General features: G+C 63.4%; 91 protein-coding genes and 2 pseudogenes (2 of these 93 running past the window's edge). 60 read left to right on the top strand and 33 right to left on the bottom strand.

Translation table 11 applies throughout. The annotated features are described in order from the left end of the window. Both DM807_RS09315 and DM807_RS09310 read left to right on the top strand, forming a co-directional pair. Positions 1–266, top strand: the 3' portion of a protein-coding gene (locus DM807_RS09315; protein ID WP_012272067.1) for a magnesium chelatase ATPase subunit I. It extends 757 nt beyond the left edge of the window; the window shows 266 of its 1,023 coding nt (coding positions 758–1,023); its start codon lies off the left edge, out of view; its stop codon occupies positions 264–266. A gap of 101 nt (positions 267–367) precedes the next feature. After that, positions 368–934 carry a VWA domain-containing protein gene (locus tag DM807_RS09310; protein ID WP_179027301.1) on the top strand — a complete coding sequence of 189 codons (567 nt, stop codon included), beginning with the start codon at positions 368–370 and terminating at the stop codon, positions 932–934. A 106-nt stretch (positions 935–1,040) separates the two neighbouring features. On the opposite strand, the gene DM807_RS09305 is transcribed toward DM807_RS09310, so the two are convergent. Next, positions 1,041–1,307 carry a hypothetical protein gene (locus DM807_RS09305; RefSeq protein ID WP_003247923.1) on the bottom strand — a complete coding sequence of 89 codons (267 nt, stop codon included), beginning with the start codon at positions 1,305–1,307 and terminating at the stop codon, positions 1,041–1,043. Between the two features lie 342 nt (positions 1,308–1,649). On the opposite strand from DM807_RS09305, the gene DM807_RS09300 reads away from it, so the two are divergent. From DM807_RS09300 to DM807_RS09285, 4 genes are all read left to right on the top strand, one after another. Further along, complete coding sequence (locus DM807_RS09300; protein WP_012272069.1) at positions 1,650–2,975, top strand: sigma-54 dependent transcriptional regulator; 1,326 nt, start codon at positions 1,650–1,652, stop codon at positions 2,973–2,975. Positions 2,976–3,175: 200 nt separating this feature from the next. After that, positions 3,176–4,318 carry a MexC family multidrug efflux RND transporter periplasmic adaptor subunit gene (locus tag DM807_RS09295; RefSeq protein WP_012272070.1) on the top strand — a complete coding sequence of 381 codons (1,143 nt, stop codon included), beginning with the start codon at positions 3,176–3,178 and terminating at the stop codon, positions 4,316–4,318. A 15-nt stretch (positions 4,319–4,333) separates the two neighbouring features. Continuing rightward, positions 4,334–7,465 carry an efflux RND transporter permease subunit gene (locus DM807_RS09290; RefSeq protein WP_060494047.1) on the top strand — a complete coding sequence of 1,044 codons (3,132 nt, stop codon included), beginning with the start codon at positions 4,334–4,336 and terminating at the stop codon, positions 7,463–7,465. After that, positions 7,465–8,868, top strand: a complete 1,404-nt coding sequence (locus DM807_RS09285; RefSeq protein ID WP_176729476.1) for an efflux transporter outer membrane subunit — start codon at positions 7,465–7,467, stop codon at positions 8,866–8,868. Before DM807_RS09290 ends, DM807_RS09285 begins: the two co-directional genes overlap by 1 nt. 88 nt (positions 8,869–8,956) lie before the next feature. Here the strand turns inward: DM807_RS09285 and DM807_RS09280 are convergent, their stop codons facing one another. The 3 genes from DM807_RS09280 to DM807_RS09270 all read right to left on the bottom strand — a co-directional run bounded on the left by DM807_RS09280 (position 8,957) and on the right by DM807_RS09270 (position 12,202). Further along, on the bottom strand, positions 8,957–9,514 hold the full coding sequence (locus DM807_RS09280; RefSeq protein ID WP_012272073.1) for a TetR/AcrR family transcriptional regulator: 558 nt from the start codon (positions 9,512–9,514) through the stop codon (positions 8,957–8,959). A 179-nt stretch (positions 9,515–9,693) separates the two neighbouring features. Next, complete coding sequence (locus DM807_RS09275; RefSeq protein WP_060494046.1) at positions 9,694–11,694, bottom strand: peptidase U32 family protein; 2,001 nt, start codon at positions 11,692–11,694, stop codon at positions 9,694–9,696. Between the two features lie 127 nt (positions 11,695–11,821). After that, positions 11,822–12,202, bottom strand: coding sequence for a RidA family protein (locus tag DM807_RS09270; RefSeq protein WP_179027300.1), 381 nt, complete (start codon positions 12,200–12,202; stop codon positions 11,822–11,824). 137 nt (positions 12,203–12,339) lie between these two features. Here DM807_RS09270 and DM807_RS09265 point away from each other — a divergent pair, with 137 nt between their 5' ends. Next, on the top strand, positions 12,340–13,032 hold the full coding sequence (locus DM807_RS09265) for a tRNA (adenine(22)-N(1))-methyltransferase (RefSeq protein ID WP_041166481.1): 693 nt from the start codon (positions 12,340–12,342) through the stop codon (positions 13,030–13,032). A gap of 1 nt (position 13,033) precedes the next feature. Here DM807_RS09265 and DM807_RS09260 read toward each other — a convergent pair whose 3' ends face one another. Beyond that, positions 13,034–13,294 (bottom strand): DUF2790 domain-containing protein, encoded by a 261-nt coding sequence (locus tag DM807_RS09260; RefSeq protein WP_012272076.1) that lies wholly within the window; start codon positions 13,292–13,294, stop codon positions 13,034–13,036. Positions 13,295–13,418: 124 nt separating this feature from the next. Between DM807_RS09260 and DM807_RS09255 the strand changes: the two genes are divergently transcribed. After that, positions 13,419–14,351, top strand: coding sequence for a LysR family transcriptional regulator (locus DM807_RS09255; protein ID WP_179027299.1), 933 nt, complete (start codon positions 13,419–13,421; stop codon positions 14,349–14,351). 144 nt (positions 14,352–14,495) lie between these two features. On the opposite strand, the gene DM807_RS09250 is transcribed toward DM807_RS09255, so the two are convergent. Together DM807_RS09250 and DM807_RS09245 are read right to left on the bottom strand one after the other, a co-directional pair. Beyond that, a complete protein-coding gene (locus DM807_RS09250) occupies positions 14,496–15,647 on the bottom strand; it encodes an acyl-CoA dehydrogenase family protein (RefSeq protein WP_012272078.1) in 1,152 nt (383 codons plus the stop codon). 16 nt (positions 15,648–15,663) lie between these two features. Beyond that, positions 15,664–16,734, bottom strand: coding sequence for an enoyl-CoA hydratase/isomerase family protein (locus DM807_RS09245; RefSeq protein ID WP_179027298.1), 1,071 nt, complete (start codon positions 16,732–16,734; stop codon positions 15,664–15,666). A 255-nt stretch (positions 16,735–16,989) separates the two neighbouring features. On the opposite strand from DM807_RS09245, the gene mdcA reads away from it, so the two are divergent. From mdcA to qhpG, 34 genes are all read left to right on the top strand, one after another. Next, positions 16,990–18,651, top strand: coding sequence for a malonate decarboxylase subunit alpha (gene mdcA, locus DM807_RS09240; protein ID WP_012272080.1), 1,662 nt, complete (start codon positions 16,990–16,992; stop codon positions 18,649–18,651). Next, positions 18,651–19,556 carry a triphosphoribosyl-dephospho-CoA synthase gene (locus DM807_RS09235; protein ID WP_060514172.1) on the top strand — a complete coding sequence of 302 codons (906 nt, stop codon included), beginning with the start codon at positions 18,651–18,653 and terminating at the stop codon, positions 19,554–19,556. The genes mdcA and DM807_RS09235 overlap by 1 nt, the downstream gene beginning before the upstream one ends. Before the next feature lies 1 nt (position 19,557). After that, entirely contained in the window at positions 19,558–19,857 is a 300-nt protein-coding gene (locus DM807_RS09230) for a malonate decarboxylase subunit delta (protein ID WP_012272082.1), read from the top strand. Next, positions 19,850–20,698: a biotin-independent malonate decarboxylase subunit beta gene (locus tag DM807_RS09225; RefSeq protein ID WP_060514171.1), complete on the top strand. Its 849-nt coding sequence runs from the start codon at positions 19,850–19,852 to the stop codon at positions 20,696–20,698. The genes DM807_RS09230 and DM807_RS09225 overlap by 8 nt, the downstream gene beginning before the upstream one ends. Then, on the top strand, positions 20,695–21,486 hold the full coding sequence (gene mdcE, locus DM807_RS09220; protein ID WP_179027297.1) for a biotin-independent malonate decarboxylase subunit gamma: 792 nt from the start codon (positions 20,695–20,697) through the stop codon (positions 21,484–21,486). The genes DM807_RS09225 and mdcE overlap by 4 nt, the downstream gene beginning before the upstream one ends. A 1-nt stretch (position 21,487) precedes the next feature. After that, positions 21,488–22,102: a malonate decarboxylase holo-ACP synthase gene (locus tag DM807_RS09215; RefSeq protein ID WP_012272085.1), complete on the top strand. Its 615-nt coding sequence runs from the start codon at positions 21,488–21,490 to the stop codon at positions 22,100–22,102. Then, on the top strand, positions 22,099–23,019 hold the full coding sequence (gene mdcH, locus DM807_RS09210) for a malonate decarboxylase subunit epsilon (RefSeq protein ID WP_060494032.1): 921 nt from the start codon (positions 22,099–22,101) through the stop codon (positions 23,017–23,019). The genes DM807_RS09215 and mdcH overlap by 4 nt, the downstream gene beginning before the upstream one ends. 100 nt (positions 23,020–23,119) lie before the next feature. Further along, positions 23,120–23,542, top strand: a complete 423-nt coding sequence (gene madL, locus DM807_RS09205) for a malonate transporter subunit MadL (RefSeq protein WP_012272087.1) — start codon at positions 23,120–23,122, stop codon at positions 23,540–23,542. A gap of 2 nt (positions 23,543–23,544) precedes the next feature. After that, positions 23,545–24,309: a malonate transporter subunit MadM gene (gene madM / locus DM807_RS09200; protein ID WP_012272088.1), complete on the top strand. Its 765-nt coding sequence runs from the start codon at positions 23,545–23,547 to the stop codon at positions 24,307–24,309. A gap of 196 nt (positions 24,310–24,505) precedes the next feature. Next, positions 24,506–30,340, top strand: a complete 5,835-nt coding sequence (mnxG, locus tag DM807_RS09195) for a manganese-oxidizing multicopper oxidase MnxG (RefSeq protein WP_179027296.1) — start codon at positions 24,506–24,508, stop codon at positions 30,338–30,340. Between the two features lie 18 nt (positions 30,341–30,358). Continuing rightward, positions 30,359–32,335, top strand: coding sequence for a cytochrome D1 domain-containing protein (locus tag DM807_RS09190; RefSeq protein ID WP_012272090.1), 1,977 nt, complete (start codon positions 30,359–30,361; stop codon positions 32,333–32,335). Continuing rightward, positions 32,332–32,988 (top strand): SCO family protein, encoded by a 657-nt coding sequence (locus DM807_RS09185; protein WP_060494029.1) that lies wholly within the window; start codon positions 32,332–32,334, stop codon positions 32,986–32,988. Before DM807_RS09190 ends, DM807_RS09185 begins: the two co-directional genes overlap by 4 nt. Beyond that, a complete protein-coding gene (locus DM807_RS09180) occupies positions 32,985–33,650 on the top strand; it encodes an SCO family protein (protein WP_012272092.1) in 666 nt (221 codons plus the stop codon). The genes DM807_RS09185 and DM807_RS09180 overlap by 4 nt, the downstream gene beginning before the upstream one ends. Positions 33,651–33,847: 197 nt before the next feature. After that, the gene (locus tag DM807_RS09175) at positions 33,848–35,332 is read left to right on the top strand and encodes a cytochrome c/ABC transporter substrate-binding protein (protein WP_179027295.1); all 1,485 of its coding nucleotides are present in this window, start codon (positions 33,848–33,850) and stop codon (positions 35,330–35,332) included. A 12-nt stretch (positions 35,333–35,344) separates the two neighbouring features. Continuing rightward, positions 35,345–35,986 carry a SurA N-terminal domain-containing protein gene (locus tag DM807_RS09170; RefSeq protein ID WP_012272094.1) on the top strand — a complete coding sequence of 214 codons (642 nt, stop codon included), beginning with the start codon at positions 35,345–35,347 and terminating at the stop codon, positions 35,984–35,986. Positions 35,987–36,235: 249 nt separating this feature from the next. Continuing rightward, positions 36,236–36,769, top strand: a complete 534-nt coding sequence (locus tag DM807_RS09165; RefSeq protein ID WP_041166482.1) for a response regulator — start codon at positions 36,236–36,238, stop codon at positions 36,767–36,769. Positions 36,770–36,829: 60 nt separating this feature from the next. After that, positions 36,830–38,503 carry a GspE/PulE family protein gene (locus DM807_RS09160; RefSeq protein WP_060494026.1) on the top strand — a complete coding sequence of 558 codons (1,674 nt, stop codon included), beginning with the start codon at positions 36,830–36,832 and terminating at the stop codon, positions 38,501–38,503. After that, positions 38,487–39,266 carry a hypothetical protein gene (locus DM807_RS09155; RefSeq protein WP_012272097.1) on the top strand — a complete coding sequence of 260 codons (780 nt, stop codon included), beginning with the start codon at positions 38,487–38,489 and terminating at the stop codon, positions 39,264–39,266. Before DM807_RS09160 ends, DM807_RS09155 begins: the two co-directional genes overlap by 17 nt. Position 39,267: 1 nt before the next feature. Next, complete coding sequence (locus DM807_RS09150; protein ID WP_179027294.1) at positions 39,268–39,810, top strand: pilus assembly protein; 543 nt, start codon at positions 39,268–39,270, stop codon at positions 39,808–39,810. Next, positions 39,797–40,360: a type 4a pilus biogenesis protein PilO gene (gene pilO / locus DM807_RS09145; protein WP_179027293.1), complete on the top strand. Its 564-nt coding sequence runs from the start codon at positions 39,797–39,799 to the stop codon at positions 40,358–40,360. Before DM807_RS09150 ends, pilO begins: the two co-directional genes overlap by 14 nt. Then, positions 40,360–40,869, top strand: a complete 510-nt coding sequence (locus tag DM807_RS09140; RefSeq protein ID WP_012272100.1) for a hypothetical protein — start codon at positions 40,360–40,362, stop codon at positions 40,867–40,869. Before pilO ends, DM807_RS09140 begins: the two co-directional genes overlap by 1 nt. Beyond that, positions 40,866–42,731, top strand: coding sequence for a secretin N-terminal domain-containing protein (locus DM807_RS09135; protein ID WP_012272101.1), 1,866 nt, complete (start codon positions 40,866–40,868; stop codon positions 42,729–42,731). The genes DM807_RS09140 and DM807_RS09135 overlap by 4 nt, the downstream gene beginning before the upstream one ends. Continuing rightward, positions 42,728–43,207, top strand: a complete 480-nt coding sequence (locus tag DM807_RS09130) for a type II secretion system protein (protein WP_012272102.1) — start codon at positions 42,728–42,730, stop codon at positions 43,205–43,207. The genes DM807_RS09135 and DM807_RS09130 overlap by 4 nt, the downstream gene beginning before the upstream one ends. 5 nt (positions 43,208–43,212) lie before the next feature. Beyond that, positions 43,213–43,587, top strand: coding sequence for a type II secretion system protein (locus tag DM807_RS09125; RefSeq protein WP_012272103.1), 375 nt, complete (start codon positions 43,213–43,215; stop codon positions 43,585–43,587). Further along, a complete protein-coding gene (locus DM807_RS09120; protein ID WP_179027292.1) occupies positions 43,562–44,089 on the top strand; it encodes a type II secretion system protein in 528 nt (175 codons plus the stop codon). Before DM807_RS09125 ends, DM807_RS09120 begins: the two co-directional genes overlap by 26 nt. Then, positions 44,086–44,478, top strand: coding sequence for a curli production assembly/transport protein CsgE (gene csgE, locus DM807_RS09115; protein WP_012272105.1), 393 nt, complete (start codon positions 44,086–44,088; stop codon positions 44,476–44,478). Before DM807_RS09120 ends, csgE begins: the two co-directional genes overlap by 4 nt. Beyond that, entirely contained in the window at positions 44,475–44,888 is a 414-nt protein-coding gene (locus DM807_RS09110; RefSeq protein WP_012272106.1) for a curli assembly protein CsgF, read from the top strand. Before csgE ends, DM807_RS09110 begins: the two co-directional genes overlap by 4 nt. A gap of 34 nt (positions 44,889–44,922) precedes the next feature. Beyond that, positions 44,923–45,774 (top strand): CsgG/HfaB family protein, encoded by an 852-nt coding sequence (locus DM807_RS09105; RefSeq protein WP_179027291.1) that lies wholly within the window; start codon positions 44,923–44,925, stop codon positions 45,772–45,774. A 357-nt stretch (positions 45,775–46,131) separates the two neighbouring features. Then, positions 46,132–46,929, top strand: a complete 798-nt coding sequence (locus DM807_RS09100; RefSeq protein ID WP_179027290.1) for an RHS repeat-associated core domain-containing protein — start codon at positions 46,132–46,134, stop codon at positions 46,927–46,929. 770 nt (positions 46,930–47,699) lie between these two features. Beyond that, positions 47,700–47,945, top strand: a complete 246-nt coding sequence (locus DM807_RS09095) for a hypothetical protein (protein ID WP_041166695.1) — start codon at positions 47,700–47,702, stop codon at positions 47,943–47,945. 433 nt (positions 47,946–48,378) lie between these two features. After that, on the top strand, positions 48,379–50,289 hold the full coding sequence (locus DM807_RS09090; RefSeq protein ID WP_060494019.1) for a sigma-54-dependent Fis family transcriptional regulator: 1,911 nt from the start codon (positions 48,379–48,381) through the stop codon (positions 50,287–50,289). Positions 50,290–50,292: 3 nt separating this feature from the next. After that, entirely contained in the window at positions 50,293–52,026 is a 1,734-nt protein-coding gene (locus tag DM807_RS09085) for an ABC transporter ATP-binding protein (protein ID WP_069943140.1), read from the top strand. Next, entirely contained in the window at positions 52,016–52,693 is a 678-nt protein-coding gene (qhpE, locus tag DM807_RS09080; protein ID WP_069943139.1) for a subtilisin-like serine protease QhpE, read from the top strand. Before DM807_RS09085 ends, qhpE begins: the two co-directional genes overlap by 11 nt. Beyond that, the gene (qhpG, locus tag DM807_RS09075) at positions 52,686–53,978 is read left to right on the top strand and encodes a flavin-dependent monooxygenase QhpG (RefSeq protein WP_179027289.1); all 1,293 of its coding nucleotides are present in this window, start codon (positions 52,686–52,688) and stop codon (positions 53,976–53,978) included. The genes qhpE and qhpG overlap by 8 nt, the downstream gene beginning before the upstream one ends. A gap of 143 nt (positions 53,979–54,121) precedes the next feature. Here the strand turns inward: qhpG and DM807_RS09070 are convergent, their stop codons facing one another. Both DM807_RS09070 and DM807_RS09065 read right to left on the bottom strand, forming a co-directional pair. Continuing rightward, positions 54,122–55,435, bottom strand: coding sequence for an alginate export family protein (locus tag DM807_RS09070; RefSeq protein WP_179027288.1), 1,314 nt, complete (start codon positions 55,433–55,435; stop codon positions 54,122–54,124). Between the two features lie 152 nt (positions 55,436–55,587). Then, complete coding sequence (locus DM807_RS09065) at positions 55,588–57,081, bottom strand: aldehyde dehydrogenase family protein (protein WP_012272116.1); 1,494 nt, start codon at positions 57,079–57,081, stop codon at positions 55,588–55,590. A 412-nt stretch (positions 57,082–57,493) separates the two neighbouring features. Here DM807_RS09065 and peaA point away from each other — a divergent pair, with 412 nt between their 5' ends. The 5 genes from peaA (at position 57,494) to DM807_RS09040 (ending at position 63,766) form a co-directional block, all read left to right on the top strand. After that, positions 57,494–59,059, top strand: a complete 1,566-nt coding sequence (peaA, locus tag DM807_RS09060; protein ID WP_179027287.1) for a quinohemoprotein amine dehydrogenase subunit alpha — start codon at positions 57,494–57,496, stop codon at positions 59,057–59,059. 48 nt (positions 59,060–59,107) lie between these two features. Further along, entirely contained in the window at positions 59,108–60,538 is a 1,431-nt protein-coding gene (peaB, locus tag DM807_RS09055; RefSeq protein ID WP_060493492.1) for a quinohemoprotein amine dehydrogenase maturation protein, read from the top strand. Between the two features lies 1 nt (position 60,539). After that, complete coding sequence (gene qhpC / locus DM807_RS09050; protein ID WP_012272119.1) at positions 60,540–60,863, top strand: quinohemoprotein amine dehydrogenase subunit gamma; 324 nt, start codon at positions 60,540–60,542, stop codon at positions 60,861–60,863. Between the two features lie 31 nt (positions 60,864–60,894). Continuing rightward, positions 60,895–62,016 carry a quinohemoprotein amine dehydrogenase subunit beta gene (peaD, locus tag DM807_RS09045; protein WP_060493491.1) on the top strand — a complete coding sequence of 374 codons (1,122 nt, stop codon included), beginning with the start codon at positions 60,895–60,897 and terminating at the stop codon, positions 62,014–62,016. 76 nt (positions 62,017–62,092) lie between these two features. After that, positions 62,093–63,766: a fatty acid CoA ligase family protein gene (locus tag DM807_RS09040; protein WP_179027286.1), complete on the top strand. Its 1,674-nt coding sequence runs from the start codon at positions 62,093–62,095 to the stop codon at positions 63,764–63,766. A 30-nt stretch (positions 63,767–63,796) separates the two neighbouring features. Here DM807_RS09040 and mobA read toward each other — a convergent pair whose 3' ends face one another. The 3 genes from mobA to DM807_RS09025 form a co-directional block, all read right to left on the bottom strand. Next, positions 63,797–64,372, bottom strand: a complete 576-nt coding sequence (gene mobA, locus DM807_RS09035; protein WP_012272122.1) for a molybdenum cofactor guanylyltransferase MobA — start codon at positions 64,370–64,372, stop codon at positions 63,797–63,799. 61 nt (positions 64,373–64,433) lie between these two features. Beyond that, entirely contained in the window at positions 64,434–67,562 is a 3,129-nt protein-coding gene (locus DM807_RS09030; RefSeq protein WP_179027285.1) for an efflux RND transporter permease subunit, read from the bottom strand. 11 nt (positions 67,563–67,573) lie between these two features. Then, complete coding sequence (locus DM807_RS09025) at positions 67,574–68,749, bottom strand: efflux RND transporter periplasmic adaptor subunit (RefSeq protein ID WP_012272124.1); 1,176 nt, start codon at positions 68,747–68,749, stop codon at positions 67,574–67,576. Positions 68,750–68,940: 191 nt separating this feature from the next. On the opposite strand from DM807_RS09025, the gene DM807_RS09020 reads away from it, so the two are divergent. Beyond that, complete coding sequence (locus tag DM807_RS09020) at positions 68,941–69,642, top strand: response regulator (protein WP_012272125.1); 702 nt, start codon at positions 68,941–68,943, stop codon at positions 69,640–69,642. 6 nt (positions 69,643–69,648) lie between these two features. Next, entirely contained in the window at positions 69,649–70,947 is a 1,299-nt protein-coding gene (locus DM807_RS09015) for an ATP-binding protein (protein WP_012272126.1), read from the top strand. On the opposite strand, the gene DM807_RS09010 is transcribed toward DM807_RS09015, so the two are convergent. From DM807_RS09010 to nfrB, 4 genes are read right to left on the bottom strand one after another with little or no spacing between them, the layout of a single operon-like run. Next, positions 70,922–72,013, bottom strand: a complete 1,092-nt coding sequence (locus DM807_RS09010; protein ID WP_012272127.1) for a GGDEF domain-containing protein — start codon at positions 72,011–72,013, stop codon at positions 70,922–70,924. The two genes, DM807_RS09015 and DM807_RS09010, sit on opposite strands and share 26 nt — an antisense overlap. A gap of 41 nt (positions 72,014–72,054) precedes the next feature. Next, positions 72,055–72,894 carry a DUF4434 family protein gene (locus tag DM807_RS09005; protein ID WP_179027284.1) on the bottom strand — a complete coding sequence of 280 codons (840 nt, stop codon included), beginning with the start codon at positions 72,892–72,894 and terminating at the stop codon, positions 72,055–72,057. Beyond that, on the bottom strand, positions 72,894–75,899 hold the full coding sequence (locus DM807_RS09000) for a phage receptor (protein WP_179027283.1): 3,006 nt from the start codon (positions 75,897–75,899) through the stop codon (positions 72,894–72,896). Before DM807_RS09000 ends, DM807_RS09005 begins: the two co-directional genes overlap by 1 nt. Continuing rightward, entirely contained in the window at positions 75,896–78,070 is a 2,175-nt protein-coding gene (nfrB, locus tag DM807_RS08995) for a cyclic di-3',5'-guanylate-activated glycosyltransferase NfrB (RefSeq protein WP_012272130.1), read from the bottom strand. The genes DM807_RS09000 and nfrB overlap by 4 nt, the downstream gene beginning before the upstream one ends. A gap of 193 nt (positions 78,071–78,263) precedes the next feature. Here nfrB and DM807_RS08990 point away from each other — a divergent pair, with 193 nt between their 5' ends. Together DM807_RS08990 and ilvA are read left to right on the top strand one after the other, a co-directional pair. Continuing rightward, positions 78,264–78,695, top strand: coding sequence for a PACE efflux transporter (locus DM807_RS08990; protein WP_003253887.1), 432 nt, complete (start codon positions 78,264–78,266; stop codon positions 78,693–78,695). Between the two features lie 181 nt (positions 78,696–78,876). Beyond that, a complete protein-coding gene (gene ilvA / locus DM807_RS08985; protein ID WP_081337009.1) occupies positions 78,877–80,436 on the top strand; it encodes a threonine ammonia-lyase, biosynthetic in 1,560 nt (519 codons plus the stop codon). Between the two features lie 248 nt (positions 80,437–80,684). Here the strand turns inward: ilvA and DM807_RS08980 are convergent, their stop codons facing one another. After that, positions 80,685–81,707, bottom strand: a complete 1,023-nt coding sequence (locus DM807_RS08980) for an RHS repeat-associated core domain-containing protein (RefSeq protein ID WP_179027282.1) — start codon at positions 81,705–81,707, stop codon at positions 80,685–80,687. Between the two features lie 106 nt (positions 81,708–81,813). Here DM807_RS08980 and DM807_RS08975 point away from each other — a divergent pair. After that, positions 81,814–82,062, top strand: a pseudogene (locus DM807_RS08975) (threonine ammonia-lyase, biosynthetic); the annotation flags it as partial. Positions 82,063–82,227: 165 nt separating this feature from the next. On the opposite strand, the gene DM807_RS08970 reads toward DM807_RS08975, so the two are convergent. From DM807_RS08970 to DM807_RS08955, 4 genes and pseudogenes are all read right to left on the bottom strand, one after another. Then, positions 82,228–83,409 (bottom strand): hypothetical protein, encoded by a 1,182-nt coding sequence (locus tag DM807_RS08970; RefSeq protein WP_069943128.1) that lies wholly within the window; start codon positions 83,407–83,409, stop codon positions 82,228–82,230. A 63-nt stretch (positions 83,410–83,472) separates the two neighbouring features. After that, positions 83,473–83,940 carry a VOC family protein gene (locus DM807_RS08965; protein ID WP_012272133.1) on the bottom strand — a complete coding sequence of 156 codons (468 nt, stop codon included), beginning with the start codon at positions 83,938–83,940 and terminating at the stop codon, positions 83,473–83,475. Between the two features lie 110 nt (positions 83,941–84,050). Further along, positions 84,051–85,670 carry an NADP-dependent glyceraldehyde-3-phosphate dehydrogenase gene (locus DM807_RS08960; RefSeq protein WP_069943127.1) on the bottom strand — a complete coding sequence of 540 codons (1,620 nt, stop codon included), beginning with the start codon at positions 85,668–85,670 and terminating at the stop codon, positions 84,051–84,053. Positions 85,671–85,817: 147 nt separating this feature from the next. Continuing rightward, positions 85,818–89,645 (bottom strand): annotated as a pseudogene (locus tag DM807_RS08955) (dermonecrotic toxin domain-containing protein). Between the two features lie 323 nt (positions 89,646–89,968). On the opposite strand from DM807_RS08955, the gene DM807_RS08950 reads away from it, so the two are divergent. From DM807_RS08950 to DM807_RS08940, 3 genes are all read left to right on the top strand, one after another. After that, complete coding sequence (locus DM807_RS08950) at positions 89,969–91,123, top strand: hypothetical protein (protein WP_060493481.1); 1,155 nt, start codon at positions 89,969–89,971, stop codon at positions 91,121–91,123. Positions 91,124–91,196: 73 nt separating this feature from the next. After that, a complete protein-coding gene (locus DM807_RS08945; protein WP_012272137.1) occupies positions 91,197–92,315 on the top strand; it encodes a glycosyltransferase 61 family protein in 1,119 nt (372 codons plus the stop codon). A 44-nt stretch (positions 92,316–92,359) separates the two neighbouring features. Then, positions 92,360–93,142: an AraC family transcriptional regulator gene (locus DM807_RS08940; RefSeq protein WP_012272138.1), complete on the top strand. Its 783-nt coding sequence runs from the start codon at positions 92,360–92,362 to the stop codon at positions 93,140–93,142. Here the strand turns inward: DM807_RS08940 and DM807_RS08935 are convergent. Continuing rightward, positions 93,121–93,720: a LysE family translocator gene (locus tag DM807_RS08935; protein WP_012272139.1), complete on the bottom strand. Its 600-nt coding sequence runs from the start codon at positions 93,718–93,720 to the stop codon at positions 93,121–93,123. The two genes, DM807_RS08940 and DM807_RS08935, sit on opposite strands and share 22 nt — an antisense overlap. Positions 93,721–94,002: 282 nt before the next feature. Between DM807_RS08935 and DM807_RS08930 the strand changes: the two genes are divergently transcribed. Continuing rightward, positions 94,003–95,574 (top strand): TerC family protein, encoded by a 1,572-nt coding sequence (locus DM807_RS08930; protein WP_012272140.1) that lies wholly within the window; start codon positions 94,003–94,005, stop codon positions 95,572–95,574. On the opposite strand, the gene rarD is transcribed toward DM807_RS08930, so the two are convergent. Together rarD and DM807_RS08920 are read right to left on the bottom strand one after the other, a co-directional pair. Continuing rightward, on the bottom strand, positions 95,537–96,424 hold the full coding sequence (gene rarD, locus DM807_RS08925) for an EamA family transporter RarD (RefSeq protein ID WP_041166484.1): 888 nt from the start codon (positions 96,422–96,424) through the stop codon (positions 95,537–95,539). The two genes, DM807_RS08930 and rarD, sit on opposite strands and share 38 nt — an antisense overlap. A gap of 33 nt (positions 96,425–96,457) precedes the next feature. After that, the gene (locus tag DM807_RS08920; RefSeq protein ID WP_179027281.1) at positions 96,458–98,044 is read right to left on the bottom strand and encodes an EAL domain-containing protein; all 1,587 of its coding nucleotides are present in this window, start codon (positions 98,042–98,044) and stop codon (positions 96,458–96,460) included. A gap of 300 nt (positions 98,045–98,344) precedes the next feature. Here DM807_RS08920 and hppD point away from each other — a divergent pair, with 300 nt between their 5' ends. Beyond that, complete coding sequence (gene hppD, locus DM807_RS08915; RefSeq protein ID WP_012272143.1) at positions 98,345–99,421, top strand: 4-hydroxyphenylpyruvate dioxygenase; 1,077 nt, start codon at positions 98,345–98,347, stop codon at positions 99,419–99,421. A gap of 24 nt (positions 99,422–99,445) precedes the next feature. Here hppD and DM807_RS08910 read toward each other — a convergent pair whose 3' ends face one another. Next, complete coding sequence (locus DM807_RS08910; protein WP_012272144.1) at positions 99,446–100,252, bottom strand: CSS-motif domain-containing protein; 807 nt, start codon at positions 100,250–100,252, stop codon at positions 99,446–99,448. A gap of 133 nt (positions 100,253–100,385) precedes the next feature. Then, a complete protein-coding gene (locus DM807_RS08905) occupies positions 100,386–101,072 on the bottom strand; it encodes a type 1 glutamine amidotransferase domain-containing protein (protein ID WP_179027280.1) in 687 nt (228 codons plus the stop codon). A 90-nt stretch (positions 101,073–101,162) separates the two neighbouring features. On the opposite strand from DM807_RS08905, the gene DM807_RS08900 reads away from it, so the two are divergent. Further along, positions 101,163–103,286: a hybrid sensor histidine kinase/response regulator gene (locus DM807_RS08900; RefSeq protein ID WP_179027333.1), complete on the top strand. Its 2,124-nt coding sequence runs from the start codon at positions 101,163–101,165 to the stop codon at positions 103,284–103,286. Between the two features lie 6 nt (positions 103,287–103,292). Here DM807_RS08900 and DM807_RS08895 read toward each other — a convergent pair whose 3' ends face one another. Both DM807_RS08895 and DM807_RS08890 read right to left on the bottom strand, forming a co-directional pair. Further along, entirely contained in the window at positions 103,293–104,909 is a 1,617-nt protein-coding gene (locus tag DM807_RS08895) for an ATP-binding protein (protein ID WP_069943120.1), read from the bottom strand. 80 nt (positions 104,910–104,989) lie between these two features. Next, positions 104,990–106,045: a HEAT repeat domain-containing protein gene (locus tag DM807_RS08890; protein ID WP_060493474.1), complete on the bottom strand. Its 1,056-nt coding sequence runs from the start codon at positions 106,043–106,045 to the stop codon at positions 104,990–104,992. A gap of 136 nt (positions 106,046–106,181) precedes the next feature. Between DM807_RS08890 and DM807_RS08885 the strand changes: the two genes are divergently transcribed. Then, complete coding sequence (locus tag DM807_RS08885) at positions 106,182–106,769, top strand: TetR/AcrR family transcriptional regulator (RefSeq protein ID WP_012272149.1); 588 nt, start codon at positions 106,182–106,184, stop codon at positions 106,767–106,769. Positions 106,770–106,888: 119 nt separating this feature from the next. On the opposite strand, the gene DM807_RS08880 is transcribed toward DM807_RS08885, so the two are convergent. The 5 genes from DM807_RS08880 to DM807_RS08860 form a co-directional block, all read right to left on the bottom strand. Further along, on the bottom strand, positions 106,889–108,304 hold the full coding sequence (locus DM807_RS08880) for an efflux transporter outer membrane subunit (RefSeq protein WP_060514772.1): 1,416 nt from the start codon (positions 108,302–108,304) through the stop codon (positions 106,889–106,891). Beyond that, the gene (locus tag DM807_RS08875) at positions 108,301–111,480 is read right to left on the bottom strand and encodes an efflux RND transporter permease subunit (RefSeq protein ID WP_012272151.1); all 3,180 of its coding nucleotides are present in this window, start codon (positions 111,478–111,480) and stop codon (positions 108,301–108,303) included. The genes DM807_RS08880 and DM807_RS08875 overlap by 4 nt, the downstream gene beginning before the upstream one ends. A gap of 12 nt (positions 111,481–111,492) precedes the next feature. Further along, entirely contained in the window at positions 111,493–112,734 is a 1,242-nt protein-coding gene (gene mexE, locus DM807_RS08870; protein ID WP_012272152.1) for a multidrug efflux RND transporter periplasmic adaptor subunit MexE, read from the bottom strand. 157 nt (positions 112,735–112,891) lie between these two features. After that, positions 112,892–114,478, bottom strand: a complete 1,587-nt coding sequence (locus tag DM807_RS08865) for a rhodanese-related sulfurtransferase (RefSeq protein ID WP_012272153.1) — start codon at positions 114,476–114,478, stop codon at positions 112,892–112,894. Next, the gene (locus DM807_RS08860; RefSeq protein WP_012272154.1) at positions 114,475–115,083 is read right to left on the bottom strand and encodes a cysteine dioxygenase family protein; all 609 of its coding nucleotides are present in this window, start codon (positions 115,081–115,083) and stop codon (positions 114,475–114,477) included. Before DM807_RS08860 ends, DM807_RS08865 begins: the two co-directional genes overlap by 4 nt. A gap of 195 nt (positions 115,084–115,278) precedes the next feature. Here DM807_RS08860 and DM807_RS08855 point away from each other — a divergent pair, with 195 nt between their 5' ends. Further along, positions 115,279–115,343, top strand: the 5' portion of a protein-coding gene (locus DM807_RS08855) for an aliphatic sulfonate ABC transporter substrate-binding protein (RefSeq protein WP_179027279.1). It continues 871 nt past the right edge of the window; only the first 65 of its 936 coding nucleotides appear in the window; its start codon is at positions 115,279–115,281; its stop codon lies off the right edge, out of view.

Raw genomic sequence — 115,343 nt, 5'->3', positions numbered from 1 at the left:
GCGCCCATTGTGCCTGGCGCGGTGCTGCGGCTATTGAAGAGGTGGATGTCGAAGCGGTGGCCGAGTTCGCCTTGCGTCATCGCCGCCGTGTCATGCCCCAGGCCAAAACGCCGTCGGCGCCGCAGCCGCCTGACCAGCAGCCCGGCCAACCGGGTGGCGGCAACCCTGGTGAACAGGGTGCGCAGGGCGACTGGGGGGCATTGCCGGCGCAGCCGGTGGCCAGCGGCGCACGCCGCGAGGTACCGAACTGGGCAAAAAAGCCCTGAGCATCCCCCAGCTACCTGCCAAAGGGGCGGATGCAAGGCCTGGTGCAGGCAAGCAGGGCGAGGCCAGCCGTGGCCGCGGTCGCAATGCGGCGGCCGGCCGGGTGGCCTGGCTACCGACATTGCTCAAAGGGCGGCCACGGCTGCGCCAGGACCTGTGTTGGCAACAGCGCCAGGCTCGGCCCGCAGAACTGTGGCTAGTCATCGTCGACGCGTCGGCCTCGACCCGTCGCCATCAGGCGCTGGCGCAGACCAAAGGGTTGCTGGCAGCGCTGTTCGATCAGGCTTACCGCCAGCGCGCCCGGTTGGCGTTGCTGACCGCCAGCGGGCGTACACCGCAGTGGCAGCGCCACGGCCTGAAGGCCTCGTCGGCTTTGCAACCCTGGCTGCAGGCGTTGGGTGCGGGTGGCGGCACGCCGCTGATTTGTGCATTGGAGCAGGCCCGACACTGGCTACAGGCACGACAGCGCGCCTATCCAGATGAAGCCGTGCGCTGCCTGGTGTTTACCGACGGTCGTCTGCAGCGCTGGGACACTGTTCAACCCATGCCCTGTCCAACGTTGCTGGTGGATATGGAATTGGCGCCGGTGCGTGTTGGCCGCGCGCAGCACCTGGCAGAACAGTTGCAGGCCGATTATCAGCACTTGCAACACTTCAAGGTCGTGGATTGAACCGTACTGGCGCGACACTATGTCGCAACAGGAAAAGTTGCCAGAACAGCAACTTTGCATCCGAACAAGTGCGTGGCGCTGCACGCACTTGGTTTACCGGGCGATATTACTTCGGCATCGACCACGGTTGCAGGTCGTAACCCTTTTCACATAATTCGGCGCGCACTTCTTCAATCAGGCTGGCCCATTGGGCCGGGTCGGAGTAGATACGCGAGGACACTTGCTTGGCGCCGATGCGGGTGCTGGTCCGGTCGATCACTGCCAGGCTCAGCTCACCAGTACCGTTGGGTGCATCCCAGGCTACGCACTGGAAAGGTTCGAAGGCGTGGTCGGCAATCAGCAGTGCTTCGTTGACACGGAGCGGGGCATTCATGGTTCGGTCTCTCTATGGTCCCAAACATCGAAGTGAAGTCCGCGTTGCTTCAAAGTCGCCTCAATGATCGCGAAGTGCAGCGCGGGGTTATGTGTACTGATGCTCGTTGTCCGGGGGCAAGTCACACATTGGTTGTAAATTTTTTTGTCAGAGGCATATTCGTTGTTGCCTGCGCCGCCATGTGATGTCGATAAAGTGCGAAAATTCCCGGGGCACTTTGTAAAAAAATGCGTCCGCAGACAAACGGTAGTGGGCACTGTCAACTTCGTTGCTACTGTTAAACGGGCGCCACAACTTGCTGTTTTACTTCAAAAAACCAAAAACTGGCGCCAAGGATCGGTCATGCAGCAGCCTGCCGCTCAACGCCGTTTGCTAATCGTCGACCCCTGCGACGACTGCCACCGCTTATTGCCTGGCCTGCGCAACGCAGGCTGGGATGTGGACAGCTGTATGCTCGGGGCCGCGCTGGACCATCCCTGCGATGTAGGCCTGCTGCGCTTGCAGGCCACGCACCTGAGGCATCCGGATGCGGTCAAGGACATGATCAAGCGCAGCAACACCGAATGGATTGCCGTGCTCAGCGCCGAACAGCTGCGCATGCCGGCGTTCGGTGATTTTGTTTGTGAGTGGTTTTTCGACTTCCACACCTTGCCGTTCGACGTCTCCCGCGTGCAGGTGACCCTGGGCCGCGCCTTCGGCATGGCCCGTTTGCGCGGCAAGGGGGCGGTCAAGGTCGATGAGGCGACCCACGAGTTGCTCGGCGAAAGCCGGCCGATCCGTGAGCTGCGCAAGTTGCTGGGCAAACTGGCGCCCACCGAATCGCCCGTGCTGATCCGTGGTGAGAGCGGCACCGGCAAGGAACTGGTGGCACGCACCCTGCACCGTCAGTCGCAACGCAGCGAGCAGCCTTTCATCGCCATCAACTGTGGGGCGATCCCCGAGCATCTGATCCAGTCCGAACTGTTCGGCCATGAAAAGGGCGCATTCACCGGGGCGCATCAGCGCAAGGCCGGGCGCATCGAAGCGGCCCATGGTGGCACGCTGTTTCTCGATGAAATCGGTGACCTGCCGCTGGAGTTGCAGGCCAACCTGCTGCGTTTTCTGCAGGAGAAGCACATCGAGCGGGTGGGCGGCAGCCAGCCGATCCCAGTGGATGTGCGAGTGTTGGCGGCCACCCATGTGGACCTGGAGCGGGCCATCGAGCAAGGGCGTTTTCGCGAAGACTTGTATTACCGCCTGAACGTGCTGCAGGTGGTGACCGCGCCGTTGCGCGACCGGCATGGTGACCTGTCCATGCTGGCAAGCCACTTTGCCCATTTCTACAGCCTGGAAACCGGGCGTCGGCCGCGTTCGTTCAGCGACCATGCCCTGGCCGCGATGGGCCGGCATGACTGGCCGGGCAATGTGCGCGAGCTGGCCAACCGTGTGCGCCGGGGGCTGGTGCTGGCTGAAGGGCGGCAGATCGAGGCGCAGGACTTGGGCCTGCAGCTGCTCGACCAGGAACAACAGCCGCTGGGCACGCTGGAGGAGTACAAGCAACGCGCCGAGCGCCAGGCGCTGTGCGATGTGCTCAACCGGCACAGTGACAACCTGAGTGTGGCGGCGAAGGTGCTGGGTATCTCGCGGCCGACTTTTTATCGATTGCTGCACAAGCATCAGATTCGTTGACTCCCCTTGCAGGTTTGACGTGGCATCTCCAGGGCCTGGCAGATCGAGCGCCGCCCGCGCGGCGCTCGATCTGCCAAGCGGCGAAGATGTCACGCCGAGTTTCACAATTCTTAACAAAGTATCAAATGAGACAAAATTGACTCATTTTGTCTTCGCTCATATCATTCGGGCCGTTTTTCCATTTAAAGCTCGGGTGAATCATGAGCAACTTGCGTGCAATAGGAATGGCCAGCTGCCTGGCGGCGGCAGTCGCGCTGGCCGGCTGCGGCGAAGCTGAAGCGCCGCCGTCTGCGGCCCACAGTGCCTTTCCGGTCCAGACCGTCACGGTCGCCAGCGAACCCCTGACCTTGGCGGCAACGCTGCCGGGCCGGGTCGAACCCATGCGGGTGGCCGAGGTTCGCGCCCGAGTGGCCGGCATCGTCCTGCACAAGCGCTTCGAAGAAGGCGCCGACGTAAAAGCCGGCGATGTGCTGTTCCAGATAGACCCGGCACCCTTCAAGGCCGCGCTGGCACGCGCCGAGGCCGACCTGGCCAGGGCCCAGTCGGTCATGTTCGAAGCCCAGGCGCGGGTACGCCGCTACGAACCGCTGGTGAAGATCGAGGCAGTCAGCCAGCAGGACTTCGACACCGCCAGCGCCGACCTGCGCAGCGGCCAGGCCGCTGTGCGTTCGGCCCAGGCCGATGTCGAGACCGCGCGCCTGAACCTGGGCTACGCCACGGTCAAGGCGCCGATCTCTGGCCGTATCGGCCGTGCCCTGGTCACCGAAGGTGCGCTGGTGGGGCAGGGCGACGCCACGCTGATGGCGCGCATCCAGCAACTCGATCCGATTTACGTCGACTTTACCCAGTCCGCCGCCGACGCGCTGCGCCTGCGCCAGGCGCTGAAGGAGGGTGCGCTGGCAGCCGGTGATCAGCAGGCCCTGACCGCCCAGGTGGAAGGCACCGACTACGAGCGCCAGGGTGCGCTGATGTTCACCGACGTCGCGGTCGACCGCGGCACCGGCCAGGTCACCTTGCGCGGCCGCTTCGACAACGCCGACGGCATCCTGCTGCCGGGCATGTATGTGCGCGTGCGCACCCCGCAAGGCACCGACAACCAGGCCATCCTTGTGCCGCAGCGCGCCATCCAGCGCGGCAGCGACGGCGAGGCGCGGGTCATGCTGGTGGGCATCGGTGGGGTTGCCGAGGCGCGCAGTGTGCGCACCGGTGCCATGCACGGTGCCCGCTGGCAAGTCACCGAGGGCTTGCGCCCAGGTGACCAGGTGATCGTCGGCAGCCCTGCCGGGCTGGCTGCGGGCATGCCGGTGGTGACTGCCCCGGCGCAACAAGCCGCAGCACGCTGAGGCGAGGGTAACGAGATGTCCAAGTTCTTCATCAAACGGCCGAACTTCGCCTGGGTCGTGGCGCTGTTCATTTCCCTGGCGGGGTTGCTGGTCATACCTACGCTGCCGGTGGCCCAGTACCCTAACGTAGCGCCACCACAAATCACCATCACCGCTACCTACCCAGGGGCTTCGGCCAAGGTGCTGGTGGACTCGGTTACCAGCATCATCGAAGAGTCGCTCAACGGCGCCAAGAACCTGCTGTATTTCGAGTCGACCAACAACTCCAACGGCATGGCCGAAGTGGTGGTCACCTTCGAGCCGGGTACCGACCCGGAACTGGCCCAGGTCGATGTGCAGAACCGCCTGAAAAAGGCCGAAGCACGCATGCCGCAGGCGGTGATCACCCAAGGCATCCAGGTCGAGCAGACCAGTGCCGGCTTCCTGCTGATCTACGCCCTCAGCTACAAGGAGGGCGCAGGCCAGGCCGATACCACGGCGCTGGGCGACTACGCCGCGCGCAACATCAACAATGAGCTGCGCCGGGTCCCGGGCGTGGGCAAGTTGCAGTTCTTCTCGTCGGAAGCCGCCATGCGCGTGTGGGTCGACCCACAGAAACTGGTGGGCTATGGGCTGTCGATCGATGACGTGAGCAATGCCATCCGTGGTCAGAACGTGCAGGTGCCGGCCGGCAGCTTCGGCAGCGCGCCGGGCAGCAGCCAGCAGGAGCTGACTGCCACCCTGGCGGTGCAAGGCACCCTGGACGACCCTCAGGCGTTCGGCCGAGTGGTACTGCGCGCCAACCCGGACGGTTCGCTGGTGCGCCTGGCCGATGTCGCCCGCCTGGAAGTGGGCATGGAAAGCTACAACTTTTCTTCGCGCCTGAATGGCAAACCTGCGGTGGCCGGTGCGGTGCAGCTGGCGCCGGGCGCCAATGCGCTGAAAACTGCCGATCTGGTCAAGGAGCGCCTGGCCGAGCTGAGCGCGTTCTTCCCCGAGGGCGTCGAGTACTCGGTGCCCTATGACACCTCGCGTTTTGTCGACGTGGCCATCGAAAAGGTCATTCACACCCTGCTCGAAGCCATGGTGCTGGTATTCCTGGTGATGTTCCTGTTCCTGCAGAACATCCGCTACACGCTGATCCCGTCGATCGTGGTACCGGTGTGCCTGCTGGGCACGTTGATGGTGATGAAGCTGCTGGGCTTCTCGGTGAACATGATGACCATGTTCGGCATGGTGCTGGCGATCGGCATCCTGGTCGACGACGCCATCGTGGTGGTGGAAAACGTCGAGCGGATCATGGCCGAGGAAGGGCTGTCGCCTGTCGACGCCACCATCAAGGCAATGGGCCAGGTGTCCGGCGCGATCATCGGCATCACCCTGGTACTGTCGGCCGTATTCATGCCACTGGCGTTCATGTCGGGTTCGGTGGGGGTGATCTACCAGCAGTTTTCGCTGTCGCTGGCGGTGTCGATCCTGTTCTCGGGCTTCCTCGCGCTTACCTTTACCCCGGCCCTGTGCGCCACGATGCTCAAGCCGGTGGCCCCTGGGCACCATGAAAAGCGCGGCTTCTTCGGCGCTTTCAACCGTGGCTTTGCGCGGCTGACCGAGCGCTACTCGGTGATGAACAACGCCCTGGTGCGCCGTGCCGGCCGCTACATGCTGCTGTATGCCGGTATTCTGGCGATGCTCGGCTATTTCTACCTGCGCCTGCCGGAATCCTTCGTACCGGTGGAAGACCAGGGCTATGCGATCGTTGACGTGCAGCTGCCGCCGGGCGCCAGCCGCGTGCGTACCGACGCCACCGGGCAGGCCCTGGAGCAGTTCCTGATGTCCCGCGAGGCGCTGGCCTCGGCATTCCTGGTCAGCGGCTTCAGCTTCTCGGGCATGGGCGAGAACGCCGCGTTGGCATTCCCTACCTACAAAGACTGGTCGGTACGTAGCGCCGAGCAATCGGTGGATGCCGAAACTCAGGCGATCAATGCGCAATTTGCCAGCCATGGCGATGGCACGATCATGGCGGTCAACCCGCCGCCGATCGATGGCCTGGGCAACGCCGGTGGCTTCGCCCTGCGCCTGCTCGACCGTGGCGGCCTGGGCCGTGAGGCCTTGCTGGCGGCACGCGACAAGATCCTGGGCGAGGCCAACGGCAACCCAGTCATCCTTTACGCGATGATGGAAGGGTTGGCAGAAGCGCCGCAGTTGCGGGTCGACATCGATCGGGAAAAGGCCCGTGCCCTTGGCGTGCCCTTCGAAACCATCAACAGCACCCTGGCCACCGCCTTTGGCTCGGCAGTGATCAACGACTTCACCAACGCTGGCCGGCAACAACGGGTGGTGGTGCAGGCAGAGCAGGGCGAGCGCATGACCCCGGAAAGCGTGCTGCGCCTGTACGCGCCGAACGTCGATGGCCAGCAGGTGCCGTTCAGCAGCTTCGTCACCACCCGTTGGGAAGAAGGGCCGGTACAGATCGTGCGTTACAACGGCTACCCGTCGATCCGCATTTCCGGTGATGCCGCGCCGGGCTACAGCACCGGCCAGGCGATGGCCGAAATGGAGCGCCTGGTCAGTGAACTGCCGCCGGGGATCGGCTACGCCTGGACGGGGCTTTCTTACCAGGAGAAGGTCTCCAGCGGCCAGGCCAGCAGCCTGTTCGCCCTGGCCATCCTGGTGGTGTTCCTGCTGCTGGTGGCGTTGTACGAAAGCTGGGCGATCCCGCTGACGGTGATGCTCATCGTGCCGATCGGTGCGTTGGGCGCGGTGCTGGCGGTGATGGTCACCGGCATGCCCAACGATGTGTACTTCAAGGTTGGCCTGATCACCATCATCGGCTTGGCGGCGAAGAACGCCATCCTCATCGTCGAGTTCGCCAAGGAGCTGTGGGAGAAAGGCTATAGCCTGCGTGACGCTGCGATCGAAGCCGCGCGCCTGCGCTTTCGGCCGATCGTGATGACTTCGATGGCGTTCATCCTCGGCGTGGTACCCCTGGCGATCGCCAGCGGTGCCGGTGCTGCCAGCCAGCGGGCGATTGGTACCGGGGTGATCGGCGGCATGCTCAGCGCCACGTTGCTGGGCGTGCTGTTCGTGCCGATCTGTTTTGTCTGGGTGCTGTCGCTGCTCAAGCGCAAGCCAGCGCCGCAGGCCCAACCTGCCGAGGTGCTGGAGTGATGGCCATGCGTAATCTGTTCGTGCCGATTGCCATGGCTTTGCTGGCCAGCGGCTGCTCCCTGGCACCGACCTACCAGCGCCCCGAGGCGCCGGTGGCGAACCAGTGGAGCGACGCCACCAACCACACAGGGCAGCAGGTGGACAAGCTGGGCTGGCAAGCCTTTATCGTCGACCCGACGTTGCGCCAGTTGGTGAACACGGCGCTGGACGACAACCGCTCGCTGCGCCAGACGCTGCTGGACATCGACCAGGCACGGGCGCAGTTCCGCATCCAGCGCGCGGACCGTGTGCCGGGGCTGAGCGCTGGTGCTTCCGGTAATCGACAGCACCAGCCTGCCGGGCTGTCCAGTGATGGCCGCGAGGGCGTCGCCAGCACCTATCAGGTTGGCCTTTCGTTGCCTGAGTACGAGGTCGACCTGTTCGGTCGGGTGAAAAGCCTGAGCGATGCAGCGCTGGAGCAATACTTGGCCACGGAGGAGGCTGGCCGTGCGGCGCGCATCGCCTTGATCGCCGAGGTGAGCCAGGCCTACCTGACCCTGGACGGTAGCGAGCGGCGCCTGGCGTTGATCCGGCAGACCCTGGCCAGCCGCGAGCGCTCGCTGGCGCTGATCGACCAACGCCGCGCCGCCGGGACCGCCACGGCGCTGGACCACCAGGAAGCGCTCGGCCTGGTCGAGCAAGCGCGCGCCGAGCAAGAAAGCAACCTGCGCCAGCGCCAGCAGGCCTACAACGCCTTGGTGTTGCTGGTAGGCAATAGTGAGGCGACCCAGGCTCTACCGGTCGAACGCCAGGCAGAACCCAGCGTGCTGCAGGACATTACCCCCGGTGCCCCGTCGGCGCTGCTTGAACGGCGCCCGGACATCCTTGCTGCCGAGCACCGCTTGCGGGCGCGCAATGCCGATATCGGCGCGGCGCGGGCGGCGTTCTTCCCGCGTATCAGCCTGACCGGCAGCTTGGGTACGTCGAGTACGCAGGTGTCTGGTTTGTTCGAGGGCGGTTCGCGTAGCTGGAGCTTCATGCCCCAGGTGTCGCTGCCCATATTCGATGCTGGGCGCAATCAGGCTGGGCTGAGCCTGGCCGAGGCGCGCAAGGATTCGGCGGTGGCAGCTTATGAAGGGGCGATCCAGCAGGCGTTCCGCGAAGTAGCGGATGCCCTGGCGGCCACCGATACCCTGCGCCGTGAGGAAGTCGCGCGGCGGGCCCTGGCCGATACCAGCCGCGCCACCTTGACCCTGGCCAAGGCGCGCTATGAGGGTGGGATCGACAGCCACCTGCGTTACCTGGATGCGCAGCGTAGCGATTTTGTGAATGAAGCGGCGTACATCGAGGCGAGTACACAACGGCAGCTTGCGCTGGTGGACCTGTTCCGCGCCTTGGGCGGCGGCTGGCCGGCACGCGGCTGAAAAAGGCTCCTTTGGTTGGATGATCCAACCGCTTTGGCCCTTGGGACTTGTGCCCAGGGGCCTTTTTTTTGCGCGTAGGCCAATGGCCTCAACCCCTGGCCAGCGCCCCCTGCAGGAACAATTGCTCCAAGGCCTGCGCCGAATTGGCACTGGCTGCGCGCCCGCGCCGCTCGGCGTCGACCATGGCGTAGATCTGGGTGATGAACACTTCGGTAAACACCGCTGCGCTGATGTCGATGCGCAACACGCCCATCTGTTGCGCACGCAGGAAAAACGCATCCATCGCCCGGGTATAGGTCAACCAGCGGCGGTCTTCACTGTCGCCGAGCAATGTATCGGGGCGGTACTGAAACATCAGAAACACCAGCATTTCGCGGTGCTTGAGGTGTTCGGCAATCAGGTGACGCACCGCTTCCAAGGGGGCCGCGGTGTGCAAGGCGGCATTTGCAATCACCTGGTTGAGCACTTGCTCGCCGTGGTTTTCGAGCATGGCCACCAGGTTGTCGCGGGTGCCGCAGAAGCGGTGCAGGGTAGCTTTGCTGACGCCGGCGGTCTCGGCCAGTTCCTTGAGCGTGGCGCGCGGGTGGACCACGATGGCGTGGGCCAGGGCCTTGAGCAGGCGTTCATCGTGGGGAGTGGGGGTCATCGGCATGCCTCGCGTGGGGTCGCAGGGCAATTATTGTGCAGAAAATGAGGCATGGATCAAGCTTTAAGGTCTCATATGAGACTATTTTGTGTCTTGGCTGGCCGCCCCCCCGTACAGGGCTACTCCCACAGGGTGCAGGAGCAGCTTTGTGCGGCGAAAGGGCCGTTACCGGCTAACGATCAATGCGCCCCGCGCGGAATCGTCTTCAACAGGTCTTCCGGGCTGATATGCCCCACCACCTGCGCCACCGCGCTACCTGGGGTCGGCAGGTCGATGATGTGGTTTTTCATCTTGCCGATCACATGCATCTCGCACGGCTTGCAGTCGAACTTCAGGGTCAGCACTTCGTCACCCTGAATCAGCTGCATCGGTGCCACCTTGGTGCGCACACCGGTTACGCCTTTGGCCTGCTTGGGGCACAAATTGAAGGAGAAGCGCAGGCAGTGCTTGGTGATCATCACCGGTACTTCGCCGTGTTCTTCATGGGCCTCGTAGGCCGCGTCGATCAGTTGCACGCCGTGGCGGTGGTAGAAATCGCGCGCCTTCTGGTTGTACACGTTGGCCAGGAACGACAGGTGCGACTCGGGGTATACCGGCGGCGGCGTGGTCTCGGCCTTGCGCCCGCCGCGCGGGTGCGCCTGCACGCGTGCTTCGGTCAGTGCCTCGATGGCTTCGCGGCGCAGAGCCTTGAGCTGTGAGTTGGGGATGAAGTACGCCTGCGGGGCATCCAGCTGGATGCTGTCGGCATGGTACATCGTGGTACCCAGTTGGCCGAGCAGGTCGTGCAGTTGTTCCAGCGCCTGCTGCGGCTTGTTGGCTGCGCCGAACGGGCCGTCCAGGGCTACCTGCACGCTCACACCTTCTTCACTGCCAAGGGTAAGCATCAGGCGCTGCTCGCGCAGTACTGCGTGCCATTCCACACCGACCCGGCGCTCGGAGGAGGTGCGTTGCAGGGCTTGCTGCCAGTTGTGGTCGAGGTTGCGCGACAGCGGGTGGTTGGGCCGCAGCTTGTACAGGCCTTCGGGCATTTCGTTGGGTTCGACGCGGTAGCGGTAGCGCTTGCTGCCGTCTTCCTCGAACTCGCCACGGGGTTCGGCGATGTTGGCGCGAAAGCCCACCACTTCGCGTTTGACCAGCACATTGAGGCCGTCGCCGTTGGTCAGCGGTACGTCGGTGACCACTTGCATGTCACGCTTGCCGACCTTTTCCACCACACCCACCGGCAGGCCGGTGAAGGTTGGCGAGTCGAAGGCGCCGATATCGACCTTGCGGTCGGTGACGAAGTAGTCGGTGCTGCCACGGTGGAACGTTTTGTCAGGGTCGGGCAGGAAGAAGTGCTGGGTCCGGCCGCTGGACGCACGGGCGTATTCCGGGCGGCCTTCAAGAATGGCGTCGAGCTCTTTGCGGTAGTGGGCGGTGATGTTCTTCACATAGCCCATGTCCTTGTAGCGGCCCTCGATCTTGAACGAACGCACGCCGGCATCCACCAGGTCGGCCAGGTTGGCGGTCTGGTTGTTGTCCTTCATCGACAGCAGGTGCTTCTCGAACGCCACCACGCGGCCCTGGTCATCTTTAAGGGTGTAGGGCAGGCGGCAGGCTTGCGAGCAGTCGCCACGGTTGGCACTGCGGCCGGTCTGCGCATGGGAAATGTTGCATTGGCCGGAAAACGCTACGCACAGCGCGCCGTGGATGAAGAACTCGATGGCGGCATCGGTTTCAGCGGCGATGGCGCGGATCTGCTGCAGGTTCAGCTCACGGGCCAGTACCAGCTGCGAGAAACCGGCCTGGTCGAGGAACTTGGCCCGTTCCAGGGTACGGATGTCGGTCTGGGTACTGGCGTGCAGCTCGATGGGCGGAATGTCCAGCTCCATCACCCCCAGATCCTGCACGATCAGTGCGTCGACGCCGGCGTCGTACAGCTGATGGATCAGCTTGCGCGCTGGTTCCAGCTCGTTGTCGTGGAGGATGGTGTTGATCGTGGTGAACACCCGTGCATGGTAGCGACGGGCGAACTCGACCAGTTCGGCAATATCGCTGACGTCGTTGCAGGCGTTATGGCGCGCGCCGAAGCTTGGGCCGCCGATATAGATGGCGTCAGCGCCGTGCAGGATCGCTTCACGGGCGATGGCCACGTCACGGGCAGGGCTGAGCAGTTCCAGGTGATTCTTTGGAAGAGACATGTCGTTATATTTTCGGGCTGTCACGGTTTAGGCGGGCATTGTAGCGGTGAAACGGGTTGGCGGCATCATCGGGGTGCCGGGAGGTGCAGGGTAAGGTGGGAGCGAGGACCGCTCCCACAAGCGCCGATCAGCGCTTGGCGGCCATTGCGGTCACTTCGACGCGCATGCCTTCGAATGCCAGCGAGGCCACACCCACGGCGGCACGCACCGGCCAGGGCTTGCTGAAGAAGCGCTGGTACACCTCGTTGAACGCGGCGCGGTCGGCCATGTCGGTGAGGTAGATGGTCAGGTGCAGCACGCGGTCCATGCCGCTGCCGGCTTTCTCCAGCGCCACTTTCAGCGCCTGCAGGGTGCATTCGCTCTGCTCGGCGATGCCGCCCAGCTCCAGGCTGCCATCGGCGTGGGTCGGGATCTGCGTGGTGACCAGCACGCCGTTGTACTCGGCGACATCGGACGAAATCGATTCGGCGTCCGGGTCCGGGGTGTAGATGATGTCTGCATGTGCCATGGTGTGTTTTGCCTTGCTACGGAAGGAAAACGGCAAGCCTACGCGAGCGCACCAGCCCGGTCGAGGGTGCCCCGGTGTTTGAAATACGCGGCGTTCACCGTCAGAATCGCGGCCGATTGCAAAACCAGGGGTTTACGTTGAACGAACAGACTTTGTCCAGGCGCCTGGAGCGCGTGGCCGCTCATGTGCCGCAGGGCGCGCGCCTGGCCGACATCGGCTCGGACCACGGCTACCTGCCAGTGGCCTTGATGCTGCGTGGCGTGCTCGAGGCCGCCGTGGCGGGTGAAGTGGCCGAGACGCCGTTCGCTTCGGCCCAGCGCAATGTGCGCAGAAACGGCCTGCAGGAGCGGGTAACCGTGCGCCTGGCCAATGGCCTGGCAGCGATCGAGCCGCAAGACCGCATCTCGGTGGTGAGCATCTGCGGCATGGGCGGCGACACCATGTGCGAGATTCTCGAGGCCGGCAAGCAGTGTCTGGGCGGCGTCACGCGCCTGGTACTGCAGCCCAATGGCGGTGAGCGCGAGCTGCGCCAGTGGTTGGCGGGCAATGGTTACCAGATCGTTTGCGAAGAGCTGCTGCGGGAAAACCGCTTCGACTACGAAATCATCGTCGCCGAGCCGGGCAGGGTGGTGTATAGCGCAGAACAGCTGTACTTCGGCCCGGTACTGATGCAGGAAAAAAGCGAAGCGTTTCGGGTCAAGTGGCAGCGGATGCTGCGGCAGAAGCAGCAGACCCTGGCCAATTTCCAGCGGGCCCGTGACGCGGTGCCACAGGCGAAAATCGACGACTTCAATCAGCAGGTGGGTTGGATCACCCAGCTACTGGCCTGATTCACTGCTGCGAGCAGTTGCCCATTTCCCGGTAGTCGACTTCGCGCTTCTGGCCCTGGTGGTCGACGTACACCATGTGTGCGGTGCCCACCTGGCAGTCGGCGGCGTTGCTGGCCGGGGTGATGGAGATGACCTTGGCCACGTCCAGCGGCATGCCGTATTCATAGGTGTTGCTCACGGGCTGGTTGCTGGCCGTATCAGCGAAGGCACCGAACGAAGCCAGGGCAGCGGCAACGGCAAACACAGCGATCGAACGTTTCATGGCAGGCTCCTTTTTCAATGTATGACTAATGATGTATTCATTGGTCATCCACAATAAATGGGCTAACTCGTGATAGATTCCTGCCTGTAACGCAAGAATAAGACTGAACAAGGAGCACACCCTCATGGACATGCTGCATGCCATGCGTACCTTCGCTCGTGTGGTGGAATGTGGCAGTTTCGCTGCAGCCGCCAATGCCCTGGATATTTCCGCAGCACAGGTTTCGCGCATCGTCGCGGAGCTTGAGAACCAGCTGCAGACCCGCCTGTTGCACCGCACCACCCGGCGCCTGCGCATGAGCGAGGCGGGCGAACGGTTTCTGGAGCGTGCGCGGCAGATCATGCTGCTGACCGAGGAAGCGGTGGGCGAGGCCCGAGGTGCGCACCTCACGCCGCGTGGCCATCTGCGCCTGCATTGCCCGCACGGCCTGGGCCTGTTGTTGATGCCGCTGGTGGCCGGCTACAACGCGCTGTGCCCGGAAGTGGTAATCGAATTGACCCTGTCCCAGCGCAACCCAGACCCGCTGGCCGAAGGGCATGACGTGGTGATCACCGTGGACGGTGCGCTGCCGGATTCGCAGTTGATAGCCGTGCCGCTGGGCAACATCTTCAGTATCCCTTGTGCGGCACCCAGCTACCTGAACCGGCATGGCGTGCCCGAGCGCCCCGAGGACCTGCATGCGCACCGCTGCCTACGCATGGCTTACCCGATGTATGAAGGCGACTGGGTATTCCCCCAGGGTGTGGACCAGTGCGTGATCACACCGAGCGACAACTTCTCCACCAACGTGGCCGACGCCATGCTGGTGGCCAGTGAGTTGGGCATGGGGATTGGCTTGCTGCCGTTCTATACGGCCAGCCAGGCGATCGAGCAGGGGCGTTTGTGCCGGCTGCTGGCGCCGTACCGGCTGCGGGAAAGTGCGCTGTATGCGATGTACCCGTCACGGCATTACCTGGATGCCAAGGTGCGGACCTGGATCGACTACCTCAAGGAGCAACTGCCGGCGTTGTTCGAGGGGCATGCCAGGGTGGTGGATGATTCGAGGTATTGGCGCTGAAATACTGATCTGCTTTCTTGTAGGAGCGGCCTTGCGTCGCGATTGGGCCGCAAAGCGGCCCCAGCAATTTCGGCGTGTGACGCAGATTGTGGGGCCGCGTTGCGGCCCAATCGCGACACAAGGCCGCTCCTACAGGCCGCCGTGTTACAGGGGATAGTGCTTCAGCTCGCGCGCAATCAGCATGCGCTGGATCTCGCTCGACCCTTCATAGATCTGGGTAATCCGCGCATCCCGGTAATAGCGCTCCACCGGGTAATCTTCCAGGTAGCCATAGCCACCATGTACCTGGATCGCCATCGAACACACCCGCTCGGCCATTTCCGAAGCGAACAGCTTGGCCTGTGACGCTTCCGAAAGGCACGGCTTGCCGGCGCTGCGCAGGCGCGCGGCATGCAGGATCAGCAAACGTGCGGCGTTCACCTGTACCTGCATGTCGGCCAGCAGGTTGGCGATGCTCTGGTGTTCGTTGATCGGCTTGCCGAACTGCACGCGGTCACGTGAGTAGACCAGCGCGGCCTCGAATGCAGCGCGGGCAATGCCCAAGGCCTGGGCGGCAATGCCGATACGGCCGCCTTCGAGGTTGGACAGGGCAATGGCCAGCCCCTTTCCACGCTCACCCAGCAGGTTGGCGGCAGGGATGCGGCAGTTGTCGAAGGTGACCGCGCAGGTGTCGGAAGCGCGGATACCCATCTTGTGCTCGCTGCGGTCAACCTTGAACCCAGGGTTGTCGGTGGGCACCAAAAACGCCGACAGGCCTTTCTTGCCCAGCTCCGGGTCGGTCACTGCGAAAACGATGGCCAAACCGGCACGGCGGGCGTTGCTGACGAACTGCTTGGCGCCGTTGATCACCCACTGGCCATCCACCAGCTCGGCGCGGGTGCGCAGGTTGTGCGCTTCGGAGCCGGCCTGCGGCTCGGTCAGGCAGAAGCAACCGATCACCTCGCCGCTGGCCAGCCGTGGCAGCCATTGCTGTTGCTGTTCAGCCGTGCCATAGGCCAGCAGCGGGCCGCAGCCTACCGAGTTGTGGATGCTCATCATTGCCCCGGTGGCGCCGCAGCCGGCGGCGATCTCTTCCACGGCCAGGGCGTAGGCCACGTAGTCGGTGTAACTGCCGCCGAAGTCCTCTGGCACCACCATGCCCAGCAGGCCCAGTTCGCCCATTTTGCGCACCACGCCATCATCGATCCAGCCGGCCTTTTCCCAGGCCTGGGCATGCGGGGCGATTTCGCCACGGGCAAAGTCCCGGGCCATGTCGCGGATCATGACTTGTTCTTCGCTCAGTTCCAGGTCTTGCATCTGTGTACTCCCGGGCTCACAGGCCTTCGAAGAATTGGTCGACCCGCTGGCGCTGCAGCGCGGCCAGGGTCGGCGGGTTCCAGCGGGGCTGCTTGTCCTTGTCGATGATCAGGGCACGCACGCCTTCTATGATGTCGCCATGCTGGAACCACTGGCGGTCCAGGTGCAGCTCCATGGCAAAGCAGTCGTCAAGGCCCAACTGGCGGCCCCGGCGCAGCATCTCCAGGGTAACCGCCATGGCCAGGGGGGAGCGGGTTTCCAGCTGGTCGGCGGTGGCCACCGCCCAGGCGTGGCTGTCGCCAATGCTCACCGCGCGCAGTTGTTCGACAATGGCAGGCAGGTCGGGCAGGGCGAAGAAGTGGTCGATGACCGGGCGCAGTTTTTCCAGTGGTGCATCGCCCAGCACCTGGGTGCCGAGCTTGGCCAGCAGGTTTTGCAGGTCTTTGAGCGGGTTGTCGCCAAACGTCAGCTGGTCCAGGCCCTGGTCGAGGGCGGCGAGCTGGTCGCTGGCCAGGTACCAGTCGGCCAGGCCGCAGTACAGGGCGTCGGCTGCCTGGACCTGGGCGCCGCTGACACCCAGGTAGATGCCCAGCTCGCCGGGGATGCGCGACAGGAAATAGCTGCCGCCGACATCAGGGAAGTAGCCGATACCGACTTCGGGCATGCCCAGGCGGCTACGTTCGGTCACCACGCGCAGGTCGCAGCCCTGGGCCAGGCCCATGCCGCCACCGAGGGTGAAACCGTCCATCAATACCAGTATCGGCTTGCGGTAGCGGTGGATGACCAGGTCGAGGGCGTATTCCTCGACGAAGAAGGTTTCATGCAGCGTGTCGCCGGCTTTGAAACTGTCGTGCAGCGAGCGGATATCGCCACCGGCACAGAACCCCTTGGGGCCTTCGCCGCGCAGCACCACGGCATGCACATGCGGGTCTTCGGCCCACTGGTCCAGGTGCTGGCGCAGGCTGCGTACCATGTCCAGGGTCAGGGCATTGAGGCCGGCAGGGCGGTTCAGGGTCAGGTGACCGATCTGGTTGCGGACTTCGGCCAGGATAGTGTCGGTTGCCGAGGCATTAGCGTGCGCAGTCATTGCGTTCTCCCTGCTTTGTTATTGATTTTCCAAGTGAAGTCTGGAGTTCGCTGGAGGATCTGAGGATCCTGTCATGCGAATTTGCCTTGCACAATCGACAATTATGCAGGGGCATCGTGCATTTTTGCTGTGAGCCAGTCATCGGGCTGGGCGATTCATTAACCTGACCGTAACGAACATGCCAGTTGCTTGATTGATCCGCCAAGCGGCCCAACCCTAAGGTGGCCTCCACGACAGCGAACCTGTGGAGTCACCATGACAATAACTCAGAATCCACCGCCGCAATGGTCGCGACGGCGCGCCGAAAAGCAGCGCCGCCTCGATCGGGTCCGCCACCTTGCCGATGGCGTGGTGCTGCCCACCGACCGCATCGTCGAAGCCCTGGAGTTGCTGCTGGCGCCCGGCGACCGGGTAGTGCTGGAAGGCAACAACCAGAAGCAGGCCGACTTCCTTTCCCGTTCGCTGGCCAAGGTCGACCCCGGGCGCCTGCACGACCTGCACATGATCATGCCCAGTGTCAGCCGCGCCGAGCACCTGGACCTGTTCGAGCGCGGCATCGCGCGCAAGCTCGACTTTTCTTTCGCTGGCCCGCAGAGCCTGCGCATTGGCCAGTTGCTGGAAGATGGCCTGCTCGAAGTCGGTGCCATCCACACCTATATCGAGCTTTACTCGCGGCTGCTGGTCGACCTGATCCCCAACGTTACCCTGGTAGCGGGCTTCATGGCCGACCGCGACGGCAACCTGTACACCGGCCCCAGCACCGAAGACACACCGGCCCTGGTGGAGCCGGCCGCGTTCAGCGATGGCATCGTCATCGCCCAGGTCAACCAACTGGTGGACCGCGTGGATGACCTGCCACGGGTCGATATCCCCGCGTCGTGGGTCGATTTCGTGGTGGTTGCCGACCAGCCTTTCTATATCGAGCCGCTGTTCACCCGCGACCCGCGCCATATCAAGCCGGTGCATGTGCTGATGGCGATGATGGCCATACGTGGCATCTACGAGAAACATCAGGTGCAGTCGTTGAACCACGGCATTGGCTTCAACACTGCCGCCATCGAGCTGATCCTGCCGACCTACGGCGAGTCTCTGGGCCTCAAGGGCAAGATCTGCCGCAACTGGACGCTCAACCCGCACCCGACACTGATCCCGGCCATCGAAACCGGCTGGGTGCAAAGCGTGCACTGTTTCGGCACCGAGCTGGGCATGGAGGACTACATTGCCCAGCGCCCGGATGTGTTCTTCACGGGCCGCGATGGCTCGCTGCGTTCCAACCGCATGATGTGCCAGCTGGCCGGGCAGTACGCGGTCGATCTGTTCATTGGCGCCACCTTGCAGGTGGATGGTGATGGCCATTCCTCGACCGTGACCCGTGGCCGCCTGGCCGGCTTCGGCGGTGCGCCGAACATGGGCCACGACCCTCGTGGCCGGCGCCACGCGACCCCGGCCTGGCTCGACATGACCGTGCCGGAAACAATGCTGGAGCGTGGCCGCAAGTTGGTGGTGCAGATGGTCGAGACCTACCAGGAAGGCGGCAAGCCCACCTTCGTGGAAACCCTCGATGCCGTGGAGGTGGCCAAAAAGGCCGGTATGCCGCTGGCACCAGTGATGATCTACGGCGACGACGTCACCCACCTGCTGACCGAGGAGGGCATTGCCTACCTGTACAAGGCCCGTAGCCTGGAAGAGCGCCAGCAGATGATCGCGGCCGTGGCCGGGGTTACTGCCATCGGCCTGCGGCACGACCCGAAGGACACCCTGCGCATGCGCCAGCAGGGCCTGATCGCCTTGCCCGAAGATCTCGGCATCCGCCGTACCGACGCCAGCCGTGAGCTGCTGGCCGCGCGCAGCATCGCCGACCTGGTCGAATGGTCCGGCGGCCTTTACAACCCGCCTGCACGGTTCAGGAGCTGGTGATGAAGGCACAAAACCTGAATTTTGAAGCCACTTCGGTCCTTGTGGGAGCGGGTGTGCCCGTTAAGCGGCCAGCCCAGCCAACGCCAATCCCACTGCCAGACCACCTCGCCGACCTGGCTGTGGAAGCGCTGATCGACGAAGCCGACCTGTCCCCCAAACCCGGCCTGGTCGACCGCCGCAGCAACGGCGCTCACCACGACATGACGCTGGCCTTGATGCACGCCTCGGCACTGGCCCTGTGGCCATGCCTGCGCAACATGGCAGCTGCCGCCCAGTCCATCGGTACGATCGGCCAGCCCCTGCGCGCCACGCTGGGCCAGCTCGGCCGCGAAGGAGAAACCGCGATGCTGGCCGCCACCCAAGGGGTAAACACCCACCGTGGCGCGATCTGGGCGTTGGGCTTGCTGGTAGCCGCCAGGGCCCTTGCCCCTCAGGCCGACGCCGCCACCCTGGCCGCCCGCGCCGGGCGTATCGCCCTGTTCGACGACCCGGCCATGCCGCACCACAACAGCCACGGCCAGCAGGTGCGCCACCGTTACGGCACCGGCGGCGCCCGCGAGCAGGCACAGCAAGGCTTCCCCGCGGTTATCGGCCATGGCTTGCCGCAACTGCTGCGCAGCCGCGCTGCCGGGGCCGGCGAGCCGCATGCCCGGCTCGACGCGTTGCTGGCGATCATGGCCGTGCTTAGCGACACCTGCGTGCTGTGGCGCAGCGGCCCAGCCGGGTTGGCCGCCGTGCAGCACGGGGCGCGTGCCGTACTCACTGAAGGCGGCAGCGCCACCCTGGCCGGGCGCCGGCACCTGCGCCGGCTGGACCAGCAACTGCTGCACCTGAATGCCTCACCGGGCGGCGCCGCCGACTTGCTTGCCGCCTGCCTGTTCCTCGACAAAGCCGGGAGCCTGTGACATGGAAACCCTGACCTTTAATTTTCCCGCCGCCGAACCTGGGCGTGGCCGTACGTTGGTGGGCTGCGTCAGCTCCGGCGACCTCGAAGTGCTGATCGAACCCGGCACTGCCGGCAGCCTGCAGATCCAGGTGGTGACCTCGGTCAACGGCAGTGCAGCCCGCTGGGCGCAACTGTTCCAGCGCCTGTTCGAGGGCCGCGCCTGGCCGGCCGTGAACATCGACATCCATGACTTCGGCGCCACCCCAGGCGTGGTGCGCCTGCGCCTTGAGCAAGGCTTCGAGGAGATCGCCCATGACTGACACCGCACGCTTGCTGCGCAGCCGCAGCTTTGTCGAACTGGGTGCCCGCCAGCGCGCCCGCGTTGTGCTCGACCCTGGCAGCTTCCGTGAACTGCTGGGCCCGTTCGACCGCCTGATGTCGCCGTGGTTGCCGCGCCAGGGCATCGTGCCACAGGCCGATGATGGCGTGGTTATCGCCAAGGGCCTGCTGAACGGGCGCAATGCCGTGGTCGCTGCGATTGAAGGGGGGTTCCAGGGCGGCAGCATGGGCGAGGTGGGCGGCGCCAAGATTGCCGGAGCCTTGGAACTGGCCATCGAAGACAACCGCAACGGCATCCCCACCTGCGCCGTGTTGCTGCTGGAAACCGGCGGCGTGCGCTTGCAGGAAGCCAACCTGGGCCTGGCGGCGATTGCCGAAATCCAGGCTGCCATCGTCGAGCTGCGCGCCTGGCAGCCGGTGATCGGGCTGATCGCAGGTTCGGTCGGCTGCTTTGGCGGCATGTCCATCGCCGCCGGCCTGTGCAGCCACTTGCTGGTCACCCGCGAAGCCCGCCTGGGCCTCAATGGCCCGCAGGTCATCGAGCAAGAGGCGGGCATTGGCGAATACGACGCCAAGGACCGCCCCTTCATCTGGAGCCTGAGCGGTGGCGAGCAACGCCATGCCAGCGGGCTGGTGGACGCCTACGTGGCCGACGACATCGAAGCCCTGCGCGAACGCTTGCAGCAACTGCTGGGCCAACCTTCCAAAGACCGCGCCAGCCAACACGCCTGGTTCCTTGCACACCTGGCCCAGCTGGGCGACGACTGCCCGCAACTGGATGCCGCCGCCGTGCGCGCCCTTTACCAAGGAGAAACCCAATGAACCGTGCCTTGAACTGGCTGCCGGGCCTGGCCGGTGGGCAAGCCTTGCCAGGCTATCCTGCCTCGCTGCGGGTGATCGACGGCGAATTGGACAACCGCCTGGCACGCTTCATCGCCGTGGTGCCGGATGCCGACAACCCGTTCCCCCGCGCGCGCTCAGGCGAGGTCGGCCTGCTGGAAGGCTGGGGTTTGGCCAAGGCCGTGAGCGACGCGGTGGAAGCTGATCGCAACGGCCAGAAGCGCGCCATTGTCGCGGTGATCGACGTGCCCAGCCAGGCCTATGGCCGCCGCGAAGAAGCGCTGGGTATCCACCAGGCGTTGGCCGGTGCCGTGCAGGCCTATGCCCAGGCGCGGCTGGCCGGGCACCCGGTGATCGGCCTGCTGGTCGGCAAGGCCATGTCAGGCGCCTTCCTGGCCCATGGCTACCAAGCCCAGCGCCTGATTGCCCTGGACGATGCCGGGGTGATGGTGCACGCCATGGGCAAGGCGGCAGCGGCGCGCATCACCTTGCGCAGCGTCGAGCAACTGGAAGCCTTGGCCGCCGAGGTGCCGCCGATGGCCTACGACCTGGGCAGCTACGCCTCGCTGGGCCTGCTGTGGCGCCGCCTGGCGGTAGACAGCGCCGAGACGCCGAGCAGCGCTGACCTCGCTCGGGTGCGTACTTGCCTGGTTGAGGCGGTGCATGACATCGGCAACTCGACTGACCTGACGTCACGGCTGGCGGGCGAAAACCGCAGTGCCTCGCGCCAGGTTCGTGAACAGCTGCGTCGTCAGTGGCAGGGCGCCTGAGATGAACGCGCCAAGGCCGCACGACCTGCTGTGGGGGATGCCTGTGTCGGCCTTGCCTGCCGATGCGCCGCAGTGGGCGCTGGACGTGCTGGCCGGTGCTCAGCCGGTGGTGGTACGCCGTGCCATTTGTGACCATGGCTGGGTGGCGGTCGGGCTGCGTGGTCAGGGCCGGACACAGCGTTTTGCAGCGTTGATGCGTCTGGTCGACATTCAGCGCCAGCAAGGCCCCGAAGCGCTGCGCGGGCCTGGGCAAAGCCCGTGGCCTGCGCTGCAGGCGTTGGCCTCGGTCGCCCCGGTGTTGAATGCCAGTGGCCTGGCCTGGGGACCAACAGGCGGGGCGGGGTACCAGATCGCTACCGGTATCGAAGTGCTCCATACCGGCAGCGACCTGGACTTGCTGCTGCATACGCCACAACCGCTGGCCCGTGCCCAGGCGCGGGAGCTGTTGGATATCCTCGACTGCGCGCCTTGCCGTATCGACGTGCAGCTGGAAACCCCAGCGGGGGCTGTCGCCCTGCGAGAGTGGGCCGGTTTCGCTCGCCGCGTGCTGCTCAAGTCGGACCATGGGCCACGCTTGGTCGGCGACCCGTGGGCGGCGCAGGAGCGCGCGGCATGAGCAGCCTGTTCGCCTTCCCCGGTCAAGGCGCCCAGCAGGTAGGCATGTTGCAGCGCCTGCCTGAAGGTTCGGGGCAGTTGCTGGAAGAGGCCAGCGATGTGCTTGGTCAGCCGGCGCTGGCACTGGACAGCCAGCATGCACTGCAAGCGACCCGTGCCGTGCAGCTGTGCCTGCTGTTGAGCGGTGTGGCCTGGGCGCGCTGGCTGATGCAGCGCAGCCCTGCGCCGGACTACGTGGCGGGCTTGTCGATTGGTGCCTATCCGGCTGCGGTGGTAGCGGGCGCCTTGGGGTTTGCCGACGCCGTGCGCCTGGTTGCCCTGCGTGGCGAGCTGATGCAGCGCGCCTACCCACAGGGGTATGGCATGACTGCACTCAGCGGCCTGGACCTGGCCAGCGTCGAGCGCCTGCTGAGCGAGGCGCCGGGAGAGGTGTACGTCGCCAACCTCAACAGTGAAAACCAGATCGTTATCGCCGGTAGCGATACCGCGATGGCTGCGGTCGCAGCCAGGGCGCGTCGCCTTGGCCAAGGTGCGGCCCGGCGCCTGGCAGTCAGCGTGCCGTCGCATTGCCCGCTACTGGCCGGCCCGGCGGCGGAACTGGCTAGTGCTTTCGCCACGGTCGTGCTGCAACGGCCACGTATCACGTACCTAAGTGGCAGCAGCGCACGGCCGATATTCGACCCACAGCGCCTGCGCGACGACCTGGCCGGCAACATGGCGCGGGTGGTCGACTGGCGTGCTACGTTGCGCAACGCCTATGAGCGCGGCGTACGCCTGCACCTTGAGCTACCGCCCGGTAGCGTGCTCAGCGGGCTGGCCCGCCCGGTATTCGAACAGGGCAGGGTGGTGGCTGTGGAGGGTACCCGTTGGGACAGCCTGGATGCGCTGCTGCGCCAGGAGGTGGCCCAGAACCGATGATGGCAGGCTGATGCGCTCCCACATTGACCGCGTGAGCCGGGCAAGTGTGTTTACGAAGAACAACAACAAGCAACTTCGACACTATCTGAGGGCAACAACAATGATCATCTATGGTGTGGCACTGCTGGCAGTCTGCACGCTGGCCGGCGTTATCGTCGGCGACTTCCTGGGCGTGCTGCTGGGCGTCAAATCCAATGTGGGTGGGGTTGGCATCGCCATGATCCTGCTGATCTGCGCACGCCTTTATATGCACCGCAACGGTGGCATGAGCAAGGAATGCGAGTTTGGCGTGGGCTTCTGGGGCGCCATGTACATCCCGGTTGTGGTGGCCATGGCCGCCCAGCAGAACGTGGTCACCGCCCTGCACGGCGGGCCGGTGGCGCTGCTGGCGGCGGTGGGCGCGGTGCTGGTGTGCGGCGCGACCATCGCCCTGATCAGCCGCAGCCATCGCGGCGAGCCTTTGCCCGCGCTTGACCCCACCCCTGAAGCCAGTGCGCAGGTTGCCCCTGCAGGAGGTCGTTGAACATGTGGCCCATCATTGAAAGTGCCTTGGAACACAACGGCCTGATCACTGCCTTCGCGGCGGTAGGCGCAATCATGTGGTTGTCGGTCGTGCTGTCGAAGTACCTGACCTTCGGCCGCGTGCACGGCTCGGCCATCGCCATCGTCATTGGCCTGGTCCTGGCCTGGGTCGGCGGCACCCTCACCGGCGGCCAGAAAGGCCTGGCCGACATGGCGCTGTTCTCCGGTATCGGCCTGATGGGCGGGGCCATGCTGCGTGACTTCGCCATTGTCGCCACGGCTTTCGAGGTGCAGGCCACCGAGGCGCGCAAAGCCGGCATGATCGGCGCGGTGGCGCTGTTGCTGGGCACTGTGTTGCCGTTCATTGTTGGCGCAGCGGTGGCTTACGCCTTCGGTTACCGCGATGCGGTGAGCATGACCACCATCGGTGCGGGTGCGGTGACCTATATCGTCGGGCCTGTGACCGGGGCGGCGCTGGGGGCCAGTTCGGATGTGATGGCCCTGTCGATTGCCACCGGGTTGATCAAGGCGATTCTGGTGATGGTGTTCACCCCTGTATCGGCGCGCCTGCTGGCGCTGGACAACCCACGCTCGGCGATGGTGTTCGGTGGGTTGGCGGGGACGGTGTCGGGGGTGACGGCCGGGCTGGCCGCGACGGATCGGCGGTTGGTGCCGTATGGGGCTTTGACGGCCACTTTCCATACTGGACTGGGTTGCCTGATGGGCCCGTCGATCTTGTACTTTTGTGTTCGCGGTCTGGTCGGCTGACAGCGAATTCGTGGGAGCCGCCGCATCGACATCAAACGCTGCGATGCGGCCCCCCCCGATTCTGGGAAATCCGTTGGGGGATCCTCCCCAATCTGTTTCGGTTGATCTCATAACTTATTGATAAGGAGGAATATTATCTTCTGGCATACACCTTGCTGCAGCTCCCCGCAGAGTTCCTGTGTCCCGGAGGTGCAGCATGACTACGCCACGCAAAGGCCCCCTTCTGTCATCACTCGTTCTGGCCCTGCTGGGTTGGGAATCGACCAGCGAGGCGGCCGTGCAGTGCCAGCGCACCTTGGTCGCCAATGTGGTGGCACTGGACCAACCCCTGATGTTCAACCGCCTTGGTGCGCAAAACGCCAACGGCATGCTGTTCGCGCTCCGCGAGGATGTGGTGGACGACAAGCAGGTGCCGCTTAGCAGAGGCGGGGCTGCGGTACCCGGCAAGGTTACGCTGCGCCCGGACAAGCGCCCACGGCCGATCGTGCTGCGCGTGGCTGCCGGTGACTGCCTCACGGTCAACCTGACCAACCTGCTCGATTACCGGGCCAACCCCAACAAGCACGGTATCGAGGCAGAGGGGCCCGAGGGTGAAGAGGTGGAAAACGAAGCGGATGAAGGCTTCGTTGCCGACGAACAGGTGGCCGAGCGCATGGTCGGCTTCCAGGTCAACGGTATGCAGGCGGTCAATAGCATCGCCGACATTTCTGCCTACACCGGGCGCAATGGCAACTTCTTCGTCAGCCCCGGCAGCACCCGCAGCTACACCTTGTATGCCGAGCGCGAAGGTGCCTTTGCCGCTACCAGCAAAGCCGCCACGTTTGGCGGTGAAGGCACGGCGGGCAACGTTGCCAATGGCCTGTTCGGCCAGGTGGTGGTGGTGCCCAAGCTTGGCCGCACCTACCGCAACACCCTCACCGAAGAAGAAATGCGCCTGGCCACCACTGGCCGTACTGCCACCGGCCAGCCGGTGATCGACTACGAAGCTCGTTACCCGCAAGTAGAACCATGGATCGCCGAAGGCAAGGCCGGCAAGCCGATCATAGCCATGGTCAACGGTAACGAGATCATCAACAGCGAAACCGATGCCATCGTCATGGGCCCAAACCCCGACGGCAGCTTCCCCAAGTCGACCTACCCACTGGAAAGCATGGGCAAGCGCAACCCGGCGCTGCCCAACCGCCTGGAGGCGTTCCGCGATTTCGCCTCGCAGTTCGCCGACGAGGTCGCGGGCACTCAGGCGTTCCCCGGCTACTGGGCGGACCCTGTGATGGGCCATGTACTGGAGCCGACGCGTGACTCCTTCATGATCAACTATGGCTCCGGTGGCATGGGCGCCGAAGTGGTGGCCAACCGCCTGGGGGTGGGCCCGATGCACGACTGCCTGTCGTGCGCTTACGAAGAGTTCTTCCTCAGCGCCCATACCGTCGGCGACATCGGCACCCTGGTGGATGTGCCGGCCAACGTCGGCCTGGAGCACATCCGCCCAGGCGAAGTCCCGCCGGCCAGTGCCGTTGGGGTCAAAGCCAGCATGGCCCTGTACCCCTCGGAACCTGCCAACGTGCACCACAGCTACATCGGCGACTTCACCAAGTTCCGCAACACCCACAACGGGCATGAGCAGCACATCTTCCACCTGCACGGCCACCAGTGGCTGTTCAACCCCAATGACGACAACTCTGACTACATCGATGCCCAAGGTATCGGCGCCGGTGTCGGCTACACCTACGAGATCGCCAACGGTGGTTCGGGCAACCGCAACCGGGTGGCCGGCGATGCCATCTACCACTGCCACTTCTACCCGCATTTCGCCCAAGGCATGTGGGCCATGTGGCGGGTACACGATGTGTTCGAAGAAGGCACCCGCCTGGAGGTGAGTGGGCAGGGCGAGAATGGCTTCCACAGTACGCCATTCGCCTTGCGTAGCGGCAAACCGGCAGCGGGCGCTCGGGCGCTACCCGATGGCGAGATCGTCGCCGGCACGCCGATCCCGGCCATCGTGCCGCTGCCGGGCAAAGCCATGGCACCGATGCCTGGCAAAGTGGTGGTGGTACCCAAACTCTCCGAAACGCTGGTCGCTGCCAATGACGATGATGACGACGATGAGGAGGGCGATGACGACCACGCCAACCAACCCCCCGTGCGCAAGGCTGTCGGCTCGCTGGCATTGGTCGATCGTACCGAAGCCAACCGAAATGCCGACGGCACCCTGAAAAACCCAGGTTACCCATTCTGGATCGGCGGCATGGAAAGCAGCGTCGGCAACCGCCCACCCACCCCGCCGCTGGACATGCTCGACCCGGCCCTGGCCCGGCAGCTGAAAGACAGCGGCAAAGCCCTGTGGGCCAACCTGGATGCGAACCAGGTCGATGGCTGGGACGGTGGCCTTGGTCGCCACGCGCTGGACGGCGTTTCGGCCGGCGGCGAAGCCGAGACCACCACCACCAAGCTGGACTTCACCAAGGTCGTGCACAAGGCCAAGCCCATCTACCTACCGGAAGAGGGCACCGATGTCGAGCAGGCTGCCATGCAGTTCCACGCCATGGCCGAACACCCCAGCTATGCCCTGATCCCTGGCAGCCAACCCGTGGCCAAGGCATTCCGCACCAACGGTGCCTTGCCCACCGCCGGCGCACCGTACTACGAACCGTGCATGGATGACCGTGGCAAACGCTTGACCCAGTCTTCGGGCGTGGGCGAGTTCTTTAGCGGCGAGAGCCCTACCGGCCTGAACTTCCGTGGCGCTTCGGCCTTTACCGCCGACCGCCCACGTATCTACAAAGGTGCCAATATTCAATTCGACGCGGTGTACAACAAGGTCGGCTACCACTTCCCACAGGCACGCATCATTGCCCTATGGGAAGACGCCTGGCCGGTGATTACCAAGCAGCGCCCACCAGAGCCACTGGTGATGCGCATGAACACCTTCGACTGCACCATGTACCAGCACACCAACCTGATCCCGAACATCTACGAGATGGACGACTACCAGGTGCGCACCCCGACCGACGTGATCGGCCAGCACATCCACCTGCCTAAATGGGACCTGACCGCTGCCGATGGCTCGGCCAACGGCTGGAACTACGAAGACGGCATTCTCTCGCCCGGCAGCGTGGTCGAGCGCGTACATGCCATCCGTGCCTACAACGGCTGCACCGAGGGCGATAGCCGCGACGGCACCGCTGCCTGCCCGAAAGCCAAGCAGCACCCGTACTTCGGCCGCTTCGGCCGCGCCGACTGGCTGGGCGCACGCACTGCCATGCAGCGCTGGTTCGCCGACCCGCTGGTGAACGTGTACAACGTCGACCGTGGCCTGGGTACCATCTTCACCCATGACCACCTTGGCCCATCGACCCACCAGCAACTGGGCCTGTATGCCACCGTGCTGGCCGAACCCGCTGGCTCCACCTGGTACCACGCCGAAACCGGTGAGCAGCTGTACAACCCGGCCACGCGCCAGGATGGCGGCCCGACCTCGTGGCAGGCAGTGATCCAGACCGGCGACCACGATGGCGATGGCAAGAACGATAGCTACCGCGAGTTCTTCCTGGAGTACAGCGACTTCCAGCATGCTTATGAAGCGGGTGTTTACGTGGGCGCAGGGCCAGACGGCATCCCCAATGCCCAGTCGTACCCTGCCACCGCTGACAGCTTCCGCTACGCCATCAACCCCCCAGTGCGCGGCAAGGCGTCGAACCTGCTTGAAGCCATCGTCGAAGAACGTGGCGGTATCAACCCTGGCTGCCCAAGCCGGCCATGCCCGCAGGCGATCTCGGTGGACGACCCAGGCATGTTCGTCGTCAACTACCGTAACGAACCGTTGGCGCTGCGCGTGTACGACCCGAACAAGGTCGGCCCGGACGGCAAGCGTGGCATGCAGGCCGACGGCCTGGCCGGCGACCTTAGCTATGCCCTGCAAACCCGTACCGACCGCGCCATCCCGGCGATGAACCTGGCGCCTTCGGCGATCACCTCGGCGGTTGGCCCTACCGGCGGCACCACGCTGTTCCCGCCGCACATCAACAAGGCTGGCGCCGAACCGGGCGACCCATTCACCCCGTTGCTGCGCACCTACTCCGGTGACAACGTGCGTCTGCGCATGCACGCCGGGGGCCACGAAGAAGAGCACAACGTCACCCTGCATGGCGTGAAATGGCTGCAGAACGGTACCGGTTTCGGCAATAGCTCCAACTCGGGCTGGAAGTCATCACAGATGATCGGCATTTCCGAGCAACTGGGCTTCATGGCGCCGGTGTCGATGATCTCGAGTTCCGCAGCCACCAACGGCGACTACCTGTATTCGCTGGACGCCGCCCTGGAAGGCTATTGGAACGGTATATGGGGCATCATGCGCAACTACACCGTGCAACGTGCCGACCTGTTTGCGCTGCCTAACAACCCGCAACCGGTGGCCATGCGCAACACCGTGAACTTTGACGGCATCTGCCCGAAAACCACGGCCAACCCCAACGGCATCGGCACCCGCACCACGGTCAAGCGCAACTATGAGATTGTCGCGGCCCTGGCCAACGACATTCTCGAAAACCGCAACGGCGTCAGCATCAACGACCCGGCGGGCATCGGCCAGCACGTGGGTGGCGCGCTCAAGGCCAACGGCGGCACCCTGGTGTTCAACAGCCGTAGAACCGCCATCCCGCTGGTGAGTGGGGTAGACCCCGAAGATGGGGAACCTTTCACCATCGGTGGTCACAGTGCACCGCTGCATGACCCGACCGCGATCCTGTATGTGCGCAAGGCCGACCTCGATGCCAGCACTGGCAAGCTCAAGGCAGGTGTCCCGGTAGAGCCGCTGGTACTGCGCGCCAACGCTGGCGACTGCATCAGCATCACCCTGGAAAACCGCCTGCCACTGGTGATGCCAGACCTGCCAAGTACCGCCGTGATGCACAACGTGGTCAAGCGTGACCGCTTCGGTAGCGAGGGCTCCACCGCCTTCGCCAACAACCTGATGCGGCCGTCCAGCCACGTGGGCCTGCATGCCCAGTTGCTGGCCTACGACATCACCAAGTCCGACGGTGCCAACGTTGGCCTGAACCCGGTGCAGACCGTGCCACCCCGTGCCGGCACCAGCGGCGCCTACCCAACCAAGGTGTACCAGTACTACGCCGGCCACCTGGAGCGTGAAGGCAAACCGGTGTCGCAACTTGGCCGCACCGTGGACAACATCAACACCACGGCCATCGAGTTTGGCGGCCTCAACCTGACCCCGTCGGACTTCATCAAGCAGCCGCAAAAAGGCCTGGTGGGCGCCATGAGCATTCTGCCGCAAACCGCCACCTGGACCGAAGACACCGCCACCCGTGCCCAGGCCACGGTGAAGGTCAGCGGCCAGCCGGATTACCGCGACTTCGTCACGGTGTGGCAACGTGCGCTGAACATGCGCTGGGCCGATGGTCGCCCGGTAGAAGGCATCAATACCGAAGGCAACGGCGCTGCCGGTGACCCGCAGGACAACGGCAACATGGCGGTCAACTACAAGACCGAGCCGTTGTGGCTGCGCTTCGGCATGGCCCCCGACTCGCCATTCGGCCGCGCCAATGGCCTGGGCTTTGGTGATGTGCCCAACGCCCACATGGCGTACGCCAACGCCTTGGTCGGTGGCGACCCGCAGACCCCGGTGCTGTACGCCAAGCCTGGTCAGCCCGTGCGCAACCATATCGTGATGCCCAGTGGGGGCAGCCGCGGCATGGTCTATCAGCTGGACGGGCACATATGGCCACTGCACAACTACCAAGCCGAGAAGAGTGATGTGGACGGCTACCCGATGAGTCTGCCGGGTATCGGTTCGGTGCGCTTCGGCAACAACCCGATGGCCATGTATATCGGCGCGCAGGAAAGCGTACTGCCAGCGGCGCACTTCAGCTTCATGCTGCCCAGTGCCGGCGGTGCCAACGCGGTGGCGGGTGACTACCTGTTCCGCGACTACGCCGCCTACGGCAACCTTTCGGGGCTGTGGGGAATCTTGCGGGTGACCAACGAAGCGCCGCCGGCAACGGCCCCGGCGCAGTGACGGAAAAGGAGCGCGAGCATGAACAAAAAGACTCGCCCTGCTTACTTGGGGGTAATGTTGGGTGTGGCGCTGATTGGCCTGGGCGTGGCGTATGAAAAGCTCTGGTGCGACCCGCGCGAGCTGTTGCAGGAACCTGCCGACCCGCAGGCCCTGCACCGGCTCAGCCGGGACGGCGTCACCGTGGAGTTCGAAGCCCGACCGTTGGCCGGCGGGGAGCTGAAGGAAGGCAGCTTCGCCAACATCCGTTTCAAGCTCAGCGACCAGAGCAGTGGCCAGCCGCTGTCGGGCATGGCCCCAGGGGCGTGGATCGACCCCGCGCAGTCGGCCCCGTTGGGTGACCGCGAGCAAAGCTGCAAGGCGCGGGTCGCGCTGTTTCTCAAGAGCAGCATCGGGGCCCGGCCGCTGCTCGACCTGAACAGCTACTTCCTGCTGATGCTGAACAAGGACGCCAGCCTGACCGTGATCGACCCGACTGTGTCGGTGGGCGGCGTGACCAGCACCATGGCCCGCATCGACCTGCCCGGACGGCCCATGGACTGGGTGGCTACCAGCGACGACAAGCAGGTGTTCGTGTCGATCCCCGAGCGCGGCAAGGTGGCGGTGATCGACACCGAAACCTTCACCCGTGTCGCCGACCTGGACGCCGGCGACCAGCCGCTGCGCGTGGCCTTGCAGCCGGACCAGCACCGGCTGTGGGTTGGCAACAACAGCAGCGACCCGGCCAAAGGCGGGGTAACCGTGATCGACGTGCCGGGGCGCAACACCCTGAAAAGCTTCAATACCGGCACCGGGCACCACGAAATCGCCTTCAGCGCTGACTCGCGCTATGCCTACGTCAGCAACCGCGACAGCGGCACCCTGAGCGTCATCGACATCCCGGAAATGCGCCTGGCCAAGACCATCAAGGTTGGCCCGCACCCGCTCTCGGTCAGCTATTCGGCGCTGTCCCAGGCCGTCTACGTGGTCGATGGCGAGGAGGGCAGCGTGCGGGTCTTCGACGCCCGCAGCCATCAGCTGCGCCACACGGTCAAGGCCGAGCAGGGCCTGGGGCCGATGCGCTTCAGCAGCGATGGCCGCTACGGCATCGTGCTCAATACCCTGGAGAACCAGGCGCTGGTCATAGATGCCAGTACCGACAAGCTGATCCACCACATCCCGGTGGCGGCCGAACCGTACCAGCTGACCTTCACCAAGGGCTATGCCTACATACGTGGCCTGGCTTCGCCCAAGGTCACCATGATCAACCTGTCCAGCCTGGGCGAGGGGCGTGCACCGATCGTGCAAGGTTTCGAGGCCGGCCCGGCAGCGCCGCGCCAGGCCGGTGACCTGCCGCTGGCCCAGGGGCTGTCGGTGTCACGCGATGACAACTCGGTGTTCGTGGTCAACCCGGTGGACAACACCACCTACTTCTACGCCGAAGGCATGAACGCGCCAATGTCCGGCTACAACAACCGTGGCCACCAGGCCCGCGCGGCCATCGTTGTCGACCGCAGCCTGCGTGAAGTGGCGCCTGGGGTGTATGGCTCGACCGTGAAGCTGCCCGCCGCCGGCAAGTTCGACGTGGCCTTCCTGCTCAACCAGCCGCAGATCATCCATTGCTTCAGCACCGATGTGGCCGCAGCGCCCAATGCCAGCAAACGCAAGGGCGCGCGTGCCGAGTTCATCGGCCTCGACCAGCCTTTGCCGCAGCACAGCGACTTTACCGCGCGGGTGCGTATCGTCGGCGACGACGGCCAGCCACGCCTGGGCCTGAACGACCTGAGCCTGCGCTACTTTCTGGCGCCATCGTCGATGCCGCGCAACCTGCAGCTGCAAGAGGTGGGCGAGGGTGTGTATCAGGCGGCGCTGAACCTGCCTGAAGCCGGCGCCTGGTACCTGCATGTGCAGTCGCCCTCGCTGGGGCGCAAGTTTGCCGAAGAAAACTACACCAGCCTGCGCGTCCTGCCGGCTGCAGCGACCAACGCTTCCCAGACTGACGTGAGGAATGTGCGATGAACGCCAAGCATGCTTTCACACTGTTGGCCCTGAGCCTGGCGTTTGCCAGCAACCTGGCCCTTGCCCACGCCGGTCACGACCATGACGGCCATGGCACGCAACCGCCAGCGGCTCGCCAGGAAAAGACCAGCGTGCGCTTTGCCGATGTTTCGCTCTTGAACCAAGACGGCATGCCGGTACGCCTGGAGAAAGACCTGGTAAGCGACCACCTGGTGGTCATGGGTTTCATCTACACCAGTTGCACCACAGTGTGCCCGGTGGTGTCGTCGATCATGGGCAAGGTCCAGCAGCAGCTGGGTGGCCGGGTAGGCGAGGAGATCCACATGGTGTCGATCAGCGTCGACCCTCAGCGTGACGATGCCAAGCGCCTGCAAGACTACGCCAAGGCCTTCCAGAAGGGGCCGGGCTGGAGCTGGCTGACCGGCACCCCGTACGCCGTCACCGAGACCCTCAAGGGCCTGGGTAGCTTCAGTGCCGACCTCAGCCAGCACCCGCCGCTGATTCTGGTGGGTGACGGGCGCAGTGGGCACTGGACACGTTACTACGGCTTCACCGACCCGGCGGTACTGATCGAAGAGATCAACCGCCTCAGCGCCCGGCGAGTGCATGCCAAGAGCACTGCCATTGCCGACCATCACGAGGTGCAACCATGAGCACTGCAAGCTCCCGCCGCGCAAGCATGCGCGGGTTCGACTGGCTGGTGCTGGGTGGTTGCCTGTGGATTCTGGCCTCGGTGGCCTTCGCCCACGAAGGCCATGCGCCACAGGCCCCCGAGCCGCAGCCGGCGCCGCAGGCGATGACCAGTGGTGGCGGCACCCGTGATGCCCAGACCTGGTTCACCGACACGGTGTTGAAGGACCAGAATGGCCGCGAGCTGCGCTTTTACAGCGACGTGCTCAAGGACAAGGTGGTGATGCTTAACGTGATCTTCACCCACTGCACCGACGCGTGTCCGCTGATTACCCGCAAGTTGCGTGAAGTGCGCGAAGCGATGGGGCCGCAGCTGGCCAGCCAGGTGACTTTCGTGTCGATCAGCAGTGACCCGCTGAACGACACCCCGCAGGCATTGAAGGCGTTCGCCGAGAAGCAGGGCGTGGATGGGCCGAACTGGCTGTTCTTGACCGGCGACAAGGCCAATGTCGACCTGGTGCTGGGGCGTATAGGGCAGTTCCTGCCCAGCCCTGAGCAGCATTCGACTCAGCTGATTGCCGGTGACGTGGCCGGCAAACGCTGGAGCAAGATCCGCCCGGATGCGCCACCGGCGGCGATTGCCCAGCGCATGCAGCTGTTGGCTCAGCCACTGGCAGGCCGGTGATTGCCATGGTGCGATCCCTGTGGAATCAACCTCTGAGGGGGCAGCCTTTGTGGGAGCGGCATTGCGTCGCGAAAGGGCTGTGCAGCAGCCCCAGCACTGGCAGCCTTGACCCCGAAAGTGGGGAGCGTTGCGCGCTCCTTTTGCGACGCAAGGCCGCTCCCACAGGGCTTGCGATCTGCTTGGCATGCTTGCTGGGCATGTCGCCTTTTGCCTCTGCACTGGACCTCACCGACCACGAGCAAGCCGGCAAACGCCTGTACCGCGAAGGCGTCTCCAGCAGCGACGCCCAGCTGCAAGCGCGGGTCGGCGCCAGCGATATGGCGGTGCCCGCCAGCGTACTGCCCTGCGCCAGCTGCCATGGCAACGACGGCCGTGGCCGCGCCGAAGGCGGTGTGCGCCCGCCCAGCCTCGACTGGCAACGCCTGGCACTCGGCCAGGGCACACGCGAGGCCAACGGCCGCAGCTACCCTGCCTATACCGACAGCAGCCTGGCCCGCGCCATCCAGCATGGCGTCGACCCGGCAGGCAACCGCCTGGACCCGGCCATGCCACGCTTCGAACTGACCCTGGCCGACCAGCGCAACCTCACCGCCTATCTGAAGCGGCTAGCCCAGGAACGCGACCCAGGTGTGGAGGAGGGTGTGCTGCGCCTGGGCACCTTGCTGCCCGCGAGCGGCCCGCTGGCCGAAGCCGGGCAAGTGATACAGGCCGTGCTGGAAGATGGCCTGGCGCAGCTCAACCAGCAAGGCGGCATCCACGGCCGGCGCTTGGAACTGGTAGTGCTTGACCCAGGTTTCGATCCCGCCAGCGCCGAACGCGCCTTGCACCAGTTGCTGGAGCAAGAGCGGGTGTTCGCCCTGGTCACGCCATTGGCACCGATGCTCGACCAGCGCCTGACGACCTTGTTGGCGCCACAGAACGTACCGCTGATTGGCAGCACCCCACGCAGCGGCGGCAGCGCACAAATCTTCGACCCGCTACCCGGCCTGCCCGAGCAACTGCTGAGCCTGGCAGGCCATGCCCGTACAACGCTGGGGCTGGCCGCGGATGAGCTGCGCGTGGTGTATGCCGGCAACGAACAGGCCGCGTTGGCCGAGCAGGTGCGCGAGCGTTTGCTGCAGCAAGGCTGGGCACCACCGGCCATCCAGGCGTTCGCCGGCCAGGCGGTGGACGGGCAGGGCATCGTCTTCCTTGGCCGCGCCCAGGCCTTCGCCGAGTTGGCGGCGGCGTTGCAGGCGGTGGGCCGCCAGCCTTATCTGTTCGCCGCTTCCAGCCAAGTGGCCGGTGCGGTGGCACGCGTGCCCGAGCAGTGGTCGCAACGGCTGTTTCTGGCCTACCCCTACGTGCCGGAGGATTGGACCGAGCAAGGCCTAGCAACCCTCGCCGGGCTGCAGCAGCGCCAGGGCCTGGACCCACGCCAGGCGTCGTTGCAGGTCAACACGTTGTGCGCGTTGCAGCTGTTGAGTGAAGCGCTGAAACAGATTGGCCGTGATGCCAGCCGCGAGCAGCTGATTGCTGCGCTGGAAGGCCTGCACGATGTGCCTACCGGCCTGACCCCGGCGCTGGGCTTCGGCCCCGGCCGCCGCCAGGGCATGGCCGGGGCCCATGTGGTGGCGGTGGCCCTGCCGGGGCCACGCTTTACTGCGGTCACACCGTACCGGCCTGTGCCGGACACCCCCTGAGCGGAGGTTGCCATGCGTATCGTATTGTTGTGCCTGTTGCTGGTGCTGGCCAGGGCGAGCTGGGCCGATGTGCCGGCGGCGCGGGTCAATGGTGTGGAGATCGAGCTGTTGCGCCTGGAGCGCTACTTCAGCGAGTACCTGGACGCCCAGGGCCGTGCGGTGACCAGTATCCGCAACCCAGGCCTGTACAAGCGCCTGCGTGACCAGGCGCTGGACGAACTGATCGACAAGGAGCTGTTGTGGCAGGAAGCGCAACGCCAAGGCATTGCCGTCAGCGATGAACGGGTGTCGGCGCACGTCGGTGAAGTGGAAGCAGCCTTTGGCAGCCCGGCGGTTTTCGAACGGCGGCTGGCAGAGGCAGGCTTCGATAGGGCACAGTACACTGAATACACCCGGCAGGACATGGCAGCCCAGCAGGTGTATGCCCAGCTCAGCGCAGTCGACGCGCCGAGCCAGGGCGAAGTGGAGGCATTCTATGATGCCAACAAAGAAAGACTGCAAGGAGCGCAGAACCAAAGTGATAACCCTTCGGTCATACGCGAACAGGGCCTGGTCTTGGCCAGGGCTACGCTCATCGGTCAACGCGAGGCGCAGGCGCGCCAATCCGTGCGCCAACGTTTGCGCGAATCCGCTAAAGTGGAGATCGCCGACTGAGGCCCACGATGGCGTTTCCCCCAATGCTGGGGAATTAAGGTTTGGCAATGTGCCATCATTTCCCCCGCTTGTGGGGAACCGGTTGGGTGCGCGTGCTCAGCGTATTTCGGGTGCTGGCCGGCACCCTTGGCAAATCAGTGACTTACAGCGGTGCAACATGACTATTCACGCCTGGCACGAAGCCTGCTCAAGCCTTGTTAAGGGCGCACTTCGCAGACCGGGTAACCGGGCAGTTTTTAGGAGTCGACCTTGGTGAACAGAGTATTGGTAGTCGATGACGAACAGACTCTTGCGCAGAACCTGCAAGCGTACCTGCAGGCGCAAGGCCTGGAAGTTCATGTTGCCCACGACGGTGCCAGTGGTATCGAACAGGCTGAAAGCCTGGCACCGCAAGTAGTTGTGCTGGATTACCGCTTGCCCGACATGGAGGGTTTTCAGGTTCTGGAGGCTGTACGCAAGAACAGGCAATGCCACTTCGTGCTGATTACCGCCCATCCCACCGTCGAGGTGCGTGAGCGGGCCGCCGAACTGGGTGTGAGTCATGTCCTGTTCAAGCCGTTCCCACTGGTGGAACTGGCCCGTGCAATCTTCGACCTGATGGGCATCGAGCGCCGGCGCAGGGCCACGGACAACCCGGCAGAAGGGTTCGTCGAACGACGCCAGAACAGGAACGAATCGTTCCCCCTGCAGTTGTACGATGGAAGCTGGGTATTGGCCGACCGCCGCCGTAATGGCGTCAAGCCGCCAGGGCCCGACGACGATCAACTGCTCACAGGGGAATAGCGGCGCCCGCACCCCTGGCCGAGCCAGCCTGCGACGCGCCCCTGAGCGGAGTCGCAGGCCATGTCAGAAGCATTCGATGCAGCAGTATCAGCCTACCCCCGCGACCTGTTGGCCCAAGCCCGCCTGCAAGCCAGTGATGAGCGCCTGCTCAATTGCCTGGAACGCCTGGCCTGCGACACCCCCGATACCTTCACCCGCCGCCTGGGCCTGACCCTGCACTACCCGGTACTGGACAGCCACACCCTGCTGGCCAGCAACCCACGCTTCGACAAGGTGTCCCTGGCCCAGTGCCTGAAGCGCGAATTCGTGCTGATCGAGCAAAACGGCCAGTTGCTGGGCGTGTTCGCCGACCCCTTCGACCACACCCGCCTGGCCTGGATCGACGATGTGCTGCAAGGCGCGCCGCTGTACCTGGCCCACGCCGCCGAACTGGCCACCTTTCTGGCCCGGCACGAAGAAAGCTTCCATGCAGTCGATGCCCTGGACCACGACCCCGAGGCCAGCAGCGAAAGCGACCCGCTGCAACGCCTGTCACTGGCCAGTATCAGCGAAGACCAAAGCCGCGTGGTCAAACTGGTCAACTCCACCCTGTACGATGCGCTCAAGCTGCACGCCAGCGACATCCACCTGGGCATGACCGGCCAGGGCCTGACCATCAAGTACCGTATCGACGGCGTGCTCAACGGTGCCGGCAAAGCCAGCGGCAGCGCCTTTGCCGACCAGGTGATTTCGCGGATCAAGGTCATGGCCGAGCTGGACATCGGCGAAAAGCGCGTACCTCAGGACGGGCGCTTCAAGGTCGCCGTGGGCGATCGGCAAATCGACTTTCGGGTGTCGATCATGCCCAGCATCTTCGGTGAGGACGCCGTACTGCGGGTGCTCGACAAGCAGGACTTGTCCGACCGGGTCAGCGGCGTGCAGTTGCAAGCCCTGGGCTTTGCCGACGAAACCCTGCGCGCCCTGCGCCGGCTGGCCGCCGAACCTTACGGCATGATCCTGGTGACCGGCCCCACCGGCAGCGGCAAGACCACCACCCTGTACGCCATGATCAGCGAGATCAACCACGGCGTGGACAAGATCATCACCATCGAAGACCCGGTCGAGTACCAACTGCCCGGCGTGCTGCAGATCCCGGTCAACGAGAAGAAGGGCCTGACCTTCGCCCGTGGCCTGCGCTCGATCCTGCGCCATGACCCGGACAAGATCCTGGTTGGCGAAATCCGCGACCCCGACACCGCCCAGATTGCCGTGCAGTCGGCGCTCACCGGCCACCTGGTGTTCACCACCATCCACGCCAACAACGTATTCGACGTGATCGGCCGCTTCAGCCAGATGCAGGTCGACCCCTACAGCTTCGTTTCCGCGCTCAATGCAGTGCTGGCCCAGCGCTTGATTCGCCTGGCCTGCCCGCACTGCGCCACGGCCTGCGAACACGATGACGACACCCTGTATGGCTCGGGCCTGACCCGCGAGGCCGTAGCCGGTTGGACCTTCGTGCGCGCCCAGGGCTGCGGCCAATGCCGGGGCAGTGGCTACCGCGGCCGCAGCGCCATTGCCGAACTGCTGCACCTGGACGACGACCTGCGGCAAATGATCGTGGAGCGCCGCCCCCTGGCGCAAATCAAGACGCTTGCCTGCCAGCGCGGCCTGCGCCTGCTGCGGGCCTCGGCCCTGGACCTGGTCCGCGATGGCCGTACCACCCTTGAGGAGATCAACCGTGTCACATTCATCTGATCGTTTCTGCGCTGTATTGGGCGCCGAGGGTGTCGGCCTGGGTCGCTGGCACAATAACCACCACCAATGGCTGGGTAGCCGTGAGTTCAGCTGCGATGCCGCCCAACCGGCCTGGGCAGCCGCCGTCGATGCACTGGCCGCGCTGCTGGCCGAGCATGCCGTACGTGGCGCCCAGTTGCGGGTATTGCTGTCGGCCCGCTACAGCCGCTTCTGCCTGGTGCCCTGGAGCGATGCCATCGGCCACCCCCGCGAACTGGATGCCTATGCCCGGGCCTGCTTCGAAAACCTCTACGGGCAGCCCTTGGACGACTGGCGCATCGTGCTGTCGCCTGAGCCTGCCGGTGCTGCCCGCATCGCCACGGCGCTGCCCGAAGCCCTGCTGCAACGGCTTCAGGCGCTGGGCCGGGAAAGCCGCCTGAACCTGCGTTCGGTGCAGCCGTACCTGATGGCCGCCTACAACCGTTGCTCGCCGCAGCTGGAGCAAGGCGACTTCCTGTTCGTGCTGGCCGAACCGCGCCGCAGCGTGCTGCTGCTGGCTGCAGGTGGGGCCTGGCAGCAAGTGCTGGCGCAAGGTTGTGCCGACAGCGACCAGGCCCTGCAAGCGCTGATCGAGCGCACTTGCGAGCTGTACGGCGAGCACCTGCCACGGGTTTACCTGCATGCCCCAGGCCGGGGCGACGTGCCGCAACTGGCGGCGGTGCAGCTGTGCCAGCCGGCCAGCGAAGCCGACCCGCTGTGCGCCATGTGGCGGGCGGTGGCCTGACATGCGCCGCCTCGACCTGGAATTCCAGCCCCGGCGCACCAGCCCTTTGGCCTGGTCGCTGCTTGCTCTGGGCAGCGCCGTGGTCGTAGGCCTGGTGCTGCTGCAACACAGCTTGCAGGCCGAGCAGGTCGACCTGGAGGCCAGCGTGCACAGCCTTGAGCTGCAACTGGGCCGCCGTCCGGCCACCGTAGCGCCACAAAACAGCGCTGCCAGCCGCGAGCAAGCCGAGCGTCTGGCACAGATGCGCAGTGTGTCGCAGCAACTGCAACGCCCCTGGCAGCAGCTGTTCGCCATGCTCGAAGCCATGCCCCAGGACGATGTCGCGTTGCTTGGCCTGACCCCGGATGCACGCAAGGGCCAGGTGCGCATTGCCGCCGAGGCACGCAACCTCGAAGCGATGCTGCAGTACCACCAGCGCCTGGAAGCCAGTGACGAGCTAAGCGATGTATCGCTGCTCAACCACGAGGTGCTGGCCGCACAGCCTGAGCACCCCGTGCGCTTCACCCTCACCGCCACTTGGGAGACCGGCCATGCGCGCCCTTGAATCGCTGAACAGCCTGATCCTCCAGGAGCGCCTGCGCAGTGTCGGCCCGGTCGGCCTGGCGGCGGTGGCCGTAGGCCTGCTGGCCATTGGTGTGGCCTGTGCCGGGGTGCTGCCGCAATGGCAGGACGTGCGCGAACTGCGCGCCACCGAAGCGGACGCCAGCGTGCAGGTAGGGCGGGTCAAGCGGGGTGAGCTGAAGATTGCCGTCAAACCCGAACAGCAGGCCCTGGACAGCCTGCGTCAGCAACTGCCGGGGCAGCCCCAGGCCAGCGAGCTGATCGAGCGCCTGTATCACCTGGCCAGCGCCGAGCACATCAGCCTGGCCCGTGGTGAGTATGCCCTGGGCATCGACCCCAAGACCCAGCTGGCGCGCTACCAGATCGTGCTGCCGGTGCGCGGCAGCTATCCGCAGATTCGCGGCTTCCTCAAGGGCCTGCTCAAGCAGCTGCCGACCCTGGTGCTGGAAGACCTCGAGCTGCAACGCAAACGCATTGGCGACAGCGAGCTCAATGCCCGCCTGCGCATGACCCTTTACCTGTCGAGGTCGTGATGAACACTCAACGTGCAGTCATCTGGGCCGGTTTCCTCGGCGTGAGCGCAGCGCTGGCCTGGGCACCCGGCCATTGGTTCGGCCAAGAAGACGCGCTGGCCCCGGTCGCCGGCAAGCCAGCTCCCACAGAGACTGCGGGCAGCGCCGCTTCTGCGGGTGCGGCTTTGGCCGCGAAAGGGCCGGACCAGGCCTCCAGAGACCTGTTCCCCACCCAGCAGTGGACCAAGCCCAAAGCCCTGGCCACCGTCACCGAACAACCCGTGGTTGCCGCGCCAGCAGTAGTGCCAGCGCCAACCGCTCCGGCACTGCCATTCGAATTCATCGGCCGCATGGGTGACCGCGACGACCTGCAGATCTTCTTGCAGAGCGGCGAAAAACTCTACGTCGTGCGCCAAGGCGACGTGATCGAAGACACCTATCGCCTCGACCGCGTTTCAGCCAGCGAGCTGAGCCTGGTCTACCTGCCTTTGCACCAGTCGCAGACCTTGTCTGTAGGGAGCGCACCATGAAGTCGTCGAAGCTGTGCAAGCCTGCTCCGTTCCTGCTCGTGGCGCTGTGCGTGGCCATTGCCGGCTGCGGTACCAGCGCGGTACGCAAGGACAGCGACCAGTTGATGAAAGAGGGCCAGTACGAGGCCGGCATTGCCCGCCTGGAAGAAGCCCTGCGCGATGACCCACGCGACACCGAGCTGAACATCGCCCTGGCCCACAGCCGTCAGGCGGCAGTCGAGGCGCTGATCACCCAGGCCGACGCCGACCGTATCCGCCACGACTTCGCCAATGCCCGCATGGGCTATGGCCGAGTGCTGACCCTGGAGCCGAACAACCGCCGCGCCCAGGAAGGCATCCGCCAGCTGGAACTGATCCGCACCCTCGACGAGCGCGTGGCGCTTGGCCAGGCCGCGCTGCGCCAGGGCGACCTGTTCGGCGCCGAGCGCTACATGCGCGAAGTGCTGCGCCTGGACCCGCAGAACCAGAAGGGCATGACCCTGCGCAGCGACATCGAAAACGTCCAGGCGCGCACAGCACAGCCATACCCGCAGTTGCGCAGCAAGCTGGAGCGGCCGGTGACCCTGGAGTTTCGCGATGCCAACCTGAAGACCATCTTCGAGGTGCTGTCGCAGGTCGCCGGCATCAACTTCATTTTCGACAAGGACCTGCGCCCGGACATGAAAGCCACCATCTTCGTGCGTGAAGTGCGCATCGAAGACGCCGTGGCCCTGCTGCTGGAGCAGAACCAGCTGCGCCAGAAGATCGTCAACGACAACACCGTGATGGTCTACCCCGACTCGCCGCAGAAGACCAAGGACTACCAGGAACTGGTCATGCGCACGTTCTACCTGACCAGCATCGACGCCAACACCGCGCTGAACATGGTCAAGACCATGCTCAAGACCCGCGACGTGTTCGTCGACGAGCGCCTCAACACCCTGACCATGCGCGACACCCCGGATGCCGTGCGCATGGCCGAGAAGCTGCTGCAATCGCAGGACCAGTCCAACCCCGAGGTGGTGCTGGAAGTGGAGGTGATGGAAGTGGCCACCTCGCGCATCCTCGACCTCGGCCTGCAATGGCCCAACACCTTCGGCGTGCTGAGCAACGACGGCAAACCGGTCAGCGTGCTCGACCAGCTCAAGGGCATCGACTCCAGCCGCATCAGCATCTCGCCGGCGCCGCAGGCCAAGATCAACGCTTCGGACAAGGACATCAACACCCTGGCCAGCCCGGTGATCCGCGTCAGTAACCGCGAGCAGGCACGCATCCACATCGGCCAGCGGGTGCCGATCATAAGCGCCACCTCGGTGCCGTCCACCCAGGGCCCGGTGATCACCGAAAGCGTCACCTACCTGGACGTCGGTTTGAAGCTTGAAGTACAGCCCACCGTGCACTTGAACAACGAAGTGGCGATCAAGGTGGCGCTGGAAGTGAGCAACGCCACGCCGTTGGAAGCCACCCGCCAGGGCACCATTCCGGTCCAGGTCGACACCCGCAACGCGCAGACCAGCCTGCGCCTGCACGATGGCGAAACCCAGGTACTGGCCGGCCTGGTGCGCAATGACCACAACGCCAGCGGCAACAAAATCCCCGGGCTTGGCGACATCCCCGGCCTGGGCCGGCTGTTCGGCAGCAACAAGGACGACATGAGCAAGAGCGAGCTGGTGCTGGCGATCACCCCGCGCATCGTGCGCAACCTGCCGTACCAGAGCCCGTCGGACATGGAGTTCTCCACCGGCACCGAGTCGGCCATGCAGGTACGCCAGATGGCCCCGCTGCCACCAATGGACGTGCCTGGCAATGCGCCAACCACCGACGCACCGGTCGTGGACAGCCAAATGGCGGTCGCCCCGGTCAACGGGAGCCCACGGCCATGAAAACCCGGCGCCGTATGCACGGCTTCAGCCTGATCGAGGTGGTGCTGACCCTGGCACTGCTCGGGCTGCTGGCCAGCATGGCCGCGCCGCTGACCGAAACCGTGGTGCGCCGTGGCAAGGAGCAGCAACTGCGCGAGGCGCTGTACCAGATTCGCGATGCCATCGACGCCTACAAGCGGGCCTTCGACGCCGGCTACATCGAGAAACGCCTGGATGCCAGCGGCTACCCGCCGAACTTGCAGGTACTGGTGGATGGCGTGCGCGATGTGCGCAGTGCCAAGGGCGCCAAGTTCTACTTCCTGCGGCGCATCCCGCACGACCCGCTGGTGGCGGCCAAGGATGAAGACGAAGGCGGCTGGGGCCTGCGCGCCTACGACAGCAGCCCCGACAACCCGCGCGAAGGCGAAGACGTGTTCGACGTGTACTCCAGGGCTCGCGGCAAAGGCCTCAACAGCATCCCTTACGGGCAATGGTGACAGCCATGAAACGCAGCAAAGGCTTCACCCTGATCGAACTGCTGGTGGTCATGGCGATCATCGCCACGCTGATGACCATCGCCATGCCGCGCTATTTCAACAGCCTGGAAAGCTCCCGCGAGGCCACCCTGCGCCAGAGCCTGGCGGTGCTGCGCGAGTCATTGGACCACTACTACGGCGACACCGGCCATTACCCGGACTCGCTGGAGCAACTGGTGGAGCAACGCTACCTGCGCAACACCCCGGTCGACCCGATTACCGAACGCAGCGATGCCTGGCAGTTGGTGCCACCGCCCGAAGGCGTGGCCGGCGGCGTGGCCGATATCAAGAGCGGTGCCACAGGGAGGGCGCGTGATGGCAGCCTCTTCGCTGAATGGTAAGGCCCAAAGCGGCTTCACCTACCTGGGCGTGCTGCTGCTGATTGCGGTCAGCAGCGTGGCCCTGGCCGCTACCGGCACGATCTGGGCCAGCGCCGCCCAGCGTGACCGCGAACGCCAACTGCTGTGGGTGGGCACCCAGTACGCCCAGGCCTTGCGCAGCTACTACCGCGCCTCGCCGGGGCTGGCCCAGTACCCGCAGGACTTGGCCGACCTGTTGCAGGACAATCGTTTCCCCCAGGCCAGGCGGCACATTCGCAGGCTGTACCCCGACCCCATCACCAACAGCGACGAGTGGGGCCTGCTGCGCTCGATCGACGGCCGCATCACCGGCGTGCACAGCCGTTCGGACGCCACCCCATTCAAACGCAGTGGCTTCAGCGCCGAATGGACAGGCTTCGAGGGGTTGGAGCATTACAGCGACTGGCAGTTCGTCGCCGAGCAGGCCTTCAGCGAAAGTGCCGGCGGTGTGCAGACCCACAGCGGCCCGGGAGACACGCCATGAACAGCCTGGCAGCGCTGTGCCTGAGCCTGCTGTTGCTGGCCACCTCGGCCAAGGCCGGTAATGAAGACGAGATGCAAGGCTTTATCGTCGACAACACCATCTCGCACATCGGCCACGACTTTTATTACTACTTCGCCGACCGCCTGCGCGCCACCAGCCGCCTGGACTTCAACCTGGTGGTACGCGAACGCCCCGATGCCCGCTGGGGCAGCCTGGTGACGGTGGAATTCGAGCGTGAAGTGATGTACCGCCGCTTCCTGCCACCAAACACCACCGAACTGAAAGACGAGGCCGTTGCCGCCGCCGACCTGGTCAAGCAGCAAATCATTCAACGCAAGCTGCAACGCCTGCTGCAGGACACCACCGACTTGGAGAGGGACGAGCTATGAACCACCGCATTCCACGTTGCATCGCCGCCTGCCTGCTGGCCAGCGCTTTTGCTGCCCAGGCCACCGAGCTGGTGTACACCCCGGTCAACCCGGCGTTTGGCGGCAACCCATTGAACGGCACCTGGCTGCTGAACAACGCCCAGGCGCAGAACGACTACGACGACCCCGACCTCAAGGACCGTGCCTCGGCCTTTACCGGCACCACAGCCCTGGAGCGCTTCAGCAACCAGCTGGAGTCGCGGATGTTGTCGCAGTTGCTGGACAACATCAGCAACGGCAGCACCGGCAGCATGGCGACCGATGCGTTTCTCATCGACGTCATCGACGATTCCGGGGCCTTGAGCATCAAGGTCACCGATCGCGCCACAGGAGAAATTTCGATCATTGAGGTCAGCGGCCTGAACCCCTGAGAGGGAAGGGCTTTTATGTTGGGGAGAGAACACCATGAAACGTCTGCTGAGCACGCTGCTGATCCTCACCGCCCTTGGCCTGCAAACGGGTTGCAGCCTGCGCGAACCCATGTCGGCCGAACAGGACTCGGAAACCCCGACCCTGACCCCACGGGCCTCGACCTACTACGACCTGATCAACATGCCACGGCCCAAAGGCCGCCTGATGGCCGTGGTTTACGGCTTCCGCGATCAGACCGGGCAGTACAAGCCGACCCCGGCCAGCTCGTTCTCCACCAGCGTTACCCAGGGTGCAGCCAGCATGCTAATGGACGCCCTGAGCGCCAGTGGCTGGTTCGTGGTGCTGGAGCGTGAAGGGCTGCAAAACCTGCTGACCGAGCGCAAGATCATCCGTGCTTCGCAGAAAAAGCCTGATGTGGCGGAAAACATCATGGGCGAGCTACCACCGCTGCAGGCCGCCAACCTGATGCTGGAGGGCGGCATCATCGCCTACGACACCAACGTGCGCAGCGGCGGCGAGGGGGCTCGTTACCTGGGGATCGACATTTCCCGCGAGTACCGGGTGGACCAGGTAACCGTCAACCTGCGCGCCGTGGACGTGCGCACCGGGCAGGTGCTGGCCAACGTGATGACCAGCAAGACCATCTACTCGGTTGGCCGCAGTGCCGGGGTGTTCAAGTTCATCGAGTTCAAGAAGCTGCTGGAAGCCGAGGTGGGCTACACCACCAACGAACCGGCGCAGCTGTGCGTGCTGTCGGCGATCGAGGCGGCGGTGGGGCATTTGCTGGCCCAGGGGATTGAACGGCGGCTGTGGCAGGTCGCGGGGGATGCGGGGGAGGGCAAGGCTACGGTGGACAAGTACCTGAGCCAGAATCAGCAGCCTTGAGGTGTATCTACTATGTTACGACCTCAGCAGCGATCATGCCAATGGAGGAGGTTACGGCGATGATTATCGATGGTTGAAATTTAGGATGTGCAACTATCAAATTTGCCAGTTGAAATTTTTCGAGTTGCTAATAATGTAGGTGAAAGGTTGGCGGTGGTTAGGTTGTGTTGCTTATATCTATTTTTATAGTCAGCGCTTGCGTGTCTGAGTCAGGCGGTGCATCTGTTGTCGGTAAACTGTTAAGCGGTGTACGTGTTTACTTTCATTATTCCTATTCCGTTTTGCTGAGGCTCGAGTCAGGCGTGGAAAATAAATTCGGTGCGTTTTTGCTTCGCTTTCCAATAGAAGGGGTCAGGCATGGCAGGGTCTAAGAAATTGCTAAAATTTTTCACTTACACGGTCTATGGGTATTTCCCAGGTCGACTGGGCTTGCTTAATTTCAATGGCGAGCGAATGGATAAAGTGAGCGGGCTATATATGTTGGGCAATGGTTATAGATGGTTCAGCGCGTCGTTGATGCGGTTCAATAGACCGGACAATATGAGTCCATTCTCTGCCGGTGGGGTGAATGCATATGCATACTGCCTCGGAGATCCAATGAACCTCCAAGATCCAGAAGGGAATTTTGCAATTAGAAAAATCTTTTCAGGTCTGTTCCGAAATGTTGGGAAAGTATTTGGTTCGTCATCCCGTCGTCCGCTCGCTAAGCAATCTACATCAGTACCTAAAGATTATTCGTTGATTGGTTATCATGGAGGCGCCCTTGAGGATAAGGGGTCACTAGAAGCTGGGCTTAGCTCCAAATTTTCTGGTCGCGCTAGCGGTCAGGCGCTGATGGGGGAAGGGTTTTATTTTGCTCACAAGTTTCAAATGGCTGCGGAATATGCTGACTTTTCTGCAGCTAGAGGACTCACGCCGCATGTGTATGGTGTGTACGCAAAAGAGGGGAGCTTCCTGAACTTTCGCACAGGGTTCGATGGCGGGTATGCGAGGATTGCAAATGCAATGAAAGTTGATAGCTCGTTGTTTGGGGAGGTTGTCGTTCGGGCGGAAGTTAGGATGCCTATTGTTCGTAGGGATTCATACTTTAAACAAGAAGAACAGAATAAGAGGTGGGATCTTTGGAAGCAAGGTAAAGGGCCTTACCCTTGGTAGAATAATTGGTTGCCTCACTCGGGTGTGATCACGATTTCCAGTTATCACATGCTCACCCGTAACCGGTCTGGTGCAACTGTGCGTGTTGTCGGCGATCAAAGCGGCAGTGGGGTAATTGCTGGCGCAGGGGGACACCGTTTGTGGTCGGTGGTGAGGCGGCGAGGGATGACAGGTACCTTAGCCAGAATCGGCAGCCTTGATGCAGATTCAACGGCACCTGCGGGGTCATGTGGGAGCGGCCTTGTGTCGCGAAAGGGCCGCAAAGCGGCCCCAGGATTTCAGCGCTGATGCACATATGGCCGGGGCTGCTTTGCAGCCCTTTCGCGACACAAGGCCGCTCCCACATTGACCGCAGCAGCCGGCCAGGAGTGCGATCAGGCAACAGAAGTGTTACTACACATGCCCTCAGCTTGAAACCCTTCCCTGACCCCGGTAGTCTTTGCCCGCTGCTGTCAATCCAGCAGCCGGGTTTGGTAGCCCGCGATCAATCAAGGCGCACAAGCGCCCGCTCTGCGATACAGTTGGCGCTTTTTTGTGCCCGGCTGTTTCGTTTTATGGCGGCTGTGCGTAGGGCGCCTTCGTGCGCGCCGGTTTCCTTGATTCCCGGTCTACCAACCTGCGTACAGCCGTCACCCTTTCGTTTGGTAGCGATTTGTGGCGGCTCCAGTGAATCAAGGAGCGACACAATGACAAAAGGCTTACCTGATCCTCCCGTACGTGCCACCACGGCGTCCTCCAGTTCTTCGACCTGTGAATGCAGCCATCCGCCGTTGTTTGCCGTGCGTGCGGGGGTGGACTACGAAGATGCGCTGGTGCATCTGTCCACGCTGCTCAAGGGGGCGTTTGCGACCAACCTCAAGGCGTTGGAGTTGGCCAAGGGGACTTGTCGTGATCTGTTGTTGAGCAATGACCATGGGCTGGATTCGGCAAAGGCGGTGGTGGAGGCTTTGCTGGATGGGGTTGAAAGGCAGCAGCTGACCGGGCGAGGGAAGGCGGTACAGATGCAGGGTTTTTGAGGGCTGGCTCGGGGCCTGCGTATGGGCCTCCAGGTGCACGCCTATACAGGTTTGGCGCCTGTGAGATCGAGCGCCGCCCGCGCGGCGCATCGCGAGCTACGCTCGCTCCTACGTTTGTTTCGGGCCAATTATGTCTGTGGGATTTGCGCGCGAATGCCTTGGCACACGGCTCAATATCGCGTCGAACAAACAAGGCGGTCGCGCGCACCTGGCACAGGCGTTACTGGCCAAAAACAAACGTAGGAGCGAGCGTAGCTCGCGATGCGCCGCGCGGGCGGCGCTCGATATCCGCCCCACCCGAAAACCCAAGCCATACACCCCCAACCATCCCCCAACCCATCAACCAGATGACGCCCAGCCATTTCTCCCGCACACTGCGGAAAATTCCCAAGCCCGTACCCCGCCATCTTGCAGGGCACAGCCGGAGTAGAAAATGGCGCGACAACTAATAACAAACGCCCAAGACCCGCTGCACGAATCCCGCCAGGCCCGTCTGAAGCTGGCCAGCGAAGGCGAGCTGCCGCTGGGCATGCTGCGCGACGAGATCGACGCGTCCTGGCGCCGCAGCCTGGGCCATGGCCTGGATTGCCTGCAGGGCGAACAGGTCGGCCTGGGCCTGGAACAAGGCCATGACCTGCGCATGCTGCTGGAGCGCAACCGCCTGCTGGTCGACGCCGTCACCCCCGAATTGGACTACCTGGTCGCACGCCAGGGCAAGGCCGGTATCGTCATTCTCGGCGACGCCCAGGCCAACGTCCTGGCCATCGAAGGCCAGACGCACGTGCTCAGCCGCGAGGGCCTGCGCGACCTGCACCCCGGCAGCTGCTGGAGCGAGTCGCTGCGCGGCACCAATGCCATCGGCACCGCCGTGGTCGAAGGCCGGCCGACGCTGATCAACTGCGGTGAACATTACCTGGACCGCCTCAGCCCGTTCTCCTGCACCTCCGTGCCGCTGCGCGACCCGCGTGGCGAGGTGATCGGGGTGCTCGACATCACCCGCGAAGGCGTAATGGCGCAGCCGCAAGACAGCCTGTCGACGCTGATGCTGGCGGCCGGCAACATCGAAAGCCGCTTGTTCGGCCTGTGCCATCCAGAGCAGTTGGTGCTGGCCTTCCACAGTCGCCCGCAGTATCTCAACAGTGCCTGGCACGGCCTGCTGGCGCTGAGCCTGGACGGTGAAGTGCTGGCCGCCAACGACAGTGCTTGCCAGTTATTGCAGGTGCCGCGCCATGAGCTGATTGGCAGGCGCAGCACCGACCTGCTCGGCGAGCGTTCACCTGCATTTATCGCACGCCTGTGGCAGGGCGGGGTGAGCAGTGTGCAGACGGCCAAGGGCGAGTTCTACTTCCGCGCCCTGCAACTGCCACGCCATGGCCGGGTCAATGGCAGCACGCCAGCCGGCAAGCCGGCGCTGAGCAAGCAGTCGCCCGCGCTCGACGCCCTGGCCGGTGGTGATCCACGCCTGGCGCGCAACCTGCGCATGGCCCGCCAAGGGCTGGGCAATGGCCTGCCGGTGTTGCTACTGGGCGAGACCGGTACCGGTAAAGAAGTGGTCGCCCGGGCCTTGCACCAGGCCAGCCCGCGTGCCGACAAACCGTTCGTGGCCGTCAACTGCGCGGCCATTCCCGAGGGGCTGATCGAGTCGGAGCTGTTCGGCTACCGCGAGGGCGCCTTCACAGGTTCCCGCCGCGGCGGGATGGTCGGGCGGTTGATGCAGGCCCATGGTGGCACGCTGTTCCTCGACGAAATCGGCGACATGCCGCTGGCCTTGCAGGCGCGCCTGCTGCGAGTACTGCAAGAGCGCCGTGTAGCGCCGCTGGGGGCCGGCGACGAGCAGGACATCGACGTGGCGCTGATCTGCGCCACTCACCGCGACCTGAAACGCCTGGTACAAGAGCAGCACTTCCGCGAAGACCTGTACTACCGGGTCAACGGCGTGTCGCTGCGCCTGCCGGCACTGCGCGAGCGTGACGACCTGGCCGCGATCATTCAGGGCCTGCTGGACAAGTCCGATGCCCGTGGCGTCACGCTGGAGCCGGCGTTGGCGGCATTGCTCGAAGGCTTCGACTGGCCGGGTAACATCCGCCAGCTGGAAATGGTGGTGCGCACGGCACTGGCCATGCGCGAGGACGGCGAGCAGGTGCTGACGCTGGACCACCTCACCGACTGCCTGCTGGACGAACTGGCCAGCGGCTCGGCGCCCTCCGGTAGCCTCAAGGACAACGAGCTGGAGCTGATCCGTGGCGCCCTTGCGCGCCACCAGGGCAACGTGTCGGCCGCCGCCGAAGCACTGGGCATCAGCCGGGCGACGCTGTACCGCAAGCTCAAGCAGTTGCGCGGCTGAACCATGGGCCCATTGTTCGCAAAGCTGGTGGAGTCCAGCGACCCTGTACTCATGCGTCAGGCGTTGGCCTGGCTGTATGGTTTCGTGCGCCCGCACCGGCGCGCCATCGGCCTGCTGCTGGGTTTGTCGCTGGGCGCCTCGTTGCTGGCCCTGGCGCAACCTTGGCTGGTCAAGACGCTGATCGACGAGGGGCTGCTGGCCAAGGACTACCAGACCCTCTGGCACATGGCGGCGATCATGATCGGCGCAGGCCTGCTGGGCACGGTGCTGGCTGGCGTCAACCGCTACCTGCACACGCGCTTGTCTGGGCGCATTCTGTTCGCCCTGCGCGATGACCTGTACCGCCACCTGCAGCAGTTGTCGCCGACCTTCTACGGGCGGCGGCGCATGGGTGACATTCTTTCGCGGCTGGACGGCGATGTGGCGGAGATCCAGCGCTTTGCCGTGGATTCGCTGTTCTCGGCGGTGTCGGCGGTGATCGGCCTGGTGGGCGCGGTGGCGTTGATGCTGATGCTGTCGTGGCAGTTGTCGCTGTTGCTGGCGCTGCTGGTACCGATCGAGGTGCTGTGGCTGCGCTGGATGCGGCGCAAGGTAGAGCACGAGGTGCGAAACCTGCGTGAGCGTTCGGCGGATGTGTCGTCGTTTCTGGTCGAGACCTTGCCGGCTATGAAGTTCATCCAGGCGGCCGGCCAGCAAGGCCGCGAGGCAGGGCGGCTGGATCAGCTGGGCCAAGGCTACATGCGCCAGTTGCTGAAGGTGCAGGTGACCGAATTCTTCACCCAGGCCATTCCCGGTACGCTCACCTCATGGTGCCGCGCTTGCGCGTTTTTGGTCGGCGGCTGGTGGGTGATTCAGGGGACCTGGCAGTTGGGCGCGTTGATCGCCTTTTCCACCTACATGGGCATGGCGGTAGGGCCGGTGCAGAGCCTGCTGGGCCTGTACGTGGCGGTGCAGCGCATGGCCGTGAGCCTTGGGCGGGTGATGGAGCTGAAACGGGAAACCGTGGCCGTACGCCCGGCAGCCAACCCGCAACCCATACCCGATGGGCCAGGCGAATTGCGCCTCGAAGCACTGAGCTTTGCCCATGAAGGGCGCCAGGGTGCGGTGCTGAATAACGTACAGGTGTGTGTACCAGGCGGGCTGAAGGTGGCCATCAGCGGCGCTTCGGGGGTGGGCAAGTCGACCCTGATCGACCTGTTGCAGCGCTTCTACGACCCGGACGCTGGGCGCATCCTGCTGGACGGGACCGACCTGCGCGAGCTGGACTTGGCAGCGCTGCGTAGGCGTATCGCCGTCGTCAGCCAGGACATCGTGCTGTTCCGTGGCACTCTGGCGCAGAACCTGGCCTACGGCGTGCCCGAGGCCAGCCGCGCAGAGCTTGAGCGTGTGGTGCGCCTGGCGCGGCTGGACGGTCTGGTCGACAGCCTGCCGCTGGGCCTGGACGGCTTGCTGGGCGAACGTGGCCAGCAGTTGTCCGGCGGCCAGAAGCAACGCATCGCCATCGCCCGTGCGGTGTTGCAGGCCCCGGCGATTCTGGTGCTGGACGAGGCCACCTCGGCGGTGGACGAAGCCACCGAACGTGAGGTGATCGCAGCTATCGACCAGCTGTTTGCCGGCCGCACGCGGATCCTCATCAGCCACCGCGCGTCGACTTTGGCTGATGCCGACCTGCACTTGCAGTTGCATGACGGCCAGTTGCAGGTACTGCCGCAGGAGACGGTCAAACATGGGCACTGACGTGCGCGTTGGGGTCATCGACAGTGGCTGCTCGCCGGAGCAAACCAACGGCTTGCTCGATGCCCGCCGTTTCTGGCTGGAAGACGGCCAGTTACGTGAAGGCGCAATGCTGCCCGACGAGCTAGGGCATGGCGGTGCCGTGCTGGCCAGCTTGCAACGGGAGGCTGGCCCTGTGCCGTTGCTGGTGGCCCAGGTGTTCAGCGGCCAGGCCAGCACCAGTGCCTTGCAGGTGGCGGCAGCGCTGCTGTGGCTGGTGGAAGCGGGGGCTACGCTGGTCAACCTGAGCCTTGGCCTGCAGCAGGACCGGCCGGTTTTGCATCAGGCCTGCGCTGAGGCCTTGGCTGCGGGCGTGGTGTTGTGTGCATCCAGCCCGGCACAGGGCGGGCCCGTATTCCCAGCCAGCTACCCAGGCGTGATTCGGGTGACCGGTGATGCACGTTGCGCGCCCGGCCAGTGGTCGTGGCTGGGCACCCGGCAGGCGGACTTTGGCGGTTATGTAGGGACGGGCGGCAGAGCGGGCGCTAGCCTGGGTTGTGCGGCATTGAGCGGTAGGATTGCGGCGTTGCTGCGTGCCGAGCCGGGCATGGATCGCCAGCGAATCCATGAGTGGTTGCGTCAGCATGCGACGTTCTCAGGCCCAGAGCGACGGGGGGCGAGCCATGCCTGAACCGCACATTGTGGTGTTGGGTGCCGGCCCTGCGGGTGCGGCCACGGCCATAGGCCTGCGGCGGCTGGGTTATACCGTGACGGTGGTGTCGCAGTGGCGCCGTTTCGCGGCTGTTGAAGGGGTTTCGCAACGGGTGCTGGAGGGCTTGCGGCATGCGGGCCTCGGCGGTGCTTTGAGCCAGGCGGCCACGCCGGCTACCCGGCAGGTGCACTGGAATGGCCAGCACCTGCGAATGAACCAGGAGTTCTTGCTGGATCGGCAACGGTTTGATCGGGCGCTGCGCAACGATCTTCAGCGTGCCGGTGTAAGCGTGGTCGAGGGGCGGGTACGCGAGGTGGTGCACGAGGGCGGTCATCATGTGCGTCTTGACGATGGGCAAGTGCTGACGGCTGATTTTCTCGTCGAGGCCCGAGGCCGCCAGGCACCGCTGGCCGCAGACCGCCTGCGCGGGCCGGAAACAGTCAGCCTGCTGAATGTCTGGCAGGGTAGCCCTGGCGCGCCTGCGTCGGCAGTGGAAAGCCTGGAGGATGGCTGGGCGTGGATGGCGCGGCTGGCAGATGGCCGTTGCTACTGGCAAGTCACCCAGGACGCTGCAGGCCTGCCGGGTAAGGCCGGGTTGGCCGATTATTGCGCGACGCTGCGGGCACGCAGCGGGTTGGTCGCGGAGCTGTTCGACGATCAGGCGTTGGTGCCGGCACAGGTGCATGCACGCAGCAGTACTGCCATTCTGGCGGGCGAATGCGTCGGGCATGACTGGATACGGGTGGGTGATGCGGCGATGGCCGTTGACCCGCTGTCGGGTAACGGGATTTTCCAGTCACTGTCTTCGGCGTTGCAGGCGCCGGTGGTGATCAACACCTTGCTGCGCCGGCCCGAGCGGGCGGTGTTGGCGTGGCAGTTTCACCAGCAGCGGGTCGAACAGCTGTTTTTGCGATTTGCCCGCATTGGGCGGGATTTCTATGGGCAGGAGCAAGGGCGGGTAGGGCAGCCATTTTGGGCTCGGCGCCAAGGCTGGCCGGATGCGCAGCCCTTGCATACGGCCGCGGATTGGAGCGCCGTGCGGGTTGAACGGCGGCCTGTGTTGCGCGACGGTCTGGTGGACGAGGCCGAGGTGGTGGTGACGGCGGACCAGCCGTTGGGGGTGTGGCATTTGCAGGGGGTGGAGTTGGCGCCTGTGGTACGGGCGTTGCTGGGTGGCCTGGCAATTGGGGCGGTTTTGTCGGGCTTACCGGGTGAGCAGCAGATGATGGTGCGGCGGTGGCTGGTGGAGCAGGGGTTGGCTTGAGATGGCCGGGGCCGCTTTGCGGCCCATCGCGACACAAGGCCGCTCCTACACAGGTACAACATCGCCTGTGATGCTTGCGCTGTACTTGTGTAGGAGCGGCCTTGCGTCGCGAAAGGGCTGCGAAGCAGCCCCAGGCTGCAGAGTCAAAAAAAGGTCCCGACAATCAGTTGCATGTAGGCCCCCGTATCCCGCCCACCCAATTGCGTGCCGCCGTTGTTCGCACTGCGCTCCGGCTTATAGAACCCCACCAACGGGCTGATCAGCAGGTGCTCGTTGACCATCCATTCCACGTACAGGTCCAGCTCACGCCCGCCGAGGTTGCCCTGATCCGTGTCCAGCGTATCGAAGTCGAAGTACAGCGCGCCGACGGCCAGGTTGTCCCGTGGCTTGCCTTTCAGCGCCACATGGTGCACCTGGCTGTTCTTGTTGAACGGCCCGGCATAGTTGGCCGCTACTTCACCCTGGAACCAGGTGCCATAGCCTCGGCTCAGGCCATAGAACAGTGGGTCGAAGCCTTCGGAGAAGCGGCTGTAGCGGTAGGTGGCAGTCGGTGACCAGGGCAATTCGGAGAAGGTCCAGTTGCCTTCCAGGTACCAGGCATTCTCGCGCCCACCGGTCTTGTCCTGGCTCACGTACTCGGCGGCCAGTTCCAGGTCCTTCACGCCCAGGTTGCCGCGCCCGCGCAGGCTGGCGGTGTCCATGCCGTCGCGGTGTTCCAGGCCCATGATTTGCGCGTAGCGTTGGTCCACGTCCAGGCCGCGGATCCAGCTGAGGCCCACGGTGCCGGCGTCGGCGACGTGTTCCAAATTGGCTACCGCCAGCGAGGTATCGGCCTGGTAGTGGTTGTCGGACTTCAGCCACATCAGGTCGCCGCGCCAGCCCTGCTTGCCGCCCAGGCGCAGCACGGCGGTGCGGTCGAAGGCTTTACGGGCGGCCAGGTAGTAGGCGCCGCCGCGATCGAAGTTGGCGCCCAGGTCGACCTTGCCCAGGTTCACCGGGTCGCCCTGGATCAGAAAACCATCGCCCAATGTCACTACCTGGCGACCGCCTGAAATGTCCACGCCGTCTTCGCCCAGGGCCGGGAACAGGTTGGCCGAGCGCCAACCCAGGTACAGGTCTTCGATGGCGGTGCGGCGTTCGTCGCCCAGGGTCAGGCCGGCGGCATCGCCATCGCCCCAGGTGGCGGAACTGAGCAGGTTGACGGCCCCGTAGAGGGCGCCACTGTCGGCCAGGGCCTGGCTGCCGCTAAGGCCATATTTGACGTAGCCTTCTTGCCAGGCGGTGCTGCCGGGCTGGCGGTTGCCGGCCTGGTTGAAGCTTTCGTCGCTGTGGAACACACCGAACAGGGCTTCGAGGTCGGCGTTGAGGGTGGTGCCGTTGTGGTTGTAGAGCTCGTAGGCTTGGCTGGCGGGTGCGGCCACCAGCAGGGCCAAAGTGCAGGCGAGTGTGTGCCTCATGGGTTTGCTCCATGGTTTTTATTGTTGTTTTTAGTTGCCTGGGCCGGCCCTTTCGCGGGTAAACCCGCTCCCACAGGGACCCACAGTTTTCCGGCTTGTGGTGATCCTGTGGGAGCGGACGAGCCCGCGAAGAGGCCTCTACAGGTAAATGATCAGAGCTTGATCAGCACCGATTTGAGCTCGGTGTAATGCTCGATGGCTGCTGCGCCCATCTCGCGACCAACGCCAGACATCTTGTAGCCACCAAACGGCAGTGCCGGGTCCAGTGCGCTGTGGCAGTTGACCCATACCGAACCCGACTTGATGCGCGGGATCATGCGGTGCACGGCGGCCAGGTCGTTGGACCAGATGCTTGCGCCCAGGCCATAGGGGTTGTCGTTGGCCATGCCGATCACTTCGTCGATGTCATCGAACGGCATTGCCACCAGCACCGGCCCGAAGATTTCTTCTTGTACCAGGCGGTGGCGCTGGTCGACATCGACAATCACCGTCGGCTTGACGAAGTAACCCGGCCCGAAGCCTTCACCGCCACAGGCGATGGTCGCGCCCAGTTCGCGGCCAAGCTCGATGTAGCCGGTGACGCGGTCCTGCTGCTTGGCCGAGATCAGCGGGCCCATCTGCACCGCTGGGTCCAGCCCGTTGCCCAGTTTCATGCCATTGGCGATGCCGGCGATGTCGGCCACCACGTTGTCGAAGTGCTTGCGGTGCACATACAGCCGCGAGCCCGCGCAGCACACCTGGCCCTGGTTGAAGAAGATTGCCGTGGCCGCACCGGCTGCGGCTTCCTGCAGGTTGGCGTCGGGCATGACGATGGTCGGCGACTTGCCGCCCAGCTCCAGGGTGACGCGGGTCATGTTGTCCATGGCCGCCTTGCCGATCAGCTTGCCGACTTCGGTCGAGCCGGTGAAGGTCAGCTTGTCCACCCCAGGGTGGCGACTGAGCGCAGCGCCCGCGTTCAGGCCTGTACCGGTGATTACGTTGAAAACGCCTGCCGGGTAGCCGGCTTCGTCTACCAGTTCTGCCAGCTTGAGCACGCTCAGTGGGGTTTCATCGGCGGGCTTGAGCACCACGGTGCAACCGGTGGCCAGGGCTGGGCCGAGTTTCCAGCAGGCCAGCAGCAGCGGGAAGTTCCAGGCGACGATGGCGCCGACCACACCCACCGCCTCGCGGCGCACGAAACCATGGAACTGGTCGTTGGGCATCAGCGGCATGGAGGCTTCGACGGTGCTACCCTCGATCTTGGTGGCCCAACCGGCCATGTAGCGCAGGAAGTCGATGGCCAGTTGCACGTCCATCACCTGGGCGACGGCGGCGCTCTTGCCGTTGTTCAGGCATTCCAGTTCGGCCAGCTGGCGGGCGTCGCGCTCCATCAGGTCGGCCAGGCGCCACAACAGGTTTTGCCGCTCGCGCGGACGCAGGCGGCTCCAGGGCGAATCATCGAAGGCTTGACGGGCGGCGCGCACGGCGCGGTCGACATCCTCGGCCTCGGCGGCGGGCACTTCACCCAGCACTTCGCCGGTGGCCGGGTTGCGGAACGACAGGGTGCGACCGCTGGCGGCGTCCTGCCACTCGGCGCCGATGCGCATCTTTAGCTTGCGTTCGAGAAAGGCGCGGGTGGCGGGCAGGATGGGCAGTTCGGAAAGCATGGGACGGTGCCTCTTGTCATTGGATGTGGCGGGCACCGGCGCAATGGCCGTGCCAACCTGGGCAGATGGCGGCAAGGCCTTGAGCTGACTGGGTTTTGCCGTGACGCAAGGTTCGGTTTGCAAGGGTGCGCTGTTGCACAATGAGACGGTGTGAGACGGTGGTGAAACAGCGGCTCTCAGGGCCAGCAGCCGGCATGTCAGGTGTTGTCTCAACCTGAAACACCCTGTCGCGAAATGGCACGCTGCAATTGGCCATCCGTGCTGCTGGCCAAGCCCCGGAAACTGCCTAAAAGGTTGAAAGGCAACGCTTTTACAGCACCTGGCACAGTTCCTGTATCACAACTGTCACATGCACACCTGCTGTACCAAAGCGTGCGAAAACGATAAGAACAACAACCGTGGAGGTCTGACCTTGAAGACGACTCGACTCCGGCGGCATGCGGGCAAACTGGCGCTGGTCGCCGCCGCGCTGCTGAGCACCCAGGCCATGGCGGCCGAGCAGGGCCCGAGCCTGTTGCAGAACAAGTGCATGGGGTGCCATATCCCCGAAGGCAACGACACCTATAGCCGCATCAGCCACCAGCGCAAGACGCCGGAAGGCTGGCTGATGAGCATTGCCCGCATGCAGGTGATGCACGGCCTGCAGATCAGTGACGACGACCGTCGCACGCTGGTCAAGTACCTGGCCGACAAGCAGGGCCTGGCGCCCAGCGAAACCGATGGCGTGCGTTACGCCATGGAGCGCCGGCTCAATACCGTCGAGCACTTCGACACCCAGCTCAGCGAGACCTGTGGCCGTTGCCACTCCGGTGCCCGCGTCGCCTTGCAACGGCGCCCGGCCAAGGAGTGGGAGCACCTGGTCAACTTCCACCTTGGCCAATGGCCGTCCCTTGAGTACCAGGCCCAGGCGCGTGACCGCGACTGGCTGCCGATTGCCCTGCAACAAGTGGTGCCGGAGCTTGCCAAGCGCTTCCCGATGGAAAGCGCAGCCTGGGCCGAATGGCAGAAGGCCAAACCCAAGGCAGACGCACTGCCGGGGCAGTGGGTATTCAGCGGCCATATGCTGGCCAAGGGCGACGTACGTGGGGTGATGAGCGTCACGGCTGGGGAGGGCGATACCTTCAAGGTCGAGGTCAAGGGCGCTTACGCCGACGGCACGCCGTTCAACGGCAGCGGCACGGCGATCCTCTACAACGGCTATGAGTGGCGTGGCAACGTCAAGGTCGGCGATGCCAACCTGCGCCAGGTGTTCGCCGCGCTGGATGGCGAGATGAAAGGCCGTATGTTCGAAGCCGACCACGATGAGCGTGGCCTGGACTTTACGGCGGCGAAGGAAGGCAAGGCGCGCCTGCTGGCGGTTCAGCCGGCATTCATCAAGGCCGGCGGCGAAAGCGAGATCACCCTGGTGGGTAGCGGCCTGGACGGCAAGCCCGACTTGGGTGCAGGGGTGGAAGTGACCGAGGTGCTGGAGCAAACCCCGACCCTGGTACGGGTCAAGGCCCGCGCGGCGGCAGACGCCAAGCCTGGCCAGCGCGAGGTTGCGGTGGGCGCGCTCAAAGGTGTCAACCTGGCGGTCTACGACAAGGTCGAGGAAGTGAAGGTGGTGCCGGCGTTCTCCATCGCCCGCATTGGCGAGAACGGCGCTTCGGTGCCGAAAGTGCAGGGCCGCTTCGAGGCCGAAGCCTGGGGTAAAGACGCCAGCGGCCAACCGCTGCGCATCGGCTACCTGCCGGCCACCTGGAAGGTCGAGCCGTTCAACGAGCGTGCGGTCGAGGACGAAGACGTCAAGTTCGCCGGGCAGATGCAGGCTGATGGCGTGTTCGTACCAGGCGGTGCCGGGCCCAACCCCGAGCGCAAGATGATGACCAACAACGCCGGTAACTTGAAAGTCATCGCCACGCTGGCCGACGGTGGCCAGACCGGCGAAGGGCACATGATCGTCACCGTACAGCGCTGGAACAACCCGCCGCTGCCATAACGGCAGGGCGCAACGGTTTTCCAACGGATCGATTATCGGGAGGTCGCCATGGGCGTACTACTGAACCTGGTCGAGCGTAACCTGCACGAAGTGCAGGTCGATGCCGACCGCATGCTGTTCCATATTCCCAGCAGCTCGCTGTTTGCCACCGATGCGGTGACCGGCAGCATCATCGACGCTTTGCGCCAGCAAGGCTGCTCGGCCGAGGAGCTGATGCAGCGCCTTGGCCAGCAGTTTGCCGGCGACGATATCCAGGACACCCTGCGCGAGCTGATCGCGCTGGAGCTGGTCAGCGACGGCTCGCCGCTGACCCCGGAAATCGCCCTGAAGCAGGTCGAACGCACCGCGCTTAACACCGTGGTTCTGAACGTCAACACTGGCTGCAACCTCAGCTGCACTTATTGCTACAAGGAAGACCTGGACAAGCCTTCCGCCGGCAAGAAGATGAGCACCGCCACCGCCGAGGCCTCGGTGGAGATGCTGCTCAAGGAATCGCCCAACGAGGAGCGCTACAGTGTGGTGTTCTTCGGTGGCGAGCCACTGTCCAACCGGCCGTTGATCGAGCACATGGTGGCTTACTGCGAACGGCGTTTCGCCGAGGCGGGCAAGCAGGTGGAGTTCATCATGACCACCAACGCCACCTTGCTGACCGAAGAAATCATCGACTGGCTCAACGCCCACCGTTTCGGCCTGTCGATCAGCATCGACGGCCCCAAGACCGTGCACGACCGCAACCGCATCACCGTGGGTGGGCAGGGCACCTATGACGTGGTGCGGCGCAAGGCCGACCTGCTGCTGTCGCGCTACACCAGCCGCCCGGTGGGCGCGCGGGTCACGCTGACCCGTGGCATTACCGATGTCGAAACCATCTGGAACCACTTGTTCAATGAAATGGGCTTCGCCGAAGTCGGCTTTGCCCCGGTGACCTCGGGCGACATGGCCGATTTCAACCTCACGAGCGAAGAGCTGGTGCAGGTGTTCGCCAACATGAAGGCCCTCGGCCGGCGTTACCTGGAGGCGGCGCTGGAGCACCGCAACATCGGTTTCTCCAACCTGCACCAGTTGATCACCGACATCCACGAAGGCCACAAGAAGGCCCTGCCGTGTGGCGCCGGGCTGAAGATGCTGGCGGTTGACCACGAGGGCGAGCTGAACTTGTGCCACCGCTTCACCGGCTCCAGCCTGCCGACCTTCGGCAATGTGCACCAAGGGGTGAAGCAGGCGCAGCTCAACGACTTCCTGTCGCAACGCCTGGACCGTAGCAACACCGGCTGTGAAAGCTGCCGCATCCGCAACCTGTGCTCGGGCGGCTGCTACCACGAAAGCTATGCACGCTACGGCGACCCGCAGCACCCGACCTACCACTATTGCGAACTGATGCGCGACTGGGTGGACTTCGGCATCGAAGTCTACAGCCGCATCATGGCCGCCAACCCGGCCTTCATCGATCGCTACATCACCCCGCGGAAGGCGCACTGACATGAAGCACTTGAAGCCCCTGAACAACAAGGCGCGCATCCTGGAGCAGGCCGCCGCCGAAGACCGTGTCGAAGAAGTGATGGCCATGAGCGCGGTGGCAGGCTGCACGGCCACCACCGACCCGGGCTGGGAAGTGGATGCCTTTGGCGGCGTCAGCTCGTTGTGCCAACCGATGGAGGCCGACCTGTATGGCTGCTCCGACCCTTGCTGGTGGCCAGCCCAGGTGCCGGACATGATGAGCACCTACCAGGACTGGAACGCCCAGGCGACCAACTCGGCGGACGACTGGCGCAACCTCGGCACCGTGTTCCCGAAAGACAAGTGACGGCCCAACAAGAATGACAAGGGGAAACCGCATGAAAGCTGGACGCTGCGCGCAACTTGCGCTCACCATCGCCGCCACGGCCTGCGCCGGGCTGGTACAGGCCGACGACACCGGGCCGGCACTGAAGGCTGGCCACGAATACATGATCGTGACCAACTACCCGAACAACCTGCATGTGGTCGATGTGGCCAGTGACACGGTCTACAAAAGCTGCCAGATGCCCGACAAGTTCGGCCCTGGCACCGCAATGATGGCGCCGGACAACCGCACCGCCTACGTGCTCAACAACCACTACGGCGACATCTACGGTATCGACCTGGACACCTGCAAGAACACCTTCCGCGCCAACCTGTCCAGCGTGGCAGGCGAAGTCGGCCGGTCGATGTACTCGTTCGCCATCAGCCCCGATGGCAAGGAAGTGTACGCCACGGTCAACCCGACCCAGATGCTGAACGACCATTACGTGGTCAAACCGCCGCGGCTGGAGGTGTTCAGCACCGCCGATGGCCTGCAGGCCAAGCCGGTGCGTACCTTCCCGATGCCGCGCCAGGTGTACCTGATGCGCGCCGCTGACGATGGCAGCCTGTTCGTCGCAGGGCCGGACATCTACAAAATGGACGTGAAGACCGGCAAATACACAGTGGCCCTGCCGTTGCGCAACTGGAACCGCAAGGGCTACAGCGCCCCGGACGTGCTGTACTTCTGGCCGCACCAGAGCCCGCGCCACGAGTTCACCATGCTGTACACCATTGCCAAGTTCAAGGACGACAAGCAGGACCCGGCCACCGCCGAGCCGCTGTATGGCTACCTGAGCGTCGACCTGAAGACCGGCAAGACCCACACCCAGGAGTTCGCCGACCTGACTGAGTTGTACTTCACCGGCCTGCGCTCGCCCAAGGACCCGAACCAGATCTACGGCGTGCTCAACCGCCTGGCCAAGTACGACATCAAACAGCGCAAGCTGATCAAGGCGGCTAACCTGGAGCACACTTACTACTGCGTCACCTTCGACAAGAAGGGCGACAAACTGTACCTGGGCGGCACCTTCAACGACCTGGCGGTGTTCAACCCGGAAACGTTGGAGAAAGTGAAGAACATCAAGTTGCCGGGTGGTGACATGTCTACCACGACGCCCCAGGTGTTCATCCGCTAGATCGGTGTGGGCCTGTTCGCGGGTTTACCCGCGAAGAGGCCGGTACAAACAACACAAGAACGACAAGAGAACGCCCATGCCCCAGCCAAGCTACTCCCAGGGCAACCAGGACAAGGCCCTGCTTACCCAGTGCATCGGCGACGCCTTCGACGCCACTGTCGCTCGCTTTCCCGAGCGCGAGGCGCTGGTGGTGCGCCACCACGCCCTTCGCTACACCTGGCGGCAACTGGCCGAGGCCGTCGACCAGCATGCTCGCGCGCTGATGGCCCTGGGCGTGCAGCCCGGTGACCGCCTGGGTATCTGGGCGCCCAATTGCGCCGAGTGGTGCATTACCCAGTTCGCCAGCGCCAAGGTTGGCGCAATCCTGGTCAACATCAATCCGGCCTACCGCTCCAGCGAGCTGGACTATGCGCTCGGCCAGTCCGGCTGCCGTTGGGTGATCTGTGCCGATGCGTTCAAGACCTCCGATTACCACGCCATGCTGCTGGGCCTTGTACCTGGCCTGGCCAGCGGTCAAGCGGGCGCGCTGATCTGCGAGCGTTTTCCCGAGCTGCGTGGCGTGGTCAGTCTGGCCGTCGCGCCCCCACCTGGGTTCCTCGCCTGGCACGACCTGCAGTCCCGCGCCGAGGCCGTCAGCCGCGAGGCCCTGGCCCAGCGGCAGGCACAGCTGCGCTGCGACGATCCGATCAACATCCAGTACACCTCGGGGACTACCGGCTTCCCAAAGGGCGCCACCCTCAGCCACAGCAACATTCTCAACAACGGCTACATGGTGGGTGAAAGCCTGGGCCTGACCGAACATGATCGGTTGGTAGTGCCGGTGCCGCTGTACCACTGCTTCGGCATGGTCATGGCCAACCTTGGCTGCATGACCCACGGCAGCACCTTGATTTATCCCAACGATGCCTTCGACCCTTTGGCTACCCTGCGCGCGGTGGCGGAGGAGAAAGCCACGGCGTTGTATGGCGTGCCGACCATGTTCATTGCCGAGCTGGACCACCCGCAGCGCGGCGAGTTCGACCTGTCGAGCCTGCGCACGGGGATCATGGCCGGCGCTACGTGCCCGATCGAGGTGATGCGCCGGGTGATTGGCGAGATGCACATGGCCGAGGTGCAGATTGCCTACGGCATGACCGAGACCAGCCCGGTGTCGCTACAGACCTGCGCCACTGACGACCTGGAGCGCCGCGTGACCAGCGTGGGGCGCACCCAGCCACGGCTGGAGAACAAAGTGATCGACAACGACGGCGGCACAGTGCCGCGCGGTGAGATTGGCGAGCTGTGCACGCGTGGCTACAGCGTGATGCTGGGTTACTGGAACAACCCCAAGGCCACGGCCGAGAGCATCGATGAAGACGGCTGGATGCACACCGGCGACCTGGCAGTGATGGACGAACAAGGCTATGTGCGGATTGTCGGGCGCAGCAAGGACATGATCATTCGCGGCGGTGAGAACATCTACCCGCGTGAGCTGGAAGAGTTCTTCTTCACCCACCCAGCGGTGGCCGATGTGCAGGTGATTGGCGTGCCGTGCAGCAAGTATGGCGAAGAGATCGTCGCCTGGGTGCGGCTGCACCCAGGGCATGCTGCCAGTGAAGAAGAACTGCGAGAGTGGGCCAAGGCGCGAATTGCGCACTTCAAGGTGCCCCGGTACTTCCGCTTTGTCGACGAGTTCCCGATGACGGTGACCGGCAAGGTGCAGAAGTTCAGGATGCGCGAGATCAGCGTCGAGGAACTGACTGCCAATTGATGTAGGGGCCGGCACAGGCAGCAGAGGATCTCAGCCTTGCAGCAGTTCCGGGCTGTTGAAGTTGCTTAGCCGACAATCATCGTCGGCACACGCCAGCCCTTGCACCGCCTCGCGCAGCAAGGCCTTCTGCAAGCTCCGCTCACCCGCCGCCCAGGCTTGTTCCAGCACCGGCAACACCCGTTTTGGCAGCACGCTGAACATCGGCTGCCAATACTCACCCTGACGCACCATCGCCGCACTGTCATTGGCCTTCGCCAGCCGCAGCAGGTCTTCGATCAACACCTGATCGACACGTGGTGCATCGCAGGCCAGCAGCACAACCCATTCATGCCGTGCCACCTTGAGCCCGGCAATCACTCCCGCCAAAGGCCCGGGGAAGTCCGCCTCGGCATCGCCCACCACCTGGTCGGCATACGCCCGGTAGGCCTCCTGGTTACGGTTGCAGGAAATCACCAGGTCGTCGCTCAGCGGGCGCACCACTCGCTGTACATGCGCCACCAAGGGTTCGCCCTGCCAGTCGATCAAACCCTTGTCGCGGCCGCCCATACGCTGCCCGCGACCGCCGGCAAGGATGAGGATGGAGCAGGGGGGAAATGCATCAGGCATGAAAAAGGGTTCCGGGCAGTCATTGCCGGGAACCCTCCCATTTCACGCGGGGCTTGTCCAGTCAGCTTTCACCGGCCACCGGATGCGTGGCAGCGTTTTGCGTCTGGCGCCGCCCGGACAGGCGCATCACCACCACGAAGAACACCGGCACGAACACCACCGCCAGGGTGGCGCTGAGCATGCCGCCGATCACCCCGGTGCCGATCGCTTGCTGGCTGGCGGAGCTTGCGCCGCTGGCGATGGCCAGTGGCACCACGCCGAGGATGAACGCCAGCGAGGTCATCACGATCGGCCGCAGGCGCAGGCGGGCGGCTTGTACGGCGGCATCGACGGCGTCCACGCCCTGATCGACCAGGTGCTTGGCGAACTCGATGATCAGGATGGCATTCTTCGCCGACAGGCCGATCAGAGTAATCAGGCCAACTTTGAAGAATACATCGTTGGGCATGCCGCGCAGGGTCACGGCCAGCACTGCACCCAGCACGCCGAGTGGTACCACCAGCAGTACCGCAGTCGGGATCGACCAGCTTTCGTACAGCGCCGCCAGGCACAGGAACACCACCAGCAACGACAGCGCCATCAGCATCGGTGCCTGGCTGCCGGAAAGGCGTTCCTGCAGGGACAGGCCGGTCCATTCCAGGCCGGCACCGGCTGGAAGCTGCGCCACCAGGCGCTCGACTTCGGCCATGGCCTCACCGGAGCTGTAGCCGGCCGCCGGTTCGCCGGAAATCGACACCGCCGGGTAGCCGTTGTAGCGGGTCAGCTGCACCGGGCCGCTGACCCATTTGGCCTGGACGAACGCGCCCAGTGGCACCATCTTGCCGCTAGTGTTGCGTACGTGGATTTTCAGCAAATCCTCGACCTGGCTGCGCTGGTTGCCTTCGGCCTGCACCACCACCCGCTGCATGCGGCCCTGGTTGGGGAAGTCGTTGACGTAGCTGGAGCCCACAGCCACGTCCAGCACCGTGCCGATATCGGCAAACGATACGCCCAGGGCATTGGCCTGGCGGCGGTCGATTTCCAGCTGCACTTGCGGGCTTTCCGCCAGCGAGGCTTCACGCACGTTGGTCAATACCTTGCTTTTGCCGGCGCTTGCCAGCAACTGGTCACGGGCCGCCATCAGTTCGGCGTGGCCCATGCCGCCACGGTCCTGCAGGCGGAACTCGAAGCCGGTCGATTCGCCCAGGCCGTCGATTGGGGGTGGCAGTACCGAGAAGGCGATGGCGTCCTTGAGCTGGCTGAAGGCCATGGTCGCGCGGTCGGCGATCGACTGGGCGCTGTCATCGGTGCCGCGCTCGGACCAGTCCTTGAGCGTGGTGAAGGCCAGCGCCGCGTTCTGCCCGCTGCCGGAGAAGCTGAAACCGAGAATCAAGGTGGTGTTGCCCACCCCCGGTTCCTCGGCGTTGTGCGCCTCGATCTGCGCGGCTACCTGTTCGGTGCGCATGCGGCTGGCACCGGGCGGCAGTTGGATGTCGGTAATGGTGTAACCCTGGTCTTCGGTGGGCAGAAACGCCGTGGGCAACTGGCTGAACCCGTAGCCCAGCACCGCCAGCAGCACTGCGTACACCGCCAGGTAGCGGCCACTGCGCTTGAGCGCCTGTACCACCCAGCGTTGGTAGCCGTTGCTCATGCTTTCGAAGCGGCGGTTGAACCAGCCGAAGAAGCCTTTGCGTGCGTGGTGCTCACCTTTGGCCACGGGCTTGAGCAGGGTGGCGCACAATGCCGGGGTCAGGCTGAGGGCGAGAAACGCCGAGAACAGGATCGATACCGCCATCGACAGCGAGAACTGCTGGTAGATCACCCCCACCGAGCCTTGCATGAAGGCCATGGGCAGGAACACCGCCACCAGTACCAGGGTGATACCGATGATCGCCCCGCTGATCTGGCCCATGGCTTTGCGCGTGGCCTCTTTGGGCGGCAGGCCTTCTTCGGCCATGATGCGCTCGACGTTTTCCACCACCACGATGGCATCGTCGACCAGGATGCCGATGGCCAGCACCATGCCGAACAGGGTCAGCACATTGACCGAGAAGCCCATGGCCAGCATCACGGCGAAGGTGCCCATCAATGCCACGGGCACCACCAGGGTCGGGATCAGCGTGTAGCGCAGGTTCTGCAGGAACAGGAACATCACTGCGAACACCAGCAGCATGGCTTCGAACAGGGTGTTGATGACCTGCTCGATCGACACTTTGACGAACGGCGAGGTGTCGTAGGGGATGTCGTACTTGACGCCTTCCGGGAAGTAGCGGGCCAGGTCCTGCATCTTCGCCCGTACCAGGGTGGCGGTTTCCATGGCGTTGCCCCCCGGCGACAGCTGCACGCTGAAGGCGGTGGCCGGCTTGCCGTTCAGGCGCGTGCCGTACTGGTATTCCTGGGCGCCGATCTCGACCCGGGCGACATCCCCGATGGTCACCGTGGAGCCATCCAGGTTGGCGCGCAGGACAATGGCGGCGAATTCTTCAGGCGTGCTCAGCTGGCCCTTGACCACTACGTTGGCGGTGATTTCCTGGGTGTCGCGGCTGGGCAGGTCGCCAATGCTGCCAGGGGCGACCTGGGCGTTCTGCGCCGCGATGGCCTCGGCCACGTCGTTGGGCGTGAGGTTGAAGCCGATCAGCTTGCGTGGGTCGATCCAGATGCGCATGGCGCGCTCGGAGCCGTACAACTGAGCCTTGCCGACGCCTTTGAGGCGGCGGATTTCGTCCATCACGTTACGGGCGAGGATGTCCGACAGCGCGGTTTCGTCGAGCTTGCCGTCTTCGGAGGTGAGGGTGGCCAACAGCAGGAAGCCCGTAGACACCTTCTCCACTTGCAGCCCCTGCTGGGTGACTGGGCGTGGCAGGCGCGATTCGACCACCTTCAGGCGGTTTTGCACGTCGACCTGGGCCAGGTCCGGGTTGGTGCCTGGGGCGAAGGTGGCGGTGATGGTGGCGCTGCCCAGGCTGCTCTGCGACTCGAAGTACAGCAGGTTGTCGGCGCCGTTGAGTTCCTGCTCGATCAGGCTGACCACGCTTTCGTCCATGGTCGCCGCCGAGGCGCCTGGGTACACGGCGTAGATCTCCACCTGTGGCGGTGCCACGTTGGGGTACTGGGCCACCGGCAGTTGCGGGATGGCCAGCGCACCGGCCAGCAGGATGAACAGTGCGACCACCCAGGCGAATACCGGGCGATCGATGAAGAATTGCGGCATTGATCAGGCCCTCACTGGCCGATGTGCTGAGCGATGGGGGGGGCACCGGGTGTGGTGTCGACCTGCACCTGGTCGCCGGCCTTGACGTGCTGCAGGCCCTCGATCACCACCCGCTCGCCGGCGGCCAGGCCCTCGCTGACGATCCAGCGGTCGCCCTGGGCGCTGCCCAGGACTACCTGACGGTCGCTGACGCGGGCCTGCTGGTCGACCACCAGCACCTTCGGCACGCCGGCGCTGTCGCGCAGGATGGCGCGTTGCGGCACGCTCAGGCCCTTGGCTTGCACCGCCTGCTCCAGGCGTACGCGCACGTAGCTGCCGGGCAGCAGGTCGAGGTCCGGGTTGGGGAACTCGCTGCGCAGGGTGATCTGGTTGGTGCTGGGGTCGACGCTGATGTCGGAAAACAGCAGCTTGCCCGGCAGCGGGTAGGCGCTGCCGTCGTCCTGGATCAGGGTGGCGCGGGCCTGGCTGTCGCCTACCTGTTGCAGCTCGCCAGCACGCAGGGCGCGGCGCAAGGCGTTCAGCTCACGGGTCGACTGAGTGACATCGGCATGGATCGGGTCCAGTTGCTGGATGGTCGCCAGCGGGGTGGTCTCGTTTTGCCCGACCAGCGCGCCTTCGGTGACCTGGGCGCGGCCGATACGGCCGGAGATCGGTGCCGTCACAGTGGCGTAACCGAGGTTCAGGCGAGCCCGCTCCAGGGCTGCTTTGGCTTCGGCCACTGCAGCGTCGGCCTGCAGGAAGCTGGCTTTGGCGTTGTCGTATTCCTGGCGGCTGACGGCCTTGTCATCGACCAGCTCGCGGTAGCGCTGCTCTTGCAGGCGCGCCTGGTACAGGGTCGCCTCGGCCTTGGCCAGGGTGGCGCGGGCGCTGTCATGGTCGGCCTTGAACGGCGCCGGGTCGATCAAGAACAGTACATCGCCCTGTTTGACGTCGCTGCCTTCGCGGTACACCCGCTTGAGCACTACGCCAGCGACCCGCGCGCGCACTTCGGCGGTGCGCGGGGCCAGGATACGGCCGCTTAGCTCACTGCTGATGGCCAGGGGTTGCAGTTGCAAGGTTTCCACCCGCACTTGCGGGGTGGGGGCTTTTTCGTCTTGCTCGGCGCTGTCGCCGCAGCCGGCCAGGGACAGGCTCAGGAACGCTAGGAGCGCCAATGGGCGCAGGCGCGGGGAGAGGGTAGTAGGCATGCGGATCTTCCGATGATGACCGTGTCTATGCTAAGGCAGGTGCTGCCTGGGCGGCTGTTAATACCTGTAGGGCGAGTGTGAAAAAGTGTGAAGAACAAGCCTGTGGCGCGGTAGTGTTCTATATCCTGAGTGTTCCTGTGCCGGCTTCTTCGCGGGCACAGGTATACCTCAACCCAGACTCCCAAGCACCTATGCCGAATATTTTACTGGTCGAAGACGACAGCGCCCTGTCCGAGTTGATCGCCAGCTACCTGCAACGCAACGACTTCCATGTCCAGGTGATCGCCCGGGGCGATCATGTGCTGGACGAGTACCGCCGGCAAAAGCCCGACCTGGTCATACTCGACTTGATGCTGCCAGGCATCGATGGCCTGCAGCTGTGCCGCCTGCTGCGCCAGGAGTCGCAGAGCCTGCCAATTCTCATGCTGACCGCCCGCGACGACAGCCATGATCAGGTACTGGGCCTGGAAATGGGTGCCGACGACTACGTGACCAAACCCTGCGAGCCACGCGTGCTGCTGGCGCGCGTGCGTACGCTGCTGCGCCGCAGCAGTGTCAACGAGCCGCGGCTGGACAACGACCTGATCCTGATTGGCGGCCTGCGCATCGACCTGGCCGAGCGCACGGTCAGTTGGCGCGGCGAAGAGGTGGAGCTGTCCAGCGGCGAGTACAACCTGCTGGTGGTGCTGGCGCGCAATGCCGGCGAGGTGATGAACCGCGACCGTATCCTGCAACAACTGCGTGGCATCGAGTTCAATGGCACCGACCGCTCGGTGGACGTGGCCATCTCCAAACTGCGGCGCAAGTTCGACGACAACGCTGGCGAAGCACGCAAGATCAAGACCGTGTGGGGCAAGGGGTACCTGTTCAGCCGCGTCGAGTGGGAGTGCTGATCGGCCATGCTCAAGATCCTGGTGCGGCTGTACCTGGTGATCATCGTCGCCTACGCCGGCGCGTTGCTGTTCATCCCCGACACCATCGTTGGCCTGTTCCGCGAGCGCTTCATGGCCTACAACCTGGACCAGGCAAAGGGTGTGCAGGCGTTGATCGTACGCCAGTTCCGCCAGGCCCCGCGTGAGCAGTGGCCGGCGGTGGAGCAGGAACTGGCCGGTGATTTTGCGCCGCTGGAGCTGAAACTGCTGCGCATGGACCAGGCGGGTTTGAGCGAGGAAGAACAGGCACGCCTGGAGCATGGCCTGTACGCGGTGCGTATTGCCGAGTGGGGCTACTACGAAACGGTGCTGGCGCCGCTGGACAAGCAATGGCTGGTGCGGCTGCATTCGCCGCCAGACCCGCTGGACATCAACGTGCTGTCGTGGGGCGTGACGGTGCTGATCGGTGCGGCCATGCTCGGGTGCCTGCTGCTGTGGGTCTGGCCGCACTGGCGCGACCTGGAGCGCCTCAAGGAGACCGCTCGGCGCCTGGGCCAAGGGCAGATGGCCGAGCGCACGCACATTTCACCGCACTCCAACATCGGTGAGCTGGCCGGGGTGTTCGACACCATGGCCAGTGACCTGGAGCGCCACGTCAACCAGCAGCGCGAGCTGCTCAATGCGGTATCGCACGAGTTGCGCACGCCGCTGACCCGGCTGGATTTCGGCCTGGTGCTGTTGTTCGACGAAGTGCCGCCGGCCAGCCGCAAGCGCCTGCTGGAACTGGTCGGGCATGTGCGCGAACTGGACGAGCTGGTACTGGAGTTGCTGTCCTATAGCCGCTTGTACAACGCTGACCAGGCTCGCGAACGGGTCGAAGTGTCGCTGCTGGAGCTGGTCGACAGTGTGCTTGGCAGCTTTGCCGAGGAGCTTGATGGCCGTGGTATCCAGTGGGAAGTGCGGGCCGAAGGTGACCTGCCGCGCTTTGTGCTGGACCCTCGGCTGACGGCGCGCGCGGTGCAGAACCTGGTGCGCAATGCCATGCGCTATTGCGACGAAAGCCTGTTGTTGCGCTTGCGCCTGGAAGAGGATGGCGCCTGCCTGCTGACGGTGGAGGATGACGGGATTGGCATTCCGGTGGAGGAGCGCGAGCGCATTTTCCAGCCGTTCTACCGGCTAGACCGAAGCCGCGACCGAAATACCGGTGGGTTTGGCCTGGGGCTGGCGATCAGCCGGCGGGCCATCGAGGGGCAGGGTGGTACCTTGACCGTGGCACAGTCGGCGCTGGGTGGGGCGCAGTTCAGGATTCGCTTGCCAGCCGGGTAGTCCACAGCACGAACCGGTCCTTGCCGGTGTGCTTGGCTTCATACAGCGCCTGGTCGGCCTTGATCAACGCCATGGTCAATGTATCGCCCGCGCTCACCTGGGCCAGCCCGATACTGATGGTCACCGGGTGTGTGCCCGCATCCTCGCGTACCCTGCGTACCAATGCCTCCATCTGCTGCTCGGCACCTTGCTGGTCCAGCCCTTCAAGAAAAATGGCAAACTCCTCGCCGCCCAGTCGGGCGAACTCGGAATCGACCATGGCGGCCTTGATATGCAGTGCCACGCGTCTTAGCACTTCATCACCAATGTCGTGGCCGAAACGGTCATTCACTTTCTTGAAGTTGTCTATGTCGACCATCGCCAGGTATTGCCCGGGCGTTGCCAGTTTCAGTTGTTGCTCCGTTTTGGCCATGAACGAGCGGCGGTTGGGGATTTCGGTCAGGGCGTCGACGTAAGCTTGTTCAAGCAGCACCCTGGACAGGTAGAAATTGTGCAGTTTGGCCTTGCGCGTCTGCAGGTAGCTGTAGGTGATCAGGCCGCTGAGAAACACGGCGTAACTGACCAGCATGGCGCCTTCGAGCGCGTCGGGCTCGATACGGGTGTGGTAGAACGGGTTGAGCATCACCCAGGTGATGACCATGGCGCTGAAGAACGACCAGCGTCGCACCGGCAGCACCGACACGGCGTACAGCACGGTGGATACGCCAAGCACCAGCCACACCGGGCGCAGGGCCACCGGGATGCCTTCGATCAGCAGGCGCATGCCCAAGGTGATGATGGTGATGAACAGCAGGTTGAGTACATCGAAGTGATGGCTGCGGCGGGTGAAATGCAGTACTACGCAAAGGCTGCCGAGCGCGGCGATGAACAGGTAGGACAGCCAGGTGAAACCCTGACCGCCGAGAAAACTGACGATCAGGTCGAAGACCAGCCAGATCAGGATGCTGATGCAGAACACCAGCAGGCAGAACGGGCGCATGGACTCGAATTCGTGTTGTCGGAACTCGGCGCGCAAGGCGGCGGGGGCGACCTGCTTGCGCACGTGTTCTTCGATGGTCTTGAACATCGGTGGGCTCCTCGGAGTACTGCTTTGCCAGGCCAAACGACTCAATTTTGTGGCAAGACACCTGTGGCCCAAGGCCGGTAGCGCAAGGCAAACACCGCCTCGGCATGGCACCCGCTGCCCAGCTTGGGCTCGGCAGGTTCGGCCCTGAATGGCTGCCCAGGCGCGCTCACCTGGCGGAACGCCTCGCGCACCACGCCTACCCGGCATGGCAAGGCCTGCTCGTAGCTCTGGCGCACCAACGGCGGCAAACGCCCTGTACCGGCGCCATCCTGCCACCACACGGTCAAGCCCGACCCGACCAGTTGATCCAGCCAGCTGGCATGGACGCGCGGCGACAGCTTGCCAGCACTGAATGCACTGATGTGCAACGGTTTGTCCAGCTGGCGGTTGAACGCCTGCAGTTGGCTGTAGAGCGCATCGCGTCGTTCGGCATCACGAAAATGCTGGTCGTCCAGTTCCATGGGCAGGTACCAGCCATCCACCGGCAACTGCCACACCTGACGAAGGTGTTGGTACTGGCTGAGCGAACGGCCCAATTGCGCCTTCCAGTAGCTGTTCAGGCCCTCGCCATCCAGTTGCTCGAGGCGCTGGTAATAGGCCGGGTCCATGTACAGCCCCATAACCAGCTGCAGGCCCTCGGCACGCGCCGTGCGCAGGCTGTTGGCCAGCCAGCCCTGGGCGCCACCGAAATCGCTGTCGCCATAGGCGCTCCATTGCACGATCAGGGTGTTGCCACCTTGGGCAGCGGTGGCATGCCACAGTTGCTGCCATTGGGCGGGGGTGACGCTGGCATCACGGTTCAGCGGTTGGTAGAACAGGCGCTGGTCGGCGGAGGCCTGTAGGCACAGGACCAGCAGGCAATAGGCGATGATCGTACGCATCAGAAAGTCATCTCCGCACCGACCAGCACACCGTTGGCGCGCTCGTAGAGGTTGCCGCCCAGCGATTGCTGGTATTCGGCACGCACTTTCAGCGAGCCGCGGTAGGCGTTGTAGCGGTCGTCGTCGAACCACCATTGCCAGCGCACGCCGACCCCGGCGCGGGCATCCTGGCGCCAGTCGTTGCTTGGGTCCTGGCTGGAAAATTCGACAAAACCGTAAGGCATGAGGGTTTGCGGCGAGCTGCCCGGCAGTTTCCAGGCGTGGCCCTGCTGGAAGCGTGACAGCCAGGCGTGGTCGCCGGCACGGGTCCACCAGGCGGCGTCGAGGTAGAGGAAACGCTCGTTCCAATCGTCCTCATCGACACGCCAGTCGTTGCGCCAGTCACCCTGGTCAAGGAACGAGGCGGTGGCGCGCAGCAGCAAGTCGTTGCTCGATTCGGCGTGGTGACGCAAGTCGCCCCAGTTGCCGCCGACCTTGGCCGGGCTCAGCAATTGGCCAAGGCTAAGGCCGCGGTAGTGCGCTTCGTCGATCTGCCGCTGGTGGTAAAGCTCGGCATACAGGTTGAGGTTGGCCTGGCCGAGCGGCTTGTAGCGCAGGCCGACGCCGGTACCCATGCTTTGTGCATAGTCGGTGCGGCTCTGGCCGCCGAACAATACCCGGCCATACACCGACAGGGTGCTGCCGTTGCGGCTGGGTTCTTCGCCCAGGGCGTGGTCCCACATGGCCAGTTGTACGTTCTGCGATTGTGCCCGGCGCGAGCTGCCGCTGCGCTGGCCATTGTCGAGGAACTTGTCGTTGGTCGAGGTGCCGGCGGGCGACCAGGTGCTGGCCAGGGTAATGGTGTCACGACGTGACAGGCTCTCGTGGGCGCGGCGCTGGCGGTACTTGCGGGCTTCGAGGCTGCCGTATTCGTCATCAGCGTCGACCAGGTTCTGCTCCACGTCGAGGATACGCCGCAGTTCGTGGCGTGCCGCAGCGCTGTCTTCGTGCTCGTCGTAGCGCAAGGCCAGTGTTTCGCCCAGGCGGTAGTCTTCGGGGAAATCGTGGGTGGCGCGCTCGAGGTAGGGAATCGATTGTATGCGCTGTGCCTTGTCTGTCGAACCGGCCAGGCGCATGCCGTAGTCGGCTCGATAGCGCGGCTGATCGGGGGCCATGCGCACGGCTTCGGCCAGCCAGGCGGTGCTTTGCGCGCTGTCGCCAGCCAGTTGCGCAGTACTGGATGCGGCGTAGTAGTGATCGGCGCGCGGGTTGTGCGCCAGAGCCTGGCGCTGAAAGCCCAGCGCGGTCTGCGGGTCGCCTTGGCGCTGGGCGATGGCGGCGCCCAGCGCCCAGTCATCGGCGCTGCGGTGTGCGGCGGCGTCCCAGTAGCGGCGGGCGGCATCCGCGTCGCCTGCATTCAGCGCGCCACGGGCTGCGGTGAGGCGGGCGTTGTCGGTCCAGGCGCTGTCCGGCAGGCTGCGCCAGATGGGCAGGGCGGCTTCGGAGTCGCCGGCCGCTTCAAGTGCGTAGGCCAGTGGCAAGCGGTTGCCATTGTCGCCCAGGCGTTCGGCGGCCTGGTAGTAGACCACCGCCTCGCCCGGCTGGTCGGGCATGGCGCAACGCCCAAGGGCGCGGTACTGGCCGGGCTCGCCCGGGGTAGCCGGCACTGCCTGGCGCACGGCATCGCACAGGCCGGCCTCGGCCAGCCGGCCAAGCAACTGGGCGCGGGTATTGGCGTCGACCCGGGGGATCAGGCTGAGCATGCGTCGGCTGTCCAGCGGGCCGTCGTTGCGGGCATACAGGTTGCCCAGGCGCTGCAGCAGCGAGGGGGTGAGGCGGCCCTGGCGACGGTCGTAGGCCTGCTCCAGCAGTTGCCGGGCGCGATCACCGTGGCCCTGTTCGGTCAGCAGGAAGGTGGCTTGCTCCAGCGCGGCGAGGTCGCCGCTCTGCCGGTAGCGTTTCTCCCATTCGGCAGCGGTGCGCGGCTGCGCAGGTTGTGGTGGGTCGCCGTACAGGCGTTGCTTGAGCACCGCGTAGGCCCGCGGGTCGGTACTGGCGGTGCAGCCTTTGAACTGTTCACGGGCCAGATCCGGGTCTTGGTGTGACAACCAGTCGACCGTTTCCAGGCAAGGGCGTTGCAGGTCGTTGCTCAGGCGCTGCACCAGTGCAGCGTCGTCGCCTTCGCGGGCCAACTGCCAAAGTTGCTGGCGCTGTTCGGGGTGCTGCAGTTGCTCGGGCGGTAGCGACTGCAGCCAGCGTTGGGCTTGCTGGTGGTGGCCAACGGCAATGGCGCGGTTGGCCATGGCCAGGCGCGCCTGGTTGGCCGCTGTGGCGGATGGCGCGCTGGGTAACAGCGCATTCAGGCCTTTTTCGTCGACTTTCTGGATATAGGCATTGGCCAGGCGTTGCCAGTCTTCGGCGGGCAACTGGCCTTTGTCGGCCAGCGGCTGCAGCTGTTCGATGGTTTCTTTCCAGTTGCGCAGTTGCTCGGCGAAGTTGGCCCGAGCCAGGCGCAGTACCTGGCCGTCGTTGCCGGGCGGTAGCTGGTTGAGCCAGTCCAGCGCCTTGGCCGCGCCACCAAACTTGGCCAGGCTCAGGCTGTAGGCCTGCCACAGGCGCACCCGCTGGTTGCCGTCGCTGGCGGCCAGCCATTGTTCCACCTGGCTGGCCGCCGGTGGGTCCTGTTCGATCCAGGTCAAGCGTAGCGCCAGCAGGGCGTCGGCATACTCGGGGCTGTCGCCCAGCTGCTCGGCCTGCGCCTGGGCCTCTTTGTAACGGCGTTGGTGGGCCAGGGCCTCGACCAGCAGGGCACGCGCCTCGTCGTTGTTCGGCACCCGCCCCAGCACGTGGCGAGTCAGGCGCTCGACTTCCGCCCAATTGTCTTTCTTGGCCTCGCGGTAGCTGCGGTCCATGAACGGAAAGCTGGTGAACCGCTGAAAGTCGGTCATCGGCGCCGAAGCAGCGGCGGGCAGGGCAGCGCAGAACAGCAACAGTCCAGTGAAAGTCAGGGAAAAGCGCGGCTTCATGCCACCTCCCGGGTCAGGTCAAAGGCGGCCTGCTGTTCGCTGGCCTGTTCGATCAGGGCCTGCTCCAGCACCTGTTCGGTGATGATGCCTCGGGCGATCAGGTGCTCGCCCAGGCTCTGGTGTTCAGGGTCGAAGTCGATCAGCGCCTGGTTGAACAGGGTGACCGGGACCATGCCCCGCACCTGCAGCAGTGCGCCGAGCATGACCTGGTGATGGCTGACCCGCTCCAGCAGCGCTTCGTTGTCCTGGTGGCGTTCAAGGACGGCCAGCATGTCGCGGGTTTCTGGCTTCTGCCAGGGGCTTGGGTAGTGGTAGCGCAGGCCCAGCGTAACCCGGCCCTGGGGTGCCAGGCGGGCCTTGACCGGGCGTTTCAGCTGGCGGCTGATAACCCCCAGCGACACCTGGCTGACCGGGCTTTCGCTGGCCAGGATCAGCGTGTCGCCGTCTTCATCCACCGGCAGCACGCCATAATGCGTGGCCAGCTTGCGCGGCAGTTTGGCGATCAACTGCGGGTCGAGCTTGAACGGGTTCAGCGGTGCCCAGGGCAAGTCCAACTGTTCGGCCAGGGTGGCCACCAACTGCTCGCTGTTCAACCAGCCGCGCAGTAGCAGTTCGCGGCCCAGGCGCCGGCGAACCGGGCTGGTGATGGCCTGCTGCAGCTGTTCGTCGCTGATCAGGCCCTTGGCCACCAGGCGCTGGCCCAGTGGTATGCGGGCAGGTGCGGCGATAGCGGGGAACTCGTGGGTGGTCTTGTCCCAGGCCACGCGCCGCGAATCGCCCATTTCCATGACCTGGCGCAGGGCGCGCAGGTTGGCGAAAAAATTGACGAAGTTGCTCCACATCATCCGCGGTGCCGACAGCAGGCCTTCGCCGATGCCATAGAAGCGGGTGACGAACCAGGCGCGCTGGAACAGCCGGTTGAACAGCATCAGGCCGTTCAGCCACAGCAGGGTCGACAGCAGCCAGCTGTCGCTTAGGATCGACATGAAACGCCACGAATTCGGCGCGACCACCGTGACCAGCCACATGGCCAGCAATACCAGCAGCAACAGGTTGACCAGAAAGCTCAGCAGGTAGGCGAACAGCCCACGGCGGTCACGCCAGAGGAAATAGTTGAGTGCGCCTTTGCGGCTCCACCCGAGGTTGCTGGTGCCCTGGAACACGATGCCGACAATCCAGCGCGACTTCTGCCGGATGGCATGCTGCCAGTCACGTGGGAAGTGCTCGCGTACGCAGATTACCTGGGAGAACTCGCGGCTCATGCCCGGGCGCCAGTCCTGCTTCAGGGTCAGTGCCGGGTCGGTGATGGAATAGCGGGCGAAAATGCACTTCATGCCTTTTTGCTTCAGGCGAAAACCGATGTCGTAGTCTTCGGTCAGGCTCTGTACGTCGAAGGCGATGCCGTCACCGTCCTCGAGCAGCGCGCTGATGGCGCGGCGGCTGAAGCAGGTGCCGACGCCGGCGCTGGGCACCTGGCCCGTCAGCGCTTCACGCACGATCACGTCCTTGCCGTGGTTTTCGGCGAACTCGTCGACATAGTGGCCGGCAGTAAAGCCCTTCCATTCCGGTGCGTAGGGGTACACCGGGATCTGGATCATGTCCTTGCTTGGCAGCAGGTAGTTGAACAGGCGCAACTCCATGGGCGAGATCACGTCTTCGGCGTCATGCAGGATGAAGCCGGCAAACTCGATGCCCGCGTCCTGCTGGAAGCGCAGCAACGCGTCGATGATGTTGTTCAGGCAGTCGGCCTTGCTGGTGGGGCCAGGGCGCGCGCAGACCACCTTGTGCACGTTGGGGTAGTGCAGGCACACCGCGTCGACGTCGGCCTGGGTTTGCGGGTCGTTGGGGTAGGTGCCGACGAAAATCTGGTAATTCTCGTAGTCGATCGTCGAGGCTGCCAGGCGCGCCATCTCACCGACCACGCCTACTTCGTTCCAGGCCGGGACCATGATGGCCAGGGGTTTTTCCGGCACCTCGAACAAGCGCTTTTCATCGGCTTTTTCGAACTTGTCGTAAATGCGAAAACGCCGGATCAGCTTTCGCCCCCAATAGCACAGGTCGATGAAAAGGTCGTCCAGGCCCAACAGGAACATCAGCGAGGCAAGGGTGATTGCCAGAATTTTCAGGCCGAACAGCACATAGGTGAGAAAATCGATGAATGCCAAACTCATGTGGCAGCCACCGAAAGGGTAGAGGGGGCCATCGTCATTATCCTCGCTCGGTTCCTTCGACGAAGTTGTACGAGATGTCACTGTTTGTACGGGATAGATACAAGCAGCCGAACGCGATGTTGTCCAAATTTCGGGCTTTTTCTTACAGGCTACATCTTGTAGTTTAACAGGTCGTTTATTCAGGGAGTTGAACATGCAAGGCAAGGCCCGCAAGATCGTCCAGGCCATTCTCTATGAGGCCATCGCCGTCGCCTGCGTGGCGCCCGCGCTGGAACTGGCGTTCGGTGCCGGGATGGCGCAGTCGACCGTGTTGTCGGTGCTGATGTCGGGCATCGCGATGAGCTGGAACATGGGCTACAACTGGGTGTTCGAGCGTTGGGAAGCGCGCCAGCACAAGCGGGAGCGCACTTTCTTGCGGCGCCTGTTGCATGCGCTGGGCTTCGAGGGCGGGTTGGTGGTGATTCTGCTGCCGTTGGTGGCGTACTGGCTGGACGTGAGCCTGTGGGCGGCACTGCTGACCAACCTGGCGTTGTTCGTGTTCTTCTTCGTTTACGCCTTCGTCTTCCAGTGGGGCTTCGACAAGGTGTTCGATGTGCCGCTTTCGGCGCAGCAAGCCAAGTGTTGACTTGCGGCCGGGCGGCAGGCTAAGTTCCTACCCCATGAACACATTCCCGTACGTGAACGCCATTATTATTACCGCCATTATCAGCTTGGCGGGCTAGCGCATACGTGCACCGAACCCGCCCTGGAGGCGGGTTTTTTCTCTCTGACTCCTGGGCAATGCGAAAACAGCCAAGGAGTCATCGATGACCAGCTTCAGTGTCCTTCGTACCACCGTCACCCCCCAGCAACTGCTGTCGGAGCAGGTGCGGCGCATTCTTGCCGCGCCGGTGTACGACCTGGCCATCGAAACGCCCCTGCAGGCCGCGCCTGCCTTGTCCGCCAGCCTGGGTAACCAAGTACTGCTCAAGCGCGAAGACCTGCAGCCTACGTTCTCGTTCAAGATTCGTGGGGCCTACACTCGCCTGTCGCGTCTTACCCCCACGCAGCGCGAGTGCGGGGTGATCACCGCTTCGGCGGGCAACCACGCCCAGGGTGTGGCCCTGGCGGCATCGCACCTGGGCATGAAGGCCACCATCGTCATGCCGACCACCACCCCGTCGTTGAAAGTGGAAGGGGTGCGGTCGCGCGGCGGGCATGTGGTGCTGCACGGCGAGAGCTTCCCCCATGCCCTGGCCCACGCATTGAAACTGGCCGACAGCGAAGGCGCCACCTTCGTACCACCGTTCGATGACCCGGACGTGATTGCCGGGCAGGGCACCGTGGCCATGGAAATCCTCCGCCAGCGCCCAGGTGCCCTGGACGCCATCTTTGTACCGGTAGGCGGAGGCGGCTTGATCGCCGGTATCGCCGCGTATGTGAAGTACCTGCGCCCAGAGGTGAAGGTGATCGGCGTGGAGCCGGAAGACTCCAACTGTCTGCAGGCTGCCATGGCAGCTGGCGAGCGGGTGATCTTGCCGCAGGTCGGCACCTTCGCCGATGGCGTGGCGGTGGCGCAGATCGGTGCCCATTGCTTCGAACTGTGCCGGCACTTCGTCGATGAGGTGGTAACGGTAAGCAGCGACGAACTGTGCGCGGCAATCAAGGACATCTACGATGACACCCGCTCGATCACCGAGCCTTCCGGGGCCCTGGCCGTGGCCGGGATCAAGAAGTACGTGGCGCGCGAAGGCGTGCAGGGGCAGACCCTGGTAGCAATCGACTCCGGGGCCAATGTCAACTTCGATCGTTTGCGCCATGTGGCCGAGCGGGCTGAACTGGGCGAGCAGCGCGAGGCGATCATCGCCGTCACCATCCCGGAGCAACCGGGCAGCTTCCGCGCCTTCTGCCAGGCGCTGGGCAAGCGGCAAATCACCGAATTCAACTACCGCTACTACCCCGGCAAGGAAGCGCGCCTGTTCGTGGGTGTGCAAACCCACCCTGTGCACGACCCGCGCGAGCAGTTGCTGGCCAACTTGCGCGAGCAGGGTTACAACGTGCTGGATTTGACCGACAACGAGCTGGCCAAGCTGCATGTGCGCCATACCGTGGGCGGGCATGCAGCACCGGGCGCGGATGAGCGGGTACTGCGTTTCGAGTTCCCCGAGCGGCCTGGGGCGTTGCTGGGCTTTTTGGAGCGGTTGGGCAAGCGTTGGAACATCAGCTTGTTCCATTACCGTAACCATGGGGCAGCGGAGGCGCGCGTGTTTGCGGCTTTGGAAGTGCCGGTGGATGAGCTGGCGGGGTTGCCGTTGGCGCTGGATGAGATGGGGTATCGGTATTGGGATGAGACGGATAACCCGGCTTACACGCTGTTTTTGGGCTGATTGCGCTTTTAGCTCGAATAATACGCCCGACCGACATTGCATTGGCACTTGTAATTAAATCCATGCCATGCGCGATCATAAATGTCAAATAGTTGAGCCGCGTATCATGCGAACGTTGGTCGGGTGGCAAGAGTCTCAAGTAAATAAATTATGGGGTCTACTTGAATACAGGAAAATTGGATTTGTGTGTCATGGCATGCGTCAGTCCTAGGCCGGCATTGGGGGCGCTCATGTATGAGCGGGTTAGCCTAAAAATCGTCTACTCCCCTAATGAATCTGCTGTAAGCATCGGGGCTGCGATATCTTGGTGGTAGTGGGCCAGGGTTAATTCCCCTTCTGTAGTCGTGCTTGTAAGCACGCTGAACTTCTCGTGCTATCTCATAAAAATGTACGCGATTAAGTGCTGAATCTTGCAGGGACAAATCTGGACCAAATTTTGAAAAGTATGGTTGTTTTAGAGTATTTTTGAGCTCACGTAAATACAGGTGCTGGATACGGGTCAATTCATTTTCTGGTATTTCCACTGTGCCAGAGGTTGGTGATCTAAACATTTCCTTGGCGATAGCTGCTGCTTTGTTGGCTGCTTGGTGAACAACATAACTGTTATTTGTTGGTAAGGGGGTATCGTGGGTTTTTGTTGCATATATATTTAGCGGAGCGCCGCTTGGAGTTGTGTTATAGGGGTCGAGATAATGGTTAATTTTCTCTTGTACAAGCTCAGGGCTATCATTGTGAATTGCAAAACCTTGCTCGCGCTGTTTCAATATTTCCAGGCCTATCGATCGTGCTGAACTTTTTCTAGCTCCAAAATATGTAGTGTGGAGTTTTCTTGGCGATGGCATCTGTCCGGACGGATCGATATAGTTTATTGGATCGTTACTGCAATAGGCATAGCAGTTCAAACCGCCTTGCGCGAAGGGGGAGAGCGAGTCGGGCAATGCGAACCTAAAAAGCCGTGGGAGATAGAGCCGGCGCCCATTTCCAAGAAGGTAACCGTCGCAGTGAGGGTCATGCAGCTGTCCATTGAAGGCGGGGGTCAGTTCAGCGTGTGGATTGAGAAACCCATAGCACGTATAGTTATTGGTGATCGGTTTTTTAGTCGTGGCATAAACCGAGCCGAGAGTATCTGATGCTGGTAGGGTGCTCTCATTGTCGGCGTCGCAATATATAGACGGCGCTAACGATGTATGGACGGTGCGAAAAAATCGATTGGTATAGCCTGGCTGGTTGGCTGTGGGCAACAGTTCTCTACTGTAAAAAAGACGATTCATTTAATTATTTCTCTAGGTGTTCTTACGCTGAGGGTTGCTTGCCGTAGCATGGCCTCTATCGAATAGTTTTGCAGCTAATAGAAATGCTAGTTGCGCAGTTGTTTCTGAACGTGTACGGCGTTTTGGGTTATCTGAGCGATCAGGGTCGTTGCTGGGCTTTTGGGAACGGTTGGGTAAGCGCTGGAATATCAGCCTGTTCCATTACCGTAACCATGGGGCAGCGGAGGCGCGAGTGTTTGCGGCTTTGGAAGTACCGGAGGACGAGTTGCCGGGGTTGCCGTTGACGCTGGATGAGATGGGGTATCGGTATTGGGATGAGACGGATAACCCGGCGTACACGCTGTTTTTGGGCTGACACGCAATCGTTGAACAATGCAATCTCGTGTAGGAGCGGCCTTGTGTCGCGATGGGCCGCAAAGCGGCCCCTGAATATCATTGCCGCCGCAAAAATCGAGGGGCTGCTTTGCAGCCCGATCGCGACACAAGGCCGCTCCTACAAGGGTTCGTGCAAGGGCGGGTATCAACGCTCGCGCATGAAAAAGCCGGCGACGAACTTGCGGAAAGTTTCCAAACTTTTGAAGTCGGCGTAGCGCTTGAAATTTTCAGCATCCGGCTCGGGCCCGATCGGCTGTTCCAGCAGTGACACCGACAGCACCCGGTCCTGGTCCGAGGTCATCACCAGCTCATCCATGACCTGCCCGCCAATCACCGGCCTGCGCATCTGCACTTTCACGCCCTTGCTGGCCATCCAGTCGATCAGCGACACCAGCGCCTTGAGCGGCTCGCGTTCTTCATCGCGGTATACCGGGAACAGGTGCGCGCGTGACAGCACGGGCACGCTGGCCACATGAATCAGCTCGTAGTAATGGCTACCGGCGCTGGTCGGCGAGTAGATCATCAGTGCCAGCAACGGCCCGGTGGTACGGCTGCCGCCCCAGTACAGGTGGTGCCCCTGGAAGTCGAAGCCGTCTTCACTGCGGTTGTTGAACAGTTTGCGCCCTTTGATCTGGTCGACGCAGTCCAACAGCAGGCCGTGGCGGCGGTGGTTGCCGAACACCGAGGCTTCGCGCAGGCGGGACTTGAGCATCATCATGTGCTTCATGTCCAGGCGTGTTTCCAGGTAGTTGCTGGCAGGCACCCGTTCCAGCAGCGGGTAGCGGCTGGCCACGCTGCGCAGTTCGGCGAACTGGCCGGTCAGGTCCTTTTTCAGGTGGGTGGCGTAAAGGTTGAGGCCACTGGTTTCGAGCCAGGTCAGCAGCAGTGACAGCAGGCGCTGTTGTTCGCGCCGATCGCTGCCATCGCTGCCTGCACCGGCTGTGCCTGCGCGCAAGTCGCCGATCAGGCGCAAGGGGGTGTCTGGCGGCAGCCAGGCGGCGGGTGGCGCGGGGTCGTTTTCGCGCTCGGCGGCTTCCTGCTCGTCTTTGGTGAACGGGCAGCCGGGCGCGTGCTCGGCGGTGCCTGGGTTGTTCTTGAGGAACAGCGTGCCAGTGTTGCCGTTAAGGGTGACATTGAGCACCGGCAAGGCGTCGTTGCGGCAATCGCAGGCCAGCCACTGGTTGGCATTGCGCACCTTCATCAGCAGCTGGTTGGCTTGCAGCAGGCGCGGGCCGGCGAGGCTGCCGGTGGCAAAGCCGACCAGCAGCTCTTCTTCGGCAGGGGTCAGGCTGCGCACCTGAACGGCGGTTTTGTCGATGATTCGCATGAAGCGGCTCCAAGCTACGAGCCTCAAGCTTCAAGCAAAGTCGCGCCGCTTTCAACTTGCCGCTCAGTTACCGCCGAACATCTTCGCGGCGCGGGCGCGAATCTCGTCGGGTGTCAGGTCCTCTTTGTGAGTGGAGACGAACCAGATGTTGCCGAACGGGTCTTTCAGGGTGCCGCTGCGGTCACCGTAGAACTGGTCGGTCAAGGGGTGCAGTTGGGTGCCGCCAGCGGCCAGGGCCTGGGCATAGACTTTGTCGCAGTCTTCGACATACAGGTGCAGGCCCACGCCTGCGCCGCTGAGCTTCTGGCTGGCGGTGAGGCCGCCTTCCATGTCGCAGGGGTCGCCCAGCATCAGCGACGAATCACCAATCTTCAGCTCGGCATGGCCAACGCGGCCACCTGGGGCATCGAGGCGGAACATTTCAACCGCGCCAAAGGCCTGCTTGTAGAACTCGATGGCCTTGGCGGCGTCGTTGATGGCCAGGTAGGGGGTGATGCTGTGCTGGCCTTCGGGGATGGGTTTGACTGCCATGTTGGACGCTCCTGTGCAAGGGGCGCCGGAGGACGCCCTGTTGCTTAGAGTCGTTTGCACAGATGGAAAATCGACAGTGACGCTAGATCGATTGTCTATAAGCGCGGCCGTCAGAAGATGTAGTCGGTGGTCAGGAAGCTCGACTGGCGGTTGCGGATGATGTCGCTGATCAGTTCCTTGTTGGCCTCCTGGAAGCGCGTGGCGACCAGGGTACGGATCGAGAACACGCGCAAGGCGTCATGCACCGACAGTGTGCCTTCGGCGCTGTTCTTGCGGCCGTTGAACGGGTAGGTGTCCGGGCCACGCTGGCATTGTGCGTTGATGTTGATGCGCCCGACCTGGTTGGCGAAAATGTCGACCAGGCTGCCAATGGTGGCCGGGTCGTTGCCGAACAGGCTCAGTTGCTGGCCGTAGTCGGAGTCCAGCACATAGTCGATCACCGTTTGCAGGTCGCGGTAGGGTACCACCGGCACCAGCGGGCCGAACTGCTCCTCGTGGTACACGCGCATTTGCTGGCTGACCGGGTACAGCAAGGCGGGGTAGAAGAACGAGCCGCGGCTGTGCCCGCCACCTTCGTTGAGCACGTGCGCGCCTTTGGCCGTGGCGTCGGCGACCAGGCCATCGAGGTAGTCGACCTTGCCAGGCTCGGGCAGCGGTGTCAGCGCCACGCCAGGCTCCCACGGCATGCCGGGCTTGAGCGCTGCCAGTTTGCGTTGGAACTTGTCGAGGAAGGCGTCGACCACGTCCTCGTGAACGAACAGGATCTTCAGTGCCGTGCAGCGCTGCCCATTGAACGACAGCGCCCCGGTGACGGCCTCTTCGACGGCATTGTCGAGGTCTACCTGAGGCAGCACGATGCCTGGGTTCTTGGCATCCAGGCCCAGTGCGGCGCGCAGGCGGTGGGGGCGTGGGTGCAGCTTCTTCAGGTCGCTGGCGGCCTTGTGGGTGCCAATGAAGGCGAACACATCCACCTTGCCGCTGGCCATCAGCGCGCTCACCGTTTCCCGGCCGCGGCCATAGATGACATTGATCACCCCCGGCGGGAAGCTGTCGCGGAACGCCTCGAGCAGTGGGCGAATCAGCAGCACACCGAACTTGGCCGGCTTGAACACCACGGTGTTGCCCATGATCAGCGCCGGGATCAGCGTGGTGAAGGTTTCGTTCAGTGGGTAGTTGTACGGCCCCATGCACAGTGCGACGCCCAGTGGCGCACGGCGGATCTGGCCGAGGGTGCCCTGTTCCAGTTCGAAGCGGCTGGAGCGGCGGTCAAGGTCCTTGAGGGCGTTGATGGTGTCGACGATGTAGTCGCAGGTGCGGTCGAATTCCTTTTCCGAGTCCTTGAGGTTCTTGCCGATTTCCCACATCAGCAACTTGACCACGGCCTGGCGCTGTTCACGCATGCGTGCGAGGAAGGTTTCGACATGCTGGATACGCTCGGCCACGCGCATGTTCGGCCAGGTACCACGGCCTTTGTCGTAGGCCTGTACGGCGGCGTCGAGGGCGGTGAGCGCGGTGTCGGCATCGAGCAGCGGGGCGCTGCCCAGAATGACCTGATGCTCGGTGTCGCCTTGCTTGAGCCACACCGGGCTGCGCACCGTGGCCAGGGGGCCGTCCCAGCGTCTGAGTTCACCGTTGACCAGGTAGTCGCGTTGTTCCAGGGGGGCTCCCAGGCGCCAGGCTTCCGGAATGTTATCGGCGCTGGGGAAGAGTGAATCGAGCAGACGGTCCATGGGTACTGCACCTCACATTACAGGGCGGGTTTCAAGCCAGATGAATCGCTTCAGCCTCGAGCATGCACCGGCTGCGGAAAAAACACCAGTCTGGCTCACCCGCAGAGCAAATGCCTGCCGATGCGCCGACAGGCACCGCGAACATGACTAAAGCGGCAGATTGAAAAGGTCGCGTGGCGGGTGGGTGAGCCACTCCTCGCGCAGGGCTTGATTCGTATCGATCACTGTCAAACGTCTCCAGAATTCCCTGCGGGCCTGATTCGGCTGCGACAGGAAGGGCTCTTGGTCGAGCAATGGCCGAAGGTCACGGCGAAATTGCAGTGGCAAGCGTTGCCACAATTCGACTTCTGCAGGGCCTGTGTTCTCGAAGAAGTCCAGGTAATCATCTTCGTTTACCATCAGATCGACACCGTGGGCAGTGTTGTAGGCATCGATTTGTGCCAATGCAGTCTGGCCCAGCCACTCGCTTTCAAGGCTCAGGGATTCAGCTACCGGGTGTGGAACATTGAACGCGGCAGGCAGTTGCTGGAACTGGTTGGATGTAAGGTCCAGCACCACAGGTTCACTGATGAGCTGCAGGCCCCGCGGCAATTCGGTGAGCGCACAACCGGACAGGAACACGGTCCTGAGCCCGGAAAGCCGACGCAGGTCGGGTGCCTGAAGCAGGGGGTTGTCAGTCAGATCGAGTATGCCTAGTTGGCTGAACTGGTTTAGCGTTCGTTGAGCCTGGCTATCCCAGGTAATGCGATTGCTGTCCAGGTCCAGCCAGAGTAGATGCTCGGGGCTGGTCAGTTCAGGTAGGCGCTGGAAGCGGCAATTGGTGAGAAACAGGCGCTTGAGGTTGGGGAAACGTTCGTGAAAATCAGCTGGGAGGTGGCTGAGCATCGGGTTGTCGTTAAGTGTGATGTGTTCGATGTGGGTGAATTGATCGGGCAGGTAGAGTGTCGCCAGGTCCTCGTTGCGCAGGTCGAGGCCGGAAAGGTCAAGGCTGAAGAGTCGGCCAGTGCTTCCGAATGGCAGCCAGGAAAGGCGGCGCCAGGCGTTGATGATCGGGCGCACTGCCAGGTGCCGCTGGTGCGGGCTTGATGGGTCGGGCCTTGCCCATTGCTGCAGGTTTTGCCGCAGAGCGCTCAGGTGCTGCTGGAGGTCTCGCAGTCGCTCGGTGGGTGTACGCATGTCATACAGGTCGTGGTCTTCCTGTTCATCGCCCAGCCAGTCGGCGAATTCGGCATCGGTGGCATCGGGGAAAATGCGGCGGTAAGCCGCTGCCAGAGAACCGGCCTGAAGCGGGGGCGCTGGCAACGGCTCCAGGGGGCGGCCGCCGCGTAGCCAGCCTTGTGTCGAGCGCCGCTGCAGAGGCGCTCCCCAGAGTCGCTGCGCCAGCACGGGCCTGTTTCTATCGACCCACGCCAGTACGCGCTGGCGCACTACGCTGCCGTCGCTTCGTGCAATGCCGAGGGCTTCGCGCTGCACGCGTGGCAGCGCCTGCTCCACGGCACGGCACAGGTCCTCATCACGCAGCGCGGGCGCCGGGCGCTCTCCCAGATCGGCCTCATAGCCTTCGGCCGTTTTGATCACCCGGCACAGGGTGGTGGCCTGCTCACTGCCGACGTAGTTCAACGTTGGGCCTTGCGGGCTTGCAGCGCGCAACTCAAGGCGTAGGTCAGCAGGCCATTCGGGCAGGGCGTCCAGTGCGCTGAACAGCAGGCGCTCACTGTCAGCGCTGCACTGCGCAGGATGCAACAAGTCTTCCAACGCACGTACCAGCGGCAGCTCGCTGTGTGCCCGTTGGATCTGTTGGCCAATCGCTTTGGGGAGCTCGCCGTGCTCTTGCCAGGTGAGTGATTCAGTATCGTCCAGCCGTGCCAGCAACCGCCTGGCCAAGGCGGGAGACAGGCGTGGGTAGGCCGTAAGCAACTGCTGCGTTGCGGGGGCGACTGCCGCGTCGCCGTTGTAGAGCTGGTCGAACAGACCCGGCGCTGCGTTTGCACCCATGCCTCGCACTTCGGTCCGTGCCGCCATGCGTTGCAGGGTGTCGAGCAACAGCGGCGGGGTTGGCTGGCCTTGCAGGTGCACCTGTCGCAAGCGTTCTGCGTCGATGCCGCAGATGCGCCCGGCCTGCTCCAGTTGCTGGGGTGTGAACGCTGCGAATGGCTCACCCAGGCGCCGCACGAGTGTTGCGAAAGGCCACTGGGCGGGCTGTTCATGCTGGCCGCGCCAGGCACCTTGCCCGTTGTGTTCCAGCGGTGGCTGCCAGGCATCCGGTGTGTCCGGGTGAATGATGCGCCATTGCTGCAGCGTGTTGTCGAAGTGCTGCTGGAAAAGATGGCCGTCCAGGCGGATGAATTGCTGGCCCTCGTGCAGGTACTGGCCTTGCGCATTGGGTTGCAGATGCTCTGGCAGCTCGATGCTACTGCGGTAAGGGGTCAGGTCCTGATTCCAGAGCTTGTAGCCCCCGTTGTTGCCGGGCACTTCCTGGAGGTTTTCCAGCAGCGGGCTGCCGAACAGTTTGGGGACCACGCGGCCTGCCACGGCAAGGCCGCCTATGAGGCCCAGGTTCAGGCCGACGGCTTCCAGATGGCGCAGGGCAAGGTGGCGGTCGCCTTCCTCCCAAGCCTCGTAGCCTTCGAATACCTCGCCCAGCAACTGGCAAGCGGTGACGGCCAGCATCAAGGGGCCTGCCCCTGGTATGAAGAAGCCGGCAACGTTCAGTGCATCCCAGCCAAGGCTTTCCCATTCTTCCAGGCGTTTGGTTCGAGCGTTGGCATCGGCCGTTGCGGTCGGTACCGCAAGCTGGCTGGCTTCATGCTTGAGACGGGCCAGGTGCTGGTCCTGGTAGTAGCCGAACGGCTCTGCCGCGATCACCTGGCGCGTCGGGCGCAGGTCCACGTGCGTTGCGCGCTGCCAGGGGCGGTCGAAGGCAGCGTTGCCGGAGGCGTCGAGGTTCTGTTGCAGCAGGTCGAGAAAGTGCGCGCGCTCATCCAGCCTGATGTAGGCGGTAAATGCCTGGCGCGCTGCGGGCTCCAGCAACAACGTCGCCAACGCTTCATGCACCGCTTCAAGGTCATGGTATTGGCGCAGCGCTGGGTCATGGCCAGGCAAGAACAGCGCAAGCCCCGCGCTGCCGACATCGATCAGCATCACTTCGTGCAGGATGCTGCCGAACAGCGCCAGCTGCCAGCACGTCACGTTGTCACCTTGCAACAGTCGCTCTATTTCGTCACGAGCGTTGCCGCCAAGCAGGTGTCGCAGGTAGGCCAGGTCGGCCGCCAGCCGCAGGCTGTCTTGTTGCACGTGCATGGCTTACGCGCGAACGCCGGGTTGCCCTAAATGGTGTGTCAGATGGGCCTGGTAGGTGCCACCCAAGTCCAGTTCTCGACACAGTGTGGCGAAGGCTTCGGGACTAAGCGGCAAACGATCTACCTGGTAGTGTTCGGACTTCAGTGGAAACTGCGCAGTCGGCACCTGCATGCCAAGGGGAGCGTACCCTTGAACCTGAATTGCCGTGACATAAATGTTGTCCTTCAGCGCAATCGCGCTCTGGGAGGTAAATACTTCGTCATCGGCAAAGTTCTGCAGGGCCGCTTGTAACAAATTGTCGCGACGATGGCTGTAGAGATAGCGTAAGCCGACCCAGTGCCAGTTGCTTTCAACCCGCAGCAACTGGCTGTTGCGCAGTGGCGCGTGAAAACCATGTGCCGCAAGGTGGCCTTGCAGCAAGGGTTCGGCGAATTCGGTGATCTGTGCGAGGCCCTTGAGTGAGCGGGCCAAGGCGGCTTGTGAGCGAACCAGGCGTGCCTGGCTGGCGTGCGCTGCCTGGCGCAGGTCTGGGGCGGCATTGGCGAACCAATCCTGCTCTTGCCACGCATTAGCCTGGGTTTGCTGCAACGCGGCCCACTGCTTGGGTGTTGCCCGGTGGGCCCAATGGGGTAGCTGCGCCTTCAGCAGAGCTTGATGCGGGATGTAATCAGGCATGGTGATGCTCCTTTTATGCAAAGAAGGCATCAAACGCTAATTATCAATAGCCAAGTGGTAACGGAGTATCGTGCTTATCGGCACGCTTATAGCAAAGTTTCGCTGATGGAGGCTTTTAGAGCAGAAAATTTGACGCCATGAAACTTGATCTAAAGTCAGCGAAGAGCCGCTTGCCAAAGCCTTTCGGGGCATCTTAAATTGTTACTGAATGTGATAATAAAGTTGTAGGGCAAACTATAAAAATCAAAGCGTTAAGTGTTTTTGCTGCATTTTTCTCTCTTTACGCATGGCCATAGAGCACTTCAAAGGACGTCGAAGAAGAAATGAAAGAGACCTTGACAGCTGTGGCGCGAAAGCTCCTGTCGCCCTCCACGCGCTACGAAATGAGGCTGCTGGCCAGCAAAACGCGAGAAATGATGGCGCGTGCCTGTTTCTGGCGGTGGGAGGTTGCCAGGTTTCGGCCGCAGCAGGAGAGCCCGTACGAAATCCTCTACATCGGCCGCAAGCAGCAACGGGAAATGGCCAAGCTGCTGATCGGCGGCAAAGGCCAGGGCAGCGCATCGATCGTGGAGGGTGCAAATGCCACGGCGGCTGCCAACCATGTGGTGGTCATCAGCGAAATGCCGACCTCGGGGGCGCTGTCCGTGCCGCATTACCTGAGCGCCGTGGTGCCGCTGGGGCGACCACTGGATGACATCACGGCCCGCTACGACAGCGAACTGCGCCGCAGCATTCGCAAGAACCGGCCGCTGTATCACATGCGCCAAGCCCTCTCGGACGACGAAATCAGCATGGCCGACCGGGACCTGCTGCGCCCTTATGCCACGGCCAGGCAAGGCATCCACGCCGCGCAGTTCCCTACCGAAGAGGTGTTCCGAATTGCCAAGAGCGTCGGCCGGCTCGACTTGATCATGCTGGGCGATGAAGTGATCGGCTGCCACCTGGGGTGTGAAGTGGTACGCGGCGGCAAGCGTTACTGGAGCACCTTGCGCTTTGGCTATTGCGAGGCGGTGTTTTCCGATGCGAAGAAACTGCGCGAGGTGAATTCGATCACCACCTTCATGGCGCTTGAATGGGCACTGGAGCAGGGCTTCGATTACTACGACATCGGCCTGTGCCTGGCACGCCCGGACGACGGCCTGTTGAAGTGGAAGCGCCGCCGGGGTGGTGATATCGACTCACTGGGTAACCATGCGTACCTGTTTGTCCGCCTGCCAAAGACCGGCACGGCGAAGTTTTTGTGGGACACGCCGATGTTCGCCGTCGAAGGCGACAAGCTCACGTTGCATCTGGGGTTGCCGGATGGGCCTAGCGATGAGGAAGTTGCCAGCCGTTACCACGAAATGGTGTTTGGCGGCCTGCACAAGATTTATCTGTACGGTGGCAACGGTGCAGGTGAGCCGTTCGTGGAAACGTTGCGCAGCCGTTACGCAAGCCAGCAGTCACCGCCCACCATGGAAAGGGTCACATGCAACTGAGTGGCTGCCAGGGATGCAGTGATAGGGCGCCTTGCGCCAGGCTTCAGACTTCGTCATCAAGGGAGGACGCTTCATGGGAGGCGATATCTCGCAGTTCAGTGCATCGCCCGCAGCCAAGCATCACACCTGGACCTTGGCCGCCTATCGCTACATGGCGCGCAAACGCTTGGGCAAGAACACGGCCATCGACCTTAAAAGCATCGCCACCAAGAGCTGGGACATAGCCCCTGGCGAAGCCACGGTTTCGCCGCCAGCCATTTTTCTGCCCGGCCAGCTGGAACGGGTGACAGGCTGGGAAGGCAAGCGCTTCTACCCCTACGTGCACCCGGCACGCACCATGGAAGGCGGCGTCAATACGCTGCAAGGGCCAACCCGCGGCTACCTGATCAAGGATGTGTGGCTAATCGACGGGGCGTTGTACAAGGGCAAGGCCAGCCATTGGTTGTCACTGAAGCCAAGCACCTTCCCGACCATCATCGTCGACAATGAGATCGACCGCGCGGCTATCTACTGCACGCAAAACGGCAACTCGTGGTTCGGCACCTGGCTGATGGAAGATTGCCCGACCTATGCGCTGGCTTGTAACGAAGGTATCCCGGTGACCACCGCACCTTCTGCCCGGTTTCCACTGTTTACTCAGGCACCGGCCTATGAGGAGTTGCTGGGCATGAAACCGCTGCGTTTGCGCAGTGCGTTCTTCCGTGAGCTGGTGCTGTTCGATGACCAGAGCAACAACCGCAGCCGGCATGCCCGCTATCGTGCGATGGGCGACAAGCTGCTTTCGCATGTGCCGCATGCGCAACATCCTGGGGTGTTCCTGCTGCGCGGTGGTGATGGCGACCTGCGCCTCTTGCGCAACGAGCTTGAGCTTGCCGAGCACTTGCGCGTTACCCGTGGTTTTCGCATCGTCAACCCGCTGAAGTCCGACCTGCCGAGTATTGTCGCTGCCTGCGCCGGTGCCCAAGTGGTGATCGGGGTAGAGGGCAGCCAGTTGGTGCACGGCGTGAATGTGCTGCAGGCAGGCGGTTGCCTGCTGACCTTGCAGCCACCTAACCGCTTTGTCAGTTACTACAAGTACCTGACGGACCGCGACCACCAGCATTTCGGTTTCGTGGTCGGCATACCGGAAGGTGACGGTTTTCGGATCGATATCGGCGAGGTAGAGCGCACACTGGACCTGTTCCCACGCTAAGTGTGTAGTATTCGGGCACATGGCTGCGGCGGGCGAGGCGAAGGATGATCGAGGTATCACGGTTCTGGCGCGACCCGGCGCTGCCATTCGTCGAAGCCCGAAGGGTAGGGGACGGGCGCAAGGTGTGTTACGCCGCGCACGCCCACGAAAGCTTCTCCATCGGGGTGATCACGGGTGGGCGCAGCACCTACCTTAACGCCGGTCAGGGTGTCGAGGTGACGGCGGGGACCACGGTGCTGATGAACCCGGGTGTGGTGCATACCTGCAACCCTGTTGCCGGGGAGCCGTGGTCCTACCTGATGCTGTTCGTCGACCAGCCTTGGTTGCAGGCCTTGGGGTTTGCCTTGCCGGCGCAGACCTGGAGCCGTTCGCCGCTGTTGTACCAGCGGCTTTTGCAAACCTTCGCCGACCTGTTCGATACCCGTCTGCCAGATCGCGAAGCGCGCCTGGCGGCTTTTTTCAGCGGATTGCCGAAATTACTGGGTGGCAGTGCCCCTGTGAGTGACGAGGGCAACCCTCGACTGCAGGCGGCGGCAGCATTCATACGCGCCCACCGCAGTGACGCGTTGAGCCTCGAGGACATCTGCGCGGCCTGCGGCCTGTCACGCTCCTACCTGATTCGTGCGTTCCGCCAACATTTCGGCCTGACCCCGCATGGCTATCTGCTCGACCAGCGCGTGCAGCTGGCCAGGGCGCGGCTGCGGCAAGGCCGGGCGATTGCCGAAGTGGCACAGGAGGCCGGGTTTGCCGACCAGGCGCATTTGCAGCGGGCATTCAAGCAGCAACTGGCGGCGACACCAGGGCATTATCGCAATGCGCTTGGCTGAATGATCAGGTAAACCGCACTGGCAATCAGCAACACGGCCAACCCTCGGTTCAGCAGGCGCATATGCCGTGGATTGCCCAGATACCGCCGGATCACGCTCCCGGCCCACGCCCAGCAGGCCACCGAGATGAAACAGATTGGCCCATAGATCCAGGCGAACAGCCACAGCAGGTGCTGTTCACCGCCGGTGTAGGCGCCCACGCCGGCGACTGCTGCCAACCAGGCTTTGGGGTTGAGCCACTGCATTACCGCGCCCTGCCAGGCTGAAGGGGCCATGGTCGGGTGTTCGCTGCCCAGGTTGCCATCGTCACTGGCCAGTTTCCACGCCATGTACAGCAGAAATGCCACACCGCTCCAGTGCAACAGCAGGCCCAGCAAAGGCCAGCGCAACATCAGCTGATGCACGCCCAGCCCGACCAGCACCAGCAGCAGGCAAAAGCCCAGCGTGGCGCCGGCCACATGTGCCAGGCTGGCGCGCAGGCCGTGGCGGGCACCGCTGCCTAGTGCGACGATGTTGACCGGGCCGGGGGAAATCGAGGCCGCCAAGGCGAAGGCGGCCATTGACAAGGACAGGCTCATGAGGGAAATCCGAATGGCTGAAGGAGGGCTTCATCCTCGGGCATCCGCTTGCAGAGGTATTGAACAAAAGTACCCTCTCCACAACTGGAAGCGTGCAGTGCAGAGGTGTTACAGGTTTTGTAATAGTTTTGCGCTACTAGAGAAACCTGCTGTGCTTGTAGCATCATCCTCCCAATTTGTTATCAAGGTCTATATGAGCACCTTCGCGGAGCCCCCCAGTTTTCGGCCGTTTCGGCCATCCTTTCCCTGTCCTTGTGACGCCTTCCTCGTGAGTACCCGCTAATGGAATGGCTAGCCGACCCAACGGCCTGGCTAGGCCTGTTGACGCTTATCGTCCTTGAGCTGGTGCTGGGTATCGACAACCTGGTGTTCATCGCCATCCTCGCCGACAAGTTGCCGCCTCACCAGCGTGATCGCGCACGGGTCATTGGCCTTGGCCTGGCGTTGATCATGCGTCTGGGCCTGTTGGCCAGTATTTCGTGGATGGTCACACTTACCGCGCCGCTGATCGACGTATTCGGCAAGAGCTTCTCTGGCCGTGACCTGATCATGCTGTTCGGTGGTGTATTCCTGCTGTTCAAGGCCACCATGGAGCTGCATGAACGCCTGGAGGGCCACGTGACACAGGCCAGTGGCACATTGCGCCATGCCGCGTTCTGGCCGATCGTCGCCCAGATCGTGGTACTGGACGCGGTGTTCTCGCTGGACGCCGTGATCACGGCGGTGGGCATGGTCGATGAGCTGTCGGTGATGATGATCGCGGTGATCTTCTCGATCGGTATCATGATCGTTGCCAGCAAGCCGCTGACCCGTTTCGTCAACGCCCACCCCACGGTAATCATGCTGTGCCTGGGCTTCCTGATGATGATCGGTTTCAGCCTCACTGCAGAAGGCCTGGGCTTCCATATCCCGAAAGGCTACCTGTATGCGGCGATTGGCTTCTCGATCCTGATCGAGCTGTTCAACCAGCTGGCCCGTGCCCGCCGCAAGCGCAGCTTGCAGCAGCATCGACCGCTACGCGAACGTACTGCCCATGCGGTGCTGCGCCTGCTGGGCGGCCGCCGGATCGAAGCTGACGAGGTGGGTGAGGAAATCGCCGATCTGGTCGAAGGTGGCGAGGAACAGGTGCTGTTCGACCGCCGAGAGCGGGTAATGATCAGTGGTGTGCTGAACCTGGCAGAGCGGCCGATCCGTACGGTGATGACCGCGCGTGCCGAGGTCGATGTGATCGACCTGGCACAGCCGGCCGAGGCCATTACCCAGGCCTTGGTCAACTCGCCGTACTCGCGCCTGCCGTTGATCCGCGATGGCCGTGTGGACGAACCCTTAGGTTTTGTGCACAAGAAGGAATTGCTCAAAGAGCTACTGTCGGGCGACCAACCCGATCTGGAAAGCATGGCCCGGGCGCCGTTGAACCTGCTGGAGAGTTTCAGCATCCTCAATGCCCTGGAGCAGATGCGTGGCCAGTCGACCCACATCGCATTCGTGGTCAACGAGTTCGGCGACTTTACCGGCCTGCTGACCATGACCGACATCCTTGAGTCGATTGCCGGTGAATTGCCGGATGCGAGCGAGGTAGAAGGCCCCGGCATCGTTCAGGAGGGTGAAGCCTTTGTGGTCAGTGGTGCACTGAACTTGAGCCAGGTGCAGGCCCGTACAGGCTTCAGTGCCCGTGCTACCGAAGATTACCAGACCCTCGCGGGCCTGGTGATGAGCTTGCTCGACCGCCTGCCGATGGTGGGTGATCAGTTGGCCTGGAACGGCTGGATGCTGACCGTGGAGGCGGTTGAAGAGCGGCGGGTGCGCCAGGTTCGGCTTACACCGAACGGCGGCGCTGACGCAACAGGTGCTTGAAGCCTTCGAGCACCAGCACCAGCACTGCGGCCCAGATTGGCAGGTAGGTCAACCACTGATCCGGGCCGATGGTTTCGCCCAGCAGTAATGCCACCCCCACCAGCAGCACGGGTTCGACGTAGCTGAGCAGGCCGAACAGGCTGAATGGCAACATGCGGCTGGCCAGTACGTAAGCGATCAGGGCCGAGGCGCTGATCGCCCCAAGGATCGGGATCAGCGCATACAGCCCAGGGTGTGCTTGCAGGTCGGCATTGGATAGCGGGCCCTGGATAACGAAGTACAGGGCCCACGGCAGCAGCAGGCACATGTCGCACCACAGGCCACCCAGGTGGTCGGTGCGGCAACGCCGGCGCAGCACGAAGTAGATCGGGTAACCGATCGTCACCAACAGGGTTTCCCAGGCAAAGCTGCCATTTTGGTACAGCTCGTGGCCCACGCCCAGCGCGGCGCAAGCCACCGCCACCTTCTGCAGGCGCGACAGGCGCTCGCCATACACCAGTCGCCCGGTCAGGACCATGGCCAGCGGGAGCAAGAAGTAGCCCATCGACACTTCCAGGCTACGCCCGTGCAGGGGCGCCCAGAGAAACAGCCACAGCTGCACGCCCATCAGCCACGAAGTACCGACCATGCCGAGCAACAGCACCGGCGTGCGCTTTACCCGGCCCAACAGCTCGCCGACCCGTTTCCAGTCCTTCGAGACAAGCATGAACAAGGTGAGGCAGGGCAGCGTCAACAGGGTGCGCCAGCCAAAGATTTCTTCGCCATCGAGTGGCTTGAGCAGCGAGGTATAGAAGTACATCACGGCGAACAGACAAGACGCCATGACCGATGAAACAATGCCTTTTGACACGAATGCCTCGAATACGGGAGTTGAGCGAGTGAATCAGCCGCGCATGATCTCAGGGGCAGCGCCTTGCGGCAACTGCGCAGCGCCCGGGCGTGTGGCCAGGGCTTCAAGGAACTGGGCAGCTGGCATGGGCCTGGCGAACAGGTAACCCTGCTGGAAGTCCACCCCATGCTCGGCCAGGTAGTCGCGCTGAATGTCGGTTTCGACACCCTCGGCTACGATGCCCAGGCCCAGCTTGGCCGACAGCTCGATGATGCTTTCGAGAATGTGCACCGACAGCGCATCGGCACCTATCATGGCGACGAAACTCTGGTCGATCTTCAGGTAGTCGACCTTGAATTGCCGAAGGTAGTTGAGGCTCGACTGGCCGGTGCCGAAGTCGTCGAGGGCAATCATTACGCCCATGGCATGCAGTTTTTCGAACAGTTCGAGGGCCACGGGCGTGGGTTCGATCAGTTTGCGCTCGGTCAGCTCCAGGGTGAGTACCACCCGGCCGGGCGGAAAGTGTTGCAGGAACGTACGGCAGTCATCCAGCAACCTGAGATCGCGGCAATGGTCCGCGGTGATGTTGATACCAACATGAAAGCCGTCCTCCATCAGCCCGGCATAAGGTGCCAGGCTTTGCGCGGTATGCGTCATCAGCGCCCGGGTCATGGCGACAATCTGCCCGCTGTGTTCTGCATATGGGATGAACAGGTCAGGGCGAACCAGGCCTTCTCGTGGATGATTCCAGCGCATCAGCACTTCGGCGCCGGCCCAGCGGTAATCGCCTTTGCGTACCACCGGCTGGAAGTACGGCAGAAACTCATCGGCCTGCAGGGCGCGATCCAGTTCGGCACGGGGGGAGGTGACGCGACGAATCTGCCAGCGGCATGCCAGCGCCGCCACAACCCCCAGCACCAGCAGCAGGCTGAGCAGGGCCGGGTAGTGGCTGCGTAACAGTTGGCCTTGCTTGTTGGCGCTGTAGCCGCCCTGCACGCTAAACGGGTATCGCGTGGAGCCTAGCAGCACGTTGGCGCTGGAGGCGGCAGGTGGTACGCCTTTGTACACCACTCCGTCTTTGCCCATCCAGGCGTCACCGACGCGGATTTGCAGTTCTTCATCGGGGCCGATCAGGCGCAATGCCGTCAGCAGGTGGTCGCCATCCACCGTGGTGATTGCACCGTGGTCACCATCGCTGGCACGGTATACCAGTAGCGGGTGGCCAGGCGTAACCGAATTGCCGTCCATCAGCCATAGCTTGCCGTCTACGTAGTCGGCTGCATTGACCGGTTCCTGGAACTCGCCGAACAACGAGGTGCAATAAAGGTTGTTGTGCCTGAACAGGTTGGTCGAGCGCACGAAGGCATTGCGGGTAACCTGGGCCCGCAACGTGAGCTGGGCCTGATCGCAAGCGCTGCCAGCCAGGGGCAGCAACGCATTGGCAGCAGCGGACAGGTTGTCGAGGATGCGCTCGACGTGCTCCACCGCCTGCCGGGTGGTGGCCTGGCTACTGGCTTGCATTTCGCGCTCGATCTGCCAGTTCATCACGCCCAGGCCGCACATTACCGGCAGTACGCCGACGACCCAGGGCAACAGGGTACGCCAGCTGAGCGCGGCGCGGCGTTTGGTGGTGAGGGGCATGCTGACCTGACTACTATGAGGGATAAACGAGAGGATAGCCGTTTGCCTGACCGTGCGAGCAACTAAAACGCGACAAAAAATTTTACGCAATGTAGAATCGGTTTACGAATACAACAATAAGGTCCTTCATTTCCGAAGGATCAAGCCCGCCGAGAATGGGTCCATATGACATACCATGGGTTCAAGCTGATCATAGGTGGCTTCCTCGCTCGCAGCGTGCGGGGCATCCCGTGCTCACCGCCGTTTTTGTTCCGCATCCCACGCAATCAATAATATTTCGCTGCAGATGAGGACACGAACATGGCTGATATCTTCGACAATCCAATGGGCCTGATGGGCTTCGAATTCATCGAACTGGCTTCGCCGACCCCTGGCGTACTTGAGCCGGTCTTCCAGATACTGGGTTTCACCAAGGTGGCTACCCACCGCTCCAAGGATGTACACCTCTACCGTCAGGGTGGCATCAATCTGATTTTGAACAACGAGCCCAAAAGCATCGCCTCGTATTTCGCGGCTGAGCACGGCCCGTCTGTCTGTGGTATGGCATTCCGTGTACGCAATGCCCATGAAGCCTATGCCCGTGCCCTCGAATTGGGCGCCCAGCCGGTGGAAATCGAAACCGGCCCGATGGAACTGCGTCTGCCAGCGATCAAGGGTATTGGTGGCGCACCGCTTTACCTGATCGACCGTTTCGAGGAAGGCAGCTCGATCTACGACATCGACTTCAACTTCATCGAAGGCGTGGATCGCAACCCGGTGGGCGCCGGCCTGAAAATCATCGACCACCTCACCCACAACGTCTACCGCGGACGCATGGCCTACTGGGCCGGCTTCTACGAGAAGCTGTTCAACTTCCGTGAAATCCGTTACTTCGATATCAAGGGTGAGTACACCGGCCTGACGTCCAAGGCCATGACCGCTCCTGATGGCATGATCCGCATCCCGCTCAACGAAGAGTCCTCCAAGGGTGCCGGGCAGATCGAAGAGTTCCTGATGCAGTTCAACGGCGAAGGCATCCAGCACGTGGCCTTCCTGACTGATGACCTGCTCAAGACCTGGGATGCCCTGAAGGGCTTCGGTATGCGCTTCATGACCGCGCCACCGCAAACCTACTACGAAATGCTCGAAGAGCGCCTGCCTGGTCACGGCGAGCCGGTCGATCAACTGCAAGCGCGTGGCATCCTTCTCGATGGCGCCTCGCAGCCCGGCGACAAGCGCCTGCTGCTGCAGATTTTCTCGGAAACCTTGCTTGGGCCGGTGTTCTTCGAGTTCATCCAGCGCAAAGGTGACGACGGTTTTGGTGAAGGCAACTTCAAGGCATTGTTCGAATCCATCGAACGGGACCAAGTTCGCCGTGGTGTACTGAGCACCGACTGATGCCGCTCTGGGTAGCGCCTGCCTTCATGGGTTGTTGGCGGCGCTCTCAGGCTTGCAGGAGCGGGTCCTGAACAGGCCCAGATACACGATCAAGCTGGTCGCGATCCCCACCAACATCAACGATGGCAGGATCTGCAGCATGGACTGGCGTATTTCCTGGGCGGTGAAACCCTGTGCATAGCCGCCTTTGATTCTGTATCCATACTTGGCCGACAAGGCGTTGGCCAAGAACTCGGACTGCGAGGGGGGCTGTGCGTCACGGCTATCACCCTTGCTCCAGATATAGCGATCGTCGAACTCCACTACCAGTGTCAACCCATCCTGAAAAGCATCCAGTTCATTGCGCAGCTGTGAGGCATACGCGGTCACGATTACGCCGACGCCATTGCTTTGCAGGTAGAAGTTGACCAGCAGTTTGCGGCGGTTGTCGGGTTGCCCATAAGACAGTTCGACCTGTTGGCCCGACAGCGTCAAGGACGACAAGTAGTCCATTGAGCCTGAAGCGCTGCTGCAGTAAGCTTCATTGTCCTCCACCAAGGTCAATGACCTGAGCATGGAGCGGCTGACAACCTGGTCCTGTAAAGCGCTTCTGACGTTTTCGCAGGGCTTGCCGGCAAGTGGCAATGCGCGATGGGCAGCCTCGCTCAGCCTGTTCAGCGCCTGATCGATGCTGAACACCGCTTCCCGAACCGAGATGTTCGCGTTTTCCGCAAGTTTCATTTCCAGTTGAACAATCATTACCAGCAAACCGGAAATCACAGGTACAAGGCCCACAGTGGTGAGTAGCAGCAGCTCCCGCATGCGGCGCCCGGCGTGCAAGATTTTCAACATAGGACAAGGGTTCTCCGGCCCGAAGCTGTTCGCGTTGAACAGCTGAGCCTTGAGCCTATGTTTTCAATGAGCTGCCTGCTGTAGTCCGCGTGCAGTCTGCTCGATAGGAAACCAACAAGGTTAATGTAAGGTTTTACTTGCCCTGGAGTTTCGCGAGGACTTTTTCGGCGAGCAGCGCGGTAGAGGCAGGGTTCTGCCCGGTGATCAGCCGACCATCATCGACCACGTATGGCTTCCATGGATCGTCATGCTTGCTGTACACGCCGCCACGGCCACCCAACTCGTTTTCTGTCAGGAAGGGCACCACGTTGTCCAACTCGACCAGTTTTTCCTCGATATTGGAAAAGCCGGTTACCTTCCGATCTTTCAGCAGCAGGCTATTGTCGCTGAGCTTGATGTTCAGCAGGCCGACCACACCGTGGCACACTGCGGCAACAATGCCGCCATTTTCGTAGACCTTGCGTGCCAGCTCCTGCAGCGGTTGGTTTTCGGCAAAGTCATACATCACTCCGTGCCCGCCTGTGTAGTAGATGACGCTGTATTCTTCGGCCTTTACCTGGCCAGGGCTAAAGGTGCTGCCCAGGCGATTCATGAAGCCCTTGTCGTCATACCATTGCCAGTCCAGGTCGGGGGCCATCTGCAGGCTGTGTGGGTCGATGGGGATGTAGCCGCCCTGTGGGCTGACATAATCGACCATGTAGCCGGCCTTTTCGACCTTCTCGACAAAGTGCACTGCTTCGCCCAGCCACAGCCCGGTCGCCCGACTCAGCGTCGGATACTTGGCTGTATTGGTCAGTACTACCAGTATTTTCTTGCTCATGACCACGCTCCCGTCGGCAACCTGAATGGGCCGTTGCTCCCTGGCCCGAGGAAAAACCTAATGAGCATAGCTGCCACCAGCCAGGGCGTCATGGTGTGCGATGCATGCTGTGCTAAGTTGAATGAATTCACAGCTGGAGCCACGACATTGGTCGCAAACGGTACGCCACGCGAGCCTGTACCGCAGGCTATACGGCAGTCGCTTGTTTCGTCATCGATCAAGCCGATGGGGGAACGCATCGCCCAGTTCGAGTGGGGGCATACCTCGCTCGGGCCATTGCCGCGCTGGCCGGCTTCATTGCGCATTGCTGTAGACATGATGCACTTGTCGCCGTTCCCGTGTGCGGTGGTCTGGGGGCCTGACCTCTGTGTGGTGCACAACGATGGCTATCGGGCGCTGCGGGCTGTTACCCATGATGCGCTGGGTAAGACGTTCGATGCCCTTTGGCATGATGTCTGGCCAGCAGTGGGGCCTTGGGTGTTCAACGTGCTTGAGGGGTGCTCGAGTTTCGTCGAGGACCCACCCCTGCGAATCGTCCGGGGCGAAGGCGCCGAGCCGCTATGGTGCGCGTTCGGTTATGCCCCCCTGCATGATGAACTCGGTAACGTGGCCGGGTTTCTGCATACGGTGATCGAAACCACGGCCAGCGTCGAGGCGCACCGTCACTGGCGTGAGCAGGCGCAGGGATTTGAACGGCAGGTCGAGCGCCATGTGGCCGAGCGCGAGCAGTTCTGGCAGCTGTCGCGCGACGCCATAATGACGATTACCCCGGAACTGAAACTGCATGCCGCCAACCCGGCCTGGCACCGCATTTTGGGTTGGCCTCAAGAACAGGTGCAGGACATACCGATACTGGAGCTGGTTCACCCCGCCGATCGTGTCGAAGTGCAAGTGGCAGTGTCGGGGCTACTGCAAGACAGTCATGCGGAACAGATCGAGACCCGTCTGCGCCACCGCGATGGTCACTACCACTGGTTTTGCTGGAGTGCGCGGTTTGATGGCAGCCTTCTGAACGTGGTTGGCCGGGACATTACCGCTGAGCGCGAAGAGGCTGCACGTCAGTCCGAGGCGCTGATGCGCAGCAGCGAGCGTATGGAGGTGGTAGGCCAGTTGGCGGGCGGCATGGGCCATGAAATGAACAACTTGCTGTCCGGTATTGGTGGCAGCCTCGAATTGCTGCAGCGGCGCCTGCAGGACGGGCGCCTGGAGCGAGTGGAGGCTTATGTGGAGGTCGCGCGTGACTCAGTGCAGCGTGCGATGGAACTGACTCATCGCTTGCTTGCGTTTTCTCGCCATCAGCCGTTGGCACCTGGACCGCTGAATTTCAATCGGCAGTTACGTCAGAGCGAGCCGCTGTTATTGCAGGCGCTGGGGGCAGAGATGCGTTTGCACTGGCAACTGGATGTTGCGCACTGGGCGGTGAACTTGGACGTGCGCCAGCTTGAAAATGCGCTGATCAATTTGTGCGCCAATGCCCGTGAGGCATGCCTGGCGCAAGGCAATGTCACCATCAGCAGCGTCAACGAACGGCTGACTGCCTTTTTCCCGGATGAGGGTGGCTTGCCCCCAGGCGACTACGTGGCTTTGCATGTCGAGGACGATGGCCATGGCATGGCGGCGGTAGATATCCCCAGGGCATTTGAACCGTTCTTCACCACCAAACCCGTCGGGCGTGGGTCCGGCCTTGGTTTGTCGATGGTTTATGGCTTTGTCGGCCAGTCGGGCGGGTATGCCTGGATCGAGTCGACCCAGGGAAAGGGCACCAAGGTTTCCATGCTTTTCCCTCGGTGCCATGAGCCGGTACCGGACGAGGTCACGCCGGCACCGCGTCCGCAGCGTATGGCAAGAGGCGAGCGCCTGCTGTTGGTCGATGATGAGCTTAACTTGCGCGCGGTGATGCGCGAATACCTGACTGAGCGTGGTTTCAACGTGACCGACGTGGGCGATGCCAATACTGCGCTGGACCGCTTCCGCCATGGCGGCCCCTTCGATTTGGTAATCACCGACATCGGCCTGCCGGGTGGTTTCAGTGGTCGGCAAGTGGCCAAGGCCATGCGCATGCAACTTGAACAGCAGAAGATTCTGTTTATCACAGGCTATGCGGATCAGCCGATTGAAGCGCAACTGCTCGGCCAGCCGGGCACGGCGTTAATGAATAAACCGTTCTCGCTGGCGGACCTTGCCGACGAAGCGATACGCATGCTTGATGAGTAGGGCGCTTCAGGGCTTGCCAAGAATCTGCGTCACCTGGGCCTGCAACTGCTTCAGTTCGAACGGTTTGCAGATCAGGTGCATGCCCGTGCCCAGGAAGCCCTCACGGGCCATGGCTGTCTCCGCATAGCCGGTGATGAATAGCACTGGCAAGTGCGGTCGCAGGCTGCGAGCAATTTCGGCCAGTTGCCGGCCATTCATGCCGGGCAAGCCAACATCGCTGACCAGCAAGTCTACCGCTTGTGCCGAGCGTAAAACTTTCAAACCCTCGTTGGCATTGGCAGCGCTGTGGCAGGGGAAGCCGTCGTCGCGCAGAGCCTGGCACAGCAGATGGCGCACATCAGGGTCATCTTCGACCACCAAGACATGCCGGCTACAATCGCCTTGTTTGGGAGGCGTTGGGCTGGACACTCGCCGAGCTTCACCGCGATGGCGGGGCAGGTACAGTTCTACCTGGGTGCCTTGGCCAAGCTCGCTGTGCAGCGTGACATGCCCGTGGGATTGCTTGCTGAAGCCGTACACCATCGACAAGCCGAGCCCGATCCCCTGGCCGGTCGCCTTGGTGCTGAAGAACGGCTCGAAGGCGTGCTCCAGTGTGCTTTGTGCCATGCCCTGGCCGTCGTCGATGATCCGCAGGCGCACATAATCGCCCTCGCGCAGAGCGCCGTCGGCGAATTGCTCGGTGGCGATGTATTGATTGCTCGCCTCGATGCGCAGTAGACCACCACTGGGCATGGCTTCGCAGGCATTGAGCAGCAGGTTGTCCAGGGCTTCGTGCAGCTGCTCGTCGTCTGCCTCCACAGGCCAGAGCCCTTTGGCAACCTGCACCTGCAGGTTTACCGACGGGCTGAGACAAGCCTTGAGGCGGTTTGCCCGCAGCAGAGTATGCAGGTCTATACGTTGGTTATGCAGCGATTGTCGGGAAGAGAATGCCAGCAGGCGGTGTGTCAGGCGGGCGGCGCGTGCTACAGCCTCGCGGCCCATGCTCAGCACGCCGTCCAGGCCGTCGCTGCGGCCTTGGTACAGGCGCCGCTCGATCAGTTCGAAGCTGCCACCAATGCTGGTGAGCAAATTGTTGAAGTCATGGGCGACGCCGCCGGCCAATTGGCCGATGGCTTCCATCTTGCGTACTTGGTAGCGGGAGAATTCGCTGTGCTGCTGTTCTTCGTTTGGCGGCTCAAGCTGGGTGTCCAGGCGCTGCTGCAGGCCATGGAGCTGGTCACGTATCAGGTATTGCCTGCGGCGGTTGCGCAGTGCGGACTGGGTCATGTGCAACAGCTGGGCGTGTTCGAAGGGCGCAATCAGCAATGCCAGGTTGCCCACGGGGTGATTAGTCGCGCCAGTGGCTGACCAGGCGCCCTGGGTCACCAGTACGATGGGCAGGTCCGACCAGCTTGGTTGCTGGTCAATATAGGCTTGCAGCGACTCGCATGGGCCATGGCTGAACACTTGTTCGGCAATGATCGCCAAACCTGCGCCTTCGGCCAGGCGCGCCTGCAGGTTGGCCATGTCGACCGCACACAGGCTTTCGATGCCGGCGCGAGCGAGCAGGTTCGAGGTGTCCGCCGCCAACGGCGGGGGTGCCAGAATCAACGCACGTTGATCCAGCGTCAACGAACTGGCCAAAACGGCTCTCCTGTAGGGTGGCCTGTTATCCACTGGACCCCGGGCACTGGCACGGGGTTCAACAATAAATCAGGAATGGCCTACAGGCCCTGTTGCAATACGGGATCGTCCGGGTTCTGGCGTTCCAGTTCGGCCAGCAGTACCTGCACATTCTGCAGTTGGCCGGATTCTTTCCAGTACTGAATCAGCAATACCCGCGCCCGACGATTGGCGGGTTGCCGATTGAGCACGGTTTCCAGTTGCTTCTGCGCGGCATCGAGTTGCTCCAGTTCGTGCAGGGTAACCGCCAGCGTATAGCGATAGTCTGTGTTGTCCGGGTCAAGTTCGACGGCGCGGGAAAGGGCCAGCAAGGCATATTCGCGCTGCTCGTGGCGGTTCAGCCAAAGCCCGAGTTCGTACTGCAGAAAGGCCGAGTCAGGGCTCAACGCCAAGGCTTTGCCCAGTACTTGGCGTGAGGCGTCGTGATGGCCCTGGCGTTCCAGCAGGCGCACTTGAGTGGCCAGCGCGTCGAGGTTGCCGGGGTCAACCGCCAGCGCGCGTTGCAGTGCTGTGGAGGCCTGGGTGTAGTCGTTTTCATGCAGGTACAGACGCGCCAGGTGCACCTGCGCGTCGGCATCCTCGGGTTGCTGTTCCAGGGCTTGCTGGTATTGCTCAAGGGCTGCCTGAAGCGGGCCGAAGTACAGGCCGATGGCGTCGGGATCGAGGCCTAGCAGGGCATCCACGGCGGCAAAGCGCACGCTTTGGTCGTCATCGTCCAGCAGCGGGCCGAGTACCAGGCTGCGCTGCGCCGCCGGCAGCAGGCGACGGATACCCGCAATGGCCGCACGACGCACCAGCGGGTCGCCATGCTCCAGGTCCTGGCTGGCGAGTTTCAATGCCTGCGGCGAGGGGTAGTTGGGTAACTCTGTGTACAGCGCCGCACGGCGGATGGCGGGCAGGTCGTTACGTTGTAATTGCTGGTACAGCACCCGTGCTGCTCCAGGCTGACCGTCGTGTGCCTGGCGTAGCGCCTTGGTGTAGCTGTGTGCCGGCAAGGTAGGCTGCGCGGGCGGGGCGTCACGCCACAGGTAGCCGAACAGGGCCAATACCACAATCGACGACAGTAGGGCGATCAGGTAGCGGTTGCGTCTGGGCATCTGACGATCCGTGGCGGCGGGAAGGGCAGAGCTTGGGCCAGCCGGGGGGTAATTGCAACCGAACCGAACAGGCTGCTTGCCACGGGCCAGGCCTGCGTGGTGACATTACATGCATTGCGTATGTAAGGAGAGACACATGGTTCGCCGCACCCGTGCCGAGATGGAAGAAACCCGCGCCACGCTGTTGGCAACCGCCCGCCAGTGCTTCACTGCGCTGGGTTATGCGGACACCTCCATGGATGACCTCACCGCACAGGCGGGGCTGACTCGAGGGGCGCTTTATCATCATTTTGGTGACAAGCAAGGCTTGTTGACTGCGGTGGTGGAGCAGATCGACGCCGAGATGGACCAGCGCCTGCAAGCAATTTCGGAGGCGGCCGAAGATGCCTGGGAGGGCTTTCGCCAACGTTGTCGGGTTTACCTGGAAATGGCCTTGGAGCCGGAGATTCAGCGCATTGTGTTGCGTGACGCCAAAGCGGTGCTCGGCGGGGCTTCGCCGGGTTCGCAACGGCAGTGCATTGCGTCGATGCAACGGTTGATCGCAGACCTCATGCAGCAGGGCGTCATTGCCGAAGCCGACCCACAGGCGTTGGCATCGTTGATTTACGGGAGCCTGGCGGAAGCCGCCTGCTGGATTGCACAGGGGGAAGACGGCCAAGGCCGGCTGTTGAAGGGTTTGAACGCACTGGAGTTGCTGTTGCGGGGCGTGTTGAACAAGGCCTGAGCGCTGCGTACCGAGCCTCGGCCCCCGATGCTGTCGGGCATAAAAAAGCCCCGCGGGCCAAGGCCTGCGGGGCAAACGGTTGGGGGAGGAACCAACCAAAGGAGTCGTTGAAACGGGGGTCAGTGGGCGCTGGCAACGGTCTCCGGTTGCCAGCCACCGCCCAGGGCCTTGTAGATCGAGACGATGCCGCGGTAGAGCTCAACCTCACCCTGGGCCTGTGCATCTTCAGCGCTCAGCCGTTCGCGCTCGGCATCGAGCAGTACCAGGTAATCCACCGTACCCTCGCGATAGCGAATCGAGGCCAGCTCCGCCGCCTTGCGGCTGGCGTCGCTCTGACGCATCAGCGACAACAGCCGTTGCTGGGTTTTGTCGTAATCGCTGAAGGCGTTGGCCGACTCTTCCAGGGCCAGCAGTACTTGCTGCTCGTAGTTGGCCAATGCCCCTTCGGCATCGGCCTTGGCGCCGCGCAGGCGGGCCCGCACGCTGCCCAGGTCGAAGGCCGCCCAGGTAATGCTCGGGCCCAGCGCCCAGGCGTTGGCCGCCGAGGAGCCGATCTGCGAGCCGCGCGCGGCGGTAAAGCCGAGGAAGCCGCTGAGGCTGACCCGCGGGAACAGGTCGGCGGTGGCCACGCCCACGTTGGCGGTGGCGGCCGCCAGCTGGCGTTCGGCGCTGCGGATGTCCGGGCGGCGGCGCAGCAACTCACCCGGGTCACCCACCGGCAGCGCCTTGGCGATGGCCGGCAGGGCTTTGGGCGACAGGTCTACGCTGAGCGCGTCAGGGCGTTGGCCGAGCAGGGTGGCGATGCGGTGCCGCGCCCGTGCCTGTTCGGCCTGCAGTTGCGGCACGGTGGCTTCGACCCCGGCCAGGCGCGCATCGGCACGCACCACGTCAAGGTCGTTGCCCACGCCGGCATCGCGCAGGGTTTCGGTGATAGTGCGCGATTCCTGCTGGGTCTTGAGGTTGGCCAGGGCGATTTTTTCGCGTAACTGGGCACCGCGCAATTGCCCGTAGGCATCGACCAGTTCGGCGATCAGGCTGACTTGCAACTGCTGCAGGTCGGCGGCGGCTACCGCTTCCTGGGCTTCGCTGGCTTCGATCTGGCGCTGGATGCGGCCGAACAGGTCAAGCTCCCAGGCCATGTCCAGGCCCAGGTCGTAGCGCTCGCTGTTCACCCGCTGGGTGGTCTGGCCTGGGATCTGGCCCTTGCCGATGTCGCTGCTGGCGCGGCTGGTGACCACCGGGAACTGATCGTTCTCAGCGTCTTCACGGATCGAGCGGGCCGACTTCAGGCGGGCGAAGGCCACGCGCAAATCACGGTTGCCGTCCAGCGAAGCCTGCACCAGCTGGTTCAGCACCGGGTCGTCGAACTGCTTCCACCACAGGCTCTCGAAGCGGCTTCGGTCGTAGGCCTTGGCCTGCACATCGCTGGCCAGCTGCGCAGGCTCGGTAGCGGGGGCCTGGTAGTCCGGGCCTACCGCACAGGCCGCCAGGGCCAGTGCCAGCAGGCTTGGGGTCAGGGGTTTGAGCAGGTTCATGCATGGTTCTCCAGCACTTGAACGCGTTCGGCCTTGCGGGCCTGGCGACGCTCGACGAAACGGCGGATCAGGAAGAAGAACACCGGGGTCAGGAACAGGCCGAACACGGTCACCCCGATCATCCCCGAGAACACCGCCACACCCATGGCATGGCGCATTTCGGAACCTGCACCGGAGCTGAACACCAGCGGCACCACACCCATGATGAAGGCGATCGACGTCATGAGGATCGGCCGCAGGCGCAGGCGGCAGGCTTCCAGCACCGCAGCCAGCGGGTCGAGGCCCTTGGCCTGTTCATCCTTGGCGAACTCGACGATCAGAATCGCGTTCTTGCACGCCAGGCCCACCAGTACGATCAGGCCGATCTGGGTGAAGATGTTGTTGTCGCCACCCGACACGATCACACCGGTGATGGCCGACAGCAGGGTCATCGGTACGATCAGGATCACCGCCAGCGGCAAGCTCCAGCTTTCGTACTGGGCAGCCAGTACCAGGAACGCCAGCAGTACGCACAGCGGGAACACCAGCAGTGCAGTATTGCCCGAGAGAATCTGCTGGTAAGTCAGGTCGGTCCACTCGAAGGTCATGCCGTTGGGCAGTTCCTCTTTCAGCAGCTTCTCGATGGCGGCTTCGGCCTGGCCAGAGCTGTAGCCCGGCGCTGCGGCCCCGTTGATTTCGGCTGTGATGAAACCGTTGTAGTGCATGACGCGGTCTGGCCCGGAGGTATCGCTGACCTTGAGGAAGGTCGCCAGCGGGATCATCTCGCCCAGGTTGTTGCGCACCTTCAACTGGCCGATCTGCTCGGCATCGAGGCGGAACTGTTGCTCGGCCTGGACGTTGACCTGATAGGTGCGGCCAAAACGGTTGAAGTCGTTGGTGTACAGCGAGCCCAGGTAAACCTGCAGGGTGTCGAAGATGTCTGTGATCGCCACACCGTGGGTCTTGGCCTTTTCCCGGTCGATGGCGGCATCGACCTGCGGCACGTTGACCTGGTAGCTGGTGAACAGGCCTGCCAGCTCGGGTACGTTGTGGCTCTTGGCGATGATGTTCTGGGTTTCCTTGTACAGCGCTTCGTAGCCCAGGTTGCCACGGTCTTCGATTTGCAGGCGGAAGCCGCCAATCGTGCCCAGGCCCTGTACCGGCGGCGGTGGGAAGATGGCGATGTAAGCGTCCTGGATGTCGGCGAATTGGGCATTCAGCGCGGCTGCAATGGCTGCCGCCGACTGGCTCGGGTCCTTGCGCTCATCAAACGGCTTGAGCGGGGTGAACACGATGCCGCTGTTCGGGCTGTTGGTGAAACCGTTGATCGACAAGCCTGGGAACGCCACCGAGTCGGCAACGCCAGGTTGTTTCAGGGCGATTTCGCTCATGCGCTTGATCACCGCCTCGGTACGGTCGAGGCTGGCGGCGTCCGGCAGTTGGGCGAAGGCTACCAGGTACTGCTTGTCCTGGGCCGGCACGAAACCGGTCGGGGTGGACGAGAAGCCGAGGTAGGTCAGGCCCATCAGGCCGGCATACACGAACAGGGCGATGCCGCTGGAGCGAATGACTCGGCGCACGCCGCCGACGTAGCGGTGGCTGGCACGGTCGAAGAAACGGTTGAACGGGGCGAACAGCCAACTGCCCAGCAGTTTGTCGAGGAACCGCGAGAAACGGTCCTTGGGTGCATGGTGGTCCTTCAGCAGCACGGCAGCCAGGGCCGGCGACAAGGTCAGCGAGTTGAACGCCGAGATCACAGTGGAAATGGCGATAGTCAAGGCGAACTGCTTGTAGAACTGCCCGGTAAGGCCAGAGATGAACGCGGCCGGCACGAACACCGCGCACAACACCAGCGCGGTGGCGATGATCGGCCCAGTCACTTCGCTCATGGCCTTCTGCGTGGCTTCCAGGGGTTTCAGCCCGAGCCCGATGTTACGTTCGACGTTCTCCACCACGACGATGGCATCGTCCACCACGATACCGATGGCAAGCACCAGCCCGAATAGCGATAGCGCATTGAGCGAGAAGCCGAACAGGTGCATCACCGCAAACGTACCGATCAGCGACACCGGTACTGCCAGCAGCGGGATGATCGAAGCGCGCCAGGTCTGCAGGAACAGGATCACCACCAGCACGACCAGCACCAGGGCTTCGAACAGGGTGTGCACCACCGCTTCGATGGAGCCGCGCACGAAGATGGTCGGGTCATAGACGATGCTGTAGTCCATCCCTTCCGGGAAGTCCTTCTTCAGCTCGGCCATTTTCGCCCGTACTTCGTCGGAGATCTCGATGGCGTTGGAGCCTGGGCGCTGGAAGATCGGGATGGCCACCGCCGGCTGGTTGTTCAGCAGCGAGCGCAAGGCGTACTGGCTGGAGCCAAGTTCGACCCGGGCGATGTCTTTGAGGCGGGTAATTTCGCCATCGGCACCGGCGCGGATGATGATGTTTTCGAACTCTTCCTCATTGACCAGACGGCCCTGGGTGTTGATCGACAGCTGGAAGCTGGTGGAGCCGGGGGCGGGCGGGGCGCCCAGCTGGCCAGCGGCAACCTGGCGGTTCTGCTCGCGGATCGCGGCCACTACATCACTGGCAGTCAGGTTGCGCGAAGCGGTCTTGTTCGGGTCCAGCCACACGCGTAGCGAGTAGTCGCCCATGCCAAACAGCTGCACGTCGCCTACACCACCCAGACGCGCCAACTCGTCCTTGATGTTGAGGATGGCGTAGTTGGACAGGTAAAGCATGTCGTAGCGGTTATCCGGCGAGGTCAGGTGCACGACCATGGTCAGGTCGGGCGAGGCCTTGTCGACGGTGATACCGATACGGGTCACTTCCTCGGGCAGTTTGGGCTGGGTACGCGTGACGCGGTTCTGCACCTGCACCTGAGCGTTGTCCAGGTCGGTCCCCAGGGCGAAGGTGATGGTCAGCGTCAGCTTGCCGTCAGCAGTGGACTGGGAGGACATGTACAGCATGTTCTCCACACCGGTAATGGCCTGCTCCAGCGGCGCGGCAACGGTTTCGCCAATGACCTTGGGGTTGGCACCGGGGAAGTTGGCGCGCACCACCACGGTGGGTGGCACCACTTCGGGGTATTCGCTGATCGGCAGCTGGAACAGCGAGATGGAACCCGCAATCAGCAGCACCAGCGACAGCACCGCGGCGAAGATCGGCCGGGTAATGAAGAATTTCGAGAAGTTCATCGGTAGGTTCCCTTAACCGCGTGGCGCCTGGGCGCTGGCGACTTTCACGTTGTTGCCCGCCACCTTCGGCGCCGGGTTGCTGGCCTCCAGGGCCTGGCGCTGCTGGGCGAGGGCGGCGAGGGTCTGTTCGCTGGCCATTGGCGTTTCTTCTGGGGTGACCGGCGAGCCAGGGCGCACACGCTGCAGGCCCTTGACCACGATGCGGTCGTCCTTGCCAAGGCCGCTGCGCACGATGCGCAGGCCTTCCAGCTTCGGCCCCAGCTCCACGGCGCGGTAGGCGGCCTTGTTGTCCTTGTCCATGACCAGTACGAACTTCTTGCCAAGGTCGGTGCCTACGGCTTCGTCGTTGATCAGTACGGCGTCGTACTGGGCGCTGCCGACCAGCTTCAGACGCGCATACAGCCCAGGGGTGAACTGGCCGTCGCTGTTGTCGAACACCGCACGGCCACGGATGGTGCCGGTGCGCGGGTTGACCTGGTTGTCGACGAAGTTCATCTGGCCCAAGTGCGGGTTGCCGGTTTCGCTGGTCAGGCCCAGGTACACCGGGGTGCTCTGGCCACGCTGGCCTTCGCGGGCCAGCTGGGTGTACTTGAGGTAAACGCGCTCGTCGGCGTCGAAGTAGGCATAGACCTTGTCGGTGGACACCACGCTGGTCAGCGGGGTGACATCGGCGCTGACGATGTTGCCTGCGGTGAACTGGGCGCGGCTGACGCGGCCGCTGATGGGTGCGGTGACGCGGGTGAAGCTGAGGTTCAGGCGTGCCAGGTCGAGTTGAGCCTGGATCGCATCGACCCCGGCGCGGGCTTCGGCGGCGGCGCTGCTGCGCGATTCGGCCAGTTCGGCGGAAATGGCATTGCTGTCACGCAGACGCTCGCCACGGCGGGCCTCGTTGGCGCTGCGGATGGCGGTGGCCTTGGCTTGTTGCAACTGCGCTTCGAGGCGGCGGACTTCTGCCTGGAACGGGCGTGGGTCGATCTGGAACAGCAGGTCGCCTTTCTTGACCTGGGCGCCTTCAGTGAAGGCTACCTGGTCGATCTGGCCGGAGACCCGTGGGCGCACCTCTACGGTTTCCGGTGCTTCGAGGCGGCCGGTGAACTCGTCCCATTCGTTGATCGGTTGTTCGATCACCTTGGCAACAGTGACTTTCGGCGCGGCGGGAGCCTGCACGGCGTCGGGGGTTCGACCGCAAGCGCTGATCACCACCACTGCCAGGGCAGCGAGGGGAAAGCGCAAGGGTTTGAGTGATTGTTCCATGGAGAACTCCGCCAATGTATTAGTAGTGGGCGGAGTGTGAGTGTGTTGCGCGTGAGGCACGAATCGAACGAGACGAAGGTTATTATCACGCTGAATGATATGTGCGGATCAATCATCGATGGCGGGCATGGTTGGGGCGCAGAGCGCCCCGGCAATCTCAGCTCAATACGCTGAACCCATGGGTGCCATCGCGCTCCAGTTGGGCAATCAACCCGAACTCCCAATCCAGATATCCCTGCATGGCTTCGCGTGGGTTATCAGTGCCTTCATAAGGCCGGCGATAGCGGTCGGTTCGCGCAACCGCCAGGTGGGTTTCGCCACTGTCCAAGGGTTTGCCTGCCGCAATCCAGCGCGCAGTACCGCCGTCCAGTACATACACCGGGGTTTGCGTAAGTGCTTGCAAGTCTACCGCCGCAAAGCGTGCCAGCAGGCTGCTGCCGCAGGTCAGCACATAGCGCTCGGCAACCGGCAACTGCTCCAGCACCTGCGGTAATTGCGCACGGATCGCCCAATGGGCGCCTGGAATGTGGCGTTTGACGTAGTTGGCACTGCTGGTGAAGTCCAGCAGCACGGTGCCTGGCGCTTGCAGCCAGTCATGCAGTTGCTCGACGCCGATTTCGGTGACTGCGGGTAGTGCAGGCTGCGGTGCCTGCCAATCGCCGGTCTCGCTGAAGTCCGCCACCGACAGACCATCGAGCACCCCTACCTGCCAGCCCATTTGCGCCAGCCACGAGGCGCTCATGTTGGCCCGTACGCCATCGTCATCCACCAGCACGATGCGCGCCCCGCGCACGCTGGCGACATGGTCGGTTTCCTGCACCAGTTGCCCGCCTGGCACACTGCGGCTGGCCGGTAGGTGGCCATGGGCGTATTCCTCAGGCGTGCGCACATCGAACAGGTAGGTAGTACGGCGGCTATCGGCCTGCCAGGTGGCCAGCGTTTCGCGCGTCAGGCGCAGCACACCGGCACGGTCGGCTACATGGCGTGCACGCTGAGCGGCGTCGATGCGGGTGGTATCGCTGACCGCTGCAAAACGGCGCTCCTGGCCGTGAGCCAGGGTTTGCCCGGCCAGGGTCCAGCCGATGGTGCCGTTGCGCAGGGCGGCCACCGGGTTGGGGATGCCGGCGTTGACCAGCGACTGGGTGCCGATGATGCTGCGGGTGCGCCCGGCGCAGTTGACGATGACTTGGGTGGCGGGGCTGGGCGCCAGTTCGGCAACCCGTAGCACCAGCTCGGCGCCCGGCACGCTGATGCCTCCAGGAATGCTCATGGTCTGGTATTCGTCGAAGCGGCGGGCGTCGAGCACCACCACATCGGCTTTGGCGTCCAGCAGCGCTTGCACGTGTTCGGCCGCCAGCGATGGGGTGTGGCGCACGCTTTCGACCAGCTCGCCAAAGGCCTTGCTCGGCACATTGACGTCACGGAACAGCTCGCCACCGGCTGCGCGCCAGCCGGCCAGGCCACCTTCGAGCACTGCAACATCGCTGTAGCCCAGTGCCACCAGGCGTTCGGCCGCCAGAGCAACCAGCCCTTCGCCGTCGTCATACACCGTGAGGGGGGTGTCACGGCGGGGCACGCGGGCGAAAATTTCCAGCTCCAGTTTCGACAATGGGAGGTTGGCGGCGAACAGTGGGTGTGCTTGGGCGAACGGGTCTTCCTCGCGCACATCGATCAGTGCCAGTTCTTCATGGGCCAGCAGGGCTTGGCGAATGGCGTGATAGGAACGGGTGGCAACGGTGCTCATGGGGCAGGGTTCTCTTTGGACAAGTCCCAGATGTTGGGCAGAAGGTGGTTGGAGTAGCCGGAAATGAACGCTTTTTCGGTGCCATCGGGCAGGTAAACCGCCCGGCTGACGGCGCCAATGTTGGCGCCGTACACGTGAATACTGATCGACACCCGGTCACCGAAGGCATTGCTGACCTGGTGGATATCGCCGATGCGGGGCGAAACAGCCTCGACGTGGCCGGGATCGATACGCACAGGCTCGCCCGCCGGCAGCAAGGCGCCCTGTTCGCTACGGGTGAAGCCTTGCGAGTATTCGGCGCCACGCAGCATGCCGATCAGGCCCCATACCCGGTGGTCGTGAATCGGCGTCTGCTGGCCGGGCCCCCAGACGAAACTGACGATGGAAAAGCGCTGGCGCGAATCGCAGTGCAGCAGATATTGCTGATAGCGGGCTGGATCTGGCTGCGCCAATGCCTCTGGTAGCCAGTCGTCATGCGCGACCAGGCTGCGCAGCAGGCCCTGACCTTGGTCGAGGAGTGTGGCTTCGTCGGTTTCCCGGTCCAGCAGTTGCGAAAGGGCGTCGATGAAGTGTCGCAAGCGCTCGAAGCGTAGGGGTTGGCTCATGGTTCAGGCTCGGCTGGCGGTTTTGCTTAACCCTAGCAAATGCGCTAAATATTCTCAAAAGTAAAAATATGCATAAGCTAATATGCATAAAATGCATTTACAGATTGCCCCGATCTGTTTTCAAATGAACGTACAACCTACGAGACCGCACGCGCGGATCGGCCTTATGTACCCCGACGGTACCTGGAGACGAACGTGCGATACCTCAAGCAATTGGCCGCCGGTGTGCTGGCCAGCTCCCTAAGCCTGGCCGCCGCTGC

Source organism: Pseudomonas hunanensis, from assembly GCF_013393325.1.
GTDB classification, from domain to species: Bacteria; Pseudomonadota; Gammaproteobacteria; order Pseudomonadales; family Pseudomonadaceae; genus Aquipseudomonas; species Aquipseudomonas putida_P.
This window is presented reverse-complemented; position numbering and strand designations above follow the sequence as displayed.

Excerpts from the sequence above, each read along its gene's own strand:
- DM807_RS08880 (WP_060514772.1), bottom strand. The coding sequence starts at position 108,304 with ATGAACCTGCTCAAACCCCTGACCCCAAGCCTGCTGGCACTGGCCCTG.
- DM807_RS08900 (WP_179027333.1), top strand. The coding sequence starts at position 101,163 with ATGGTGTGCGATGCATGCTGTGCTAAGTTGAATGAATTCACAGCTGGA.
- DM807_RS08920 (WP_179027281.1), bottom strand. The coding sequence starts at position 98,044 with ATGCCCCTCACCACCAAACGCCGCGCCGCGCTCAGCTGGCGTACCCTG.
- DM807_RS08990 (WP_003253887.1), top strand. The coding sequence starts at position 78,264 with ATGCAAGGCAAGGCCCGCAAGATCGTCCAGGCCATTCTCTATGAGGCC.
- DM807_RS09285 (WP_176729476.1), top strand. The coding sequence starts at position 7,465 with ATGGCCATGCGTAATCTGTTCGTGCCGATTGCCATGGCTTTGCTGGCC.
- DM807_RS09180 (WP_012272092.1), top strand. The coding sequence starts at position 32,985 with ATGAGCACTGCAAGCTCCCGCCGCGCAAGCATGCGCGGGTTCGACTGG.
- DM807_RS09065 (WP_012272116.1), bottom strand. The coding sequence starts at position 57,081 with ATGCTTTCCGAACTGCCCATCCTGCCCGCCACCCGCGCCTTTCTCGAA.
- DM807_RS09185 (WP_060494029.1), top strand. The coding sequence starts at position 32,332 with ATGAACGCCAAGCATGCTTTCACACTGTTGGCCCTGAGCCTGGCGTTT.
- madM (WP_012272088.1), top strand. The coding sequence starts at position 23,545 with ATGTGGCCCATCATTGAAAGTGCCTTGGAACACAACGGCCTGATCACT.
- DM807_RS09020 (WP_012272125.1), top strand. The coding sequence starts at position 68,941 with ATGCCGAATATTTTACTGGTCGAAGACGACAGCGCCCTGTCCGAGTTG.
- DM807_RS09260 (WP_012272076.1), bottom strand. The coding sequence starts at position 13,294 with ATGAAACGTTCGATCGCTGTGTTTGCCGTTGCCGCTGCCCTGGCTTCG.
- DM807_RS09160 (WP_060494026.1), top strand. The coding sequence starts at position 36,830 with ATGTCAGAAGCATTCGATGCAGCAGTATCAGCCTACCCCCGCGACCTG.
- DM807_RS08875 (WP_012272151.1), bottom strand. The coding sequence starts at position 111,480 with ATGAACTTCTCGAAATTCTTCATTACCCGGCCGATCTTCGCCGCGGTG.
- DM807_RS09170 (WP_012272094.1), top strand. The coding sequence starts at position 35,345 with ATGCGTATCGTATTGTTGTGCCTGTTGCTGGTGCTGGCCAGGGCGAGC.
- mdcE (WP_179027297.1), top strand. The coding sequence starts at position 20,695 with ATGAACCGTGCCTTGAACTGGCTGCCGGGCCTGGCCGGTGGGCAAGCC.
- DM807_RS09125 (WP_012272103.1), top strand. The coding sequence starts at position 43,213 with ATGAAACGCAGCAAAGGCTTCACCCTGATCGAACTGCTGGTGGTCATG.
- DM807_RS09040 (WP_179027286.1), top strand. The coding sequence starts at position 62,093 with ATGCCCCAGCCAAGCTACTCCCAGGGCAACCAGGACAAGGCCCTGCTT.
- DM807_RS09135 (WP_012272101.1), top strand. The coding sequence starts at position 40,866 with ATGAAGTCGTCGAAGCTGTGCAAGCCTGCTCCGTTCCTGCTCGTGGCG.
- mnxG (WP_179027296.1), top strand. The coding sequence starts at position 24,506 with ATGACTACGCCACGCAAAGGCCCCCTTCTGTCATCACTCGTTCTGGCC.
- DM807_RS09030 (WP_179027285.1), bottom strand. The coding sequence starts at position 67,562 with ATGCCGCAATTCTTCATCGATCGCCCGGTATTCGCCTGGGTGGTCGCA.
- mobA (WP_012272122.1), bottom strand. The coding sequence starts at position 64,372 with ATGCCTGATGCATTTCCCCCCTGCTCCATCCTCATCCTTGCCGGCGGT.
- DM807_RS09100 (WP_179027290.1), top strand. The coding sequence starts at position 46,132 with ATGGCAGGGTCTAAGAAATTGCTAAAATTTTTCACTTACACGGTCTAT.
- DM807_RS09225 (WP_060514171.1), top strand. The coding sequence starts at position 19,850 with ATGACTGACACCGCACGCTTGCTGCGCAGCCGCAGCTTTGTCGAACTG.
- DM807_RS09105 (WP_179027291.1), top strand. The coding sequence starts at position 44,923 with ATGAAACGTCTGCTGAGCACGCTGCTGATCCTCACCGCCCTTGGCCTG.
- DM807_RS08970 (WP_069943128.1), bottom strand. The coding sequence starts at position 83,409 with ATGCGAATCATCGACAAAACCGCCGTTCAGGTGCGCAGCCTGACCCCT.
- DM807_RS08940 (WP_012272138.1), top strand. The coding sequence starts at position 92,360 with ATGATCGAGGTATCACGGTTCTGGCGCGACCCGGCGCTGCCATTCGTC.
- DM807_RS09255 (WP_179027299.1), top strand. The coding sequence starts at position 13,419 with ATGGACATGCTGCATGCCATGCGTACCTTCGCTCGTGTGGTGGAATGT.
- DM807_RS09270 (WP_179027300.1), bottom strand. The coding sequence starts at position 12,202 with ATGGCACATGCAGACATCATCTACACCCCGGACCCGGACGCCGAATCG.
- DM807_RS09140 (WP_012272100.1), top strand. The coding sequence starts at position 40,360 with ATGAACACTCAACGTGCAGTCATCTGGGCCGGTTTCCTCGGCGTGAGC.
- nfrB (WP_012272130.1), bottom strand. The coding sequence starts at position 78,070 with ATGAGTTTGGCATTCATCGATTTTCTCACCTATGTGCTGTTCGGCCTG.
- hppD (WP_012272143.1), top strand. The coding sequence starts at position 98,345 with ATGGCTGATATCTTCGACAATCCAATGGGCCTGATGGGCTTCGAATTC.
- madL (WP_012272087.1), top strand. The coding sequence starts at position 23,120 with ATGATCATCTATGGTGTGGCACTGCTGGCAGTCTGCACGCTGGCCGGC.
- DM807_RS09280 (WP_012272073.1), bottom strand. The coding sequence starts at position 9,514 with ATGACCCCCACTCCCCACGATGAACGCCTGCTCAAGGCCCTGGCCCAC.
- DM807_RS08885 (WP_012272149.1), top strand. The coding sequence starts at position 106,182 with ATGGTTCGCCGCACCCGTGCCGAGATGGAAGAAACCCGCGCCACGCTG.
- mexE (WP_012272152.1), bottom strand. The coding sequence starts at position 112,734 with ATGGAACAATCACTCAAACCCTTGCGCTTTCCCCTCGCTGCCCTGGCA.
- DM807_RS08860 (WP_012272154.1), bottom strand. The coding sequence starts at position 115,083 with ATGAGCCAACCCCTACGCTTCGAGCGCTTGCGACACTTCATCGACGCC.
- DM807_RS09290 (WP_060494047.1), top strand. The coding sequence starts at position 4,334 with ATGTCCAAGTTCTTCATCAAACGGCCGAACTTCGCCTGGGTCGTGGCG.
- DM807_RS09235 (WP_060514172.1), top strand. The coding sequence starts at position 18,651 with ATGAAGGCACAAAACCTGAATTTTGAAGCCACTTCGGTCCTTGTGGGA.
- DM807_RS09230 (WP_012272082.1), top strand. The coding sequence starts at position 19,558 with ATGGAAACCCTGACCTTTAATTTTCCCGCCGCCGAACCTGGGCGTGGC.
- DM807_RS09130 (WP_012272102.1), top strand. The coding sequence starts at position 42,728 with ATGAAAACCCGGCGCCGTATGCACGGCTTCAGCCTGATCGAGGTGGTG.
- DM807_RS08910 (WP_012272144.1), bottom strand. The coding sequence starts at position 100,252 with ATGTTGAAAATCTTGCACGCCGGGCGCCGCATGCGGGAGCTGCTGCTA.
- csgE (WP_012272105.1), top strand. The coding sequence starts at position 44,086 with ATGAACAGCCTGGCAGCGCTGTGCCTGAGCCTGCTGTTGCTGGCCACC.
- qhpG (WP_179027289.1), top strand. The coding sequence starts at position 52,686 with ATGCCTGAACCGCACATTGTGGTGTTGGGTGCCGGCCCTGCGGGTGCG.
- mdcA (WP_012272080.1), top strand. The coding sequence starts at position 16,990 with ATGACAATAACTCAGAATCCACCGCCGCAATGGTCGCGACGGCGCGCC.
- DM807_RS09085 (WP_069943140.1), top strand. The coding sequence starts at position 50,293 with ATGGGCCCATTGTTCGCAAAGCTGGTGGAGTCCAGCGACCCTGTACTC.
- DM807_RS08890 (WP_060493474.1), bottom strand. The coding sequence starts at position 106,045 with ATGCCCAGACGCAACCGCTACCTGATCGCCCTACTGTCGTCGATTGTG.
- DM807_RS08950 (WP_060493481.1), top strand. The coding sequence starts at position 89,969 with ATGAAAGAGACCTTGACAGCTGTGGCGCGAAAGCTCCTGTCGCCCTCC.
- ilvA (WP_081337009.1), top strand. The coding sequence starts at position 78,877 with ATGACCAGCTTCAGTGTCCTTCGTACCACCGTCACCCCCCAGCAACTG.
- DM807_RS09005 (WP_179027284.1), bottom strand. The coding sequence starts at position 72,894 with ATGCGTACGATCATCGCCTATTGCCTGCTGGTCCTGTGCCTACAGGCC.
- DM807_RS08960 (WP_069943127.1), bottom strand. The coding sequence starts at position 85,670 with ATGGACCGTCTGCTCGATTCACTCTTCCCCAGCGCCGATAACATTCCG.
- DM807_RS08930 (WP_012272140.1), top strand. The coding sequence starts at position 94,003 with ATGGAATGGCTAGCCGACCCAACGGCCTGGCTAGGCCTGTTGACGCTT.
- DM807_RS09120 (WP_179027292.1), top strand. The coding sequence starts at position 43,562 with ATGGCAGCCTCTTCGCTGAATGGTAAGGCCCAAAGCGGCTTCACCTAC.
- DM807_RS08945 (WP_012272137.1), top strand. The coding sequence starts at position 91,197 with ATGGGAGGCGATATCTCGCAGTTCAGTGCATCGCCCGCAGCCAAGCAT.
- mdcH (WP_060494032.1), top strand. The coding sequence starts at position 22,099 with ATGAGCAGCCTGTTCGCCTTCCCCGGTCAAGGCGCCCAGCAGGTAGGC.
- qhpE (WP_069943139.1), top strand. The coding sequence starts at position 52,016 with ATGGGCACTGACGTGCGCGTTGGGGTCATCGACAGTGGCTGCTCGCCG.
- DM807_RS09090 (WP_060494019.1), top strand. The coding sequence starts at position 48,379 with ATGGCGCGACAACTAATAACAAACGCCCAAGACCCGCTGCACGAATCC.
- DM807_RS08935 (WP_012272139.1), bottom strand. The coding sequence starts at position 93,720 with ATGAGCCTGTCCTTGTCAATGGCCGCCTTCGCCTTGGCGGCCTCGATT.
- peaB (WP_060493492.1), top strand. The coding sequence starts at position 59,108 with ATGGGCGTACTACTGAACCTGGTCGAGCGTAACCTGCACGAAGTGCAG.
- pilO (WP_179027293.1), top strand. The coding sequence starts at position 39,797 with ATGCGCGCCCTTGAATCGCTGAACAGCCTGATCCTCCAGGAGCGCCTG.
- DM807_RS09000 (WP_179027283.1), bottom strand. The coding sequence starts at position 75,899 with ATGAAGCCGCGCTTTTCCCTGACTTTCACTGGACTGTTGCTGTTCTGC.
- DM807_RS09275 (WP_060494046.1), bottom strand. The coding sequence starts at position 11,694 with ATGTCTCTTCCAAAGAATCACCTGGAACTGCTCAGCCCTGCCCGTGAC.
- DM807_RS09295 (WP_012272070.1), top strand. The coding sequence starts at position 3,176 with ATGAGCAACTTGCGTGCAATAGGAATGGCCAGCTGCCTGGCGGCGGCA.
- DM807_RS09215 (WP_012272085.1), top strand. The coding sequence starts at position 21,488 with ATGAACGCGCCAAGGCCGCACGACCTGCTGTGGGGGATGCCTGTGTCG.
- DM807_RS09300 (WP_012272069.1), top strand. The coding sequence starts at position 1,650 with ATGCAGCAGCCTGCCGCTCAACGCCGTTTGCTAATCGTCGACCCCTGC.
- DM807_RS08905 (WP_179027280.1), bottom strand. The coding sequence starts at position 101,072 with ATGAGCAAGAAAATACTGGTAGTACTGACCAATACAGCCAAGTATCCG.
- DM807_RS09245 (WP_179027298.1), bottom strand. The coding sequence starts at position 16,734 with ATGACTGCGCACGCTAATGCCTCGGCAACCGACACTATCCTGGCCGAA.
- DM807_RS09305 (WP_003247923.1), bottom strand. The coding sequence starts at position 1,307 with ATGAATGCCCCGCTCCGTGTCAACGAAGCACTGCTGATTGCCGACCAC.
- DM807_RS09070 (WP_179027288.1), bottom strand. The coding sequence starts at position 55,435 with ATGAGGCACACACTCGCCTGCACTTTGGCCCTGCTGGTGGCCGCACCC.
- DM807_RS09175 (WP_179027295.1), top strand. The coding sequence starts at position 33,848 with ATGTCGCCTTTTGCCTCTGCACTGGACCTCACCGACCACGAGCAAGCC.
- DM807_RS08865 (WP_012272153.1), bottom strand. The coding sequence starts at position 114,478 with ATGAGCACCGTTGCCACCCGTTCCTATCACGCCATTCGCCAAGCCCTG.
- DM807_RS09010 (WP_012272127.1), bottom strand. The coding sequence starts at position 72,013 with ATGTTCAAGACCATCGAAGAACACGTGCGCAAGCAGGTCGCCCCCGCC.
- DM807_RS09015 (WP_012272126.1), top strand. The coding sequence starts at position 69,649 with ATGCTCAAGATCCTGGTGCGGCTGTACCTGGTGATCATCGTCGCCTAC.
- DM807_RS09150 (WP_179027294.1), top strand. The coding sequence starts at position 39,268 with ATGCGCCGCCTCGACCTGGAATTCCAGCCCCGGCGCACCAGCCCTTTG.
- peaD (WP_060493491.1), top strand. The coding sequence starts at position 60,895 with ATGAAAGCTGGACGCTGCGCGCAACTTGCGCTCACCATCGCCGCCACG.
- DM807_RS09110 (WP_012272106.1), top strand. The coding sequence starts at position 44,475 with ATGAACCACCGCATTCCACGTTGCATCGCCGCCTGCCTGCTGGCCAGC.
- DM807_RS08965 (WP_012272133.1), bottom strand. The coding sequence starts at position 83,940 with ATGGCAGTCAAACCCATCCCCGAAGGCCAGCACAGCATCACCCCCTAC.
- DM807_RS09190 (WP_012272090.1), top strand. The coding sequence starts at position 30,359 with ATGAACAAAAAGACTCGCCCTGCTTACTTGGGGGTAATGTTGGGTGTG.
- DM807_RS08980 (WP_179027282.1), bottom strand. The coding sequence starts at position 81,707 with ATGAATCGTCTTTTTTACAGTAGAGAACTGTTGCCCACAGCCAACCAG.
- DM807_RS09250 (WP_012272078.1), bottom strand. The coding sequence starts at position 15,647 with ATGCAAGACCTGGAACTGAGCGAAGAACAAGTCATGATCCGCGACATG.
- DM807_RS09025 (WP_012272124.1), bottom strand. The coding sequence starts at position 68,749 with ATGCCTACTACCCTCTCCCCGCGCCTGCGCCCATTGGCGCTCCTAGCG.
- qhpC (WP_012272119.1), top strand. The coding sequence starts at position 60,540 with ATGAAGCACTTGAAGCCCCTGAACAACAAGGCGCGCATCCTGGAGCAG.